Here is a 111,812-nt window from a genome sequence, read left to right on the forward strand (position 1 = left end):
ACGTCCCAGGAGCGTCGCCAGCTGCTGCGGATGTGGGGCGCCGAGATCGTCTCCAGCCCGGCGGCCGGCGGGTCGAACGAGGCCGTGCGGGTCGCCAAGCAGATCGCGACCGAGCACCCCGACTGGGTGATGCTCTATCAGTACGGCAACCCCGCGAACGCCGAGGCGCACTACCTCGGCACGGCGCCGGAGATCCTGGCCGACCTGCCCGAGGTGACGCACTTCGTGGCCGGGCTCGGCACGACCGGCACGCTCATGGGCGCCGGCCGCTTCTTCCGCGAGCACAAGCCGGAGGTGCGCATCGTCGCCGCCGAGCCGCGCTACGGCGAGCTCGTCTACGGCCTGCGCAACCTCGACGAGGGCTTCGTCCCCGAGCTGTACGACGCCTCGCTCATCGACAGCCGGTTCTCGGTCGGCCCGCGTGACGCGGTGCGCCGCGTGCGCGAGCTGCTCGACCAGGAGGGCATCTTCGCCGGCGTCTCGACCGGCGCCATCCTGCACGCCGCGCTCGGCCAGGCGGCCAAGGCGGTCAAGGCCGGCGAGAGCGCCGACATCGTCTTCGTCGTGTGCGACGGCGGCTGGAAGTACCTGTCGACCGGCGCCTACGAGGGCACGATCGACGAGGCCGAGGACGCCCTCGAGGGCCAGCTCTGGGCCTGAGCCCGCGCCACCTCCTGGGGACGGATCAGCGCGAGCGCTGCTGGGACGCGATGAGGTCGCGGTACCAGGCGAACGAGTCCTTCGGCGTCCGCGCCAGCGTCTCGAAGTCGACGTGCACGAGGCCGAACCGCATCGCATAGCCCTCGGCCCACTCGAAGTTGTCCATGAGCGACCAGTGGAAGTAGCCGCGCACGTCCACGCCGACGTCCATCGCCGCGCGCAGCGCGCGCAGGTGGTCCTCGGTGTAGGCGATGCGGCGCTGGTCGTCCACGCGGCCGTGCTCGTCCGGCTCCTCGTTGAACGCCCCGCCGTTCTCGGTGATGTAGACCGGCGGGAGCCGGTCGCCGTACCGCTCGTGGAACCCGACGAGCACCTCGGTGAGGCCCGACGGCACGATCGGCCAGCCGAAGTCGTTGTGGGTCGGGCTGTCGATGTCGTGGAACGTGAACGGCAGGTCGGGCGGAAGCATCGCGCCGTCGACCACGGCCGGGTCGGTGCCGGTGCCCGTGCCGGGCGCGCCGACCGCCTGCGGGTTGTAGTAGTTGACGCCCAGGAAGTCGATCGGCTGTCCGATCGTGGCCAGGTCGTCGTCGCGGACGCCCTCGACCAGGTCCTCGAACCCGTCCACGCCCCACTCGCCCAGGATCAGCGGGTCCAGGAACAGCCGGTTGTAGAGGCTGTCGAAGAACGCCACCGCCTCCGCCGACTCGGGGTGGTCGTCGGACGGCCACACCGGCACGTGGTTGTTGGCGATGCCGATCTCGCGGGCGCCGGCGGCCCGCAGCGCCTGGACGCCGCGGCCGTGCGCGAGCAGCTGGTGCAGCGCGACCTGCAGGGCACCGAGTCCGAGCTGCTTGCCCGGTGCGTGGCGTCCGGTGGCGTGGCCCATCATCGTCAGCACGACCGGCTCGTTGAGCGTCATCCACCGGGTCACCCGGTCGGCCAGGCGCTCGGCCACGGCCCCCGCGTACTCGGCGAAGCGGTCGGCGACGTCGCGCGACTCCCAGCCGCCCCGGCCCTCCAGCGCCTGCGGGGTGTCCCAGTGGAAGAGCGTCGCGCTCGGCTGGATGCCCTTCTCCAGCAGCGCGTCGACGAGCCGTTCGTAGAAGTCCAGGCCGCGCGGCTCGACCGTCATGCCGTCGGGCATCACGCGCGGCCACGCCACCGAGAACCGGTAGGCGTCGACGCCGAGGTCGGCCATGAGGGCGACGTCCTCGCGGTAGCGGTGGTAGTGGTCGCACGCGACGTCGCCGGTGTGGCCGGCGCGCACCGTGCCGGGACGCGAGGCGAACACGTCCCACGCGCTGGGGCCGCGGCCGTCCTCGGTCACCGCCCCCTCCACCTGGTAGGACGCCGTGGCGACGCCCCAGACGAAGTCCGGTCCGAGCTGCAGGTCGGTCATGGCGCCAGTGTGCGCGGCCGCCGGGCTCACCGCGGGCGCGCGACCCCCGCCACACCGGGCGCTCTCGCCTAGGTGAGGCCCGCACTCACGGGTACGCTCTCGGCTTGTGGCTGACGCACCCATCGGGATCTTCGACTCCGGCTTCGGCGGGCTCACCGTCGCCCGGGCCGTGCTCGACCAGCTCCCGCACGAGCCGGTGCTCTACCTGGGCGACACCGCCCGGCAGCCGTACGGCCCCAAGCCGATCTCCGCGGTGCGCGAGTACGCCCTCGAGTGCCTCGACCATCTGGTCGACCAGGGCGTGAAGGCGCTGGTCATCGCCTGCAACTCCGCCAGCGCCGCCGTGCTGCGCGACGCCCGTGAGCGCTACGACGTCCCGGTGGTCGAGGTCATCGTCCCGGCCACGCGCCGGGCCGTGCGGGCCACCCGCAACGGGCGCGTCGGCGTCATCTGCACCACGGCCACCGCGACGTCCCAGGCCTACGACGACGCCTTCGCGGCCAACCCGGACGTGCGCCTGTTCACCCAGCCGTGCCCGCGCTTCGTCGACCTCGTCGAGGCCGGCGTGACGAGCGGCCCGGAGCTGCTCGACGTCGCCCGCGAGTACCTGGCCCCGCTGCAGGCGGCCGACGTCGACACCCTGGTGCTCGGCTGCACGCACTACCCGCTGCTCACCGGGGTCCTGTCCTACGTCATGGGCGACGGCGTCACGCTCGTCTCCAGCGCCGAGGAGACGGCCAAGGACGTCTACGGGCTGCTCGTGCGCGAGGGCCTGGAGCGCGACCCGGGTCTGCCCTCCCCGCAGCACCGGTTCCTGACCACCGGACGCCCAGAGGAGTTCGCCCGCCTCGGCCGCCGCTTCCTGGGTCCCGAGCTCGAGGTCGTCGACCAGTTCGCGTGGATGCGCCCGGAGGTGGTCTCGTGAGGCTCACGATCGTCGGCTGCGCCGGCTCCTACGCCGGTCCGGACTCGCCGGCCAGCTCGTACCTGCTCGAGGCCGAGCACGCGGGCAGCACCTACCGCGTGGTCATGGACATGGGCAGCGGCGCGCTCGGCGCGCTGCAGCGCCACGTCGACCCGCGCGACGTGGACGCCGTGGTGCTGAGCCACCTGCACCCCGACCACTGCATCGACCTGTGCGGCTTCTTCGTCTTCAGCAAGTACCACCCCGACGGCGCGCTCGCGCCGATCCCGGTGTGGGGCCCGGACGACACGGCCGGCTACATGGCCCGCGCGCACGGCCCGGACGCCAGCACCGGCATGGACGACCAGTTCGACTTCCAGCCGTGGCAGGAGGGGGAGCCGGTCGTGCTGGGCCCGTTCACGATCACGCCGGTGCTCGTCGACCACCCGGTGCAGGCGTACGCCCTCAAGGTGCAGGCCGGCGACGCGACCCTGGTCTACTCCGGCGACACCGGGCCCACCGAGGCGCTGGCGGCGATGGCGCAGGGCGCCGACGTGCTGCTGTGCGAGGCCTCGTTCGTCGAGTCCCAGGAGAACCCGCCGAACCTCCACCTCACCGGCGCCGAGGCCGGCGAGTACGCCCGGCGCTGCGGCGTCGGGCGCCTGCTGGTCACCCACGTGCCGGCCTGGACCGACCGCGACGAGGTCGGCCGCGACGTCGCCAGCACCTTCGACGGCGCCTGGACGCTCGTCGAGTGCGGCCAGGTCTTCGACCTCTGACGCGTCCGGCCGGCCGTCGGTGCCGCTCGGTAGGGTCGAGCACATGACGACCCGCGAGGACGGCCGCGCCGTCGACGAGCTGCGCCCCATCACCCTGACCCGCAAGTGGCTCGACCACGCCGCGGGCTCCTGCCTGGTCGAGTTCGGCAAGACCCGCGTGCTGTGCGCCGCGAGCGTCGAGCAGGGCGTGCCGCGCTGGCGCAAGGGCAGCGGCCTGGGCTGGGTCACCGCCGAGTACGCGATGCTCCCCGCCGCCACCCACGACCGCTCCTCGCGCGAGTCGGTCAAGGGCAAGGTCGGCGGCCGCACCCACGAGATCTCCCGCCTGGTCGGCCGCGCCCTGCGCGCGTCCATCGACTACGAGGCGCTCGGCGAGAACACGATCATGATCGACTGCGACGTGCTGCAGGCCGACGGCGGCACGCGCACCGCGGCGATTACCGGCGCCTACGTCGCGCTGGCCGACGCCGTCACCTTCCTCAAGGGCGAGGGCGCCACCGTGGGCGAGCCGCTGCTCGACTCGGTCGCCGCGATCAGCGTCGGCATCATCGACGGCGTGCCCATGCTCGACCTGCCCTACGTCGAGGACGTCCGCGCCGAGACCGACATGAACGTCGTCATGACCGGTGGCGGGCAGTTCGTCGAGGTGCAGGGCACCGCGGAGGGCGCCCCGTTCGACAAGGCCGAGCTGGACGCCCTGCTCGAGCTCGCGGCCAAGGGCTGCGCCGACCTCACCCGCCTGCAGGAGCAGGCCCTGCTCGGATGAGCGCGCGCGTCGTCCTGGCGTCCAACAACGCCAAGAAGCTGGCCGAGCTGCGCCGCATCCTCGAGCCGCTCGTTCCCGGCGTCGAGGTGCTGGGCCTGGCCGACGTCGAGCCGTACCCCGAGCCGGCCGAGACCGAGCCGACGTTCGAGGGCAACGCGCTCATCAAGGCGCGCGCCTGCCGCGACGTCACCGGCCTGCCGTCGCTGGCCGACGACTCGGGCATCTGCGTCGACGCGCTGAACGGCATGCCCGGCGTGCTGTCCGCGCGCTGGAGTGGCGTCCCCAAGGACGAGGGCGGTGACGCGGCCAACAACCGGCTGCTGCTCGCCCAGCTGACCGACGTGCCCGACGAGCGCCGCGGCGCGACGTTCCGCGCGGCCGTCGCGCTGTGCCTGCCCGACGGCACCGAGATCGTCGTCCACGGCGAGATGCCCGGCCGCGTGCTGCACGCCGAGCAGGGCGAGGGCGGGTTCGGCTACGACCCGCTGTTCGCCGCCGAGGGCCACGACGTCTCCACCGCCGAGCTGACCCCGGAGCAGAAGGACGCGATCAGCCACCGCGGACGCGCGCTGGCCGCGATCGCCCCGCGGGTGGCCGAGGCCCTCCAGGCCTGAGCCGGCCCGCTGCACTGAGCCCGACCCGTTGCGCTGAGCCCGGCCCCGCTGCCTGAGCCTGTCGAAGGCTCCCTTCGACATGCTCAGGGAGCGGTGCGCGCCTCGGGAGCGGCGCGCGGCGTCAGGGGAGCGGAGCGCGGCTAGGCGCTCGCGCCCTCGAGGTGGGCGATGACCCGCTGCGCGATGCGCCGGCTGCCCTCGCGGTCGGGGTGCGTGCCGTCGTACACCGTCGAGGCGTCCAGCACCCCGCTCATGTCGACGAACTCGAACCCGTGCGCCTCGGCCTGGGCGCGGACGATCGCCGTGACCCGCGCGGCGTGCTCATGGGCCTCGGGACCCCAGGGCGGGCCCAGCACGACGACCCGCGTGCTGGCCGGCACGGACTCGCGGACGGCGTCGAGGTAGGCGGCCACGGCCTCGTCGACCATCGCGTCCGGGGCCACGGCGGGCAGGCCGTCACGGCAGTACGACCAGTCGTTGCGACCGCCCTCGATCACGAGCAGGTCGGGCCGCGAGGCGAGCGCACCGGGCCGGTCGCCGAACGTGTCGCCCGCGCAGCGCCGGCCGACCTTCAGGTAGCCGGACCCGGACTGCGCGTACCGCTCGACCGGGACGCCCAGGTGCCGGCCGACGATGCTCCACCAACCCTGGCGGTCGTCGCCGGGCCGGTCGTTGTAGAGCGCCGTGATGGAGTCGCCCACCACCGTCATGTCGGTGAAGGCGCCCGCGCCGGGCGCGGTGGTGCCCGCGGCGGCGGCAGTGGCCTGCGGCGTCTCACGCGTCGTGGTGAGGGAGACGAGACCGACCGCCAGCGCGATCGCGACGAGGGCGGTCGTGGCACGGCGGGTGGGACGGGAGGGGCGCTTCACGGGGTGGTGCTCCGAGCAGTAGAGGTGACCGCTGAAGCCTACGTCCGTCCGGCCCCCCGTGGGGAGGGTTCGTCACATGACGATCACGTGACAAACCGCTCAGATGCCACCCACCACGGCCGATGAGCCACCCCGACCGGTCATGGAAGACGGAAAGGCGGGACCCATGGAAGAGATGGACGAGATCGTCCAGGAATTCCTGGTGGAGAGCTACGAGAACCTCGATCAGCTGGATCGGGACCTGGTGGCGCTCGAGCAGGAGCCGGGCTCTCGCGAGCTGCTCGGCAGCATCTTCCGCACGATCCACACGATCAAGGGCACCAGCGGCTTCCTGGCCTTCAACAACCTCGAGTCGGTCACCCACGTCGGCGAGAACCTGCTCGCCCGCCTGCGCGACGGCAAGATGTCGATGACGCCCACGACCACCGACGTGCTGCTCGCGATGGTCGACACCGTCCGCGAGCTGCTCGCGGCGATCGAGGAGCGCGGCACCGAGGAGGGCGTCGAGGTCGCCGCCCCCGTGGCCGCCATCACCGCCGTGCTGGAGGGCCGCGAGCCGGCCGCCACCCCGGTCGCGGACCTGCTGCCCGAGGCCGCTGCCCCGGCCCCGGCCGAGCCGGGCGTCGCCGAGGTCGCCGAGACCGAGCCCGAGGCCGTCGTCGAGGCGCCGGTCGCCGAGGCTCCCGCCGCCCCCGCCGCGGCGGCCTCTGCTCCCGCGGCCCCCGCCGCGCCGGAGGAGGAGCACACGACCCGCCGCAACGCGGCCGAGTCGTCCATCCGCGTGGACGTCGACCTGCTCGACACCCTGATGCGTCAGGTCGGCGAGCTCGTGCTCAGCCGCAACCAGATCGTGCGCCAGGCCGCCGAGACCGACGACCTCGAGCTCGCCCGCGCCGCGCAGCGCCTGAACCTCATCGTCACCGAGGTGCAGGAAGGCGTCATGAAGACGCGCATGCAGCCCATCGACCACATCTGGGCCAAGATGCCGCGCGTCGTCCGTGACCTCGGCAGCTCGCTGGGCAAGAAGGTCAACCTCGAGATGATCGGTCGCGAGACCGAGCTCGACCGCAGCCTGCTCGAGTCGGTCAAGGACCCGCTGACGCACCTCGTGCGCAACGGCGTCGACCACGGCCTGGAGAGCACCGAGGACCGCGTCGCGGCCGGCAAGCCTGCCCAGGGCACGCTGACGCTGCGGGCGTACCACGAGGGCGGCCAGGTCGTCGTCGAGGTCACCGACGACGGCGCCGGCATCGACCCTGAGCGCATCGCGGCCAAGGCGGTCCAGAAGGGCCTGCGCACCGCGGAGCAGATCTCGCTCATGAGCCAGGCGGACGTCCTGCAGCTCATCTTCTCGCCCGGCTTCTCCACCGCCGCGCAGGTCACGAACGTCTCGGGGCGTGGCGTGGGCATGGACGTGGTGCGCACCAACATCGAGGCCATCGGCGGCACGATCGAGGTCGAGTCCGTCGTCGGTCGCGGCACCACGTGCCGCCTGCGCATCCCGCTGACGCTGGCCATCGTGCCCGCGCTGACGGTGGAGTGCGCCGGCGACCGCTACGCCATCCCGCAGGTCAGCCTGCTGGAGCTCGTCGCCCTGGATGCCGACCGCGCCGCCACCGCCATGGAGGAGGTCAACGGCGCGCCGGTGTACCGCCTGCGCGGCTCGCTGCTCCCGCTCGTCCGCCTCGCCGAGGTGCTCGGCGTCGAGTCCGAGCGCAGCGACGGCCACGTGCTCATCGCGGTGCTGCAGGCCGAGAACAAGCGCTTCGGCCTGGTCATCGACCGCGTCCTCAACACCGAGGAGATCGTGGTCAAGCCGCTCGACGCGCGGCTCAAGGCGATCGGCACCTACTCCGGCGCCACGATCCTGGGCGACGGCCGCGTGGCCCTCATCCTGGACGTGCAGGCGCTGGCCCGCCGGGCCATGGCCGCCGAGGCGCTCGAGCGCACCGCGGCCGACGAGGTCGCCGGCGAGGCGGCCAAGGGCGTCGGCGAGCAGCTGCGCATGCTGGTCGCGGGCATCGGCAGCGGCCGCCGCGTCGCGATCCCGCTGTCGTCGGTCACCCGGCTGGAGAACATCCCGTCGGACAAGGTCGAGCTCGTCGGCAGCCGCGAGATGGTGCAGTACCGCGGGCAGATCCTGCCCCTGGTGCGCCTGGACCGTCACCTCGGCGCCATGTCCGAGCGGCACACCGACGACCTGGTCGTCGTCGTGTACTCCGCGGGCGACCGCAGCGTCGCGATCGTCGTGGACGAGATCATCGACATCGTCGACGAGACGTCCGACGTCCACAGCGACATCGACGACCCGGGCCTGCTCGGCTCGACGCTGATCCGCGACCGCATCGTCGAGGTGCTCGACGTCCGCTCGGCGATCCTCGCCGCGGACCCGCGCTTCTACACCGATCCCGCGCCGGTCCTGGACGTGGACGGCACCATCACCACCAGCTTCCAGGAGGCGCTGTGAGCACCCGTCTGGTCACCTTCACCCTCCACGGACACCTGTACGGCGTCGACGTCGACGCGGTCCAGGAGGTGCTGCGGACGCAGCCGCGCACGCGCATCCCGCTCGCGCCCAAGACGCTGGGTGGACTCATCAACTTGCGCGGCCAGGTGCTGAGCGCGGTCGACATGCGTGAGCAGCTGGAGCTGCCCGCGCGGTCGGACGAGCAGGAGCCCATGGTCGTCGTCATCCGTGTCGCGGGCGAGCCCGTGGCCATGCTGGTGGACTCGATCGGATCCGTCGTCGACGTCGAGGACGATCAGTTCGAGCTTCCGCCGGACACGTTGTCGGGGGCGTCTCGGGAGCTTCTTCTCGGGGCGTACAAGCTGCACGACCAGCTCCTGCTCGCACTCGACGTCGAACGAGCTGTCGCTGCCTAGTCGCTCTGAAGGAGCCACCCCATGAAACGCATCACCTGGACCGTCGGCCGGCGGCTCACCGCCCTGGCCCTGGTCGGAGTCCTGACCGTCGGCATCGTCGTCTCGGTCGTCGTCAACAGCATGATGAAGCTGGACGAGTCGAGCGAGAAGCTGCAGCAGCTCAACCAGGTCGTCGACAACATGCACCTGCTCGACACCCGGGCCAGCGAGCTGAAGTCGACCGCCTACCGGGCGCTCAGCTCGCCGGACCCGACCTCGCTGCAGGCGGACATCGACGAGGACGTCAACACGATGAGCACCCTGCTCGACGAGATGGACGGTGCCAGCCTGGACGTCGACGCCGAGGAGAAGGAGGCGTTCCGCGTCGCCTTCGTCGAGTACGGCGGCACGCTGAGCGACGTCATCGCGCAGGCGGCGAGCAACCCGCGCGCCGCGCGTGGCCTGGCCGACGACGTGCAGGCGGCCAACGACGTGGTCGACCAGGTCATCGGTGCCGCCCTGGAGGCGATGTCGGCCGCGACCGCGGCCGAGGCCAAGCTCCAGGACGAGGACCGCAGCTCCACGATCACCGAGACGGTCATCATCGGCCTGGTCGGCATCGCGGCGCTCGGCGTGCTCGCCGTCGTCATCTCGCGCTCGATCGTGCGCCCCCTGGGCGGCGTGGTCTCGGTGCTCAAGGGCTTCGCGGAGGGCGACCTCTCGCAGCGGGTCGAGGAGACGGCGCAGGCCGAGCTCGGCGCCCTGCAGCGCAACCTGAACGCGTCGATGCAGGCGACCGACCAGATCGTCGGCAACGTGGCCGAGTCGGCGGACGCCGTCGCGGCCGCCGCCGAGGAGATGTCGGCCTTCGCCCAGCAGCTCGCGTCGGGCGCCGTCGAGACGTCCAGCCAGGCCGGCCTGGTGTCCGGTGCCGCCGAGGAGGTCTCGCGCAACGTGCAGACCGTCGCGGCCGGTGCCGAGCAGATGGGCGCCTCGATCCGCGAGATCTCGCACTCGGCCAACGAGGCCGCGCGCGTCGCCTCGGACGCAGTCGGGACGGTCGAGTCGACGAACCAGCAGGTCTCGAAGCTGGGCGAGTCCAGCCAGGAGATCGGCAACGTCGTCAAGGTCATCACGTCGATCGCGGAGCAGACCAACCTGCTCGCGCTGAACGCGACGATCGAGGCCGCTCGCGCCGGCGAGGCCGGCAAGGGCTTCGCGGTCGTGGCCAACGAGGTCAAGGAGCTGGCGCAGGAGACCGCGCGGGCCACCGAGGACATCGCCCGCCGCGTGGACGCCATCCAGGGTGACACCGCCGGGGCGGTCAGCGCGATGGAGGAGATCTCCACGATCATCGCGTCGATCAACGACTACCAGCTCACGATCGCGTCCGCGGTGGAGGAGCAGACCGCCACCACGAACGAGATGAGCCGCAACGTCGCCGAGGCGTCGACGAGCTCGAGCCAGATCGCCAGCAACATCACCGGCGTCGCCGACGCGGCCGACACGACCCGCGAGGCCGTCGTCCAGGCCGAGTCGTCGGTGCAGGACCTGGCCCGCATGGCGGCGGACCTGCGCACGCAGATCAGCCACTTCCAGCGCGCCTGACGCACCGCGAGGAGGGCCGGCCGGGACACCCCGGCCGGCCCTTCGTCGTCCCCGGCGCGTCCGGCCGGCGCCACGGTGGCCGGATCGTGACAGATTGCCCGGTGAAACCACTCGGACGTCCGAGCATCCCGCCGATGAGGGTCGCGATCCACTGCACGAAGCACCGAGGGGTTACGGATGACCGATCACGACACCACCACCGCGGACGAGCGTCGCGGCCTGGTCCAGCGCCTGCGCGACTTCAGCGTCCGCACCAAGACCCTGACGGCCGTCGGGCTGGCGTCCTTCGTGGCGCTCGTCGTCGGCGTCAACGGCATCAACGCGCTGAGCGACGCCACCGACGAGGCCGACGACCTCTACCGCAGCAACACCATGGGCATCGAGCACGCGGCCGAGATGCGCTCGGCGATCGACGGCATGCGCATGGCGGCGCGAGACGCGCTGATCAAGACCTCGCGCGTCGACAAGCAGGGTGCGCTCGAGCGGCTCGACGAGCGCTACGCCGAGTTCCAGACGGCGAGCCAGGAGTACGCCGACTCGGGCCTGGACTCCACGACCCGCGCGCTCGTCGCCGAGCTCGAGGACGCCGCTACCCAGTACAACCAGGTGCAGACCACCGAGATGGCCACCCTCGCCCTGCGCGGCGACGTGCGTCGCTGGGACGACCTGAACGCCACCGAGGTGAGCGGCTACACCGACGTCCTGGAGGCGAACATCCGGGCGCTCACCGAGCACGAGCTGGACGCCGCCGCGGACGCCGTCCAGGCGATCAACGACGACTTCACCTCGACCCGCAACCTCAGCATCGCGCTGTTGGCCGGCGGCATCCTGCTGGCGAGCGCGCTCGGCTGGTGGATCGCCGCGACCCTGGCCCGCAACGTGGCCCGCGTGAAGCACGTCATCGACGGCATCGCCGACGGCGACCTGACCCGCAAGGCCGAGGTCGAGAACCGCGACGAGATGGGCGACATGGCCGAGGGCCTGAACGCCGCGTCCGAGAAGATGCGCGGTCTCATGCGCACGGTCGTCGACTCCGCCGACGCCGTCGCCGCGGCGGCCGAGCAGCTGTCGGCGTCGTCGGCCCAGATCGCGGCCGGTGCCGAGGAGACGAGCGTCCAGGCCAACGTCGTGAGCAGCGCCGCTGAGGAGGTGTCGCGCAACGTGCACACCGTCGCCGCGGGCGCCGAGCAGATGGGCGCCTCGATCCGCGAGATCTCGCACTCGGCCAACGAGGCCGCGCGCGTCGCGTCCGAGGCCGTCGGGACGGTCGAGGCCACCAACCAGCAGGTCTCCAAGCTGGGCGAGTCCAGCCAGGAGATCGGCAACGTCGTCAAGGTGATCACCTCGATCGCCGAGCAGACCAACCTGCTCGCGCTGAACGCGACGATCGAGGCCGCTCGGGCCGGCGAGGCCGGCAAGGGCTTCGCCGTCGTGGCCAACGAGGTCAAGGAGCTGGCGCAGGAGACCGCGCGGGCCACCGAGGACATCGCCCGCCGGGTCGAGGCCATCCAGGCCGACACCGGCGGCGCCGTCACGGCCATCGGCGAGATCGAGGCGATCATCACCTCGATCAACGACTACCAGGTGACCATCGCCTCGGCGGTCGAGGAGCAGACCGCCACGACCAACGAGATGAGCCGCAACGTCGCCGACGCGTCGACGAGCTCCACCGAGATCGCCACCAACATCACCGGCGTCTCGCAGGCCGCGGTGTCGACGACCGAGGCGATGAACCAGTCGCGCCAGGCCGTCGACGAGCTCTCGCGCATGGCCGCCGAGCTGCGCGGCGTGGTGGCCCAGTTCAAGGCCTGATCCGTCACACGCAGTGCAGAGGTCGACCCGTCCGGTTATGGTCCGGACGGGTCGATCTTTTTTCTCGGGCGAGCGGAGGACGTGGTGACGTACTCCCTGGTCGGTGCGCCCGCCGTGGGCTTCGACCTCTCCCGGCTCTCCGGCGGCCCGCGGGTCGCGGCCGTCCTGCGCACCGCGCTGGCCGCCGACGCGTCCACGGTCGCCACCCTCGCCGGCCGGCATCCCGGTCCGGTCCGCGCCGCCTGGTGGGACGCGTGCAGCGCCCGTCCGGCCGAGCCGCTCGGCTCCGTGCTGCCCGACGTCGCCCCGAACCTCGGTGACGCGGGCGCGTCCGGCGTGCTGCTCCACCGGCTCGAGTCCGGCCTGCTGGGCGACCTCGACGCGCTCGACCGGCTGGTGCGCCACGACCTGCTCGAGTGGTCGTGGATCCACGCCGGCCCGGTCTCGGCCCAGGACCCGCTGGCCGCCGAGGCCGCCGACGTCCTCGTCGACGCGGCGGCCGCCGCGTTCGCCGGCGAGGAGGTCGACGGCGGCACCCGGCGGGCCATGACGTTGCCCTTCCTCGGCGCCCGCGTCCCGCTGCACGACGAGTCCGTGCCGGTGGGGGTCGAGGACGTCGACGTCCGGCTCGACCGCCTGGCCCACGCCGACGAGGACGTCCGCGCCGCCTGGCGCTCGGTGGTCGACGCCCGCCGGCGCAGCACCGCGCGATGGGCGCCGGCGATGCACCAGGCCACCTGGGCGCTGGCCGTGTCCGACCGGCTGCGTCCCGCCTTCGACGCCCAGATGGCCGCGGTCGCCGCCTTCGCGCGGGCCGGATTCACCGCGCACGACGCCGCGTACGGGGTGTGGAACGCGCTCAGCGGCGTGGTGCAGGCGGCGATGGTGGGCGACCTGCTGCCCGCCGAGGACGCCGACGTCCTGCTGGCGCCGTGGCGCGCCGTGCACGGCGACTGAGGTCACGCACGAGCCGGTCCAACCGGCCCGCGGATCGGCTCAGGTGCCCGGCCGCACGGCCGATGGGGGAGTGGCCCGCCGCCCGGCGGCCCAGGACAGAAGGATCACCGTGCCCCCCATCCGCGTGCTCGTCGTCGACGACTCGGTCGTCATCCGGCGACTGGTCACCGGGCTGCTGTCCGACGACCCCGACATCGAGGTCGTCGGGACCGCGATCAACGGCCGCGCCGCGCTGCAGAAGCTCGAGTCGCTGAAGCCCGACCTGGTGACGATGGACATCGAGATGCCCGAGATGAACGGCATCGACGCCGTCCGGGCCATCCGTGCCGGCGGCAGCCGGGTCCCGATCATCATGTTCAGCACCCTGACCGAGCGCGGCGCGACCGCGACGTTCGACGCCCTGTCGGCCGGTGCCTCGGACTACGTGCCCAAGCCCGCCAACGTCGGCAGCGTCGGACGCTCGATGGAGCAGGTCCGCGACGCGCTGATCCCGCGGATCAAGTCACTCGTCCCGCGCGCCGGCCTCAAGCCCGTGCGCCCCACGGCCGGCGGCCCGGCCATCACGCCCGCCGCCGTCCCCGCTCCGGCGCCGGCGGCGATCCCGCCGACCCGTGAGCGGGTCCAGCCCGCCGGCGGCTACAAGATGCTGGTCATCGGCAGCTCCACCGGAGGACCCGAGGCCCTGCACACCTTCCTGACGGCGCTGCCCCCGCTGCCCGTCCCGGTCGCGATCGTGCAGCACATGCCGCCGCTGTTCACCCGCCAGTTCGCCGCGCGCCTGGACCGCCAGTGCCGGTTCCCGGTCCGCGAGGCCGAGGTCGGCATGACGCTCGACCCGGGCACCGTGACCATCGCGCCCGGCGACTTCCACCTCGTCGTGCAGCGGCACGGGACCAGCGGCTTCGCGGCCGGACTGAACCAGGACCCGCCGGAGAACTACTGCCGGCCCGCCGTCGACGTGCTGTTCCGCTCGGCGGTCAAGGCCGTGCCCGGCCCCGTGCTGGGGCTCGTGCTCACCGGCATGGGCTCGGACGGCGCGATCGGCACCCGCCACGTGGTGGAGGCCGGCGGCAGCGTGATCGCCCAGGACCAGGCCAGCTCGGTCGTGTGGGGCATGCCCGGCGCCGTCGCCGCGGCCGGCCTGGCCGAGCAGCTGCTGCCCCTGGGGCAGATCGCCGGAGAGGTTCAGCGTCGGCTCAGCCAGAGCCGCGCCCTCGTGGACGACAGAGGAGGACGAGCATGAGCATCGGTGCCGACGCGTTCGGCTTCGTGCGTGACCACGTACGGGCCGAGAGCGCGATCGTGCTGGAGACGGGGAAGGAGTACCTCGTCGAGTCGCGCCTGCTGCCGCTCGCGCGCCAGACCGGCCACGACTCGGTCGACACGTTCGTGGCCGAGCTGCGGCGCACCCGCAACCCCGCGCTGCTGCGCCAGGTCGTCGAGGCGCTCACGACCAACGAGACGTCGTTCTTCCGCGACGCGGACCCGTTCGTGGCCCTGCGCCAGGACGTGCTGCCGACGCTGGCCAAGGAGCGTCCGGGCCGCAGCCTGCGCATCTGGGCGGCGGCCTGCTCGTCGGGCCAGGAGCCGTACAGCATCGCGATGACGATGCGGGACACCCCCGAGGTGGCCGGCTGGAAGGTCGACATCGTCGCGACGGACCTGTCCGAGGAGGTCCTGGCCAAGGCGCGCAAGGGCGAGTACTCCCAGCTCGAGGTCAACCGCGGCCTGCCGGTCACGACGCTGGTCAAGCACTTCCAGCGCTCCGGGATCAACTGGCGCATCAACCCCGACCTGGCCGCCATGGTGCAGTTCCGCCAGCTCAACCTCATGCGCCCGTTCGGGCCGGTCGGCCGCTTCGACGTGGTCTTCCTGCGCAACGTGCTCATCTACTTCGACCTGGCCACGAAGCGCGACATCCTGCGGCGCGTCCGCCAGGTGATGGCGCCCGACGGCTATCTCTTCCTCGGCGCCGCCGAGATGACCATGGGCGTCGACGACGCCTGGGAGCGCGTCCCCGCGGGGCGCTCGTCCGTGTACCGAATCAGAGAGGACCAGCGCTCATGCGTGCGTTGATTGTTGACGACTCACGGGCCATGCGCCGCATCGTGGGGCGGATCCTGACCGAGCGTGGCTTCGAGACCTCCGAGGCCGCGGACGGCCAGGAGGCCGTCGCCGTGCTCGAGTCGATGGACGACCTGCCGGCCGTGGCCTGCATCGACTGGAACATGCCGGTCATGGACGGGCTCGAGCTCGTCACCGCCATCCGGGCCCGTCCGGAGTGGCGTGACATCACGCTCATGATGGTGACGACCGAGAGCGAGCAGGACCGGATCGTCCGCGCGCTCGCGGCCGGCGCCCACGAGTACCTGATCAAGCCGTTCACCCCGGACGCCCTGGTCGAGAAGCTCGACCTGCTCGGGCTCGTCCCCACCCCCGGAGGCGTCGCATGACCATCACGACCGGACCCGACACCGACCTCGTCCAGGCTGCTCTCGAGCAGGTCTGGGAATCGATGCTCTACGCGGTCGCCGAGCCGGTGCCCAGCACCGCGGGCGCGCTCGCGAACGGCCTCGAGGCCACGATCACCGTCTCGGGTGCCTGGAACGGCGAGCTGCGGCTGTTCTGCGACGCCGGTGCGGCGCAGCAGATGGCCGCGACGATGCTCGGCGCCCCGGCGGACGAGGAGCTGCCCGACCTCGACGTCCACGACGCGGTCGGCGAGATCCTCAACGTCGTCGGCGGCAGCGTGAAGGGTGCGCTGGAGGGCGAGAGCCGGCTCGGCCTGCCCCAGGTGCGTCCCGCGACGTCGCTGCCCGACCCGGCCGACTGCGTCGCGGTGTCGTGGCGCGGCGCCCCCGTCTACGTCCAGATCGTCTCCCAGCCGGCCTGACCGGCGCTCTCGCACAACCGTAAGGAAGCTCCACCCATGAAGATCCTCGTTGCCGACGACAGCCGTGTGATGCGCCAGATCGTGGTCCGCACGCTGCGTCAGGCCGGCTTCGGCCACCACGACGTCGTGGAGGCCGAGGACGGCGCGGACGCCCTGACCAAGGTGGCCGCCGAGAACCCCGACCTGATCCTGTCGGACTGGAACATGCCGAACATGACCGGCATCGAGCTGCTCCGCGCGCTCAAGGCGCAGGGCGACACGCGTCCGTTCGGCTTCGTCACCTCGGAGGGCTCGGACGACATGCGCTCGACCGCCGAGCAGGCCGGCGCGCTGTTCCTCATCGCCAAGCCGTTCACCCCCGACTCGTTCCAGGACGCCCTCAGCGGCATCCTCGGCTGAGAGGCACCTCATGCTCCCCACCCGCAAGGCGATCAAGGACATCTTCGACGGCCTGCTCGGCCGTGAGGTGTCGATGACCGACGGCGACCGCGTCGTCCTGGACGGCGAGCGCGGCCTGCTCCCGGTCGTGGCGTCGTACGTCGACGACCACAACCGGCTCTCGTCCGTGGCCACCATCGACTTCAAGCTGGCCGCATACGCCGGTGCCGCGCTCGGCCTGGTGCCGCTCGGTGGCGCCGAGGCGTCCATCGAGGACAAGGAGCTGTTCCCGAACCTGTTCGAGAACACCTGCGAGCTGCTCAACGTCCTCGCCTCGCCGATCGGCGACGCGAGCCCCGTGCACCAGCGCCTGTTCGAGACCTTCGAGCCCGGCCGTGGCCTGCCCGCGGACGTGGCCCAGTGGGCCGCGACGCTGGGCGTGCGCGAGGACGTCAAGATCGACATCCCCGGCTACGGCTCGGGCAACCTGTCGATCATCACGACCCTCGCGTGACCTACTGCGCGCCGGCGAACCCGTGCTGGCGCCAGGCCTCGTAGACCGCGATCGAGGCACAGTTCGCCAGGTTCATCGACCGGCGTGAGGCCAGCATCGGCAGCCTCAGCCGGTCGGTGACCCTGGCGTCGTGCTGCACGGGGTCGGGCAGCCCGGTGGGCTCGGCGCCGAACATCAGCACGTCCCCGGGCTCGTAGGCGACGTCGGTGTAGCGGGTCGTGGCCTGCGTCGTGAAGGCGAAGACCCGGGCCGGCAGCAGCGTCTCGTAGGCCGCCTCCAGCGTCGCGTGCACCGTCACCGAGGCCAGGTCGTGGTAGTCGAGGCCGGCCCGGCGCAGCTTCGCGTCGTCGAGGTCGAAGCCGAGCGGCTCGACCAGGTGCAGGTGGCTGCCGGTCGCCGCGGACAGCCGGATCGCGTTGCCGGTGTTGCCCGCGATGCGGGGCTCGTGGAAGAGGACGTGGAACATGAGGCCTCGATCCTAGGGCCGGTGCCCGCGCCCCTACGCTGGCGCCATGACCGACGCCACGACGCAGCCCACCGCCCTGGTCGCCGCTCCGCACGCGCTGGCCGCCCGCGCCGCCCGTGACGTGATGGCCGACGGCGGCGACGCGGTCGAGGCGACGGTCGCCGCCGCGGCGACGCTCGCCGTGGTCTACCCGCACATGAACGGCCTGGGCGGTGACGGCTTCTGGCTGGTCAAGCCGGCCGGCGGTGCGCCGGTCGCGATCCACGCCGCCGGCACCGCCGGGTCCGGCGCCACCGTCGAGGCCTACCGCAGCCAGCACCTGACCGAGGTGCCGCGACGCGGGTCGCTGGCCGCCGCCACGACCGCCGGCACCGTCGCGGGCTGGCACGCCGCCCTGCGCTGGTCGCGCCAGCACCTCGGCTCGCGCCTGCCGGTCTCGCGGCTGCTGCAGGACGCCGAGCGGCACGCCCGGCAGGGCTTCCCGACGAGCCGCGGCCAGCACGCCGCCACGGCCGCGGAGGCCGAGGCGCTGCGTCCGGTGCCCGGCTTCGCGGACGTCTTCCTGCCCGGCGGCCGGGTGCCGGCCGAGGGGGAGACGTTCGTCCAGCCCCGCCTCGCCGACACGCTGGCCCGGCTCGTCGACGTCGGCCTGTCGGACTTCTGGGCCGGCGACGTGGCGGCGTCCCTGGCCGCCGACCTCGCCGCGGCCGGCAGTCCGGTGACCGCGGACGACCTCGCGGGCGTGCGGGCCACCCTGCACGAGCCGCTGCGCCTGGAGCACTCGCGCGGCGTCGTGTGGAACCTGGCCCCGCCGACGCAGGGCCTGGCGTCGCTCGTGCTGCTCGGGCTGCTCGACCGCGTGCTGCCCGACGAGCCCGAGCCGGCCGGGCTGCCGCTGGTGCACCTGTCGGTCGAGGCGGCGAAGGCGGCCACCGCGCTCGCCCGCCCCTTGGTCGGCGACGAGCGGCGGACCGCGGCCGAGGTCGCGCGCCACCTGCGTCCCGAGGCGCTCGACGCGCTGGCCCGCCGACTCGACGTCCGCCGCGCCTCGCGCACGGACGCGGCGGTCGACGCGGGCGACACGGTCTGGGCCGGCGCGACCGACCGGCACGGCACGACGGTCAGCTTCATCCAGAGCACGTTCAGCGCGTTCGGCAGCGGCGTCGTGCTGCCGGCCACGGGGGTCGCCTGGCACAACCGCGCGACGGCCTTCTCGCTCGACCCCGCCGCGCCCGACGCCTTCGTCCCGGGCCGGCTGCCGCGCCACACGCTCAACCCCGGCCTGGCCCAGCTCGACGACGGCCGCACGGTGGCGTTCGGCGCCATGGGCGGCGACCACCAGCCGCAGCACCAGGCGGCCGTCCTCACCCGCTACCTCGAGTGCGGCCTGGACCCGGCCGCCGCGGTCGCCGCGCCGCGCTGGACCTGGGGCCGCGACGCCGCCGGGGCGTCCGACCTGGTGCGGGTCGAGTCCGGTGTCTCGCCGGACGTCGTGGCCGAGCTCGTCCGGCGGGGGCACGACGTCGAGGTCGTGCCGGCCCTGCGGGAGTCGATGGGTCACGCCGGCCTCGTCGTCCGCGACGCGGACGGACGCGTCGACGGCGCCCACGACCCGCGGTCGGACGGCGGCGTCGAGCGGCTCTGAGCCCTCGCTGCATCCGCACCTGCGTGCTAGCGTCCGGTTCTGTGACGCAGATTCGGATCTCGGACGCCGCACGCTTCCTCGGCGTCAGTGACGACACCGTGCGCCGGTGGGTCGACCAGGGCGTGCTGGACGCGACCCGCGACGACGCCGGCCGCAAGGTGGTCGACGGTCACGCGCTGGCGGTGCTGGCCCGGGAGCGGGCCGAGCAGGTGCCGGACCCGTCCGGCGTCGCCAGCTCCGCGCGCAACCGCCTGGTCGGCCTCGTCACGAGCATCCGCAAGGACGCGGTCATGGCCCAGGTCGAGCTGCAGTGCGGCCCGTTCCGCGTCGTCTCGCTCATGAGCAGCGAGGCGGTCGACGACCTCGGGCTCGAGCCGGGCAGCGTCGCCGTGGCGGTGGTGAAGTCGACCACCGTCATCGTCGAGACGGCCGGACGCCCGGCATGAGACGTGCGCTCGCGGTCGTCCTCGCGCTGGGCCTGGTCGCGGGGTGCTCCGGCGGCGATGCCGGCCGGCGCACGGTGACCGTCCTGGCGGCCGCGTCGCTCACCGAGCCGTTCACCGCGCTGGCCGAGCGGCTGGAGGAGCAGGACCCCGGCCTCGACGTCCGGCTGTCGTTCGCCGGCTCGGCCGACCTCGTCGCGCAGGTCGAGGCGGGCGCGCCCGCCGACGTGCTGGCCACCGCCGACGAGGCCTCGATGGCCCGGGTGCCGGCCGACCTGCTCGACGGCGAGCCGGTCACGTTCGCGACCAACCGGCTCCAGGTCGTCGTGCCGCCCGGCAACCCCGGACGGGTGCGCACCGCCGCCGACCTCGCCCGCGTCGACACGGTGCTGTGCGCCCGGGCCGTGCCGTGCGGCGCGCTCGCCCACGCGCTGCTGGACGACCTCGGCGTCCGCGTGCGTCCGGTGAGCGAGGAGCAGTCGGTCAAGGACGTGCTGGGCAAGGTCGCCTCCGGCGAGGCCGACGCCGGCCTCGTCTACGTCTCCGACGCGCGGGCCGCCGGCGACCGGGTCGAGACCGTGGACGTGGAGGGCTCCGAGGCGCACCTGAACCGCTACCGCCTCGCGGCGCTGGCCGGCGGCGACGCCGAGGTCGCTCGGCGCTGGCTGGACCTCGTCTCGTCCGGCGAGGGCCGCGCGGTGCTGCGCGACGCCGGGCTCGGCGCGCCGTGACCCGCCGGGCGCCGGGGCTCCCGGCCTGGCTGCTGCTGCCCGCCGCGATCGGTGCGCTCCTGGTGGTCCTGCCGCTCGTGGCGCTCGTCGTCCGCGTGCCGTGGACGTCCCTGGGGCCGCTGCTCACCTCGCCGACCGCCGTCGACGCACTGCTGCTGAGCCTGCGCACGGCCGCGGTCAGCACGCTGCTGTGCGTCGTCCTCGGCGTGCCGATCGCGCTGTTCCTGGCCCGCACGTCCTTCCGCGGTCAGGCGCTGCTGCGGGCGCTCGTGCTCGTGCCGCTGGTGCTGCCGCCGGTCGTGGGCGGCCTGGCGCTGCTCTACACGTTCGGCCGTCGCGGCCTGCTCGGCGAGACCCTGGACGTGCTCGGGGTGCAGGTGGCGTTCTCGACCACCGCCGTCGTGCTGGCCCAGACGTTCGTGTCGCTGCCGTTCCTGGTGCTGAGCCTGGAGGGGGCGCTGCGCACCGCCGGTGGCCGCTACGAGGCGGTCGCGGCGACGCTCGGCGCGTCCCCGACGACCGTGCTGCGCCGGGTGACGCTGCCACTCGTCCTACCCGGCCTGGTCTCGGGCGCCGTGCTCGCGTTCGCCCGCAGCCTCGGCGAGTTCGGTGCCACGTTGACCTTCGCCGGCAGCCTGCAGGGCGTCACGCGCACCCTGCCGCTCGAGATCTACCTGCAGCGCGAGGCCGACCCGGACGCCGCCGTCGCGCTCGCGCTGGTGCTGGTCGTGGTCGCGGTGGTCGTGGTGGCCGGCACCCGGCTGCGGAGGGAGGAGCCGTGACCCTGCGCCTCGACGTGCGCCTGCACGCTCGCGACCTCGACGTCGCCCTTGACGTCGCCGAGGGCGAGACCGTCGCCCTGCTCGGCCCGAACGGCGCGGGCAAGTCGACGACGCTCGACCTGCTCTGCGGCCTGCTCGAGCCCGACGACGGTCGGGTCGAGCTCGACGGTCGCGTCCTGGCCGGCGACGGCGCGTGGGTGCCACCGCACGAGCGCCGGGTCGCGCTGCTCGCCCAGGAGCCGCTGCTCCTGCCGCACCTGAGCGCGCGGCAGAACGTCGCGTTCGGCCCGCGCAGCCAGGGCGTCGGACGACGTGAGGCCGCCGGCCGGGCCCAGGCACTGCTCGACGCGCTCGGGGTGGGCGACCTCGCGGACCGCCGGCCGGCCGCGCTGTCGGGCGGGCAGGCGCAACGGGTCGCCGTCGCCCGGGCCCTGGCCGCCGACCCGCGCCTGCTGCTGCTCGACGAGCCGCTCGCCGCCCTGGACGTGACCGTCGCGCCGCAGGTGCGCGGGCTGCTGCGTGAGGTGCTGGCCGGGCGCACGGCGATCGTCGTCACCCACGACCCGCTGGACGCGCTCGCGCTCGCCGACCGGGTCGTCGTCCTGGAGTCCGGACGCGTGGTCGAGTCCGGGCCGACGCGCGACGTCCTGGCCCGGCCGCGCAGCGAGTTCGCGGCCCGGGTCGCCGGGCTCGACCTGCTGGCCGGGCCGGTCCACGACGGAGCCGTGCACACCGGCGAGGTCGTGGTCGAGGGGGTCGCCGCCGTGCCGGTCGCCGAGGGGGAGCGGGCGGTGGCCGTGTTCCGGCCCGCGTCGGTCGCGGTGCACCGCGAGCGTCCCGGCGGCAGCCCGCGCAACGCGTGGCCCGCTGTCGTCACCGAGCTCGAGCCGCGTGGCGACCTCGTGCGGGTCCGTGCCGGCGAGGTCGCGGCCGACGTGACCCTCGCGGCCGTGGCCGACCTCGGGCTCGTGCCGGGCGATCGGGTCTGGCTCGTGGTGAAGGCCAGCGAGGTCGCCATCCATCCCGCGCGGGCCTGACCGCCCGAGCCCGGGCCGGCCTCGGGACGTCCCGCTACGATCTTCGCCATGAGCGACCCCGACAGTCCGAACCGTCCCTCGACCCGCACGCCGAGGGACGGTGACCTCTGATGGACCAGCAGACCTGGCTCAACGCCGCCCTGGTGCTCGTCTTCGTCCTGGTCGGCGGTGTGTTCGCCGCGACCGAGCTCGCCCTGGTGTCGCTGCGCGAGAGCCAGCTCAACCGGCTGGAGGCCGAGAGCGCCCGCGGTGCCAAGGTCGCGAAGGTGGCGCGCGACCCCAACCGCTTCCTGGCCGCCGTGCAGATCGGCGTGACGGTGGCCGGCTTCCTGTCCGCCGCCTACGGCGCCTCGACGCTCGCCCCCGACTTCGCGCCGTTCCTGGTCGACCTCGGCGTCCCCAGTGGGGCGTCCGAGCCGCTCATGCTGGTGCTGATGACGCTGTTCATCGCCTACCTGTCGCTGGTGCTCGGCGAGCTCGTGCCCAAGCGGTTCGCGCTGCAGAAGTCGCAGACCATCGCGCTGGTCGTCACCCCGGCGCTGGACCGCTTCGCGCAGGTCATGCGCCCGGTCATCTGGCTGCTGTCGGTCTCGACCAACGCCGTCGTCCGGCTGCTCGGCGGCGACCCCAACGCCAAGGTCGAGGAGATCAGCGACGAGGAGGTCCGCGACATCGTCTCGGGCCACGGCGGCTTCGGCGTCGAGCAGCGCGCCATCCTCGAGGACGTCCTGGAGGCGACCAACCGCTCGGTGAAGGAGGCCATGCGGCCCCGTGGCGAGGTCGCCTTCCTGAAGGCCACCATGACGCTCGCCGCCGCGGCGCAGACCGTCCGCGAGCAGCCGTACTCGCGGTACCCGGTGATCGGCGAGGGGGTCGACGACGTCCGCGGCTACCTCCACGTCCGTGACCTGTTCGACCACCTGCACGACTCGCCCGGCGACACGCGCGAGCGCGTCGGTGACCTGGCCCGACAGATCGTGGTGCTGCCGGGCACCAACCGCGTGCTGCCGTCGGTCAACCTCATGCGCTCGGAGGGCACGCACATCGCCGTCGTGGTCGACGAGTACGGCGGCACCGACGGCATCGTCACGCTGGAGGACCTTGTCGAGGAGCTCGTCGGCGACATCCGCGACGAGTACGACCTGCGCGCCCCGGTCGAGGTGCTCGGGGAGGGGCCGCGCACCGTCGAGGGCGGCCTGACCATCGAGGAGTTCGCCGAGCGCACGGGCGTCGACCTCGAGGACGGCTCGTACGAGACGGTCGCCGGCTACGTCATCACCCACCTGGGCCGGATGCCCGAGGTCGGCGACCACGTCGAGGTCGGTGACTACCGGCTCACCGTGGCCGCCCTCGACCGGCGCCGCGTGACCGAGATCCAGGTCGCCCTGCTCGACCCCGAGGACGAGTCCGCCCCCGCCGAGTAGCCGCACGCCGGGCGTTGTCGGTTTCCCTGGGGCCCCAGGGAAACCGACACACCCGCGGGATGCTTCCCGGGGAGGTGTCGGCTTGCCCGGGGTTTCCGCCGCGCCGGACGCCCAGCCCTCAGCGCTCGGCGGCGACGAGCTCCTTCAGCGTCGGCCCGACCTCGTGGGCCCAAGTGCGGATGGTGGTCTCGTCGTCGGCGGCCAGGACGAACGTGCTGGTGCCGTGCAGCAGGGCCAGGTCGGCGAGCTGCTCGGCCCACTGCTGCGGCGGCCCCTCCAGGAAGCCCGAGCCCTCCGCGGCGAACCGGCCGGACACGTTGAGCAGCCGCCGGACGTCCGCCGGGTCGCGTCCGGCCTCGCGCGCGGCGTCGTCGACGCGCCGGCTCATCGGCCCGAGGTCGTCGAGGCCGCCGGGCAGGTAGCCGACCGACGGCAGCCAGCCGTCGGCGACGCGCCCGGTGAGCGCCAGCATGCGCGGCTTGTACGCGCCGAGCCAGATGCCCACGTCGTGGGCGGGTGCGGGCCCGCGCTTGGCGCCCTTGACGTGGTGCAGGTCGCCGCCGGCGGTCGCGCCGCCGGGCGCCTCGGCGTCCCACAGCGCCCGGACGACGTCGACCGCCTGCTCCAGCGCGTCGACCGCGCGGCCCGGCGCCAGGCGCTCGCCGCCCATCGCCTCGATCGCGTCCCAGAACGCGCCGGTGCCCAGGCCCAGCTCGACCCGGCCGCCGCTGAGCAGGTCCAGCGAGGCGACCGCGCGGGCCAGCACGGCGGGCTGGCGCAGCGGCAGGTTCAGCACGTTGCCGGCCAGCGTCACGGTGGACGTGCGGGCGGCGACGAACGACAGCAGCGTCCAGGTGTCGAGGTAGCGCGGCTGGTACGGATGGTCCTGGAAGGTCACCAGGTCGATCCCGGCCTCCTCGGCCGCGACGGCCAGGCCGACCGGGTGGCGCGGCGAGGCGTTGGTCGGCGTGATGAACACGCCGAGGCGGATGTCCTGCCCGTAGTCGGCCATGGCCACGATGGTGGCCCGGTCCGGGGTCAGCCGCGCGTCGGACGCGGCTTGGTCGAGGGGGACTGGTGCTCGAAGAACGTGTGCGCGAAGGTCACGATGAACACGCCGATCGCCGCAGCGCCGGCCGCCATGAGCGCCAGGTAGCCCCACGGCTCGCGGTCGACGGTGCCCGCGGTGCTGCGCGCCAGGACGACGATGCCGGCGAGCGCCACGAGCGCCAGGGAGCTGGCCGCGAGGGCCCAGCGCCGGCGGTGGAGGGGGAGCGGGTCGGAATTACTTGTAGCGTCAACCATGCTTCGACCATAGCCGGGAAGCAGGGGGAATCAAGCCGCTCGAACGCGGCGCCACGGGTGCCGGTGACAGGACTTGAACCTGCACGTCCGAGGACACAGGAACCTAAATCCTGCGTGTCTACCAGTTCCACCACACCGGCGGGTGCGGCACGAGTCTAGGCGCCGCGCGACCGGCTCTCCCACACCCGGGCGGTGAGGGTCTCGATGTCGCCGGGGTGGATGCGCTGCAGGTTGCGGCCGCCCCGCTCGATCGTCCGGTGCACGGCCGCCGGCACCTCGTCGTCGGGCACGGGCGCCGCCAGCCAGTCGCACGGACGCACGTGGACGAGGTCGGCCGCGGCCGCCTCGGGGTCGGCGTCGTAGCGGTAGCCGCCGGTGATCCGGCCCAGGTGCAGCCCGGCGTCGGTCAGCGTCCAGGCGAACGACCCGTCGGGGACGTCCACGAACCGGCGCAGCCGCGCGGCGGCCCGCTCGTCGAGCCGCTCGAGCGCGGCCACGGCCTCGCCGGGGCCGGCTGGGACGGCGTCCAGCACGCCGCCCATCCCGACGACGCCGGCCGCGAGCCCACGCAGGGCGCCGCGGCCGTCGTCGAGGGCGTCCGTGCGCGAGCGCATCGGCGCTCGCAGCACGACGAGGTCGCTGGGCGAGCCCACCGTCAGGCGCCGAGCCCCAGGTCGCGGCGCAGCTTGGCCACGTGGCCGGTCGCCTTGACGTTGTACTGGGCCAGCTCGATCGCGCCCTGCTCGTCCACGACGAACGTCGAGCGGATGACGCCCTCGACGACCTTGCCGTAGAGCTTCTTCTCGCCGAACGCGCCCCACGCCGTCAGGACCTCCTTGTCCGGGTCGGACAGCAGCGTGATCGTCAGGCCGTCGCGCTCGCGGAACTTCGCCAGCTTCTCCGGCTTGTCCGGCGAGATGCCCAGGACGGTGTAGCCCTCGGCCTGCAGGCGGTCGATCGAGTCGCTGAAGTCGCACGCCTGCTTGGTGCAGCCGGGCGTCATCGCGGCGGGGTAGAAGTACACGATCACCTTCTGGCCGCGCAGCGACGAGAGCGTGACGCTCGTGCCGTCGTCGGCGGGGAGGGTGAAGTCGGGGGCCTGGTCTCCAGCCTGCAGTCGGGCGCTCATGGCCACTATCCTGGCGTACGAGCGCGGAGCACCCCGCGCGTGGCGACGAAAGAGGATGCTGTGGCGAAGTCCCGCAACGACGCGCTGGTCGACGAGATCGAGCAGACCCGCGAGCACCTGGCCCGCACGATCGACGAGCTCGTCGACCGGGCCAGCCCCAAGAACATCGCCTCGCGACAGGTCGACCGGGTCAAGGCACGCTTCGTCGCGCCCGACGGCTCGCCGCGCTTCGAGACGATCGTCCCGGTCGTCGGCGGCGTCGTCGCCGTCGTGGCCGCCGCCGTGGTGCTGCGCCGCCTGCTCAAGTGAGCACCGAGGTCCGCCCGTGACCGCCGACAAGCTGCCGATCCGGATGCTGCACGACCGGCTGCTGGTGCGCCTGGACGCCGAGGCCGGTGACCGGCGGTCCACCGGCGGCATCGTCATTCCCGCCACCGCGGCGATGGGCCGCCGGCTGTCGTGGGCGCGGGTCGAGGCCGTGGGGGCGCAGGTGCGCTCCGTCGAGGTCGACGACCGTGTCCTGTTCGACCCCGACGACCGCGCCGAGGTCGAGGTCCGCGGCGAGTCGTACATCCTGCTGCGCGAGCGCGACCTGCACGCCGTCGCCTCCGAGCGGCTGGAGGAGGGGCAGACGGGCCTGTACCTGTGAATGGACGGACGAGTCGGACGGCGGTGGGACGATGAGCGAGCGCGGAGGCTTCGCGGCGTTCTCGCGACGGCTCCCGGACGTCCGCTCGCAGCTGTCGATGCACGACCGGCTCATGCTGGTGCGCCGGCGCTGGCGCTTCCTCGTGCGGCTCGCGGTCTCCACCGCGGTCGCGTACTTCATCGCGACCGTGCTGCTCGGCCACTCGCAGGCGTTCTTCGCCCCGATCGCCGCGGTGCTGGTCATCAACGCCGGTGCCGGCCCGCGCAGCCGCACGCTCTACGAGCTGATCTTCGGCGTCGTGGTCGGGGTGCTGGTCGGCGAGCTGCTCATCCTGGCGATCGGCCGCGGCCCGTGGCAGCTGGCCCTGATCGGCGTCCTGGCCGCCGGCGTCGGGCTCTTCCTGGGGCTCAAGGGACTCGCGCTCAACCAGGCGGCCAACTCCGCCGTGCTGCTCGCCGCCGTCGTGCCGCTCTCCGGTGCCGGCAACCCTGCCGTGACGCGGGTGCTGGACGCGCTCATCGGCGGCCTCTGCGGCCTGGCGGCGATGATCCTGCTGCCCCGCAACACGGTGCGCGACATCGGCGTCGAGGTGCAGGACGTCCTCAAGCAGGTCTCCGCCGCGCTCGACGACGTCGCCGAGGCGTTGGCCACGGGTGAGCCCGACGGGGCCGAGCGCGCGCTCGAGCGCACGCGTGAGCTGCAGCCCGCGGTCGAGACGCTGCGCTCCACGGCCGAGAACGTCTCCGAGATCGCCCGCATGTCGCCGATGCGCTGGACCCAGCGCGGTCACGTCAACCTCTACGTCGGCACGATCGCGCACATCGACAACGCGGTGCGCGACGCGCGCGTGCTGGCCCGCCGCTCGTCGGCGATGCTGCGCCACCGCGAGGTCGCCCCGGCCGGCATGGCCGACGCCGTCCGCTCCCTGGCGCGGGCGGTCGGCATCTTCGCCGACGACCTGGCCGTGCAGGCCGACTTCGAGGCGGCGCAGGGGGCGCTCATCGAGGCCGCGCGCATCGCCGTCCGCTCGCTGCCGGCCTCGCTGACCCTCAACACCGCCGCGGTGTCGGCCCAGGTGCGGTCGCTCTCGGCCGACCTGCTCCTGGCCAGCGGCATGACCCGCGACGACCTCGACGAGCACCTCGACTTCGACGACTGACATCGGCGCGACACGCCGGGGAATCCGCGCGACACGCCGGGCGGACGCCCGGATGGTGGACACGCGGTTGTGATCCGCGCTACGTTGCTCGCGCCTTCCTGCCCGAAGGCACCGACACGCCCCAGGAGGTGATCACCGATGTTCCACGTCACGAACCCGCGAGCGATCACGTTCGTCCTCGTCACGTCCGACGCCGGTCGTCCCTCCGGAGCAGTGCCCCGCCTGTAGCCAGTCACCCCTGGCTCAGTCAGCCGCTTCGGACCCCGGTCCGGAGCGGTTCTTTTTTGTCCCCACACCCACCCTCACCCGAAAGGAGGCGCGCCATGAACACCACCCTCACCCCTTCCCCGACCCGCACGACCCTCATGCCCGCAGACGTCCCGACGACCACCACGAGCCCCGACTCGTCAGCCCCGTCGGCCGCGACCACCCGAGAGGGGGTGAACACCGTGGCTCTCATCGAGATCCGCCGCCAGCGGACCGCCGCTCGCAGCCGCCGGCGCGCCTGGGACGAGCTGCCCGAGGCGGACCGCCAGGTCCTGATGCGCGAGGCCCGTCTGCGCATGCAGCGGGAGCGTGAGCTGCGCGCCGCACGCGACGCGCACGAGATGACCCTGTACGGGATGCGAGGCCAGCGTTGAGCCGCCCCGCACCCACCCCCGCAGGACGGACGCCCCGAGGAGATGCTCCTCGGGGCGTCTGGTCTTTTCGGGCCATGCGCGCCTAGCCTGGAAGGACCACGAACGGTCGCACGGCCTTCGTCCGGAGGCCCGGTCCCGTTGGGCGGTCGTTCACCCGACCTGGATGGGCTGCGGCCATGAACCTTCGTACTCGTTCGCGGCGACTCGCCGTCGCCGCCGCGGCCGGCGCCCTCGTCGTCGGCTCGTCCGCGCTGGCCTACGCGGCCACCGACCTGTCCGACCACGGCGGCGCCCAGCGCAACCATGGCGACAAGACCAAGACGATCGCCCGCGCCCTCGACGGCGGCAAGGCCGAGAACGTCATCCTGCTGATCGGCGACGGCATGGGCGACTCCGAGATCACCTCGGCCCGCAACTACGAGCACGGCGCCGCCGGGAAGCTGCCCGGCATCGACGCCCTGCCGCTCACCGGCCAGTACACGACCTACTCGCTGGGCAAGGACGGCAAGCCCGACTACGTGCCGGACTCCGCAGCCACCGGCACCGCGTGGGCGACCGGCACCAAGTCCTACGACGGGGCCATCTCGGTCGACGTCGACGGCAAGCCCCAGGCGACGCTGCTCGAGCTGGCCAAGAAGAAGGGCCTGCGCACCGGCAACGTCAGCACCGCCGAGATCCAGGACGCGACCCCGGCCGTCCAGGTCGCCCAGGTCACGAGCCGGCGCTGCTACGGCCCGGTCGCGACCGCGGCCCAGTGCCCGACGAACGCGCTGGAGAACGGCGGCGAGGGCTCGATCAGCGAGCAGCTGCTCGACACGCGTCCCGACGTCACCCTCGGCGGAGGTGCCGCGACGTTCTCGGAGGTCGCCGCGGCCGGACGCTGGAAGGGCAGGACGCTCCAGCAGCAGGCCGTCGAGCGCGGCTACCAGCTGGTCGACGACGCCGACTCGCTCGCCAAGGTCCGCTCGGCCGACCAGCGCCGCCCGCTGCTCGGCCTGTTCGCGTCCGGCAACCTGGCCCAGCGCTGGATCGGCCCGAAGGCCACCGAGGACGGCGGCAGCAAGCCGGCGCAGCGGTGCACCGAGAACCCCGAGCGCACGGACGCCCAGCCGACGCTGGCCGACCTCACCGACAAGGCGATCGACCTGCTCGACGAGGACGGTCGCCGGGGCAAGGGCCATGGCGGCGGCAAGGACGAGGGCTTCTTCCTGCAGGTGGAGGGCGCGAGCATCGACAAGGCCGACCACGCGGCCAACGCCTGCGGCCAGATCGGCGAGCTCATCGACCTCGACGAGGCCGTGCAGGTCGCGCTCGACTACGCCAAGAAGGACGGCAACACCACCGTCATCGTCACGGCCGACCACGCGCACACCAGCCAGATCGTCGAGGCCGGCTCCACGACGCCCGGCTACACGGTCAACCTGCTGACCAACGAGGACCGTCCGATGACGATCAACTACGCCACGGCCGAGGCGGAGGGCTCGCAGCAGCACACCGGCTCGCAGCTGCGCATCGCCGGCTACGGCCCGCAGGCGGCGAACGTCGTCGGCCTCACCGACCAGACCGACCTGTTCTTCACGATCTCGCGGGCCCTCGGGCTCTCGAAGTCCGGGCGGCACTGACCCATCAGCACGATGACGGGGCCGGGACGAGTGATCGTCCCGGCCCCGTCGCGTGCGTGGTCTAGCGCTGCTGCAGCGCCTCGTGGAAGGCGAGGATCCGCTGCGCGTCGCGGACGTGCAGGCTCTCGACCATCTTGCCCTTGAACGTGGCGACGCCCTGGCCCTGCGCCTGGGCCTCCTCGAAGGCGGCGATGAGGCCGCGGGCGTCCTCGACGTCCTGCTCGCACGGGCCGAACGCGGCGTTGGCCGGCTCCACCTGCGAGGGGTGCACGAGCGTCTTGCCGTCGAAGCCCATCTCGCGACCCTGGCGGGCCTCGGCGGCGAATCCCTCGGCGTTCTTGACGTCGTTGAAGACGCCGTCGAGCACCACCTTGCCGGCGGCGCGGACGGCCAGCAGGGCCCAGGTGAGCGACGGGACGAGCGGTGCGCGGCCGGGCACGTGCAGCGCGTGGCTGTCGTTGACCAGGTCGTTGGTGCCCATGACGAAGACGGTGAGCCGCTCGTGCGCGGTGGCGATCTGCTCGGCGTGCAGGATCGCGATCGGGGTCTCGATCATGGCCCACAGCTGCGTGTGGGCCGGGGCGCCGTGACGCTCCAGGGCGGTGACGAGGGCGTGCACCTCCTCGGCCGAGTTCACCTTCGGCACCAGGACGGCGTCCGGCCCGGCCTGGGCGGCGGCCGCCAGGTCGTCCTCGTGCCACTGGGTGCCGATCCCGTTGACGCGGATGGCCAGCTCGCGGTGGCCGTACTCGCCGGAGCGGGCGGCGGCGCAGACGCGCTCACGCGCCTCGACCTTCGCGTCGGGCGCGACGGCGTCCTCGAGGTCGAGGATGAGGGCGTCGGCGTCGATGCCCTTGGCCTTCTCCAGCGCGCGCTCGTTGGCGCCGGGCATGTACAGGACGGAGCGGCGGGGCCGCAGCAGGGTGTCGGTCATGGCTCTCCTCAGAGGTCGTAGGCCGCGGCCAGCTCGGGGTCACGCTCGGCCAGGGCCCGGGCCAGGTCGAGCATGACCAGGCACTGCTTGCAGGAGGCGTCGTCCTCCATCTTGCCGTCGATCATCACCGCGCCGGAGCCGTCGCCCATGGCCTCGACGACGCGCTTGGCGTGCGCCACGTCGGCCGGGTCGGGGGAGAAGACGCGCTTGGCGATGTCGATCTGCACCGGGTGCAGGCTCCACGCGCCGACGCAGCCGAGCAGGAAGGCGTTGCGGAACTGGTCCTCGCAGGCGACGACGTCCTTGATGTCACCGAACGGGCCGTAGAAGGGAAGGATGTCGTTCGCGGCGCAGGCGTCGACCATGCGCGCGATCGTGTAGTGCCACAGGTCCTGCTGGTACGTCGTTCGTCCCTGCGTGAGGTCGTCGCCGGTCGGGTCCTGCCGGACGAGGTAGCCGGGATGACCGCCGCCGACGCGTGTCGTCTTCATCCGGCGGGACGCGGCGAGGTCGGCCGGGCCGAGGCTGATGCCCTGCATGCGCGGGCTGGCACCGGCGATCTCCTCGACGTTGGCGACACCCTCGGCGGTCTCCAGGATCGCGTGCACGAGGATCGGCCGCTCCAGGCCGGCGCGGGCCTCGAGCTGGGCGAGCAGCCGGTCGACGTAGTGGATGTCCTGGGCGCCCTCAACCTTCGGCACCATGATCACGTCGAGCTTGTGCCCGATCTCGGTGACGAGGGTGACCAGGTCGTCCAGCACCCACGGGGAGTCCAGGCTGTTGACCCGCGTCCACAGCTGCGTGTCGCCGAAGTCGGTCGCCTTCGCGATCTCGACCAGGCCCAGGCGCGCGGCCTCCTTCTTCTCGGTCTTCACCGCGTCCTCGAGGTTGCCGAGGATGATGTCGACCTTCTTCGCGATGTCCGGCACCTTGGCCGCCATCTTCTCGTTGCTGGGGTCGAAGAAGTGGATCATCCGCGAGGGGCGGAAGGGGACCTCGGCCACCGGGGCGGGGGCACCCACCGCCAGCGGACGCAGGAAGGCTCGGGGATTGCGCACAACAGCTCCGTTCGGTTCCGACTGCGACGTGCTCGCCAGTATGGCGAACCCCGATCAGGGTCGCCGAGTCAGATGGATCACGTCACGGAGCCAGCGGCGCGGGGTGCCGGTGGGCCCACGGGCGGGCCTGCTCCAGCTGCGCGGCGACCTGCAGCAGCAGGGCGTCCTCGCCGAGTCGGCCGACCAGCTGGACGCCGAGCGGCAGGCCCTCGGGCGTCCAGTGCAGCGGGACGTTGACCGCCGGGCGTCCGGTGAGGTTGGCCAGCTGCGTGTAGGGCACCCAGCCGAGGTTCTGGGTCACCAGGTCGTCCAGGATGCCGGTCTTGGCCAGCACCCGGCCGCCCTTCGCCGCGCTGACGACGCGTGACAGGCGCTGCAGCAGGGGAGCGGTGGTCAGCTCGCCGACCCGCAGCGGCCGCTTGGCCAGGGTCGGGGTGAGGAACAGGTCGTACGACTGCTGGAAGTCCACCAGCGAGCGCACGTAGCCGTGCACGTTGCCGAGCGCCTGCTGCGCCGCGACGACGCCGGCGGCGCGGCCGATCTCGGCGATGGCCAGGGTGTCGGCCTCGAAGTCGCGGCTGGTCGCACCGGTGCGGGCCTTGGTCAGCTCGACCTCGGCGGCGAGGTTGGCGAACCAGATGGTCAGGAAGTCGCGGGCCAGCGCCTCGTCGTCGTAGGGCGGCGTGACCTCCTCGACCTCGTGGCCCAGCTCGGCCAGGAGCGACGCGGCCTCGTGCATGGCCGCGACGGCCTCGGGATCGGGGTTCGCGGTGATGGCCGAGAGGGCCGAGAAGCCGACCCGCAGGCGTCCGGGGGCCTCGTTGACCGCCTCGGCGAACGGGCGCTGCGGCACGGGCGCCTGGTAGCCGGCGTAGGGGTGCGGACCGACGATGGCGTCGAGCAGGCCGGCGTTGTCGCGGACGGTGCGGGCGACGACGCCCTGCACGGCCATGCCGATCATCGACTCGCCGGTTTGCGGTCCGTACGGCGCCAGGCCGCGGCTGGGCTTGAGCCCGACCAGGCCGTTGCAGGCCGCGGGGATGCGGATCGAGCCGCCGCCGTCGTTGGCGCCGGCGGCCGGGACGACGCCCGCCGCGACGGCCGCGCCGGAGCCGCCGGACGACCCGCCCGGCGTGTGGCCGAGCCGCCACGGGTTGCGGGCCGGGCCCCAGTACTCGGACTCGGTGACGCCCTTGGCGCCGAACTCGGGGGTGTTGGTCTTGCCGAAGATCACCAGGCCGGCGTCGAGCCAGCGCTGCACGACGGCCGCGTGCTCGGTGGCGACGTCGCCGCGCAGGGCCCGGGAGCCGTAGGACGTCGGGTAGCCGGCGACCTCCTGCATGAGGTCCTTGACCAGGAACGGGACGCCGGCGAACGGGCCGGACAGATCCGGGTCGTCGACGATCGAGTCGGCGAGGTCGTCGGTGCGGACGACGATCGCGTTGAGCCGTCCGTTCACCTCGTCCGCGCGCTGGCGGGCCGCGGCGAGCAGCTCGCTGGGCTTGACCTGCTTGGACGCGACGAGCTCGGCGAGCCCGGTCGCGTCGTAGGTCATGTACTCGGTGACGTCCACGAGGCCTCCTGGGTCGGTGCTGGCGTCACGCTAGTGGGGCACCGGCTCACTCGTCCTCGCTCGTGAGCAGCCGCCGGTGCGCCGAGGCGACCTCGACCTCGGGGTGCCAGGCCACGAGCTTCTCCACGGCGTCCAGCACCTCCACGACGTGGGCGCGGTCGGCGGACACCACGCTGGCCCCGACCAGCGTCCGCCGGTACAGGTCCTGGTGGCCGACCTCGGCCGCGCTCACGTCGAAGCGGCGCTTGACCTCCGCGACGATCGGCCGGACGAGCGAGCGCTTCTGCTTGAGCGACCGGACGTCGCCCAGCAGGAGGTCCAGCTCGATCCAGCCGATCCACACGTCAGTCGAACAGCTCTCCGAGCCAGTGGCCCTTGCGCTTCTTGTAGCCGCCGCCGTAGTGACGCTTGTCGGAGTCGTCGTAGTAGCGGCCGCCGTACGCGGGCTGCTGGTAGGCCGGCGGCTGGCTGTACGACGGAGCCGCCGGCCGCGCGGGCGGGGCCTGCGGAGCGGGGGCGGGCGGGGCAGGCGGAGTGGCCGGGGCCTCGGCGGCCACGCGGTCGAGGATCTTGTCGAGCTCGCCTCGGTCGAGCCACACGCCTCGGCACTCGGGGCAGTAGTCGATCTCGATCCCGGATCGCTCGCTCATGGTCAGGGTCGCGCCATCGATGGGGCACTTCATCAGGGTGGTACCTCCTTGCCGGGTCAACGCTCGGACGGGGCCCATGGTTCCGTCACCACGGGAGCATTCCGCGGCGCTCCGCGGCGTCCAGCAGGGCGCGGGCCGCGGCGCGGGTGAGCAGTATGGCGGTGCCGAGCATGACGAACCAGGCGGCGACGACCGCGGCGGGGTGCGCCCAGCCCAGGCCGAGCGCCTGCTCGGTGCTCATCACCAGCACGGTGATGGCCACCCAGCCGACGGCGAAGAACCGGGCGGCGTCCAGCAGCATCCGGAGCGGGGTGGGGCGGGTCACGTCTCGACGGTACGTCCGTCGGCGACGACGTGCCCGCCCAGCCGTCCGGCTCAGGACTCCATGGCGTCGGCGACCGCGGACGCGCGCGGGTCGGCCTCGTCGCGCAGGCCGTCGACCACGCCGGCGCGGTCGGCGTCGGAGCGGTTCTGGCTGTACTTGCGCTTGGCCTCGACCCGCTCCACGGTCAGCTCGACGCCGACGATCGCCCGCAGCATGCCGGACGTGTAGCGCTCGGGCGCGTCGGTGACCGCCCACGGCTCGGGGCGCGGCTGCTCGTGCCGGTCGGTCAGCCGGGTGACGGCCTCACGCACCCAGTCGACGTCGTCGTGGACGCGGACGGTGCCCGTGAGGTGCACCGACTCGTAGTTCCAGGTCGGCACGACCTTGCCGTGCTCGGCCTTGCTGGCGTACCAGCTGGGCGACACGTAGGCCTGCGGCCCGGTGACGACGAGCAGCGCCTTCGTGGGCTCGAGCAGCGTCCGCCAGTGGTCGTTGGCGCGCGCCATGTGGGCGACGACGGTGTCGCCGTCCCAGAGCACGGGCAGCAGCGTGGCGACCGGGTAGCCGTCGGGCGCGACGGTCACCAGCTCGGCGGTGCCGAGGACGGCGACCATGGCGCGGACCTGGGACTCGTCGTCGACGGCGTTCGGGGCGGGCACGTACATGGGACGAGCGTAGAGACCCGTCGCGCGGGCCGGGAGAGCGTCCCGCGCGGTGGCCAGAGAGAGTCGGAGAACGCCGAAGGCCCCGACCGTGTGGTCGGGGCCTTCGTCTAGTGCGCCATCAGGGACTAGAACCCCGAACCCGTTGATTGATCCGGCGCACTCAGAGACAGCCGGTGTGCAGCAATCGGGTCCGGGTTCGGTGCCTCCTTCACGTCCATGGCGAAGACGTGCAAGGCCTGCGATCCGACCTGTCCGCACGGTGTCCCTGGAACGGTGCCGACATTCGGGAGGGTCACCGAGGTGAGGCGGTCGGTGGAGTCGATCCCCTGGGACCTGAGGTCGAACCGCAGGACGTACAGATAGGCCTTGGGCTGATCGGACGGCGCTCTCACGGGGACGACCTCGACCGCGTGGTGTACTCCGGTCGGGTTCTGGTCCAACCAGAGCGGCACGCGGGGCGTCTGGAAGTCTTTCGGCGCGTTCGCGTTCTCGATGGTCACCCCGACCGTGATTGCTCGAGAGGTGCTCTCGTCGATGGGCATGCACGTCGCGGTCACCAGCAGGTCGACGTAGCGGCCGGTCGTCTTCTCGGGGAGAGCGATGGTCTGACCGTTGGCAACCGTGTTGTCTGCCTTGATCGACCCGGCCAACAGCTGGGCGGTCACGCGGCGGTACCTCGACCCGTACGGCAACACGCTGAAACCCTCGGCCGGGTCGCCCGGCGTCCTGCCGGGGACGCGGTCCTTCCTGAACAAGCCGGTGAACCCGACCACGGCTCTGGTCGACATGGGCGCGCGCCAGTACGACGCCCTGACGGGCCAGTTCCTGAGCGTCGACCCGATCGTGGAGGGCACGAGCGCGCAGCAGGCTCAGGGCTATACCTACGCCAACAACAATCCTGTGACGTTCGCGGACCCCTCGGGGCTGTTGTTCGGCTCGATCGTCAAGGCTGTCTCCTCTGCGGCGAAGTCGGTCGCGAAGACGGTCTCGTCGGCTGTCAGCTCGACCTACAGGGCGGTCAAGAGCGTCGCGACCTCCGTGATGCAGCCCGTGGTCGACCTGGTGCAGTCGGCGGCCCGGGCGTACTCGTCGGGGGTGCAGGCGGCCTACCGGGGGACGGCGTCATCAGTGTCGAACTCGTGGAACTCGGTGCGGTCCGGCGCTACCCAGGTGGTGGCTCAGGCGAAGACCCTCGTCAAGAAGGTCGACGTCGTCGGGTCGGCCCTGAAGAAGGTGGCGGTCGAGTCCTACAACTTCGCCATCGGGGACATGATCCGGGCGTGTTCGGGGGGCATCTCGTTGAGCTGCGGCGCCGAGCTCGCGATGATGACGCCGTGGGGCAAGTTCGCCAAGGCGGGCAAGCTGGCGTTCAAGGTCGCGGGCAAGGCCGACGACGCCATCGGCGCCACACGGAGCATGGCCGCGAACGCAGCAGACGATGTCGCGTCGGCGTCGAATAAGATCTACTCAAGCCGCGCTCTCCAGCGGATGGCGGATGAGCCAGGGCCGTTCCACAACTTTCCTGGGTCGTTCGACGACACTATCTTCTCCCAGGGCAAGAGGACGGTCGTGCCGAATTACTTCAACAAGGCAAAGTCGAACCTCGGGAACGACTCGATCCAGTACAGGCTGCCCGGCTCCTTGAACGGCCGCGCGGGCACTTACGAGATCTTCACCAGACCTTCGGTGAGCGGCCGAACCGAGCTGACCATGCACCGATTCTTCCGCCCGGATCACTGATGATCACGCACAGCCACTTCGCCTCGGAGTTCGACGTCGCGGTCGTGGAATACGCGGCCGAGACCCCAGATCGCATGTTCTCGGCCGACGGTGCAGGGTCACGCGCGGTTCTGGTCGCCGTCGAGCCCTGGGGCGAGCCGACCTGGACCGCATCCTTCGCCGGCTCCGACCCCGGTCGACGCGCGCTGACGGGGCTCTTTGGTACGCCCAGCCCGACCGGGCTTTGCGTCGTCGAGCGCGGAACCGCGTTCTTGGGAGACGTAGTTGAGCCAGAGGGCTTCGAGGTGGTTGCAACGCCCGGCCCGGTCGTGGCTGCCGAGGAACTGGTTGTCGGAGCGAAGCTCCTGCTCGTGACTCCGTGGGCGATCACTGCCGTTGGCGCGAGCGGCGTCCAGTGGACCACTCCGCGGATCGCGGTCGACGGGCTACGCGTCGACGAGGCCAGCGACGGCTGGCTCAGGGGAGTTGCTGACCCTGGCGACGACGAACCACGCGACTTCGCCATCGACCTGTCCACCGGCCGGGTAACCGGCGGGGCGGCAATCGTCTGATTAGCTGGCTTGTCCGCTGGAGGCTCGGCGGGCGTGGTGGCGCAGCAGGGCGCCTTCGATGAAGGCGGCGACGTGCTCTTGCTCGTCGGGGGGTGAACTGGTCGACGGCTTCGAGCTTGAGCCGCAGGGTGGAGTTCTTGGGGCCGCATTCGTCGTCGTCGTAGAGGAGCGAGTCAGCGCTGACGCTGAGCGCGAGCGCAAGTGCGCGGAGGACGTCAAGGGTGGGCTGGCTGGTGCCGGCCTCGTAGCGACGGATCTGGGTGACGTGGGCGCCGGAGCGTTCGGCGAGTTGCTGCTGGGTGAGCGACTGTGACTTGCGCGCGGCGAAAAGGCGGGTGGCGAAGTTGGCCCCAGCGAACTCCGCAGCAAAATCGAGGTACCCCTCGACGGTGGCGATCTGTGGCCAGCTTCGACGTGGCGCGCTGAGCCTGCCGCCAGGGACGTCGATCAACGAGGTCGCGAAGCGTTGATCAGCGTTGTCGAAGGTCGACGCAAAGTTTGACGTTCGGCGCCGATGGCGTCGGCCGAGAACGCCGAAGGCCCCGACCGGGTGGTCGGGGCCTTCGTCTGGTGCGCCATCAGGGACTCGAACCCCGAACCCGCTGATTAAGAGTCAGCTGCTCTGCCAATTGAGCTAATGGCGCGCGAGAAAGAACACTAGCAGGGCCACCCTGAGGGGGTGAAATCGGGGGCCTGTGACCTGCGTTTCACCCTCTGCCGCCAGGGGTATCGGGCAGATCGATGACCGACGACGCGCGTCCCTGGGTGCCCGGCTCGGGCGGCATGACCGCCCTGCGCCGGGCGGCGCCGGGCTGCCGCGGCTGTGAGCTGTACCGCGACGCGACGCAGGTCGTCTTCTCCGACGGTCCGGCCCGGGCGAGGCTCGTGCTCGTCGGCGAGCAGCCCGGCGACCACGAGGACCGCGAGGGTGAGCCGTTCGTCGGTCCGGCCGGACGCCTGTCGACGCCATGCTCGAGGAGGCGGGCATCGTCCGCGAGGACGTCTACCTGACCAACGCGGTCAAGCACTTCCGTCACCACGTGGTCGGCAAGCGGCGCATCCACGACAAGCCGGCCATCGCGCACGTGAAGGCCTGTCACCCGTGGTTGGAGGCCGAGCTCGAGGTGGTCCGGCCCGAGGTGGTGGTCGCGCTGGGTGCCACGGCGGCCCGCGCCGTGACAGGGCGGTCGGTGACGATCGGTGAGGTGCGCGGGAAGCCGCTCGACGACGCGCTCGAGGTCGGCGGCTCGTCCGTGCCGGTGCTCGTGACGGTGCACCCGTCGAGCCTGCTGCGGCTGCGTGACCACGACGAGCGGGAGGCGGGACGAGCCGCGTTCGTGGACGACCTCAGAGCAGCAACGGCCCTTCTCGCAGAACCGGCCTAGCGACGCTGGCGGGTGCGCTCGCCGGCCTCGTCGGCGGCCACCGCGACCTCGGGGTGCACCGGTCGCGTGCCGGCGGCCTCCTCGTCCTCGTGCACCTTGCGCCGCAGCCGACCCATGCCGGGCAGGCGGAGCACGAGCTCGTTGAGCTCGGTGACCACGTCGAGCAGCTGGTGCATGTCCGGGGCGACCGACTGCAGGTTGGCCAGCATCGGCATGAGGTCCTTCTCGAGGGCCTCCGCCAGACGGGGCAGCTTGTCGATCATCTCGACGGCGGCGGCGACCTCGTGCTCGCCGGTGGTCCGGGCCAGGGTCTGCAGCGTGGGCTGCAGCGCCTGGATGCTGGGCTCGAGGGAGTCGACCAGTGCGGCTGCCCGCTGGGCGGTCGGCTCGGCGCTGGCGACGGTGCCGGCGCTGCGCACGATGAGCTCGTTGGCCTCGTCGAGGGTGCGCTCGGTCCGCGCCACCAGCGCGTCGGCGGACTCGCGGGTGTGCTCGACGCCCGCGATGAGGGCGTCCGCCGCCTTGCGGGTCTGCTCGATGCCGCTGATGAGCACGTCGGCCCGGTCGACCAGCTGCTCGGCAGCCTCCAGCAGCCGCAGCACCCGGGGGATGGACGTCACGGCGTCCTGCAGCAGCGCGGGCGCGACGCCGGCCGCGGCGACCAGGTCGCGCGGGTCGGGCAGCCTCATCGGGCCGCTCGCTGACGCCAGCCGGAGCGCGTCCGGTCGCTCAGCGCCGAGAAGATCGAGAAGCGCGAGCCGAAGGAGAACGCCGAGAAGAGCGAGGCGAACGACGCGAAGGACCCGATGGACAACACCGAGTGGCTGGAGCCGATGGACAGGATGCTGTGGTGCGACCCGATCGACAGGATGCTCTGGTGCGAGGCGAACGAGAGGATCGACTGGCTCGACAGGCGTGACCGCAGCGAGGAGTCGTCGGGGGCGCAGCAGTCGGGGACGTGGCTCACCGGGCCAACCTACTGCCGCGGCCCCGGCCCCGCGATCCCTCGCCGCCGGCCCGCGGGAACGTGCTCGCCGAGGCCCGTCCCAGGAGGACCGCCTCGGCGGATGCTGCTTGACTGGTGGGCATGAGCCACTCCGGTGACGACGACACGATCATCCAGGGCGCCGTCCCGGCCGAGCAGGTCGGCGACTACGACGTCGCCTCGCCGGAGTCGCGGACCCTCGTGACCGTGGTGGGCACGATCCTCGGTGCGCTCGTGCTGGTGGGCGTGTTCCTGCTCGTCTCGCTCGCGATGCGCGACACCCGGGTCGAGTCGCAGGTGATCGACCTCGACGGCTCCGCCCAGGTGGTCCTGCAGGCGACCAACGCCGACGTGCGGCTCGTGCCCGGCGACGGCGAGGACATCCGCGTGCGGGCCGAGGTGGACGAGAGCCTGCTGAGCACCGACTTCGAGCTCCGTCGCAGCGGCGACGCCATCGCGGTGGCCGCCGACTGCATCACCTGGCTGTCGCCCGGGTGTGGCGCCGAGGTGACCGTCGAGGTGCCCGACGGCGTGCCGGTCGAGGTGACCACGACGTCCGGCCGCGCCGAGGTGCGCGACCTCGAGACCGACGTCCTCGTCCGCACCGGCAGCGGCGACGTCGTCGTGGGCGGGAAGCTCGCCACGGTGTCCGTCACGACCGGCTCCGGCTCGGTGAGCTCGCGCGACCTGGACGCCGTCGAGCTCAAGGTCGTGACCGGCAGCGGCGACGTGGACGCGGTGCTCGTCGAGCAGCCCTACGCGCTCGCGGTCAAGACCGACAGCGGCGACGTCGAGGCGACGCTGCCCGACGGCGAGCGCACCTACCAGGTGAAGACCAGCAGCGACGACGGCGACGTGACGTCCGACCTCGAGGACGACCCCGACGGCGAGGGGCTGGTGAGCCTGCAGAGCGACAGCGGCGACGTGACCCTGGCGGTGCGGTGAGCGTCCTGGTCGTCAGCGCGACGAAGGCCGAGGCCGCGTACGTCCCTGACGGGCTCGACCTGCTCGTCTGCGGCGTGGGCAAGGTCGAGGCCGCCGTGCGCACCGGCGAGGCGATCGCCCGGCTGCGACCCGACCTCGTCGTGAACGTGGGCACCTGCGGGGCCCTGCGCGAGGGCGTCACCGGCCTCTTCGAGCCCTCGCTCGTGGTGAACCACGACTTCGACGCCGCCGGCATCCGTGCCCTCGGGTTCGACGTCGGCGACGAGCTCGAGGTGCCGGGAGGCGACGGCAGCGTGCTCGCCACCGGCGACCGGTTCGTCACCGACCCCGTCGTGCGCGACGGGCTCGCGCTCCGGGCCTCGCTGGTCGACATGGAGGGCTACGCGGTCGTCCGGGCCGCGCAGGCCGTCGGCGTCCCGGTGCGGCTGGCCAAGGTGGTCAGTGACGGGGCGGACGAGTCGGCGCTCGACTGGCCGTCGGTCGTCGACGGGTGCGCCCGCCGGCTGGGGGAGTGGCTCGCCGAGAGCGTCTGACCCGGACAGCACGACGCCCCGCACCCGAGACCGGGTGCGGGGCGTCGCGCGTCCGTCAGCGGCTGGTTGACGGGGCGTACCGGGCGTCGCCGTCGTAGCGGACGCTCAGCCCCTTCGTCCGGAAGCCGTACTGCAGCGGCGAGAAGTACGCCACGCCCAGGACGAGCTTGGCCTTCGCCAGCTCGCGGCCGTCGCGCAGCAGCGTCACCGTGCCGGTCGGGCGCCCGCCCGTCGCGGTCACGGTCGCCACGGTGCCCAGCACCGTGCTCAGCGCGTACGTGCGCGTCGGCGTCAGCGCCACCGGCGGCTCGCCCGGGTCGAAGCCGATCTTGATCGGGTCGTGGTCGGACGAGCGGAACGCACTGGTGTCGTACAGGTCGGTCGCGTTCGTGTTGTACCGGCTGTACTCGCGGGCGATCGACTCGTAGGCGTTGATGCTCCACACGTCCGCGCCGGTGACCCAGGCCCGCGCCGCCGGGGTGGCGAGCACGTGGTCGAGCGAGCCGATGAGTCCGCTGAACTGGTAGGTCTCCTCGTCGGTCAGCTCGTCGGCCAGGTCGGTGTAGCCGGCCTGCTCGAGGGTGACGATCGGGTCCTCGGCGGCGTAGGCGTTGAAGTCGCCGGTGAGGAACACCTTGTCGGTGCCCAGTCGCTGCTGCTCGGCCGCGGCGAACTCGACGAGCGCCTCGGACTGGCGCACGCGCGAGTAGTTCGACGCGCCCTGGCCGTCGCCGGTGTCGGCGTCGGCCCCGCTTCCCGAGCCCTTGGACTTGAAGTGGTTCACGACGACCGCGAACACGTCGTCGGCGCCGTGCCCCTTCGGCTTGAAGCCCTGCGACAGCGGCTGACGGGCGTTGGCGAACCGCGCGTCGTCCAGGATCGCCGACGTGCCCACCGGCTCGACCGCGGCCGACTGGTAGATGAACGCCGTGCGGATGACGTCCTCGTCGGCCGGGACGGTGGCCGGCGAAGGCACGAACGCCCAGGTGCCGGCCCCGGCGTCGGCGTTGAGCGCCGCCACCAGCGAGGCCAGGGCCGCGTCGCGGTCCGGGCCGTAGTGGCGCGAGTTCTCGATCTCCTCCAGCGAGACGACGTCGGCGTCGAGGTCGTTGATCGCGCGGACGATCTTGGCCTGCTGGCGCTCGAGGCTGGCGTCGTTCGCGGCGCCGCGCGGTCCGGTCGGGCCGCAGTCGTCGACGCTGATGTTCGCGCCGGCCCGGTCGCGGTAGTAGGTGCAGCGGGCGCCGGTGGCGGCCGCGTACTCCTCACCGACGGTCGGGAAGTAGTTCAGCACGTTGAACGTCGCCAGGCTCAGCCGTCCACCGACCGGCTGGGGTGCCGGCTCGCGGGTGCGCGAGAACTCGGCCACCGGACGCACGCCGGCGGCGTCGTCGGCGGTGAGCTGTCCGGTCGGCTGGAGCTTCCAGCCGAAGCGGAAGTCGAGCACGGCGGGCTCGGTGAACGTCGTCGTCGCCCCCACCCGCACCTCGTTGGTCGCGGTCAGCCACGGCACCGGGGTGCCCTGGTTGGCGGCCGAGAGGTAGTTCGTGGACGCGCCGTCGTCGAGCGTCACCAGCGCCTCGGCGTTGGCGGCCACGAGCGCGGCGTAGGCGTCGGAGCCCGGACGGGCCTCGTTGGTCGGCTGGCGCAGCGGCTCGGTGCCGGGCGCGAGGCCGATCTCGCCGTACTGGTGCGTCGCGTAGTTGTTGGTGATCGTGTAGGTGCCCTGCGGCTCGACCAGCATGCCCTCGTAGCGCTCGCGCTCGGCCTCGCCCATCGGGAAGCGGACCGGACTGGCCTTGACCGCCGGCTGCGGCTCGGCCGCCCGCGTGAACGACGTCGCGTTGATCTCGGTCAGGTCGTTGTACTCCACGACCTGGCCGGTGACCGTGATGGTGTCGCCGACCTGCACGCCCTGCGCGACGGACGAGCCGAACACGAAGACGCCGTGCGAGGCCGCGGGGGCGTCGTCGCCGCCCGTGCCACCGGTCTGCAGGTAGACGCCGTTGAAGCCACCGGTGGGGTAGGCCGCGGTGACGACGCCGGTCGTGGTGACGGTGCGGCCGGCCAGCGGGCTCGCCGCTCCGGTGCCCTGGACGTCGGCGATGCTCACCGCGGTCGGCTCGGGCTCGGGCTCCGGCTCGCCGCCGGCGCACCCGGCCGCGCTGCACGGAGTGGGGGCGGCGGCGTCGAGGTCGGCGGCGTTCGAGTCGGTGTCGGCGCCCGCGTCGCGCTGCAGCGACAGGGCGACGCCCTGGCCGGTGGCCGGCGCCGTCTCGAACGTGTTGGACGTGCCGTAGCCGACGACGTCCAGGACGTCGTCGCGTCCCTTCACGTCGCCGGCGGGCAGCGTCAGCGCGCTCGTGCCGCGGGCCAGGACGACCGTGCCGGCCGAGCCCGAGCTGTTGAACGTCGCGGTCTGGTCGGCGGCGGGCAGCTCGGCCCCGGCGGTGCCGGAGTTGGCGCTGCCGCGCAGCAGGAAGTGGCCGCCGGGTGCGACCGTGCCGGTGAGCGGCACGACCGTGGTGGCCGCGGCCGTGCCGGTGGCCGAGCGGTACTGCAGCGACAGCCCGCTGAGCGGGACGGCCTCGTCGGTCGGGTTGAACAGCTCCACGAAGCGGTGCGTGTAGGCGGCGCCCGCGGCGGTGCCGTTGACGTACGCCTCGTTGATGACGAGCTGGTCGCCGTCGGGCGCCGCCTGGGCGGGCGCCGACAGCAGGCCGCCGGCGAGCGCGGCGGACGCGGCGAGGACGCCGGCGAGTCTGGTGCGGATCATGCGGGTCACCACTTCCGGGGCAGGACGACGGAGGTCTGGGACGGGGCGTAGCGACGGTCGCCGGAGTAGGCGACCGTCAGCTGCTCGCCCGGCTGGAACCGGCCGAGCAGCAGGGCCAGCGTGTAGCCGCGCACGAGCGGCGTGCGGGCGACGACGCGGCCGTCACGGGTGACGGTGACCGTGCCGGTGGCCGTGCCGGCGTCCCCGCTCACCCGGACGGGCAGCGCGTAGCCGAGCAGGCCCAGGCTGTAGGCCGACGCCTTGATCGTCGCCTCCGGCTTCGGCGCGGCGGTGACGGTGACCGGCACCGTGACCGTGGTGCCGCTCGGGGCGGCGGTGAACGTCAGCGACAGCGTGCCCGCGGGAGCCGACGCCGGGACGGGCAGCGACACCTGGGCCGCGCCGGCGGTGACCGGGAACCGGCCCTCGGCGACGGTCGTGGAGCCCTGCTTCAGCGTGGCCGTGACCTCGGTGTTGGCCGGGCTGCCCAGCGAGGTGAGGTCGAGCTTCGGCAGCGTCGCGGTGATCGTGCTGCCCGCGGCGTAGGTGTCCCGCAGACCCTCGAGCGCGATCGCCCGGCGGGCGAAGCTCGGCGAGACCGGCGACTCGGCGCGCAGGTAGGCGATCCAGGCGTCGCGGTCGACCAGGCCGGTGTCGACGAAGCGGCCCTTCGTGAACGCGCGGAAGTTGTCGCCGCCGGTGGCCAGGAAGCTGAACGTCGCCACCTTGTAGGTGCGCTCGGGGTCGAGCGGCTCGCCGTCGATGCTGACGTGCGTGATGCGCTCGCCGGCCGGACGCGTGGCGTCGAAGGTGTAGGTGACGTTGTCGGACAGGCCGAGCTGCAGGTACGGGCGCGACGGCACCGAGCCGTCGGCGTTCGTCTGCCACTGCTGCTCGAGCACCTCGCGCAGGGCCGAGCCGGGCAGGCTGACCGAGTACAGGTTGTTGACGAAGGGCAGCACCGCGTTCGCCTCGGCGTAGGTGATCACGCCGTCCTTGTTGACGTCGGCGTCGGCGCCGGTGGACCCGGCCTTCAGCAGCTCGTTGCGCAGCCCGCCCGGGTTGACGACGCCGAGGTCGGCGCCCGCAGGCGTGGCCGCGACCGAGTCGCGCAGTGAGTCGGCCACCAGGTTGCCCAGGGTCGACTCGGACGCGCGGTCGTCGCGCTTGCCGTCGACGTGGGCCGTGGTGACGTCGGCGGTGACCTCGCCGACCGGCTCGCCGCCGATGACGGCCGCCTTCGCGAGCGCCTCGTCGACGATGCCGTCGACCTCGGCCACGCGCGGGTAGGCCGAGATGAGCGCCGCATCGTCGGTGGTGGTGCGCGCGACGTTGCGGGCGGTGTACGACAGCACCTCGTCGGTGTCACCGTCGACGGTCAGCTGGACCTGCCCGACGGCCTCGCCGTAGCTGCCGGTCTGCAGCACCGGACGCGTGCGGTCGGTGCCGGGCACCGGTGCGTCCCAGGCGTACTGCTTGTGCGTGTGGCCGGTGAAGATCGCGTCGACCTCGGGGTCGGTCTTCGTCACGATGTCGGCGAAGGCGCCGCCGCCGGCGACCTCCTGCTCGAGCGTCGAGCCGTCGGGCGTGCCCGCGCCGGCGCCCTCGTGGTAGGCCGCGACGATGACGTCCGGCGGGGTGTCGGAGGCCTCGAGCTCGGCCACGACGCGGTTGACCGCCTCGACCGGGTCGCCGAACTCCAGGTCGGCGATGCCCGCGGGCGTGACCAGGGTGGGGGTCTCCTCGGTGGTGGCGGCGACGAAGGCGACCGTCTTGCCGCCGGCCTCGAGCAGCTCGTACTCGGGCAGCACCGGGTCGGTCGTGCCCTTGCGGTAGACGTTCGCCGCGACGTGGCCGTAGTCGGCGACCTGCTCCAGGCGGCCGGTCAGGTCGGTCTCGCCACCGTCGAGCTCGTGGTTGCCCACGGCGGACGCGGCGAGGTCGAGCGCGTCCAGCACCTCGACGGTGGGGACGTCCTGCTGCGAGGACGAGGCGAACAGGCTGGCGCCCACGTTGTCGCCGGCCGACAGGAACAGCGTGTTCTGCTCGCCGCCCGCGGCGCGCAGCTGCTCGATGGTGCCGGCCACCTTGACCGTGCTGGTGTCGATGCGTCCGTGGAAGTCGTTGACGTCCAGCAGGTTGATGGTGACGTCGTCCGCGGCGCTGGCGCTGCCGGCCGTGACGGGCAGGCCCGCGGCGAGCAGCGCACCGGCGAGGCCGGCGGCCCAGCGCGTGCGGACGTGACGTGGCGATGTGCTCACGGAAGTTCCCCCGATGTGTCGTTGTGCGCCGCCCCACCCGAGGCAGCAGCTCGACCCTAAGGAGCGGGTCCGACGGGCGACAAGGCTCCGGCCGGTGAAGTTTGAGTGACACCACCGGCGTCGCGGGGAAAAGCAACGAGCCCCGTCGTCATCGACGACGGGGCTCGTTCACGGGGGTGGACGACGGGACTTGAACCCGCGGCCACCGGCACCACAAGCCGGTGCTCTACCAACTGAGCTACGCCCACCGCGCGTCCTCGGCTTCACCGAGAACGGCGAGGAACACTGTAGTGCATGCCCTCCGGGGATCAGGAACCGGTGGGGCTGATGCGCTCCGAGATGGCCTTCGCGGTCTCCGAGTCCGGGCCGGGCAGGGGCACGAACACGGCCTCGCGGTAGTAGCGCAGCTCGGCGATGCTCTCGGTGATGTCGGCCAGCGCGCGGTGGTTGCCGTGCTTGGACGGGGCGTTGAAGTAGGCGCGCGGGAACCACTGTCGCGCGAGCTCCTTGATGCTGGAGACGTCGACGACGCGGTAGTGCAGCCAGCTCTCCAGCTCGACCATGTCGCGAGCCAGGAACGTCCGGTCGGTGCCGACGGTGTTGCCGGCCAGCGGCGCCTTGCGCGGCTCGGGCACGAACTCGCGGACGTACGTGAGCACCGCCTCCTCGGCCTCGCGCAGGGTGAGGCCGGCGTCGAGCTCCTCCAGCAGTCCGGACGACGTGTGCATCTGCGTCACGAAGTCGTTCATCTGCTCCAGGGCGGCGGCGGGCGGCTTGACCACCACGTCGATGCCGTCGCCGAGGACGTTGAGCTCGTAGTCGGTGACGAGCGCCGCCACCTCGATGAGCGCGTCGTCCTCGAGGGAGAGGCCGGTCATCTCGCAGTCGATCCACACCAGTCGGTCGTTCACGCACGACACACTAGCCCCGCCGTCCTGACCGCCCCGTTAGAGTGCACGTGGCCTGCGTCGGGCCGGTGCGGGGGAACTCACCTCGCCGCCCGCGCGTTGGACAGCCCGTGACCTCAGGAGACGTTCAGTGACCAACGACCGCCAGAAGCGTGCCGCCCGCGCCGAGCAGATGCGCAAGGAGCGCGAGAAGGCGTCCCGCCGCCAGCGCAACCGGATCACCACGGTGGTCGTCGTGGCGGTCGTGGCCCTCATCGCCGCCGCCGCGCTCGGCTACCAGCAGCTGCAGAAGGACAACGACAAGCCGCTGGTCGCGCCCGCGAACACCACCGACGACTACGCGATCGAGTACACGACGCAGGTCTCGACCGGCAAGCCGGCCGCCGACCCCGTGACGGTCATGCTGTACGAGGACTTCCAGTGCCCCGGCTGCCAGGCCCTCGAGGCCGGCGCCGGCGCCGACATGAAGAAGGCCGTCGACGCGGGCCAGGTCACGCTCGAGTACCGCCCGGTGTCGTTCCTCAACAACGCCAGCACCACCGACTACTCGACGCGCGCCACCAACGCCGCGCTGTGCGTGCTCGACGAGAAGGGCGTCCAGGCCTTCTACGACATGCACCAGCTGCTGTACGCCAACCAGCCCGCCGAGGGCGGCGAGGGCCTGGACGACAGCACGCTGGCCGAGATGGCGCAGCAGGCCGGTGCGTCCGACAAGGTCTCCTCCTGCATCGAGGACGGGCGCTTCGACCCGTGGATCGAGGACGCCACCAACGCCTGGCGCGACGCCGGCTACGGCGGCACCCCCACGGTCGTCGTCGACGGCAAGGAGGTCACGGGCGAGTCCGGTGGCCAGCAGGTCATCCCGAGCTGGGCCGACATCCAGAAGGCGGTCACCGCCGCTCGCCAGGGCTGAGCCCGCAGCACGTCCCGAGGGGCGCCCGGTCGCACGAGCGACCGAGGCGCCCCTCGTCGTGCTGCGGAGTCCCCGCCGTGGCGACCCGGACGTCGTAGGGTCGCGAGCGGACCGAGACGGGGAGGCACCGGTGGCGGCGAAGGACAAGCAGGAGCGCGCGGCGCGCGCAGCCCGGCAGCGCGAGGAGCGCGAGCGCGCGGCCCGGCGGCAGCGGGTGAAGGTCACGGCCGGCGTGGTCGCCGTGGTGGTGGCGCTCGTGGCCATGACGGCCTGGGGGCTGGGCCGGGCGGAGTCGCGGGACGAGAAGCCGCTGGTCGAGCCGTCCGGCGTCACGGCCGAGCACGGCGTGCTGCGGGTCGCCGAGGACGCGGCCGACCCGGTGCCGGTCGTCGTCTACGAGGACTTCCAGTGCCCGGCGTGCAAGGCGTTCGAGGCCGAGGCGGGGGAGTGGCTCGACCAGGCCGTCGACCGCGGCGAGATCAGCGTCGAGCACCGGCCGGTGGCCAAGCTCGACGGCGCGAGCACGACCGAGTACTCGTCGCGGGCGGGCAACCTGGCGCTGTGCGTGGTCGACGCCGACGGGCCGGAGGCGTTCGCGGACGTGCACCGGCGGCTCTTCGCCGAGCAGCCGCCCGAGATGACCGCGGGCCTCGACGACGACCGGCTGGTCGAGATCGGCGAGGAGGCCGGCGTGGGCGTGGACGTCCTCGAGCCGTGCGTGGCCGACCGTCGCTTCGACCACTGGCTCGACGACGCGAACGAGGCCTTCGACGACGGCGGCCACGGCGGCACGCCCACCGTGCTGGTCGCGGGGGAGCCGGTCGTCGCCGAGGTGGACGGCCAGCAGTTCGTGCCGGGCTTGGCCCAGCTGCAGCAGGCGGTCGCGGACGCCCGCTGAGCCGGGCGGGCCTCGTCGGGGCGCTAGAGCAGGGCCAAACCGGCGGCCGCGGCGCCGACGCTCAGCACGAGCGTGCCGGCGGCGTGAGCGGCGGCAAGGGCGAGACGTCCGTCGCGGGCGAGGTCGAGGGTGTCGTGACTGGCGGTGCTGAACGTCGTCCACCCGCCGATGAGCCCGACGCCCAGCGCCGCGGACCACGGCTCGGCGAGCGTCGCCGCGGTGAGCAGCCCGAGCGCGAACGACCCGACGACGTTGACCAGGACGATCGCCCACGGGCCGGGCAGCCGCTCGCGGCCGAGCCCGTCGGCCACGAAGCGAGCTGCCGCGCCGACGCCGCCGGCGAGCGCGGTCAGGACGATCATGCGGTCGTCCTGCTGCGTCCGGCCGCCGTCCCCAGCGCCACGGCGCCGAGCCCGAGCACGACGGTGCCCACCCCGTAGGCGAGGGCGGCGACGAGCCGGTCGTCCTGGGCGAGCTCGACCGTCCCGACGGCCAGGGCGCTGTAGGTCGTGAAGCCGCCCAGCACGCCCGTGCCGAGGAGCAGCCGGGCGTGGAGCAGACGTCCGGCGTCGGGCCCGCGCCGGCGCAGCGAGGCGAGCAGCAGGCCGAGGGTGAAGGCGCCGACGAGGTTGATCGCGAAGGTGGCCATGGGCCAGGACGTGGCGCCGACCGCCCGGGTCAGCAGGTCTCGGGCCAGGACGCCCACGGTGCCGCCGGCCGCGACGAGCGCGACGAGGCGGGGATCGCGGTGCGGGGCCGGCATGCGGGCCAGACTAGGGCGCGCCCGGCAGGACTCGAACCTGCGACCCGGGGATGAGAAGGCGCTTTGCTGTCGTCCAGGGGTGGAGGGTGGCGCGCCCGGCAGGACTCGAACCTGCGACCCGGGGATGAGAAGGCGCTTGCTGTCGTCCAGGGGTGGAGGGTGGCGCGCCCGGCAGGACTCGAACCTGCGACCCAGAGATTAGAAGGCTCTTGCTCTATCCAGCTGAGCTACGGGCGCTCGGCGACCAGGTCGCCGCGGCCAGTATGCCGCAGCGCGCCGGACGGGTCGTCCGGACGGCGTGGCCGAAACCGGCCTTCCGGGCCGGCGCGACGTGGCAGCATCCTCCTGACCGCCGGCACGGACGCCGGCCTGAAAACAGGAGCACCCGATGGACCGCCTGCGCCGTGCCCTCGCCACCCGCCGCCGGCGCTGGGCCGCCGTGCTGCTGGTGCTCGTAGTCGTCGCCGGGGCAGGTGTGGGGGCGGTGCGGGCGTCGAGCTCGGAGGACGACCCGCCTGCCCTGCGGTCCGGAAGTGGTGGCGGTCTCGCGACCACGGCCGACGTGCCGTTCGCCTCGTTCCTGCTGGGCGACTTGTGCTCCCGGACCGATCGCTCCGTGGAGGTCGTCCAGGTCGAGGCCGTCAGGGCGCGCGGGGATGCTGTCATCACGGACTTCTCGATCCACCCGTTCGGCGTGGGCCCGACCGGGCTGGAGCACAAGCGGCTCCGCGACGTGCCCGACTACCGAGGCAGCCGTACGGTCACGACGCTGTGCAGCGACGAGCAGCTAGGGCAGTCCACGCTGTCGGTCGAGGTGCACCGCCCGGGTGCAGAGGACGCGGTGGTCAACGGCCTGCGCCTCTGGTACCGCGACGGTGACGGACTGCGGTCCGTGGACGACCCCGACGTCGACGTGGCCATCTGCGGGGCGACGCCCGACGCCGACACGAGCTGCCTCGGCTGATCCTCGCTCCACCGGTGACTGACCTCGGGCGCCGTTAGCGTGCGGCCATGACCGTGGACTCCCAGCTCGCCGGCCTGCTCACCCTCATCGAGGCCGGCACGCCCATGCACCAGCAGACCCCCGCCGAGGCCCGCGCCGGCTTCCGTACCCTCACCGTCGACATGCGCCAGCCCGAGAGCGTCGTGCCCGTCCGCGCGGTGGAGGAGACGACGGTCGGCGGCGCCGAGGGCGACCTCGCGGCCCGCGTCTACCGGCCCGAGGCCGACGGGCCCGTGCCGACCGTCGTCATGTTCCACGGCGGTGGCTTCGTCATCGGCGACCTCGAGACCCACGACAACATGGCGCGGACGATCTGCGCCGGCACCGGCTCGGTCGTCGTGTCGGTCGACTACCGGCTCGCCCCGGAGCATCCGTTCCCGGCCGCGCCCATGGACGCCGTCGCGGCCACCCTGGACGTCATGGAGCGACGCGCCCAGCTCGGCGGCTCCGACCTGGTGGCGGTGGCCGGCGACAGCGCGGGCGCGAACCTGTCCGCCGTCGTGGCCCAGCAGGTGCCGGAGGTCGCGGCCCAGCTGCTGCTGTACCCGGTCACCGACATGGGCGGCCAGTACCCCTCGCACGAGGAGAACGGCACCGGCTACTTCCTCGACATGCCGACGATGCAGTGGTTCGGCGCGCAGTACGTGCCCGAGGGCACCGAGCCGACGGACCCGCGGCTCTCGCCGCTGCACGGCGACCTCACCCAGGTCGCGCCGGCCGTCGTCGCCACCGCCGGCTTCGACCCGCTGCGCGACGAGGGCGACGCCTACGCGAAGGCGCTCGAGGCCGCGGGCGTCCGGGTCGTGCACCGCACCTACCCCGCGATGATCCACGGGTTCATGGACATGGGCGCGTTCTCGTCGGGAGCCAAGACGGCCGTCGACGACGCCGTCGCCGCGTTCGCCGAGCTGCTGGACTCGCTGCCGCGTCCCTGACCCGACACGCTCCGGCTGCCGGCCACACGGGCGGCGGCGGGGGAGGATGTCGCGGTGCCGATCTTCCCCCGGACGGCACGTGCCGCGGCCGTCGCCGTCCTGACGCTGCTCGGCGCGTGCTCCGCCGTCCCCGCCGCCGAGCCGACCGCGACCCCCACGGTCGCGCCGACGACGTCCGCGCCGTCCCCCTCGACGTCCGCCTCGACCACCCCCTCCGCCCCGCCGGCTGCGGGCACAGCGCTCACCGCGCTGCGGGCGCTGCCGGTCAAGGGCCGCAGCGCTCGCACCGGCTACGACCGTGAGCGGTTCGGCGCCGCCTGGCTCGACGCCGACCGCAACGGCTGCGACACCCGCAACGACGTCCTCGCCGCGCACCTGTCGGACGTGCAGGTGAAGCCCGGCACCCGGGGGTGCGTCGTGCTGTCCGGGGTCCTGGCCGACCCCTACACCGGACGCGCGATCGCCTTCGCCCGCGGCGCCGGGAACGGCGTGGACGTCGACCACGTCGTGGCGCTGTCCAACGCCTGGGTGACCGGTGCGGCGTCCTTCCCTCTGCGCAAGCGGGCCGCCCTCGCGAACGACCCGCTGAACCTGCTGCCGGTCGACGCCTCGGCGAACCGGCAGAAGGGCGACGGCGACGCCGCCACCTGGCTGCCGCCCCACCGGCCCGTGCGCTGTGCGTACGTCGCGCGACAGGTCGCGGTGAAGGCCAAGTACGGGCTGTGGGTCACGCCCGCCGAGAAGCAGGCCGTCGAGCGCGTCCTCGACGGGTGCCCGGCCCAGCCGCTGCCGGTGGACGAGAGCGCCGCACCCGTGCTCGTCCCGCTCGACCTGCGCGAGCCCACCCCGGCCACGGACGGCACCGTGCTCTTCGGCTCCTGCGCGGACGCCCGGGCGGCCGGCGCCGCGCCGGTGCGCCGGGGCGACCCCGGCTACGGGCCGCACCTGGACCGCGACGGCGACGGCCGCGCCTGCGAGTAGGGGAGCCGCCCGAGCCCGTCCGGGCCTGCCCGCGCCGCCCGCACAGGCGTCCGGGGTGGTGGACGACGACGGGCCGAGCCGTCGTCGCGCCACTACGCTGACGCCGTGACCGCCACCCTCGGAGCCCCGCCGCGCCGTCTGCCCCGGGACGCCGACGTCGTCCAGCGCGGGCGCACCACGCTGGTGGTCCTCGTGGCGGTCGCCGGCCTCGTGGGCGTCGTCGGCGGCATCTTCTTCGCGACCACGGCGGGCGACGTCGAGGGGGCCGGGCTCGCGCTGCTCTACGCGCTCATCCCGCTCCCGCTCCTGTGGTGGACGTTCTGGTGGCTCGACCGTTACGAGCCCGAGCCGCACCGCTACAAGCTCGCCGCGTTCGTCTGGGGCGGCGTGGTGTCCGTCGTCATCGCCCTCGGCCTGCAGCTGCTGGCCGAGCTGTGGTTCGACCTCACGCTCGAGCAGATGGCCACCTACGTGGCGCCGCTGACCGAGGAGCCCGCCAAGGCGCTGTTCGTGCTGCTCACCCTCGTCCGCTGGCGGCGCATCATCGACGGCGTGCTCGACGGCATCGTCGTGGCCGGCATCGTGGGCATCGGCTTCGCGTTCATGGAGAACATCGGCTACTACGCCGTCTCCTACCTCGGCGAGGCCGACGCCATCGGGCCGACGGGCGCGAGCGGCGCCGCCGCCACGTTCTTCGTGCGCGGCATCGTGAGCCCGTTCGCCCACCCGCTGTTCACCGCGTCCGTCGGCATCGGCCTCGGTCTGGCCGTGGGGCGCCGCAGCAAGGTCGCCAAGGTCGCGCTCGTCGTCGCCGGTCTCGCCGTCGCGATGCTGCTGCACGGGCTGTGGAACGGCAGCGCGTCCAGTGGCCGGCCGGAGCTGTTCGTCCTGACCTACCTGCTGCTCGGCGCGGTGCTCGTCGGCTACGCCGTGCTGGCCGTCGTCGCGCGGTTCCGCCAGGTGCGGACGCTCGAGCGCTCGCTGCACTACGTGGCGCTGCGCGGCTGGATCCACCCCGACGAGGTGCCCTACCTGTCGCGCTTCTCCTACCGCAAGGCGGCCCGGACGTACGCGGCCGCGCACTACGGCCCCGACACCGCCCGCGCGGTGCGTCGCTACCAGGAGCTGGCGACCGAGATGGCCTTCCTCCACGACGCCGTCATGACCGGCCGCCGCAAGCCGCACGGGGTCGAGCGCACCTTCGCCCTGCTGGACGCCATGCATGCCGTCCGACCGTGGGTGCGGCTGCCCCCGCCGCTGCGCGTGCCTCGGCACCTGTCCTGACCCCCGGCCGGGCGCTGGGCGGCGCGGCGGCGGAGCGCGTCGTCCACTAGGGTTGAGCAGCAAAGTCCACGTCCGGGAGTCGAAAGAGGTGAACGTGCCGAGCGATCACGCCTCGCCCGAGCTCCTGGGTGCGCTGAGCCGCCTGCACGGCGACGCCGCCGCGGCCACGTTCCCGTTCGAGGTCGAGGGCAGCGACGAGGTCCGCGCCAAGCGCACCGCGCTGCTCGAGCAGCTGTCCGACTACATCCTGCCGCGCCTGGTCCAGCTCGAGGCGCCGCTGCTGGTCGTCGTCGGCGGCTCCACCGGCGCGGGCAAGTCCACCCTGGTCAGCTCGCTCGTGGGGGAGCGCGTCACCGAGTCCGGCGTCCTGCGCCCGACAACCCGCTCGCCCGTCCTGGTGCACCACCCCGACGAGGCGAAGTGGTTCGCGCCCGACCGGGTCCTGCCCGAGCTGCCGCGCACCAGCGAGGTCAACAACGCCACGTACGCGCTGCGCCTGGTGGCCTCGGACAAGATGCCCCGCGGCCTGGCGATCCTCGACGCCCCCGACGTCGACTCGATCGACGCCGGCAACCGCGAGCTCGCCTCCCAGCTGCTCGCCGCCGCCGACCTGTGGCTGTTCGTCACGTCCGCCGCGCGCTACGCCGACCAGGTGCCGTGGGACTACCTGCGGGCCGCCGCCGAGCGCAGCGCCGCCGTCGCGGTCGTCCTCGACCGCACGCACCCCGACTCGATCAACGAGGTCCGCGGCCACCTGGCCCGCATGATGACGTCGCGCGGCCTGAGCGACTCGCCGCTGTTCACGATCGACGAGTCCCCGCTGGACGTCGACGGGCTGCTGCCGCGCGAGGCCGTCACCGGCATGCTCAGCTGGCTGCGCGACCTCGCCGACGACCCCGCGGCCCGCGCCGAGGTGGTCAGCCGCACCCTCGACGGCGCCGTGCGGCTCAACGTCTTCCGCGGCTTCGACCTCGTCGACGGCCTCGACGCCCAGGTGGCGGTCGGTCGCCGGCTCACCAGCGCCGGCGAGCGCGCCTACGACGAGGCCGCCCGCAAGGTGGCCGACGCCGTCGCCGACGGCTCCCTGCTCGTCGGCCCGCTGGGTGCGCGCTGGGACGACTACGTCGGCTCCGGCGAGGTGCTGGCCTCGGTCGAGCAGCGCGTCGGACGCATCCGCGACCGCTTCATCGAGGGCGTTACCGGCAAGCGCACCCGCGCCGCCGAGGTCACCGAGGCCGTCGTCTCGGCGCTCACGGTCGTCCTGACCGGTGCGGTCGAGTCGGCCGCCCGCACGACCGCCGCCGCCTGGGACGCCGAGCCGGCCGGACGCGTCGTGGTCGAGTCCCACCGGGGAATCGACCGCGCCTCCCGCGAGGCCGCTCCCGCCGCCGAGCGCGCGGTGCGCGACTGGCAGCAGGTCGTCCTCGACTCGGTCAAGACCGAGGGCGCGGACAAGCGTCTGAGCGCGAAGTTCCTGGCCTTCGGAGCCGACGGCGTCGCGCTGTCGGCCATGATCGTCGCCCTGGCCGGCCCGTCGGGCCGCGACCAGGTCGCCCGCCGCGTGCTCGACTCGATCCTCGGACCCGAGCAGGCCGCTCGTGTCGTCGAGCGCGCCCGTGCCGACCTCGACGCGCGCGTCCGCCGCTACGTCGACGCCGAGCGCGACCGCCAGCTGCGCGTGCTGCCGTCGGTGACCGAGCTGGAGGCCGTCCGCGCCCGCCTGTCCGAGTCCGCGCGCGGTGCCGAGCACGCCCGCCACCTCGACTTCCTCGGAGACGACGCATGACCGAGCCCGTCACGCCCGCCACCCCGGCCGAGACCGACGACGCGTCCACGCCGGCGATCGCCCCCGACGTCAAGGCCCGCCTGGACGCCCTCCAGCAGGCCGTCGACGCCGCGTCCGGCCACCTCGACCCCGAGGTGCTGCGGCCCGCCGCCGACGTCACCGGCCGTGGTGCCGAGCGGCTGAAGCTGTCCGGCGAGCACACGATCGTCGCCCTCGGCGGTGCCACCGGCTCGGGCAAGTCGTCGCTGTTCAACTCGCTGGCCGACCTCGAGATCGCCGGCACCGGCGTCCGCCGTCCGACCACCACGTGGGCGCTGGCCTGCGCATGGGGCCCGGACGGCGCCACCGAGCTGCTGGAGTGGATGGGCATCCCGGCCCGTCACCAGGTCTCGCGCCAGAGCATGCTCGACCGGTCCAGCGACGAGACGCGCCTGGACGGCCTCGTGCTGCTCGACCTGCCCGACCACGACTCCACCGAGGTCTCGCACCACCTGGAGATGGAGCGGCTGCTGCCCTACTCCGACACCCTCGTGTGGGTGCTGGACCCGCAGAAGTACGCCGACGCGGCCATCCACGACCGCTACATCCGGCCGATGGCCGCGTACGCCGACGTGACGATCGTGGTGCTGAACCAGATCGACCGGATCCCGTTCGACCAGCGCGAGAACGCGCTCGCCGACCTGCGCCGCATCCTCACCGAGGAGGGCCTGCCCGACGTCACCGTCATCGGCGTCTCGGCCGCACGCGGCGACGGTGTCGACGACCTCAAGCGCGAGCTGGCCCGCCGCATCCGGGCCAAGCAGGCCTCCCGCGAGCGGCTCGGCACCGAGCTGACCGGCATCGCCTCGACCATCGCCGACGCGGTCGGCACCGCCGAGGTCCCCGGCATCGGCGAGGCCGACGTCCGTGGCCTCGAGGACGGGCTGGCCGGTGCCGCCGGCGTCCCGGACGTCGTCGACTCGATCGGCGCCGTCTCGCGCCGCCGGGCCGTGCGCACCACGACCTGGCCCGTCGCCCGCCTGTTCAACCGCAAGGACCGTTCCGGCGAGGTCATCGCCGACGAGTCGCTGACCGTCACCTCGCTGCGCCGTGCGCAGGGCGTCGGGGTCGGCGGCGTCCAGCCGGCAGCCGCCGAGCAGGCCGTCCGCGACTTCGCCGACAAGGCCGCGGTCGGCATGAGCCGTCCGTGGGCCACTGCCGTCCGCGACACCGCCGACGCCCGCCAGCGCGAGGTCGTCGAGACCCTCGACCAGGAACTGGCCTCGGCCGACCTGGGCCTGGACCGCACGCCGGCCGGCTGGTACCTGCTCGCCGCGCTGCAGTGGCTGCTGCTGCTCGCCGGCATCGGCGGCGTCGCCTGGCTGGTCTCGATGGCGTTCGGCCAGGAGTGGAACCCGCTCGCGGTCGTCCTGGCCGCCGGTGGGCTGCTCGGCGGCATCGTGCTGGCGCTGCTCACGCGTCCGTTCGTCGTGGGCTCGGCGCGCAAGCGTGCCGCCCGCGCCGAGGCCGTGCTGCGCGACGTCGTCCGCGACGTCGCCCGCGAGCACGTGGTCGAGCCGCTCGAGGGTGTCGTCGCCGACTACCGGCGCACCCGCGAGGGCCTGATCGTCGCCCGCGGCTGACGCACGGGGCGCGCACCCGCGTGCGCTCGGTAGGCTGGGCGCACCATGGCTGACTACGTATTCACTCTCCGCAACGTGCGCAAGGCGCACGGCGACAAGGTCGTCCTCGACAACGTCACGCTCTCGTTCCTGCACGGCGCGAAGATCGGCGTCGTCGGCCCCAACGGCGCCGGCAAGTCCACGCTGCTCAAGATCATGGCCGGCCTCGAGCACGCCAACAACGGCGACGCGATCAAGGATCCCGAGGCCACCGTCGGCATGCTCCAGCAGGAGCCGCCGCTGACCGAGGGCAAGACGGTCCTGGAGAACGTCCAGGAGGCCGTCGGCGAGATCAAGGGCAAGCTCGACCGCTTCAACGAGATCTCCGACCTCATGGCCCAGCCGGACGCGGACTTCGACACCCTGCTCGCCGAGATGGGCGACCTGCAGACCGACCTGGACCACGCCAACGCCTGGGACCTCGACTCGCGCCTGGACCAGGCGATGGACGCCCTGCGCTGCCCGCCGCCGGACACGCTCGTCGACCACCTCTCCGGTGGTGAGCGCCGCCGCGTCGCCCTGTGCAAGCTGCTGCTCCAGCAGCCCGACCTGCTCCTCCTCGACGAGCCCACCAACCACCTGGACGCCGAGTCGGTCAGCTGGCTGGAGGGCCACCTCAAGACGTACCCGGGCGCCGTCCTGGCGATCACCCACGACCGGTACTTCCTGGACAACGTCGCCGAGTGGATCGCCGAGGTCGACCGCGGCTCGATCCACGGCTACGAGGGCAACTACTCCACCTACCTGGAGACCAAGAAGGAGCGGCTCAAGATCGAGGGGCAGAAGGACGCCAAGCGCGCCAAGCGCCTCGAGCAGGAGCTGGAGTGGGTCCGGTCGAACGCCAAGGCCCGCCAGACCAAGAGCAAGTCGCGTCTGGCGCGCTACGAGGAGCTCGCCGCCGAGGCCGAGAAGGCCCGCAAGATCGACACCGCCGACATCAACATCCCGCCGGGACCGCGCCTGGGCGACGTCGTGCTGCAGGCCGAGCACCTGACCAAGGGCTTCGAGGACCGCGTGCTGTGGAACGACATCTCGTTCTCGCTGCCGCGCGCGGGCATCGTCGGCGTCATCGGCCCGAACGGCGTGGGCAAGACGACGCTGTTCCGGATGATCACCGGCGAGGAGGAGCCCGACTCGGGCACGCTCAACGTCGGCTCGACGGTGTCGATCTCGTACGCCGACCAGAGCCGTGGCGGCATCGACCCGCAGAAGAACGTCTGGGAGGTCGTCTCCGGCGGCCTGGACTTCATCAAGGTCGCCAACTTCGAGATGAACAGCCGCGCGTACGTGGCCTCGTTCGGCTTCAAGGGCCCGGACCAGCAGAAGAAGGCCGGCGTGCTCTCCGGCGGTGAGCGCAACCGCCTGAACCTGGCGCTGACGCTCAAGATGGGCGGCAACATGCTGCTGCTCGACGAGCCGACCAACGACCTGGACGTCGAGACCCTGTCGTCGCTGGAGGACGCGCTCCTGGAGTTCCCCGGCTGCGCCGTGGTCACGTCGCACGACCGCTGGTTCCTCGACCGCGTCGCCACCCACATCCTCGCCTGGGAGGGCGACGAGGAGGACGGCGGCAAGTGGTTCTGGTTCGAGGGCAACTTCGCCTCGTACGAGGCCAACAAGATCGAGCGCCTCGGCCCCGAGGCGGCGCGCCCGCACCGCGTGACGCACCGTCGCCTGACGCGCGACTGACGACCGACGCACGACGGCCCCGGACCAGCTGGTCCGGGGCCGTCGTCGTGTCGCGGTGGTCTACTCGGTGGCGGCGCGCTCGGCGGCGCTGCGCAGGACGCAGAACTCGTTGCCCTCGGGGTCGGCCAGCACGACCCAGCCGGTGCCGTCGGTCTCGCGCCGGTCGGCCACGACGGTGGCGCCGATCGCGAGCAGCCGCCCGACCTCCTCGTCGCGGCTCGAGTCGGGCTGCAGGCACAGGTGGACGCGGTTCTTGACCGTCTTGGGCTCGGGCACCTGGTTGAAGTGCAGCACCGGGCCGCCCGGGACGAGCACCTGGGTCTCCTCGGCGCCGGGTCCGTCCTCGGCGTGCTGCGGGTGCCCGGTGACCTGGCACCAGAACTCGGCCAGCGCGAACGCGTCCGAGCAGTCGATCGCGACGTTCTGCACCACCGAGACCATCGCGCGTCCTAGGCCGGGGCGGCGGAGGACAGCGAGTCGGCCGGGTTGGACGGGGCGCCGTAGCAGCGGTCGCCCTCGGCCAGCCGGGTGACGACGGCCTGCATGACGTTGCCCATCGTCTCGAGGTCCTCGGCCGGGACCTGCGAGACCAGGTAGTCGTGCACGCCCGTGACGTGGGTGTGCGCGGCCTGCTCGAGCGTCCGCATGCCGTGGTCGGTGAGGAACGCGAACACGCCGCGACCGTCGTCGCCGCACTGGCCGCGACGGACGATGCCGGCCTTCTCCAGGCGGGAGACGGTGTGGGTCACGCGGCTGCGCGAGTGGGACAGGGCGTCGGCCAGCTCCGACATGCGCACCGAGTGCTCGGGGGACTCCGAGAGGCGCACGAGGATCTCGTACTCGGCCAGCGAGAGGCCGTGGGCCTGGCGCAGGTCGCGGTCGAGGCGGTCGAACAGCACCGTCGTACCGCCCAGGAGCAGTCGCCAGGAGCGCTGCTGGGCGGGGTCGAGCCAAGGCGTGGCGTCGGGGGACGTGCTGGTCATGGGCTGATCCTACTCCGAGGAAGGGGGTTGTTGATCGTTCAACAACCATGGTACGTTGTGGTCAGGCAGTTGAAAAGGCAACTACCGCACAGACTTGAACGAGGAGAATCACATGGTCACCACCGGAACCTGGCACCTGGACCCGACGCACACCGAGATCGGCTTCCAGGTCCGTCACCTCATGAGCAAGGTCCGCGGCAAGTTCGAGAGCTTCGAGGGCACCATCGTCACCGCCGACGACGTCACCGCCTCCAGCCTCAACGTGTCGGTCGACCTGACGTCGATCAACACCGGCACCGCCGACCGCGACCAGCACCTGCGCTCGGCCGACTTCTTCGAGGTCGAGAAGTACCCGGCGATGACCTTCACGAGCACCGGCATCAAGCAGGTCTCGGACGAGGAGTTCGTCGTCACCGGCGACCTGACGATCAAGGGCGTCACCAAGCCGGTCGAGCTCGAGGTCGAGTTCCTGGGCGAGGGCGGCGACCCGTGGGGCGGCACCCGCGCCGGCGTCGAGGCCAAGGGCCAGATCAGCCGCAAGGAGTTTGGCATCGACTTCAACATCCCCGTCGCCGGCGCCGACAAGGCGATGATCGGCGACACGATCAAGCTGCAGATCGTCGCCGAGGCCGTCCTCGAGGCGCCCGTCGAGGCCTGATCCACGAACCTGCGGACCTCAGCACCCGCACGCACGAGCGCCCGGTCCCACCTCGGTGGGGCCGGGCGCTCGTCGTCGTGGGACGGGGCTCAGCCCTTGTGGACCATGCGGACGGCCAGGGACGCGTGCAGGGTCGCCATCGCCTCGGGCGTCCGCGAGCCGGCCTCGGGGGAGTACCAGCGCACGAGGTCGACGCCCAGCGACAGCAGCGCCCGGGCCGTGCCGCCCAGGTCGTCCACGTCGAACGCGCCCACGGCCACGCCGTCGGCCAGGACGTCGCGGACGACCCGCTCGATCCGCCGCCGGTAGTCGCCGATCTCGGTGCGGTGCTCGGGGGTCAAGGCGTTGAACTCGTACTGGACGATCCGCCCGACCCGGCTGTTGCGCGCGTGCCAGAGGCTGAAGTCGTAGATCAGCCCGCGCAGCCGCTCGACCGGCTCGTCGGTGCGGGCGGCCGACTTCTCGACCAACTCGAGCGTCTCCCGGTGGCCGGACAGGCTCACCTGGAAGAAGAGGCTCTCCTTGGAGTCGTGGTGGACGTAGACCGCCGCCGGGCTCATGCCGGCGCGCGACGCGATGTCGCGCGTCGTCGTCGCCGCGAACCCCTTCTCGGCAAAGGCGTCGACGGCGGCGCTCATCAGCCGCTCGCGGGCGGTGGTCGTCATGGAGCCCTCCTCGGTCGGTAGACAGCATGGCGCACGTCTGGCACGCTAAGCAAGCGCTTAGCAACCTGGAGCGCCGCACCGCCGAGCCACGAGGAAGACCATGCAGCGAACCATCTTCGACGCCGACCACGAGTCCTTCCGCGACACCTGCGCCACGTTCCTGGCCAAGCAGGTCGAGCCGAACCTCGAGCAGTACATCCAGGACAAGGCGATCAGCCGTGACTTCTGGCGCGCGGCCGGCGAGCAGGGCCTGCTGGGCCTGGAGATCCCCGACGAGGTCGGCGGGTCCGAGGCCGGCGACTTCCGGTTCAACGCGGTCTTCGCCGAGGAGCTGAGCAAGGTCAGCGCCGCGCTCGCCTCGTGCGTCGGCATCCACTCCGACATCGTGGCGCCCTACATCGTCGACCTGGGCACGCCCGAGCAGAAGGAGCGCTGGCTGCCCGGCATGGCGTCCGGCGAGATCCTGGCCGCGATCGGCATGACCGAGCCCGGCGGCGGCTCCGACCTGGCCGCGCTGCGCACCACCGCCGTCCGCGACGGCGACGAGTGGGTCATCAACGGCTCCAAGACCTTCATCACCAACGGCTTCAGCGGCGACCTCATCGTCACCGCGGTGCGCACGTCGCCCGAGAAGGGCGCCAAGGGCATCACGCTGTTCGGCATCGAGGCGACCGACCCCGGCTTCAGCCGCGGCCGCAAGCTCGACAAGGTCGGCCAGCCCGAGTCCGACACCGCCGAGCTGTTCTTCGAGGACGTCCGGCTGGGCGACGACCGGGTCATCGGCGAGGTCGACCGCGGCTTCATCTACATGATGGAGCGCCTGCCGCAGGAGCGGCTGACCTGCGCGGTCTCCAACATCGCGCACGCCAAGCAGATCCTGGTCGAGACCATCCAGTACGCGAAGGACCGGCACGCGTTCAAGCAGCCGATCGGCTCCTTCCAGCACAACAAGTTCCTGCTCGCCCACCTGGTGACCAAGATCGAGGCCGCGGAGGCGTTCGTCGACGCCGCGGTGCTCGCGCACAGCAAGGGCGAGCTGACCGCCATCGACGCCGCCAAGGCCAAGTACTGGTCCTCGGAGGTCCAGAACGAGGTGCTCGACGACTGCGTCCAGCTGCACGGCGGCTACGGCTTCATGAACGAGTACCGCGCCGCCCGCGCCTGGCGCGACGCCCGCGTGAGCCGCATCTGGGCCGGCTCGAACGAGATCATGAAGGAGCTCATCGGCCGCGACCTCGGCCTCTGAGTCCACCAACCGAGAGGGGAGCCTCATGCCCGAGGCAGTCATCGTGAGCACGGCGCGGTCGCCGATCGGCCGCGCGTTCAAGGGTTCGCTCAAGGACGTGCGTCCGGACGACCTGACCGTCCAGATGGTCCGCGCGGCCCTGGACAAGGTGCCCGAGCTCGACCCGAGGGAGATCACCGACCTCATGCTCGGCTGCGGCCTTCCCGGCGGCGAGCAGGGCTTCAACATGGGCCGCAACGTCGCGGTGCTGGCCGGCTACGACCACCTCCCCGGCACGACCGTGACGCGCTACTGCTCGTCGTCGCTGCAGACGACCCGCATGGCGTTCCACGCGATCAAGGCCGGCGAGGGCGACGCCTACATCTCGGCCGGCGTCGAGACGGTCAGCCGCTTCACCAAGGGCAACAGCGACTCGATCCCGGGCCAGGACCTGCTCAACCCGCTGTTCGCCGAGGCCGTCCAGCGCACGGACGACTTCAGCCGCGGCGGCATGACCTGGCACGACCCGCGCGAGGACGACAAGATCCCCGACGTCTACATCGCGATGGGCCAGACCGCCGAGAACGTCCAGCAGGTGCTCGGCATGAGCCGCGAGGAGCAGGACCGCTTCGCCGTCCGCAGCCAGAACCTGGCCGAGCAGGCGATCGCCAACGGCTTCTGGGCCACGGACATCACGCCGGTCACCCTGCCCGACGGCACCGTGGTCAGCGCCGACGACGGCCCGCGCGCCGGCGTCACCTACGAGGCCGTGTCGCAGCTCAAGCCGGTCTTCCGTCCCGACGGCACCGTGACCGCCGGCAACGCCTGCCCGCTCAACGACGGCGCCGCGGCGCTCGTGATCATGAGCGACACCCGGGCCGCCGAGCTGGGGCTCACCCCGCTGGCGCGCATCGTCTCGACGTCGGTCACCGGCCTGTCGCCGGAGATCATGGGCCTCGGCCCCGTCGACGCCATCCGCGGTGCGCTCAAGCAGGCCGGCATGGGCCTGGACGACGTCGACCTGTTCGAGATCAACGAGGCGTTCGCCGTCCAGGCGCTCGGCTCGGCCCAGCAGCTCGGCATCGACGTCGACAAGCTCAACGTCAACGGCGGCGGCATCGCCGTCGGTCACCCGTTCGGCATGACCGGCGCGCGCATCACCAGCACGCTCATCAACTCCCTGCAGTGGCACGACAAGCAGATCGGCGTGGAGTCGATGTGCGTCGGCGGCGGCATGGGCATGGCGATGGTGCTGGAGCGGCTGTCGTGACCGGCCGCTTCTCCGGCCAGGTCGCGATCGTCACCGGCGCCAGCCGCGGCATCGGCCTGGGCATCGCCCAGCGGCTCGTCGACGAGGGCGCGCAGGTCTGCATCACCGCCCGGAAGGAGGCCGCGCTCGCCGAGGCGGCCGACGTCCTCGGTGACGGACGGGCCATCTACGTCGCCGGCAGCGCCGACGACCCGTCGCACCAGGACGAGGCGATCGCCGCGACGCTCGAGCGCTTCGGCCGCCTGGACCTGCTGGTCAACAACACCGGCATCAACCCGGTCTACGGCCGCGCGATCGAGGTCGACCTGGCCGCGGTCGAGAAGATCTTCAAGGTCAACGTCGTCAGCGCCCTGTCGTGGGCGCAGAAGGCCTACGCCGCCTCCCTGGCCGAGCACGGCGGCGCGATCGTCAACGTCGCGTCCATCGCCGGGCTCAAGCCGGCGCCGAACATCGGCATGTACGGCGCCTCGAAGTCCGCGCTCATCCACCTCACCGAGGAGCTGGCCGTCGAGCTGGGCCCGTCGGTGCGCGTGAACGCGGTGGCGCCCGCGGTCGTGAAGACCAAGTTCGCGAACGCGCTGTACGAGGGGCGCGAGGCCGAGGTCGCCGCCGAGTACCCGCTCAAGCGGCTCGGCGAGCCGGAGGACATCGCCGCGGTCGTGGCGTTCCTGCTGTCGCAGGACGCGGCCTGGGTGACCGGGCAGACGATCGTCGTCGACGGCGGCCTGACCCTGACCGGCGGCTCCGTCTAGGACGCCCGGCCGCGGCGCTGCCGTGATGTGTGAAGAAATGGACCATCTCCCGCGTGGAGGTGGTCCATTTCTTCACACATCGCGGCGGAGCGAGAGCAGGGTGAGGCAGAAAACATGAGGAAACCCTCGGGATAAAGTTGAGGAATCCCTCATGTTCTTGTCATGATGGGGAGACCGACCCCTGCGAGAGGCCCTCACCCCGTGACGATCTTCGACACGCCCCTGTCCGCCAGCACCACCAGCACGCCCCACCGCGCGTCCCTCGTCGACCGCCTCGTCGGCGGCGAGCCGTACGCCCTCGTGCTCGGTGGACAGGGAACCGACTGGCTGCGTCCGCTCGCGGACCTGCTGGGCGACTTCGCGCTGACGGCCGAGCTGGACGCGGTCCTGTCGCAGGCCCGCGAGCTGCTCGCGCCGGTCGCCGCCGACCTCACCCGCACCGGACGCACCTTCGAGCCGCTGGCCTGGGCCGACGTCCTGGCCGCGGCCCACTCGGCCGAGGACGACGAGGCGCCGGCGATCCCGTCCGCCGACGCGCTAGCCACCCCCGCGGTGTCCGTGCCCGGCATCGCCCTGACGCAGCTCGCCGGCCTGCGCGCCCTGGCCCGCCAGGGCCTGGACGTGCGTGCCCACGCCCCGGCCGGCGTCGCCGCCCACTCGCAGGGCCGTCTCGCCGCTCCCGTGCTCGACGGTGCCGACGAGGCCGAGGTCCTGGCCGTGGCGATCCTGGCGGGCGCCGCGATCGAGGTCGTCGGACGCCGCAAGGGCCTGCTCGGTCGCACGATGCTGTCGGTCTCGCAGACCACCCCCGAGCGCGTCCGCGAGGTCGTCGCCTCCCTGCCCGAGAGCCTGCGCCTGGCGGTGCGGCTGCGCAACGGACGCCGGTCGGTCGTCGTCTGCGGGCCGGAGGCGTCCCTCCGCGCGTTCGAGCAGCGCTGCGACGAGGTCGCCGCCGCCGACAAGACCGCCCGCGAGAAGAAGCGCACCGGCGGCGCGCCGTTCGCGCCGGTGCGGGAGCCGGTCGACGCGCGCGTCGCGTTCCACCACCCCGAGCTCGAGGACGCCACGGCGCTCGTCGCCCAGTGGGCCGCCGCCTGCGGCCTGGACGGCGACGCCGCCGCGGCGCGCGTCCGCACCGCTCTGGTCGACGGCATGGACTGGGTCGACGAGCTCGACGGACTGGTCGCGTCCGGCGCCCGTTGGCTGGTCGACGTCGGCCCGGCCGACCTGGCCACCCGGCTGTCGTCCCGCGAGGTCCGCGGCCTGGGCGTCGGCCTGGTCGCCCCCGCGACCCGCGCCGGCCACCGCGAGCTCGTCTCGCCCGGTGCCGCCCGCAAGGTCGCGCCCGCCTGGGACTCCTACGCCCCGACGGTGGTGTCGCTGCCCGACGGCCGCAGCTACGCCGAGACCCGCTTCAGCCGGCTCACCGGCAAGTCCCCGGTGCTGCTGGCCGGCATGACCCCCACGACGGTCGACGCCCCGATCGTCGCCGCGGCCGCGAACGCCGGCTACTGGGCCGAGCTCGCCGGCGGCGGCCAGGTGACCGAGGAGATCTTCGCCGCCCGCATGGCCGAGCTGGGCCGCCTGCTCGAGCCGGGTGCGACGTTCCAGTTCAACTCGATGTTCCTGGACCCCTACCTGTGGAAGCTGCACGTGGGCGGCAAGCGCCTCGTCCAGCGCGCCCGGGCCGCGGGCTCCGCGCTGGACGGCATCGTGATCAGCGCCGGCGTGCCCGAGCTCGACGAGGCCGACGCCATCGTCGCCGAGCTGCGCGAGTCGGGCCTGTCGCACGTCGCGTTCAAGCCCGGCACCGTCGCCCAGATCCGCCAGGTCGTCGCCATCGCCAAGCAGGTCGCGCCGACCCCGGTCATCGTCCACGTCGAGGGCGGCAAGGCCGGCGGTCACCACTCGTGGGAGGACCTGGACGAGCTGCTGCTCACCACGTACGCCGACCTGCGCGCCTGCGACAACGTCGTGGTCTGCGTCGGCGGTGGCATCGGCACGCCCGAGGCGGCGGCCGACTACCTCACCGGTACCTGGTCGCGCAGGCACGGCTTCCCGGCGATGCCGCTCGACGGCGTCCTGGTCGGCACCGCGGCCATGGCCACGCTCGAGGCGACCACCAGCCCGGACGTGAAGCGCGCCCTCGTCGAGGCGCCCGGCACCCCGGACTGGATCGGTGCGGGCCAGGCCTCCGGCGGCGTGGCCTCGGGCCGCAGCCAGCTCGGCGCCGACATCCACGAGATCGACAACACCGCCTCGCGCTGCGGCCGCCTGCTGGACGAGGTCGCCGGCGACGCGGACGCCGTGGCCGCGCGCCGCGCCGAGATCGTCGCCGCGCTCGACGGCACCGCCAAGCCGTACTTCGGCGACGTCGACGCGATGACGTACGCCGCCTGGCTGGGCCGCTACCTCGAGCTCAGCGCGGACGCCTCGGACGACTGGCTGGACGTCAGCCTGCGCGACCGCTTCCACGCGATGCTGCAGCGCGCCGAGGCCCGTCTGCACGAGGCCGACCACGGCGAGGTGCCGACGCTGTTCGCCACCGCCGCCGAGGTGCAGGACGGCCGCGCCGCCCTGGCCACGCTGACCGCGGCCCACCCGGCCGCCGCCGCCGTCGTGCTGCACCCGGCCGACGTGCCGTTCTTCGTCGAGGTCTGCCGCCGTCCGGGCAAGCCGGTGCCGTTCGTGCCGGTGCTGGACGCCGACGTGCGCCGCTGGTGGCGCTCGGACTCGCTGTGGCAGGCGCACGACCCGCGCTTCACCGCCGACCAGGTCTGCATCATCCCCGGCCCGGTCGCCGTCGCCGGCATCACCCGCGTCGACGAGCCGGTCGCCGAGCTGCTCGGCCGCTTCGAGGCCGCCGCCGTCGACTCCCTGCTCGCCGCCGGCGCCGCGCCGCAGCGCGTGCCGGGCCGGCGCCGGGTCAACTCCGGCTCCGAGGGCGCGCTGTCGCTCGTGCTCGCCGCGCAGGACGTCGTCTGGGCCGGTCGCACCGTCCGCAACCCCGTGCACCGCCTCGGCGAGGCCTGGGTCGTCGTCGACGCCACCCGCGCCGAGCACGCCGAGACGGGCGCCGTCCTGACCGCCGACGGCGACGTCGCGACCCTGGACGTCCCGCTGGGCGGTGGCCGTCGCGTCACCATCCCGATCCACGCCGACGCCACCGTCGCGCTCGGCTCGGCCCCGGTCGTCGGCACCGCCGACGCGGCCACCGCCATGCGCGGCCTGCTCACCGGCGCCGCCGGCGGCAGCCTCGCCGACGTCGCCGACGGCCGCGCCGTGCTGGGCTCGGTGCTCGAGCCCGACCTGGTCGCCGACCACGCCGGCGTCACGGCCGCGTCCACCCAGGGCACCGTGCCCGCGCACGCCGTCCCCGACGTGCTCGTGGGCCTGTCGTGGCCGGCCGTCTTCGCCGTCCTCGGCGAGGCCCGCACCGCCGACGGCACCCCGGTCGTCGAGGGCATGCTCGACCTCGTGCACCTGGACCACCAGGTCGCCGTGGCCGGCGCCCTGCCGACCACGCGCACCGACGTCACCGTCGCCGCCCGCCTGGCCGGCGTGCAGGACACCGAGTACGGCCGTGTCGTCTCCGTCGACGTCGAGGTCGCCACGGCCGACGGCGTGCTGGCCACGCTGAGCGAGCGGTTCGCCGTCCGCGGCCGCGTCGGTGCCGTCGCGCTGCCCGACCCGGCCCGTGCCGGTGGCTCCCTGGGCGAGGTGAACGACACCCCGCGCCGCTCGCGCGTCCAGACGTCGTTCGCCGCGCCCGAGGACCTGCGCGCGTTCGCCCAGGTCTCCGGCGACCACAACCCCATCCACACCAGCACCGCCGCGGCCCGTCTCGCGGGCCTGGGCGAGCCGATCGTCCACGGCATGTGGCTGTCGGCCGCCGCGCAGCAGGCGCTGGCCGCCGAGGGCCGCCGCATCGTCGGCTGGACCACCCGCTTCATGAGCCCGCTGCGCCTCGGCGCGACGGTCGAGCTGCGCGCCGACCGCACCGGCCTGGACGCCGGCGCCGAGGTCGTGGACGTGACGTGCCGCGTCGACGGCGAGGTCGTCATGGCCGCCACCGCCAAGGTCGCCGCCCCGCGCACCGCGTACGCCTTCCCGGGCCAGGGCATCCAGCACCAGGGCATGGGCATGGCCGGCTACCAGCGCTCGCGGGCCGCCCGCGAGATCTGGGACCGCGCCGACGCGCACACGCGGGAGGCGCTCGGCTTCTCGATCCTCACCGTCGTGCGCGACAACCCGACCGTGCTCGTCGCCGACGGCGTCACGCACAAGCACCCGGACGGCGTCCTGTACCTGACGCAGTTCACGCAGGTCGCCATGGCCGTGCTGGGCGCCGCCCAGATGGCCGAGCTGCGCGAGGCCGGGGCGTTCGTCGAGGGCGCGCTGCTGGCCGGCCACTCGGTCGGCGAGTACAACGCGCTCGCCGCCGTCTCCGGCGTCATCCCGCTCGAGGCCGTCGTCGAGGTCGTCTTCCAGCGCGGCTCGGTCATGCACACGCTCGTCCCGCGCGACGCGCAGGGCCGCAGCGACTACCGCCTGGCCGCGATCCGCCCGTCGCAGATCGGCCTGACCGACGCCGACGTCACCGCGTACGTCGAGGGCGTCGCCGAGCGCACCGGTCAGTTCCTGCAGATCGTCAACTACAACCTGGCCGGCTCGCAGTACGCCGTGGCCGGCACCGTCGCCGGGCTCGAGGCCCTCGAGGCCGACGTGGCCGAGCGCCGCAAGCAGTTCGGCGGCAAGGCCGCGTTCATCCTGGTGCCCGGCGTCGACGTGCCGTTCCACTCCACCGTGCTCCGTGGCGGCGTGCGGGACTTCCGCGCCCGCCTGGAGGAGCTGCTGCCCGCCGACGTCGACCCGGACGTGCTGGTCGGCCGCTACGTGCCGAACCTGGTGCCGCGGCTGTTCACGCTCGACCGCTCCTACGTCGAGGAGGTCGCGGCCCTGGTGCCGTCCGAGCCGCTCGACGAGGTGCTGGCCGACTGGGACGCGTGGGCCGCACGCCCGCACGCGCTGTGCCGCCGCCTGCTCATCGAGCTGCTGGCCTGGCAGTTCGCCAGCCCGGTGCGCTGGATCGAGACCCAGGCGCTGCTGTTCGCCGCCGAGTCCGAGGGTGGCGCCGGCGTCGAGCGCTTCGTCGAGGTCGGCGTCGGCGGCTCGCCGACGGTCGCCAACCTGGCCAGCCAGACGCTCAAGCTGCCCGGCCGCATCGGCCCGGACGTCCAGGTGCTCAACGTCGAGCGCGACGCCGCCGTCGTGTTCGCCACCGACGAGGAGCCGGCCGCCGAGGTCGAGGACGTCGTCGAGACGGCGCCCGCGACCGACGTCGCCGAGGCCGCCCCGGCGGGCGCCCCGGCCGCGGCTCCGGCGTCGTCCGGTGGGCCGCGCCCCGCGGACCTGACCTTCGACGCTGCCGACGCCACGCGCGTCCTCATCTCGTGGTGGACGAAGGTCCGCCCGGACCAGGTCGGTGCCGCCGACTCGATCGAGGCGCTCACCGACGGTGTCTCGTCGCGCCGCAACCAGCTGCTCGTCGATCTCGGCGGGGAGCTCGGCCTGGGCGCCATCGACGGCGCCGCGGACGCGGACATGACCGCGCTCGGCACCACGGTGAAGGGCCTGGCCCGCGGCTACAAGCCGTTCGGCCCGGTGCTCACCGAGACGTTCGCCGACCACCTCAAGAAGGTGCTCGGCCCGACCGGCCGCAAGCAGTCCGCGATCGCCGAGCGCGTCACGGACGTCTGGCAGCTCGGCCCCGGCTGGGTGTCGCACGTCGTCGCCGAGACGGCGCTGACCACCCGCGAGGGCGCGAGCGTCCGCGGCGGCGACTTCGGTGCCGCCACCCCGGCGACCGCGGCCGACGTGGACGCGCTGATCGACGCCGCCGTGCAGTCCGTCGCCGCCCGCCAGGGCGTCAGCGTCGACCTGCCGGCGACCGGCGGGGGAGCGGGCGCCACGATCGACGCGGCCGCGCTCGGCGAGTTCACCGAGACGATCACCGGCCCCACGGGCGTCCTGGCCTCGGCCGCGCGCCTGGTGCTGGACAAGCTCGGCCTGGCCGACGCCCCGGCCCCGGTCGTCGACGACTCCGACGACGCGCTGGTGCTCGCCCGGGTCGAGGCCGAGCTGGGCAGCGACTGGCCGCGCCTCGTCGCGCCGGCCTTCGACGCGCAGCAGGCCTTCGTGCTGGACGACCGCTGGGCGTCCGCCCGCGAGGACCTGGCCCGCCTGGCCGCCGGCGACGACGTGCCGTGCACGTTCGCCGGCACCGGCGAGGCCGTCGCCCGCCAGGCCCGCTGGTGGGCCGACCGGGTCGACCCGGCCCTGCGTCCCGCCTTCGAGCGGGCCGCCGAGCAGGCGCTCGACACCACGCCCGGCGAGTGGGCCGGCGAGCTGGCCGTCGTCACCGGCGCCAGCAAGGGCTCGATCGCCGCGTCGGTGGTCGGCCGCCTGCTGGCCGGCGGCGCGACCGTCGTCGCGACCACCTCGTCGGGCGACGGCTCGAAGCTGGCGTTCTACAAGAAGCTGTACCGCGACCATGCCCGCGGCGGCGCGGTCCTGTGGGTCGTGCCGGCCAACATGGCCTCGTTCGCCGACGTGGACGCGTTCGCGACCTGGCTGACGTCCGAGCAGACCCGCACGGTCCGCGGCGCCACCGAGGTGGTCAAGCCCGCGCTCACCCCGACGCTGCTGCTGCCGTTCGCGGCCGGACGCGTCGCGGGCGACCTCACTGAGGCCGGCTCCCGCGCCGAGGTCGAGATGCGCATCCTGCTGTGGTCGGTCGAGCGGCTCGTGGGCGCCCTGAGCGGCGGTCGCGACCACGACCTGGCCTCGCGCCTGCACGTCGTCCTGCCGGGCTCGCCCAACCGGGGCACGTTCGGCGGCGACGGCGCGTACGGCGAGGCCAAGGCCGCGCTCGACGCCGTCGTGAACAAGTGGCACGCCGAGAAGAGCTGGTCGCAGCGCGTCACGCTGGCCCACGCGGTCATCGGCTGGGTGCGCGGCACCGGGCTCATGGGCGGCAACGACCCGCTGGTCGAGGCCGTCGAGGCCGCCGGCGTCCGCACCTGGGCGCCGGAGGAGATGGCCGAGGCGCTGCTGGGCCTGTGCACCGGCGACGCCCGTCGCCAGGCCGCCGAGGAGCCGCTGAAGGGCGACTTCACCGGCGGCCTCGCCGACGCCGGCGTGAACCTGGCCGAGCTGGCCGCCGCCCTCGAGCGTCCGGCCCCGGCCGAGCGCGAGACCGAGGCGACCATCACCGCGCTGGCGCCCTCGCCGGCCCAGCTGGCCACCGAGACGACCGAGATCGACTGGGCCGACGTGCCCGCCGCCCCCGAGGACCTCGTGGTCGTCGTGGGTGCCGGCGAGCTCGGCCCGTACGGCTCGGCCCGCACCCGCTTCGAGGTGGAGGTCCACGACGAGCTGTCGGCCGCGGGCGTCCTGGAGCTGGCGTGGACGACCGGCCTGGTCCGGTACGAGGCGCCGGGCGGCTGGTACGACGTCGCGTCGGGCGAGCCGCTGGACGAGGCGGACATCTACGACCGCTACCACGACACCGTCGTCGAGGCCTGCGGCATCCGCCGCTACGTCGACGAGGGCCCCATGGTCGACAACACCGCGCCGCTGCTGACGAGCGTCTACCTCGAGCAGGACCTGACGTTCACCGTCTCCAGCGAGGCCGAGGCGCGTGCCCTGGCCGCGGCCGACCCCGCCCGCACCGTCGTGACCCCCACGGCGGACGGCGAGTGGAGCGTCACGCGTCAGGCCGGCACCCAGGTGCGCGTCCCGCGCCGGATGTCGCTGAGCCGCACCGTCGGCGGCCAGGTCCCGACCGGGTTCGACCCGGCCGCGTGGGGCCTGCCGGCCGAGATGGTGGAGTCGATCGACCGGGTCGCGGCCTGGAACCTCGTCTGCACCGTGGACGCGTTCCTGAGCAGCGGCTTCACGCCGGCCGAGCTCATGCGCTGGGTCCACCCCTCGCGCGTGGCCAACACGCAGGGCACCGGCATGGGCGGCATGCAGTCGATGCAGTCGCTCTACATCGACACCCTGCTGGGCGAGGCGAAGCAGAACGACATCCTGCAGGAGGCGCTGCCGAACGTCATCGCCGCGCACGTCGTGCAGGCGTACGTCGGCTCGTACGGCGCGATGATCCACCCGGTCGCCGCCTGCGCCACCACCGCGGTGTCGCTGGAGGAGGGCGTGGACAAGATCCGCGTCGGCAAGGCGGACGTCGTCGTCGCCGGCGGCTTCGACGACCTGAGCGTCGAGGGCATCGTCGGCTTCGCCGACATGAGCGCCACGGCCGACTCCGCGGCCATGGCGGCCAAGGGGCTGGACGCGCGCTACTTCTCGCGGGCCAACGACCGTCGTCACGGCGGGTTCGTCGAGTCCCAGGGTGGCGGCACGATCCTGCTGGCCCGTGGCGACGTCGCCGCGGCGATGGGCCTGCCGGTCCTGGCCGTGGTCGCGTACGCCGGCTCGTTCGCCGACGGCGTCCACACGTCGATCCCGGCCCCGGGCCTGGGCGCGCTGGCGGCCGGTCTCGGCCGTGAGCGCTCGCCGCTGGCCCGCGCGCTGAAGCAGGTGGGCCTGACGGCGGACGACGTCGCGGTCGTCTCCAAGCACGACACGTCCACGGGCGTGAACGAGCTCAACGAGTCCGACCTGCACGAGCGGCTGGCCGCGGCGATCGGGCGCAGCGAGGGCAACCCGCTCTACGTGATCAGCCAGAAGACGCTGACCGGTCACGCGAAGGGCGGTGCGGCGGCGTTCCAGACCATCGGCCTGTGCCAGGTGCTGGCGTCCGGCGTCGTGCCCCCGAACCGCAGCCTGGACTGCGTCATGCCCGACCTGGACGAGCACGAGCACCTGGTCTGGCTGCGCGAGCCGCTGGAGGCGGCCGCGCCGCTCAAGGCCGGCCTCGTCACCAGCCTGGGCTTCGGCCACGTGGCCGGGCTCATCGCGCTGGCGCACCCGCAGGCGTTCCTGTCGTCGCTGAGCGACGAGGATCGTGCGTCCTACCGCCGCCGGGCGCACGCCCGCGCGGTCGAGGGACGCATGCGCCTGGCCAAGGCGATGCTGGGCCAGGCGTCGCTCTACGAGCGTCCCGACGGACGCCGGCTGGGCACGGGCTCGGGCACGAAGGCGCTCGAGGCGCAGCTGCTGCTCGATCCGGACGCGCGTCTGGGCGACGACGACGTCTACGCGGGCCCGGCCTGCCGATGACGGTCGTGGGTGTCGGGGTGGACCTGGTGCACGTGCCCGGCTTCGCCGAGCAGCTGGGCCGCCCCGGCACCCGCTTCGCGCAGGCGTTCACGGCCGGCGAGCGGCGTGACGCGCAGGACGCGGTCGACGGTCCTGCGCGTCACCTGGCCGCCCGCTGGGCGGCGAAGGAGGCGCTGGTCAAGGCGTGGTCGGCGACGCTCTTCGGGGCGCCGCCGGTCGCGTCCGAGCACGTCCACCACCTGGTCGAGGTGGTCAAGGACGCCTGGGGACGGCCGCGGCTGCGGCTCCACGGCGAGGCTGCCGAGCACCTCGCGGGGCTCGACGCGCACGTCTCGCTCAGCCACGACGGCGACTACGCCACCGCGTACGTGGTGCTGTCCCAGCCGTAGCCCCCGACAGGCTCGGGAGAAGGACCCCTCCCGGTCCCTGAGCCTGTCGAAGGGGCGGGCGACCTACGCCTGGGGGCGGCGCGGCTTGGGCGCGTGCAGGTCCCAGTGGACGCCCGCGAGCCGGATCGCGAAGCACAGCACCGCCGCGCCCACCGCGGGCGCCGCGCCGTGCAGGCCGGCCTCCTCGCACACGACCACGACGAACGCGGCCAGCAGCGCCGGGATCGCGTACAGCTCGCTGCGCATCACGACGGGCACGCGGCCGATCATGACGTCGCGCAGCGTGCCGCCGCCGACGGCGGTCAGCGCACCGAGCAGCACCGCCTGGCCCGGGCCCATGCCCAGGTCGAGCGCGCGCAGGGCGCCGGTGACCGCGAACAGGCTCAGCCCCATCGCGTCCAGCACCTCGATCGAGCGCTTGAGCCGCTCCAGGGAGGCGCCCCACGCGAAGGCCACGAGGCTGCCCGCGGCGGCCACGGCGAGGTAGCGCCAGTCGTCGAACGTGAGCGGCGGCAGCGCGCCGATCAGCACGTCGCGCAGGATGCCGCCGCCCAGCGCCGTCAGCATGCCGAGCGTCACGACCCCGACGACGTCCAGGCGGGTGACGCGCAGAGCGGTCAGGGCGCCGTTGAGGGCGAAGGCGAAGACGCCGACGAGGTCCAGCGTCAGCAGCAGGGTGCTCACGGGAGTTGTCTACCGTGCCGGACGCCCCGGGACGAAAACGCCGGTCCGTGTCCGGCAGACTCGGAGGCATGGGACGAACGACGCTGGTGACGATCCTCCTCGCGGCGACGCTGCTCGGCGGCTGCTCGACCGCCTCGCGCAGCGGCTGCGCGGTCGAGATCGAGCTCGACGGCGTCCGCTACGAGGGGTACAACGCCCAGGACGTCGACGCCGGCGAGCCGGTGGGGGAGGGCGCGATCGTGGCCTGCGAGGACACCGAGAACGACCCGAAGGACGAGAAGGTCCAGGTCGTGTCGGTCGAGGGCGCGGACCCCGCCCAGGTCGTGGCGCGCAAGGGCGTGACCGACGAGCTGTACCTGGCGCCCGGCGTCGAGCCGGAGGACCTGCCCGACCCGGTTCAGCGGATGCTGGGCCGCGACTGAGCTAGGCGTCGACCTGCTCGGCGGTGAGCAGGTACGCGGCCAGCAGCCGCTTGAGCTCGATGACCGCCTCGGTGTGCTCCTGGCCGTCGCGGATCGAGAAGTTCAGCATCGAGTACGCCACGTGGATGATGACCTCGGCCATGATCTTGCGCCGCGCGCGGGGCGTGCGGGGGGTCAGGGGAGCGAGGATGCGCGCCGCCTCGGCGGCCAGCTCGCGCTCGGTCAGCGCGGCCGTCGCCCGCGTGGCCGGGGTCGACTGCACGGCGTGCCAGACGGCGCGGCGCGACGGGTCGGTCACCCACAGCTGGGCGACGTGGTCGAGCAGCCGGTTGAGGAACTTCAGCCAGTCCAGCGACGGGATCTCGGCGGCGAACTCCTCCAGCGCCTCCTTCACCGGCACGGCGTCCTGGCGGTCGAGCTCGCAGACGATGACGTACTTGTTGGCGAAGAACTGGTAGAGCGTGCCGATCGGCAGGCCGGCGCGGCTGGCGACCTCCTCGCAGGTGAACGACTCGAACCCCACCTCGAGCAGCAGCTGGCGGGAGACCTGCAGCAGCTGCTCGAACTTGACCCGGCTGCGCTCCTGCGTGGGGCGGCGCCGCGGTTCGAGGATCTCGGCCGTCATGGCCGCCACCGTACTAGGCGGGACGCCCCAGGGCCGCCAGTCCGTACGCCACGAGGGGCTCGATCAGGTCGCCGATCCCGTCGAAGCCGCTGCCGAGGGTCTGACCGTGGCTGTGCCGGAAGTGGATGCCCTCCAGGATCACGGCGAGCTTGAAGTAGGCCAGGCCGAGGTGGAAGTCGAGCGTGCCGACGTCGCGGCCGGACGCCGTGGCGTAGCGCTGGACGACCTCGTCGCTGCTGGGGAACCCCGGTGCGCGGGCGGCGTCGGTGACCATCGCGGCCCCGGCGCCACCTCCCGCGGACGCGAGCTCCTGGTAGGCCAGCAGAACGGCGAGGTCGGTGAGCGGGTCGCCGAGCGTGCTCATCTCCCAGTCGAGCACCGCGGTGACGGCGTCGGTGTCGTCGACGAGCAGGTTGTCGAGGCGGTAGTCGCCGTGGACGATCGTGCCCGGCCGGTCGGCCGGGACCGACGCGGCCAGCCGCGAGGCGAGCTCGTCGATGCCGGCGACCTCGCGGCTGCGCGAGGCGTCCAGCTGCTTGGTCCAGCGGCGCACCTGGCGCTCGAGGTAGCCCTCGGGCCGGCCGAAGTCCTGCAGGCCGACCGACGCGGGGTCGACGGCGTGCAGGGTGGCCAGCGTGTCGACCATGCGGTCGGCGATGGCGCGGGTGCGCTCGGCCCCCAGGGCCTCGAGGTCGGACGCCCGCGCGTACGGCGTGCCGTCGACGCGCTGCATGACGTAGAACGGCGCACCGATCACGTCGACGTCCTCGCACAGGCCGTACGTGCGCGGCACGGGCACGTCGGTCGGCGCGAGCGCCGCCATGACGCGGTGCTCGCGGGCCATGTCGTGCGCCGTGGCCAGCACGTGGCCGAGCGGGGGCCGGCGGACGACGAGGTCGGCCGAGCCGCCGCGCACGGCGTACGTCAGGTTCGACTTGCCGCCGGTGATGAGCCGCGCCTCGAGCGGCCCGTCGACGAGGCCGGGGACGGCCCGGTCGAGCCAGCCGGCGAGCGCGTCGAGGTCGAGGCCCTGGGGGGAGTCGGTCACGTCAGTCCTTCGGGCCGCCGGCGACGTAGATGACCTGGCCCGAGACGAAGCCGGCACCCTCGCTGGTCAGGAACGACACGGTGTGGGCGATGTCCTCGGGCTGGCCGACGCGCTGGACCGGGATCTCCTTGGCCGAGAACGCGATGAAGTCGTCGAACGGGACGCCCACGCGCTCGGCGGTCGCCGCGGTCATGTCGGTCTGGATGAAGCCGGGGGCGATCGCGTTGGCGGTGATGCCGAAGCGGCCAAGCTCGATGGCCAGGGTCTTGGTGAAGCCCTGGATGCCTGCCTTCGCGGCAGAGTAGTTGGCCTGGCCGCGGTTGCCCAGCGCGCTGGTGCTGGACAGGTTGACGATGCGGCCGAAGCCGGCCTCGGTCATGTGCTTCTGGGCGGCCTTGGTCATGAGGAAGGCGCCGCGCAGGTGCACGCCCATGACGGCGTCCCAGTCGGCGGTGCTCATCTTGAACAGCAGGTTGTCGCGGATGATGCCGGCGTTGTTGACCAGGATGGTCGGGGCGCCGAGCTCGCTGACGACGGTCTCGAAGGCCGCGGCGACCGAGGCCTCGTCGCTCACGTCCGCCCCGACGGCGATCGCGCGTCCGCCGGCGGCCGTGATGGCCTCGACCGTGCCGGCGCAGGCCGCGGCGTCGAGGTCGAGGACGGCGACGGCGTGACCGTCGGCGGCCAGGCGCTGGGCGGTGGCGGCGCCGATGCCGCGTGCGGCTCCGGTGACGATGGCGGTACGGGACTCGGTCATGTCTCTCCTGTGGTGCTGAGCCTGACGGCGGTCGGTGCGGGCCTGCGCGTTGCGCTAAGCGCTTGCTTAGGTCACGGTAGCGCACGACGAGGTGCAGGACACGCAGGCCAAACCCGAGGGGTTCCTCATGTTCGTGCTATGTTGAGGGAACCCTCATGTTTTGGAGACTCTGTTGACGCAGAACGCCGTGACCACCGTCCACGACGCCGCCCCCGCCGGGCCGCGTGACGTCCTCCTGCAGCGCCGCGCCGAGCGTGCGGTGCGCGTCGAGCCGCGCGGCCGCCGCGAGCACACGGCCCGCGAGCGGGCCGAGATGCTGCTCGACGCCGGCACGTTCGTCGAGATGACCCCGATGCGCTCCTCGGGCGGTGCCGGCTCCGGCGTCGTCGCCGGCTGGGGCCTGGTCGAGGGACGTCCGGTCGTCGTGGCCAGCCACGACGCCGCGGTCGCGTCCGGGGCCATCGGCCCGGTGCTGGCCGAGGGCGTCATGAAGGCCCAGCGCCTGGCCATCGAGCGCGGCTACCCGATCGTCTACGTGAACGACTCCGGCGGAGCGCGCATCCACGACGGCATCTTCGCCCTCCACGGCTGCGGCGGGATCTTCAAGCTCAACGTCGAGGCCCAGCAAGTCGTGCCGCAGATCTCGGTCATCGTCGGCCCGTGCGCCGGCGCCGCGGCCTACTCGCCGGCCCTCACGGACTGGACGATCATGGTGCGCGAGCAGGGACACATGTTCCTGACCGGCCCCGAGATCGTCCGGGCCGCGACCGGTGAGGACGCGACGGCCGAGGCCATCGGCGGCGCCGACATGCACGCGATCGAGAGCGGCGTGGCCCACCTGGCCGTCGACTCCGAGGCCGAGGCGCTCGACGCCGCGCGCCGCCTGCTGTCGTTCCTGCCCAGCCACAAGGGCGGCGCCCAGAACGTCCAGGACGCCCGCCCGGCCGACGAGGTCGCCGCGCAGGCGCTCCCGCACCTGGTGCCGGAGAAGTCCAGCATCGTGTTCGACATGCACGAGCTGCTCGACGGCGTCCTCGACGCGGGCGACCGGCTCGAGCTCATGCCCGACCACGGGCGCAGCATGCTCACCGTGCTCGGTCGCCTCGACGGCCGCCCGGTCGGCGTCGTGGCCAACCAGCCCGCCGCCCGCGGCGGCATCCTCGACGCGATCAGCGCGGTCAAGGCCGCCCGCTTCGTCGAGTTCTGCTCGCGCTTCGGCCTGCCGGTCGTCACCTTCGTCGACGTCCCGGGCTTCCTGCCGGGCACGGTCGAGGAGCGCCGCGGCGTCATCACGCACGGCGCCAAGATGCTCAAGGCGTACGCCGAGGCGACGTCGCCGGTGCTGACCGTCGTCGTCCGCAAGGCGTACGGCGGCGCGTACATCGCGATGGGCGCCAGCTCGCTGGGCGCGGACGCGTCCTGGGCCTGGGCCAGCTCCGAGATCGCCGTCATGGGCCCCGGTGGCGCCGTGGCGCTGCTGCACCGCCGCGCGCTGCAGGCCTCCGACGACCCGGCCGAGCTGCGCGACCGCCTGGCCGCCGAGTACCGCGAGAACGTCGCGCGTCCGTACCTGGCCGCCGAGGCCGGCATCGTCGACGACGTCATCCTGCCCGAGGAGACGCGCTCCACGATGGTCGAGACGCTGCGCATGCTGACCCACGAGGCGGGCCACCGTGGCTGAGGTGCGCGCCGAGATCGTCGGCAACGTCTGGAAGCTGCTCGTCGCCGAGGGCGACGCCGTCTCGGCCGGTGACACGCTCGCCGTGCTCGAGTCGATGAAGATGGAGATCCCGGTGCACGCGCCGGTAACCGGCGTCGTCGGCCACGTGCCGGTCGCCGAGGGCCAGATCGTGCAGGAGGGCGACGTCGTGGTCGTCATCGAGGGGTCGTCGACCGACGCCTGAGCACCTGCGGCAGGATGCCCGGGTGACCGAGCACCTCGTCCCGCTGCGCTGGTCGGACCTCGACTCCCTGCGCCACGTCAACAACGTCAAGTACGCGGTGATCGCGGAGGAGGTGCAGGCGCGCCTCGTCGCCGAGGGGCGCCTGCCCGCCGAGCGCACCGTGACGTCGGTCGAGGTGACCTACCGGGCGCCGATGCACCTGTCGACCCGGCCGGTCGTCGTCACGAGCGCCGTGGACGGCGACGTCCTGGTGCAGGACCTGGCGATGGACGACGCCGACGGCACGCGCCACGAGCACGCCCGGGTCGAGACCCGGTTCGGCGAGCGCGAGCCCGTCGAGCCGTCCGCCCCGGACGTGGCGCTGCGGACGTCGTACCGGCTGCGTGAGGTCGACGGCGGACGCGACGGGACGCTCGGCGTCGCGGCGCTGCTGGAGCTGGCGCAGGAGAACCGCATCGCGTTCATCCACCGCTCCGGCATCGACACCGTGGGCTCCGTGGTCGTCGTCTCGATGGCCCTGGAGCTGCACGACGACCTGCCGGCCACGGCCGGCGAGGTCACCACCGCCACCTGGATCGGGCACGTCGGTACGTCCTCGTACACCGTGCTCTCCGAGCTCGTGCACGACGGACGCGTGGTGCTGCGCTGCCGCGCGGCGCTGGTCGGCTTCGACCTCGAGGCCGAGCGCTCGCGCCGGCTGGACGACGAGGTCCGCACCCGCCTGCTGGCACTGACCGCCGGCTAGCTCACTCGTGCGTGTTGACCATGAAGGTCGCCGCGTGCTGCACGTACGCCCAGAACTGCGCGTCCAGCTCGGGAGGCAGGGCGGCCTTGTCCAGCCCTTCACGGAAGTGCTTCAGCCACGCGTCGCGGGCCGCGGGCGTCACCGCGTACGGCGCGTGCCGCATGCGCAGCCGCGGGTGGCCGCGCGTCTCGGAGTAGGTGCCGGGACCGCCCCAGTACTGGGTGAGGAACAGCGTGAAGCGCTCGGCGGCGGGGCCGAGGTCCTCCTCGGGGTACATCGGCTTGAGCAGCGGGTCGGCCGCGACGCCCTCGTAGAAGGTCGTCACGATCTGCTTGATCGTGTCGTGCCCGCCGATCGCCTCGTAGAAGCTGACCTCGTCGTTCGGGGTGGTCACTGCTGTCCCTCCGTGGCCATGGGGGCCGTGATGGTCGCGGGGATGCGGATGCCGGCCGCGTCGAACCGGATCTTGATGCGCTCGCGCAGCGCGCGCGAGACGTCCCACTGCTTCAGCGGCGCGGTCTTCACGAGCACGCGCAGCACCGGGCCGTCCTTGTCGAAGCGCTCGATGCCCGGCACCTCGGGCTCCTCAAGGATGTCGCCGGCGAAGGCCGGGTCCTCGTAGACCTCGTGCGCGACCTGCTTGAGGATCGCCTGCACGTGGTCGAGGTCGGACTCGTAGCCGACAGTGATGTCCAGGACGGAGCGCGCCCAGTTCTGGCTGAGGTTGCCCACGCGGAGCACCTCGCCGTTGCGGACGTACCAGACGGTGCCGCTGACGTCGCGCAGCCGCGTGACCCGCAGGCCCACGGCCTCGACGGTGCCGCTGGCCTCGCCCAGGTCGATGACGTCGCCGACGCCGTACTGGTCCTCCAGGATCATGAAGACGCCGGAGAGGAAGTCCTTGACGAGCGTCTGGGCGCCGAAGCCGACGGCGACGCCGACGATGCCCGCGCTGGCCAGCAGCGGCGCGATGTTCACGCCCAGCTTGCTGAGCACCATGAGGGTGGCGATGACGCCGATGACGCCGGTGACGATGCTCTTGAGCAGCGACCCCATGGCCTCGGCGCGCTGCGCCCGGCGGGCGTTCGCGCCCGGTCGCAGCTCGTTGAGCAGGCCGGCGGCCTTGCCGTGGCGCAGGACCCCGGGCACCGCGCCCTTGGACGCGCGGTGCACGACGCGGTCGATCGCGCGGTTCAGCAGCCAGCGCGCCACGACGGCCAGGACCACGATGAGCAGCACGCCCAGGCCAGCGGCGACGACGTCCTCGAGGGTCACCTTCTGGGACAGGTCGAAGTCGAGGTACGGCATGGCTCCACTCTACGGGCGGCTACGATGGGGCCCATGAGCACCAAGCGCCTCGCTGCCGTCCTGGCCACCGTCGTCGTCTCGCTCGTCGCCGCCGCCGGCCCCGCCGCGGCCGACGCTCCCTCCACCTGGGAGGACGCGCCGGAGCAGTCGACGCTCGACATGCTCATCCTGCTGATCGGCATCCCGCTCGCGCTGTTCGTCGTCATCGGCCTGCTCGCCGCGCTGCTGTCGCGCAAGAACTACGTGCCGCCGGCGCCGGAGACCGCGCTGGTCCCCGCCGGCGACAAGGCTCCCGTCCAGCACCACTGACGAGCCCCGTCACCTCCTCGCTGAGCGTGACGTTGTTGAGGCGACACGCCGTCGCGAGCCTCAACAGCGTCACGCTCAGTGCGTTCTAGCCCCAACGTCGACCGGGCTCCCACGTCTCCCACCACGGCGGAGGCGTGAGCGTCCAGCGAGCCTCGGCGGCGCGGTGCCGCGCGTGCGCGGCCGCGGTGCGCAGACGAGCAGCCAGGTCGGCCGAGCGGCGGTGGTCCAGGGCGCTCACGCGCACAACCGTCAGCCCCAGACGCTCCAGCTTCTCCTCGCGGTGGTTGTCCTCGGCGTGGGTCCGCTCCTCACGATGCCCCGAGCCGTCGGACTCGATCACGAGGCCCAGGGACGGCACGAGCAGGTCTGCGACGCCGGCCAGCGCTCCGACGGTGTCGAAGACCGGTGCGTTCACCAGCAGGTCGCGGATCCCCGCCTGCCGGACCGCGACGTGACGCGTTCGTGACTCCCAGGGACTGGCCGCCCGCGGCGAGGCGAGGGCGAGTGCTGAGCGGGCGCGCACGATGCCTCGGGTCTTCACGTGCTGCGAGACGACCTGCTCGATGCGGTCGCGAGTGGTCCGCGAGGCGCCGCGCACGGTCGAGATGCAGGAGTCGATCGCGACCAGCGCCTCCTGCTCGTCCGGGGCGTCCAGGGCCATGTCGTAGGCGGCTCGGGCCAACGTGGTGACCCGCACGGAGCCCACCCGCGTGATCTCGTGCTGGTGGAGGGCGCGTCGCGTGGGGCGAAGCCCCGGACGTACCCGGTGCTGGCCCGTGCCGGGAGAGCACACGACGACGGGCAAGGGGCGTAGCGACCGGTCGAGTCCGTCCACGTGCGCCACGCCGTGGGCGAAGGCCGCGGCCCATCCGGTCAGGACGTCCGACCCTGTCATCAGGGCGACGGCGTCCTGGACGCGGGTGGCAGCGCCCGTCTCGTCCAGCCAGCCGGGCCGGACGATGCCGCGGTACGGACGACTCCACGACGTCCTCAGCTCCCAGACCGTGGCACCGGACTCGAGCGCGCGGCGGTACGACGTCGGTCCGTCCATGCCTCGACCCTGCGCCGGTCGAGCGCACGGGCGCTCGACCCTGTCCGGGCGCTGTGGACGGGGACTGTCCTCCACAACGCACTGAGCGTGACGCTGTGGAGGCGACACGCCGTGTGTCGCCGCAACAACGTCACGCTCAGCGGGGAGGTGACCTCGAGGTCGGGGGGCTAGCGGGACAGGACGCCCTGGGCGTGCAGCGCCCGGGCCAGGTCGTCGCGACCCTCCAGGACGTAGCGGCGCGAGGCCGCGCCGGCCTGCGTGCCCGCCAGCCAGGCGTCGACCTTCTCCAGCGTCTCGACCGACGGGTTCGCCAGCGGGAACAGGTGGATCAGCGCGACCTGCCCGATCCAGACGCCCTGCTCCTCGATGATCGTCTCGGCCATCTGCAGGTACTGGTCGACGAACGGGTCGAGGACGTCGGCCTGGCCGGGCACCTGGAAGGCGCCGGCGATCGAGCGTCGCGTCTCGTTCGGCACCGACGGGTCCTGGGTGACCAGGCGCCACGCCTCGGCCTTGGCCTGCGCGTCCGGGCGGATGGTGCGCGCCGCGGCGGCGTGCTCCTGGCCCGAGATCGTCGGGTCGGCCTCGAGCTCGGCCGCGATCGCGGCCTCGTCGGCCGCACCGAGGCGGGCGAGCGCGATCGTCAGCGTCCAGCGCAGGTCGGCGTCGACCGCCAGGCCCGGCAGCGCGCCGTCGAGCAGCGAGCGCACCTGCTGCGGGTCGCTGGACGCCGAGGCGTACGCCCGGGCCAGCGCCAGCTGGTGGTCGCCCCCCGGCTCGGCCGCCTGCAGGAGCGCGAGCACGCCGGACTCCCAGCGCGCGGCCAGCTCCGGACGCGCGTCCGGGTGGGCGTACAGGTGGACGGCGGTGCCGCCCTGGCGCAGCAGCGAGCCGACCGCGGTCAGGTCGGTCTCGGACCCGACGCCCGACAGCACGAGCGACACGAACGCGTCGGCCGACAGCTCGCCGTCGCGCGTCATGTCCCAGGCCGAGCCCCAGCACAGCGCGCGGGCCAGCGGGTCGGCGATCGTGGCGATCGACTCGATCAGCGTGGCCGAGGAGCGCTCGTCCAGGCGGATCTTGGCGTAGGTGAGGTCGTCGTCGTTGAGCAGCAGCAGCGCCGGCTGCGGACGGCCGACGAGCTGCGGCACCTCGGTGCGCTCGCCCTCGACGTCCAGCTCGAGCCGCTCGGTGCGCTGCAGGCGGCCGTCGACCTCGTCGTACAGGCCCACGGCGATCCGGTGGCGGCGGATGGTCGGGAACGCCTCGATCGCCGACTGCTCGATCGCGAACGAGGAGTAGGCGCCGTCGGCGTCCAGCTCGAAGCTCGGGCGCAGCGTGTTGACGCCGGACGTCTGCAGCCACTCCTTGGCCCACGAGCCCAGCTCACGGCCGGACGCGGCCTCGAGCTCGACCAGCAGGTCCTCGAGCGTGGTGTTGCCGTAGGCGTGCTTGGCGAAGTACGCGCGCAGGCCGGTGAAGAAGTCGTCCTCGCCGACCCAGGCCACGAGCTGCTTGAGCGACGAGGCGCCCTTGGCGTAGGTGATGCCGTCGAAGTTGGCCTCGACCGCGTGCAGGTCGTAGTTGTCGGCCGCGATCGGGTGCGTCGAGGGCAGCTGGTCCTGGCGGTAGGCCCAGTTCTTGCGCGCCGCGGTGAACGTCGTCCAGGCGTCGGGGAAGCGGGTGTCGCCGTTGACCAGCGCGTACGTGGCCGCGAACTCGGCGAACGACTCGTTCAGCCACAGGTCGTCCCACCACTTCATGGTCACCAGGTCGCCGAACCACATGTGGGCCATCTCGTGCAGGATCGTGTTGGCCCGCGACTCGTAGGCCGAGACCGTCTGGCGGCTGCGGAAGATCATCTCGTCGCGGAAGGTCACGCAGCCCGCGTTCTCCATCGCGCCCATGTTGTACTCGGGCACGAAGAGCTGGTCGTACTTGCCGAACGGGTAGCCCATCTGGAACTTGCCCTCGAAGAAGGCGAAGCCCTGCTTGGTGATCTCGAAGATGTCGTCGGCGTCCAGGTGCTCGCGCAGCGACTGGCGGCAGAAGATGCCGAGCGGGATCTCGTCGTGCTGGCCGACGTAGACGTCGCGGACCTCGGCGTACTCGCCGGCGACGAGCGCCGTGATGTACGTCGACATGCGCTTGGTCGGGGCGAAGTGCCAGGTCGCGACGCCGGGCGCGGTGTCCTCCGGAGCCGGCGTCGGCGAGTTCGACACGACCGCCCAGTGCGCCGGCGCGGTGACGTGGAAGGTGAACTCGGCCTTCAGGTCGGGCTGCTCGAAGGTGGCGAAGACGCGGCGGGCGTCCGGCACCTCGAACTGGGTGTAGAGGTACACGCGCTCGTCGACCGGGTCGACGAAGCGGTGCAGGCCCTCGCCCGAGCGCGAGTAGGCGCAGGTGCCCTCGATGCGCAGCTCGTTCTGCTCGCGCAGGCCGCTGATCGGCAGCCGGCTGTCGGCGTAGGCGGAGACGTCGACGGGCTCGCCGTTCAGCGTCGCCGAGCTGATCTCGCCGTCGACGAGGTCGACGAAGGTGGAGGCCCCAGGGGTCGCCTGGAAGCGGATGACGGTCGTGGACCCGAAGCGCTCGGTGGAGTCGACGGAGAGGTCCAGCCACACCTCGTAGGTGGACGGCGTGACGACGGTGGCGCGCTCGACGGCTTCGGCGCGCGTGAGGTTGGTGCCTGGCATGCGGCCCATGCTGTCACGACGTGCGGCACGTCACGAGAGCGGACCGTGCGGGCCCAGGCGTTTCGGGCAGGATGGTCGCCATGGAGATCCCCTTCGCCGCCTCCGAGCGGTCGACCCTGGGCATCGAGTGGGAGCTCGCCCTCGTCGACCAGGACAGCGGCGACCTGCGCCAGGTGGCGCAGACCGTGCTGGACGCCGTCGAGCCGCCGGGCGGGGGAGAGCACCCCACGATCCGCCAGGAGCTGCTGCTCAACACCGTCGAGGTCGTCACCGGCGTGTGCCGCACGGTGAGGGAGGCCGGTGAGGACCTGCAGCGCAGCATCGAGCGCATCCGGGGGGTCACCGACCCGCTGCGCGTCGAGCTCATGTGCGCCGGCACCCACCCGTTCGCCCACTGGGGCCACCAGAAGGTCACCGACAAGGAGCGGTACGCCACGCTCATCGACCGCACCCAGTGGTGGGGCCGCCAGATGCTGATCTACGGCGTCCACGTGCACGTCGGCATCGAGGACCGCGACAAGGTGCTGCCGATCAGCCGGGCGCTGCTCACCTACTTCGGCCACCTGCAGGCGCTGAGCGCCTCGTCCCCGTTCTGGGGCGGCAAGGACACCGGCTACGCCTCGAACCGGGCGCTCATGTTCCAGCAGCTGCCGACGGCCGGGCTGCCGTTCCAGTTCGAGCAGTGGCCGCAGCTCGAGGGCTACGTCGACGACATGCTCAAGACCGGCGTCATCGACGTGTTCGACGAGATCCGCTGGGACATCCGGCCGTCGCCGAAGTTCGGGACGCTCGAGGTGCGCGTGTGCGACGGCATCCCGAGCCTGCAGGAGCTGCTGAGCGTCTCGGCGCTCATCCACTGCCTGGTCGAGCACTTCTCGCGCGAGCTGGACGCCGGCCGCGAGCTGCCGCACCTGCCGCCGTGGTTCGCGCAGGAGAACAAGTGGCGCGCCGCCCGCTACGGCATGGAGGCGATCCTCATCCTCGACCACACCGCCGAGGAGGAGCTGGTCACGACCCACCTGGAGCGCGTCCTGCCCATGCTCGAGCCGGTCGCCGCCGACCTGGGCTGCAGCGAGGAGCTCGCCGGCATCGCCCGCATGGTGACCGACGGGGCGTCCTACGAGCGCCAGCGCGCGGTCGCCGCGCGCAACCAGGGCGACCTCGGTCCGGTGGTCGCGTCGCTGGTCGAGGAAATGCGCGCGGGCCGTCCGGTGTTGCCCCAGTCATGACTGCCACCGAGAAGGTCGACTTCTGGTTCGACCCGCTGTGCCCCTGGGCCTGGATGACGTCCCGCTGGATGCTCGAGGTCGAGAAGGTCCGCGACGTCGAGACCGTCTTCCACGTCATGAGCCTGTCCGTGCTCAACGAGGACAAGGACGTCCCCGAAAAGTACCGCGAGATGATCCAGCGCGGCTGGGGCCCCGTGCGCCTGGCCATCGCCGTCGAGCAGCAGCACGGCAGCGACAAGGTGCGCGAGCTGTACACCGCGCTCGGCACCCGCAGGCACAACCAGGGCCGCGACTACGACCGCGAGCTCTACCTGGAGGCGCTCGAGGAGGTCGGCCTGCCGGCCGAGCTCGCCGACGCCGCCGACGACGCGTCGCTGGACGACGCGGTGCGCGCCTCGCACGCCGACGGCATCAGCCGTGTGGGCGAGGAGGTCGGCACCCCGGTCATCTCGATCGGCGGCACCGCGTTCTTCGGTCCCGTGCTCAGCCCCGCGCCCAAGGGCGAGGACGCCGGGCGCGTGTTCGACGGCGCCCGCCTGCTCGCCGGCTACGACGGCTTCTACGAGCTCAAGCGCACGCGCGACCGCGACCCGATCTTCGACTGATCGCGGACGGCGCTCACTAGGCTGAGCGCCATGACGCTGCACCCCCAGTCCGTCGCGTTCCTGACCGACCTCGGCGAGCCGACGGTTCCGGACGCCGACCAGGTGCCGGCGGTGCGGGCCCAGGCCCGCGCCGCCGCCCTGGCCGCGACCGATCGCATCGGGTTGGACGCCGTGCTCGACCTCGACGCGGACGGGGTGCCGGTGCGGCTGTACCGCCCGGCCCTCGGCGCCCCCGTCGCGCTGTACGTCCACGGTGGCGGCTGGGTGCTGCACGACCTGGAGACGCACGACGCGTTCTGCCGCCACCTGGCCCACCGCACGGGCTGGGCGCTGCTCGCCGTCGACTACCGGCGCGCGCCCGAGCACCCGTTCCCGGCGCCGCTGGACGACGTCGAGACGGCGGCCCGCTGGCTGCGCCAGCACGCCCGCGCCCACCGGGTCGACGCGACGTTCCTGCCCGGCATCGGCGACTCGTCCGGCGCGAACCTCGTCGCCGGGCTCAGCGTGCGCGACGCGTCCCTGCTCGACATGCAGGTGCTGCTGTACCCGGCGACCGACCGCGCAGGTGACCTCGACCCGGCGCTCGACACCCCGGCCCTGACCGCGGCGCAGATGGCCTGGTTCTGGCGCCAGTACGCCGACGGCTCGGACTCGGCCGAGGTCTCGCCGCTGCGCCACGACGACCTGGCGAGCACGCCGCCCACCGTCGTCGTCACCGCCGAGCACGACGTGCTGCGCGACCAGGGCGAGGCGTACGCGTCCGCGCTCTCGGCCGCCGGTGTGCCGGTCAGCGCCTGGCGCGCGCTGGGCGTCCCGCACTCGTTCTGGCGGATGCCCGAGCGCTTCGACCTCTCGCGGGCGACCGTCCTCGCCGTCGGGGCGCTCATGGACGCTCGCCGCACCGCGCACCTGTGAGCACGCCCAGGGCGGGTCGTCGGCGCGCCCGCGACCTGGGAGACTGACGTCCATGCGCGTCCACATCGGTGCCGACCACGCCGGCTACGACCTGAAGACCCACCTCGTCGAGTGGCTGACCGCGAACGGCCACGAGCCGGTCGACCACGGAGCCCACGAGAACGACCCCGCCGACGACTACCCGCCGTTCTGCATCGCCGCGGCGGAGGCCGTCGTCGCCGAGCCGGGCAGCCTGGCGATCGTCATCGGCGGCTCGGGCAACGGCGAGCAGATCGCCGCGAACAAGGTGAAGGGTGCTCGCGCGGCCCTGGCCTGGAGCGTCGAGACCGCGCAGCTGGCGCGTCAGCACAACAACGCCCAGGTCGTCTCGATCGGCGCGCGGATGCACTCCGTGGAGGAGGCCGAGGCGATCGTCGCGGCGTTCCTGGGCGCCGAGTGGAGCGACGAGGCGCGTCACCAGCGCCGCATCGACATGCTGCTGTCCTACGAGGAGACCGGCGAGATTGCCTGAGGGGCACACCCTCCACCGGCTCGCCGGTGACCTCCTCGACCGCTTCGGCGGACGCGTCGTCGGCTCGTCCAGCCCGCAGGGGCGGTTCGCCGCGCACCTGCTCGAAGGCCACGAGCTGACCGGCGCCGAGGCGCACGGCAAGCACCTGCTCGTGGCCTTCGCGGACGTCGCCGAGCAGGTGCACGTCCACCTCGGCCTGTACGGCACGTTCGGCTTCCTCGACGGGGCCGAGCACCCGGTCGTCGGCCAGGTGCGCTGGCGGCTGAGCACGTCCGAGGTGACCGCCGACCTGCGCGGACCCACGGCGTGCGAGCTGCTCGACCCCGCGCAGGTCGACGCGCTGACCGCCCGCATCGGGCCGGACCCGCTGCGCGCCGACGCCGACCCGGACCGCGCCTGGGCCCGCGTGTCCCGCAGCCGGACGTCCGTCGCCGTCCTGCTCATGGACCAGTCCGTCCTCGGCGGCGTCGGCAACGTCTACCGCGCCGAGGTGCTGTTCCGGCTCGGGCTCGACCCCATGACGCCCGGACGCGAGCTGGACCGGACGACGTGGGACGCGATCTGGTCCGACCTCGTCGCGCTCATGCATGCCGGGGTGCGCAGCGGACGTATCGACACCGTGCGCCCCGAGCACGAGCCCGAGGCGATGGGGCGCGAGCCGCGCCGGGACGACCACGGGGGAGAGGTCTACGTCTACCGGCGCGAGGGGCAGCCGTGCCTGGTGTGCGGGACGCCGGTGATGCGAAAAGATTTGGCGAACCGGAACCTGTTCTGGTGTCCGCGGTGCCAAAACTCCCACTAGAGTGCCGCCGTGAACGTCGTCGCGCGCCGGCCCGGGGCCGTGGGCTCCTGGCTGCACCGCCAGGTGCTCGAGTGGCGTTCCGGCACCCGCGCGAGCCAGGTCACCGCGACCCTCGTGCTGGTCGCCGTCATCGGCCTGTCGCTGGCGCTGTCGATCCACGACTACGCGCTCATGCCGATCGCGGCCTACTTCTTCTACCTGTTCGTCGCCATGATCGTGCTGCGGTTCTGGCCGCTCGTCGTGGTCAGCGCGGCCGCGACCCTGGCCGGCGTGCTGAGCGTCGAGCTCGGCGCGTCACCGACGCTCGCGCGCACGATGGCTGCCGGCATCCTCGTGGCGTCCGCGCTGCTGGTGATCTTCCAGGCCAGCCTGCAGCGCACGGGGCTGCCGAGCGTGCTGGGTCAGGCGATGCTGGCCGACCTGCGCGACCGGCTGCAGCGCCAGAGCCGCGTGCCGGTGCTGCCCACGGGCTGGCGCTGCGAGACGTCCATGGTGAGTGCTGGTGGGTCCGGCTACGCGGGTGACTTCCTGGTCGCCGAGCTGAGCGAGGACCAGCGTCACCTGGAGATGGTGCTGGTCGACGTGTGCGGCAAGGGCGTCTCGGCAGCCACCCAGTCGCTGCAGTTCGCTGGTGCGCTCGGCGGGCTCATCGGGGCGCTGCCACCGCAGGCGCTCATGGCCTCGGCGAACGACTTCCTGCTCCGCCAGGACGGCGAGGACGCCCTCGCCACCGCGGTGCACGTGCTGCTGAACCTCCGGACGGGCGCGTACGAGGTGACGAGTGCCGGACATCCGCCGGCGCTGCGCTGGTGCTCGAAGGAGTCACGCTGGGAGATCGACCCGGCCCGCGGACTCGCGCTGGGCGTCGCCCGCCGGCCCGAGTTCCACCGCAGCACCGGCGTGCTCGAGCCGGGCGAGGCGCTCGCGTTCTACACCGACGGAGTCGTCGAGACGCGCGACCGCTCGCTCACCGACGGCATCGCCTGGCTGCAGGACGCCGCCGGGCGCGCCGTCGAGCCCGGCTTCGAGGGGGCCGCCGCGCGGCTCATGCAGCGCGTGCCGCGCGGCGACGACGACCGGGCCGTGCTCGTGCTGTGGCGCGACCCGGCCTGACCCTCACCAGGTGCGGTCGACCTTGCGGTGGAACCGCTGGCCGGCCTTGCCGCCGAGCACGGCGAACACGACCATGACGGCCAGCGCGGCGACGATCGTGATGGCGCCACCGATGCTCAGGTCGTCGGTCGGGATCGGCACGTCCGGCACGTCGATGCGGTCCAGGACGTTGTACTGCGCCCCGAACACGGCGCCGACGACGGCGGCCACGATCATGATCAGCAGGCCGACGAGGAACACCCCGATGCCCTGCTTGGCGCCGTCGAAGCGGGCCATGCGCCCGGCGACGTAGCCGCCGGCGAAGTAGCTGATCGCCAGCACGACGAGCAGCACGATGGCAGCGCCGATGCCGATGGTGCCGCTCTGGCGCTCCAGGTCGGACTGGGTGACGTCGTTGGCGTTGCCGACCGCCGTGGCGATCGCGCCGACGATGCCGGACAGGATGACCGCCAGGCCGACGGCGACGAGCCAGCCGAAGAAGGCGACCACGAGGTGCATGCCGCCGAAGCGCTCGCGGCGGCGCTCGTGGACCTCGGCCTCGGTGCGGCGCGGGTCGACGTCGTGATCACGGTGGGCAGGTGCCGCGTGGGTGCCGTGCCGGCCGTGGTCGGTGGTGGTGTCGGACGTGGGCGGCAGGTCGGTGGTGCGGTCGTCGGTGGCCATGGTGGGAACCTCCTGGCTACGTGCGCGGCTGCGCGGGATTGGTCGGGACGCCCTGCGAGGGCGGGTTGATCGGCGGGGCACCGGAGGACGAGTCGGTCTGGTGCGGGTTCGGCGGACCGCCCGCCGCCTCGGGCGTCGGCGCGGCCGGGTCGGCCCCGGACGGCTCCGCGCCCTCGTTGACCGCGTCGAGCCGCCGCTGCAGCAGCTGGACGACGGTCAGGCGATCGCCGTGCTCGCGCTCGTACGCCAGGAGCGTCTCGAGCCCGGACGCGTCCAGCGCCCGGACGCGCTGCTCCAGCGTGCTCTCCGGCAGGTGGTCGTAGTCGGGGATGGGCAGGTCGGTGTGGTCGCTCATGCGTGGCTTCCTGCCGTGGGCTGGTCCCACCGCAGCAGCGCGGCGGACGGGGCGCCGGACAGCATCGGTCCGGACAGGGCGTGGACCTCGGCACCGGTGAGCGCCGCGGCGGCCAGGAGCGCCTGGTCGGCACGGACGCGCTCGGGCACCTCGGGCAGGGCGCCCAGCGCGAGTCCGGGGAACCGCGCGGTCTCGACCTCGTGCTCGGCAGCGCTCGTCGGGTCGATCAGCAGCGTCGCGACCTGGCCGCGGACGAACGCGTCCACGACGTCGGTGACGCCCGTGGCGACGGCGTCGTCGCGTCCGAGGCGCTCCTCCAGGTCGTCCAGCATCTCCACACGGGCGGTCATCACCTGCTCCTCGACGGCGCGCGCGACGGCCTTCTGCAGCGCCTCGTCGCCGCCGTCCTCGCCGCGTCCGCCGGCGTCGAGCTCGACCACGGTGACGCCCTGCACGCCCTCGAGGCCGGTGAGCACCTCCTGCCGCGAGCCGGGCTGCCCGGCGAGCAGGACGACGCGGATGCCGGCTCGGACGTGCTCGGTGATCTCCTGCGCGACCGAGCGGGCGTTGCGGGCCCACACGCTCTCGTTGTAGTGCTGCCACTTCAGGTGCGCCCAGCCGCCGCCGCGGACCTTGTGCTCGAAGTCGGTCTCGCCGCCCGCGGTGCGGACCTCGTCCGGCCGGTCGGGCGTCCCGGTGCGGTGCACGCTGACGTCGCCGCCCTCGTGGTCGACGAGCGCGAGCACGAACGGCACGGTCAGCGCCTCGTCGGCGATCCACGCGCCGAGGTCGGGGAGCGGCCCCCACGACCCGCTCGGCTGGTCGAGCCGGGCCCGGACGACCTCGTTCAGCAGGACGCCGCGCTCGGTCACGACGGCGAAGCGGCTCGTCGGCGCGGGCACCTCCGTCGGTTCCAGCAGCGCCTCGCGCAGCTGAGCCACGACGGACTCGGGGGCGCCGGCCTGCGTCGCCGCGTCGGTGGCGGTGCGGACCTGCAGCTCGATCTTCTCCGGGGCGTTCTCGGTGTCGCGGCTGACGTCGACGTAGCCGGTCGCGAACGGACCGGGATTCTCGTAGAGATGGGCGATGCGGTCGCTTCTCACGTGTCCTCCTCCGGTTCGGGGCTGGTACGTGACGCAGTACCCCGGAGGAAGCGTCGTAACCAGGACGACCCCGGGAACGACGAACGCCGGTCCCTGGGGGACCGGCGTCGTGTGGAGCGGACGACGAGACTCGAACTCGCAACATTCTGCTTGGAAGGCAGAGACTCTAACCAATTGAGCTACGTCCGCGTTGCTGCCGAGGCAGCGCGACCATGATGCCACATGGTCCTCGGGGCGCTCGTCAGGCGGTCGCGACGACGAGGTCGGCAGCCTCGCGGGTGTGCTCGCGGGCGAAGTGCTCGCGCTCCTGCTCCGCCCACACGTCCCACCACGGCTCGTACGTCGCGCCGTCGCGTTGCATCGCCCGCCGCCGGCGGACGTCCTCTGGCGCGTCCAGCCACAGCAGCGCGGACAGGTAGGGGCGAGCCAGGGCCGCGCCGGAGCCGACGCCGTCCAGGATCAGCACGCCGCCAGGCTCGACGGGCACCGGCTCGCCGGGCGCGGACGCCGCCCAGTCCCAGCGGCGGAAGGTCGCGGTGCGGTCCTCGGCCAGGCACCCGAGCACCTGCCCGACCAGCACGGGCGTGGACGCGTCCAGCCCCTGCCAGCCGCGGTAGAGGTCCTCCATGCTCAGCACACGGGCGTCGAGCCGGGGCGCGAGCGCAGCGACGACGTCGGTCTTGCCGCTGCCGCTCGGTCCGTCGACGGCGATGACCGTCGTGCTCCCGCAGCGGGCCCCGCGCAGGTCGCCGAGCAGGGTCAGCGGTGCCGCCAGCTCCTCGTACCGTGGTGGTGCTGGGGGCAAGTCTGGTCCTCTAGAGTGAGACGCCGGCTCGGCCGGCACCGGGATGTAGCGCAGCTTGGTAGCGCATCCGCTTTGGGAGCGGAGGGTCGCAGGTTCAAATCCTGTCATCCCGACCAGAGGGCCCGAGGACGGGTCCGTGAGTGGTTGCGACCCGTACCGGCCTTCGTCAGGCTCAGGCAGCGAATAGGTCAGGCAGGTTCGAGCACCCTCGGTCGGTGCTTGACGTGGCGGGCGTGTCTCAGTGGTCGCTGCTGGGGGTCGATCCGTGGTGGTGGGATGACTTCGACGACGCCGTCCTGGCTGAGGCGGGCTGACCAGTCGGTGTCGTGGAGCAGGTGGTGGTGGAAGAAGCAGAACAGGGCGCCGTTGTCGATCGAGGTCTCACCACCCTGGCTCCATGGTCGGAGGTGGTGGGCCTCGCACCATCCGGGTGGGCGGTCGCAGCCCTTCCAGGAGCAGCCGCCGTCCCGGGTGGCGAGGGCGATGCGCTGGTGCTGATCGTGGAGTCGCTTGCGCCGGCCGACGTCCATCGGCTGGCTCTTGCCGCCGAGCACGACGGGGATGATTCCGGCGTTGCAGGCGAGTCGTCGGGCCTGGGAGGCGGAGAGTCCGGTGTCGGTCGAGAGCATCGCCCGGCCCAGGTCGCGGACCAGATCCTCGTGCCTCATCGACACAGTCACCGTGGCGGCGACGCCGCCGGCCTGCGGGAAGCAGTCGCTCGGGAGGTGCTCGACCAGCTCGCACAGGGCCAGTCCCATGCGGCGGGCGTGGTCGAGGCGTCCGATCTCGGCGTCGGAGTGGTCGCCGTCCACGTCGCGGAAGATCGCGCCCTCGCGGCGGGGTGAGGCGAGCCCTTCGAGGACGGTCTTGAGCATGTCGGCCTGCACGTCGGGCAGGACCCCGCGGATCGACGAGCGGCCTCCGCCCATGCGGGTGATGGACAGGCGGGTCTCGTCCCACGCCTGCTTCTCCTGGCGTTCGAGCTGGGCGCCGATGATCTCGTCCGCACTGTCGGGGTCCACGACCTCGACGATGCGGTTCGCCAGTCGGCGCAGGTCGTCCGCTCCGAACTCGGATGCGTGCTCCAGGAGCGTGGCTTCGGCGTCGTCGTGCTGCTCGTCCACGAACCACTCAGGGAGCTGGTCGAGGGCCTTGAGGATGATGTGGGCCTGCTCGGTGGTCAACCGACCGGTGGCCCAGCGCTCGCGGGTGACGGCGCCGCGCGTCGGGTCCAGCCTGGTCAGTGAGACGAGCTTAGAAGCCTCGCTTCGGGAGACATTCGTGGTGCTGGCCAGCCAGACCGTGGGGGACGTGCAGCCGTCCTCACGGGGCAGGCCACGATCCGCAGCCGCAGCGGTGAGCCGGACGGTCAGCGCCTGGAGCGCGGCCGCCGCCTGAGCAGCGGCCTGCAGCTCGGCACGGATCTCGCGGTCGGTCAGCATCCAGGGCTCGAGCGTGCTGGACTCCTCCAGCAGTGCTGCGACCTGTGCGCTGATCATCCGAGACCCCCGTGTCGAACGTTTGTTCTAGTCTACCTCGGGAGGCCCACAGAGACAACGGAAAATCCCCAGGAAGCCAGGACTTTCTTCGCTTCGACAATGCGGCGAGCGAGGCTCGTGCGAGCCGACGCACCCACCGCGCCGAGCGACCGACGACGTCGTCATCAGCCCCTTGGGTGACGGCACACTCAAGGCTCCTTTCGACAAGCTCAAGGAGCAGGAGCGGCAGCGGAAGCCCCTACCGCCCCCGCTGCCCGCACCTCGCGCGGCGACCGGCCCCACCAGCGGCGGGCGCACCGGGTGAGCGCCGACTGCTCCGAGAGGCCGAGCGCGGCGGCGACCTGGGTCATGGGCATGTCGGTGGTCGTCAGGTACGTGCGCGCGCGGTCGCGGCGCAGCCCGTCGAGGACGCGCGCGAAGGTGGTGCCCTCGGCCTCGAGCCGACGCTGCAGGGTGCGCGGGTGGACGGCCAGCAGCGCCGCCACGGCGCCGACGTCCGTGCTCGTCGTGCCCAGCGACTCCTCCAGGACGGCGCGGACGCGCATGGTCACGTCCGAGCCGGGCGCGTCCGCGTACCGGGCCAGGTGCTCGAGCGCGAGGGTGCGGACGGTGACGTCGGCGTCGTCGAGCGGCCGGGTCATGAGGCTCGCGGGGACGCGCAGCAGCGCCTGCGCCGCCCCCACGCGCACGGGCGCGCCGAACCACTCCTCGTACCGGGCGACCGGGGCGAGCGGTCGGTGCGGAAGCTCGACGCCGCGCAGCCCGTAGCCGCCGCCGTGCAGGGCGCGGATCGATCGGTGCAGGAAGCCCAGCCCGACGTCAGCGCCCTGGCGGAAGACGTCGCCGGCCGGCGTGCCGTACCGCAGCGCGACGAGGCCGGGTGTGCCGTGCGGGTCGGGCACGGCCTCCAGGCTCAGCCCGCGGGCGTGGACGAACAGGTAGCGCGCGCTGCACGCCAGGGCGTCGCCGAGGGTGGGGGAGTTCTGGATCGCGACGGCGAGCGGCCCGAGCATCGCCAGGTCCTGGCGCTCGGCGAGCCGCAGGCCCAGGTCGGGCAGGTCGAGCTCGACGGCGGCCAGCTCGAGCACGCGCGCGAGCGCGAGGTCCTCGACCAGCAGCTCGTCGTCGTGCAGCGCCTGGACGGGCAGCCGGGCGCGGCGGGCCATCGCCTCGGCGTCCCCACCGCGCTCGGCGACGAGCCCGGCGAACCCGCGGAGCCCGGCCGACCGGATGTACGACATGTCGTCCAGGGTCAAGTAGTTGTCGCGCACGGTCAAGTGGCCGCTCGGGGCGGCGACGCATGCTGGAACCCATGAGCGAGAGCACGCAGCACGTCGACGTCGTCATCGTCGGGGCCGGCCTGTCCGGCGTCGGCGCCGCCTACCGCCTGCAGACGCAGGTGCCGGGACGCACCTACGCGATCCTCGAGTCGCGCGAGGCGATGGGCGGCACGTGGGACCTGTTCCGCTACCCGGGCGTCCGCTCCGACTCGGACATGTACACGCTCGGCTACGCGTTCAAGCCGTGGCGCGACGGCAAGTCGCTCGCCGACGGCGCCTCGATCCTGCAGTACATCCGCGACACCGCTGACGAGTTCGGCATCGCCGACCGCGTCCAGTACTCCAGCAAGGTGGTCGGCGCCGACTTCGACACCGCCGCCTCCCGTTGGACGCTCACCGTCGAGGACCCGCGCACGGGCGACCGGCGCACCATGACCTGCGGCTTCCTCTACTCGTGCGCCGGCTACTACGACTACGAGCAGCCGCACGCCCCGGTCTTCGAGGGCGTCGACGACTTCGCCGGCGAGGTGCTGCACCCGCAGTTCTGGCCCGAGGACGCCGACCTGGCCGGCAAGCGCGTCGTCGTCATCGGCTCCGGTGCCACCGCGGTCACCCTCGTGCCGTCGATGCTCAAGGGCGAGGGTGCCGCCGCCCACGTGACGATGCTGCAGCGCACGCCCACCTGGATCAGCGCCGTGCCGTCGACCGACAAGAACGCCGAGCGGCTCAAGAAGGTGCTGCCCCCGGCACTCGCGCACAAGGCGGTCCGGGCCAAGAACATCGCGTTCAGCACGGCGTTCTACCAGTTCTGCCGCCGCCGTCCCGAGACCGCCCGCAAGCTGCTCACCGGCCTGGCCACCAAGGTCGTCGGGGACGCGCAGACCGTCGCCGACCACTTCACCCCGACGTACGACCCGTGGGACCAGCGCCTGTGCGCGATCCCCAGCGGCGACCTGTTCCGCGCGATCAAGGCCGGCGACGCGTCGGTCGTCACCGACCACGTCGACCGGTTCGTGCCCGAGGGCATCCGGCTGGCGTCCGGCCAGGTGCTCGAGGCGGACGTCGTGGTCACCGCCACCGGGCTGAAGCTGCTCGCCTTCGGCGGCATCGAGCCGCACGTCGACGGCGAGCGCGTGCCGCTGGCCGACCAGTACGTCTGGAACGGCGCCATGATCACCGGCGTCCCGAACTTCGCGGTCTGCATCGGCTACACGAACGCGTCCTGGACGCTGCGCGCCGACCTCACCCACCGGTTGGTCTGCAAGGTGCTCGGCTGGATGGAGGAGCGCGGCCACACCGCCGTCGCGCCGCAGCCGGACGCCTCGCTGGCCCCGCAGCCGCTGCTCGACCTCGCCGCCGGCTACGTGCAGCGCTCGATCGACGCCTTCCCGCGCCAGGGCGACAAGCGGCCCTGGCAGGTGCGCCAGAACTACGTCCTGGACTCGGTCCACACCCTGCGCACCGACCTCGACCGCACCCTCGCGCCGGTCGCCGCCCGCGTGCCCGCCACCGACACGACCGACGCCGTCCCCGTCGGCGCCTGACCGAGAGGCCCACCATGGCTCTTCCTCCCTTCTCCTTCACCGGCGCCCGCGCCGTCGTCACCGGTGCCGCCAGCGGCATGGGCGAGCAGATGGCCCTCCAGCTCGCCGAGCGCGGCACGCACCTCGTGCTCGTCGACCGGGACGCCCCGCGGCTGGACGACGTGGCTCGTCGCCTCCGCACGCAGCACCCGGCGCTGACCGTCACCACCCACGTGGCCGACCTCGCCGAGGCTGGCGCCGTGCCGGCCCTCGCCGCGGACGTCCTGGCGGAGTCCGACCGGCTCGACCTGCTGGTCAACAACGCCGGCGTCGCCCTGGGCGGCGGGTTCCTCGACGTCACCAAGGAGGAGTTCGACTGGGTGATGGCGATCAACTTCCAGGCGCCGGTCGACCTGACCCGCGCCCTGCTGCCGGCGCTGCTGGGCTCGTCCGGCGGGCACGTCGTCAACGTCTCGAGCCTGTTCGGCCTCATCGGCCCGGCCGGCCAGTCGGCCTACTCGTCGAGCAAGTACGCGATCCGCGGCTTCAGCGAGGTGCTGCGCCACGAGCTCGAGCCGCACGGCGTCGGCGTCACCACGGTCCACCCCGGCGGCATCAAGACGCGCATCGCCGAGACCGCCCGCGTCGCCGCCAGCGCCAGCGAGGAGGAGGCGGCGCGCGGCAAGCGGGCGTTCGCCAAGCTGCTGACCTACCCGGCCGACAAGGCCGCGGCGCAGATCCTGCGCGGCGTCGAGCGGCGCAAGGCGCGCGTGCTCATCGCCTACTCGGCCGTCGTGCCGGACGTGCTGGCCCGGCTCATGCCCACCGGCTACGGCCGGGTGCTGGGCAAGGTCGTCAAGGCGCCGACGGCGACCCGGGCGTCGGAGACCGCCGAGCCGGTGGCCTGAGCCGCTAGTCGGCCTCGGTGCCCCAGCCGTCGTACTCGCCGCCGTCGACGTGGGCGGCGAGCGACTCGAAGAACGTGCGCGCCTCGGGGACGGTCGAGGCGTCGACCGGCAGGTCCGAGCGGCTGGCGACGACGCCGTGGTCGCCCGACGCGAGGGCGTCGACGTCCCAGCCGGCGTGCCGCGCCCGTGCGACGAGGAAGCGCTCGCCGTCGGCGTCGGCGCAGTAGAGGAAGTGCTCCCAGCGCCGCGGCCGCGTCAGGTCCACCTTCAGGCGGACGAGCTCGGCGAGGGTCGCGTCGTCCCCGGCGTGCCCGGTGACCGGGGCCGGCGGGCGGCGCTTGAACAGTCCCATGGCGCGCGACCCTAGCGCCGTCCGGTGCCGCGCGGGCCGGATTCGGTCCGTCCGCCCGGTCCCGTACACTGGATCGTCGCCCGTGTGAGCTGAATTCCGCGGCGCCCGAACGCTTCCGACCAACAGGAGTCCACATCGTGAAGAGCAGCACCGAATCGCTGAGCCCCACCCGGGTCAAGCTCACCATCGAGGTGCCCTTCGACGAGTTCCAGCCGAGCCTCGACGCGGCGTACCGCACGATCGGCTCGCAGGTCACCGTCCCCGGCTTCCGCAAGGGCAAGATCCCCGCCGCGATCATCGACCAGCGCGTCGGCCGTGCCGCCGTGCTCGACGAGGCGATCAACAGCGCGCTGCCGAACTGGTACAACGAGGCCGTGCAGGAGCAGGACCTCATGCCGCTCAGCCAGCCCGAGATCGACCTCACCAAGTTCAACGACGGCGAGCCGATCGAGATCACCGCCGAGCTGGACGTCCGCCCGGCCATCGAGCTGCCCGACATCTCCTCGATCGAGGTCACCGTCGAGACCGCCGAGGTCGCCGACGCCGACGTCGACGAGCAGGTCGAGGGCCTGCGCGAGCGCTTCGCGACCTTCACCGAGGTCGACCGCGCCGCCGCCGAGGGCGACGCGCTGACGATCGACCTGTCCGCGGCCAAGGACGGCGAGCCGATCGAGGCCGCGCAGGCCGAGGGCATGCCCTACACGGTCGGCAAGATCACGATGCTCGACGGTCTCGACGAGGCCGTCCAGGGCCTGAAGGCCGGCGAGAGCGCGACCTTCTCCACCCAGCTCGCCGGTGGCGACCTGGCCGGCGACGAGGTCGAGGTCACCGTCACGGTCAAGGACGTCAAGGAGCAGCACCTGCCCGAGCTCGACGAGGAGTTCGCGCAGATGGCGTCGGAGTTCGACACCGTCGAGGAGCTGCGCGCCGACCTGGTCGAGCGCCTGACCCGCGGCAAGCGCCTCGAGCAGGCCGCCGAGGCCCGCGACGCCGTCCTGGAGAAGATCGTCGAGCAGATCGAGGTGCCGCTCCCCGAGGAGCTGGTCGCCTCCGAGATCGGTGCCCGCCGTCAGCAGATGGAGGCCGAGCTGGCCGGCATCGGCATGACCCTCGAGGACTACCTCAAGGACCAGGAGAACGGTCAGACGATCGAGGAGTTCGAGGCCGAGCTCGACCGCAACGTGCGCGACGCGATCGTGGCCCAGTTCGTCCTGGACGAGATCATCCGCCGCGACGAGATCCAGGTCGACGACGCCGAGCTGACGCAGCACATCCTGCGTCGCGCTCAGCAGTCGGGCCAGGACCCGCAGTCGTTCATCCAGCACATCATGGAGCACAACCACGTGCCCGAGATGATGAACGAGGTCATGCGCGGCAAGGCCCTCGCCCAGCTGGTCGAGAACGCCAAGGTCGTCGACGGCAACGGCGACAGCCTCGACCTCGCCCGCCTGCAGGCCGACGGCTCGTACGCCGACGACGCGGAGACCACCGAGGCCTGATCCTCGCCGCCCGTCCGAAGGGAACCTCGCTCACGCGGGGTTCCCTTCGTCGTTCCCGGCGGGCAGGATGACCGCCATGCCCGCCCGCACCCCCGACGCCCTCGCGTGGCTCGTCGACCAGGGCGACCGCCGGCTGCTGCCGCGCGTGCGGGCCGCCCACCTCGGGCTGGCCGACCGCCTGCTCGCGCCCGTCCCGGCGCTGCGGCACCTGCACGAGTCGGCCGCCGGGGCCGCCTACGCCGCGGGGTCGCTCGGCCTGCGCGGGTCCGCCGCCGGCCTGCGGCTGATGGGCCGCCACGGCGTCGGGCCGCGGCTCGACGGACGCGCGTCCGGCCTGCTCGCCGCCGTCGACGCGCTCGACCCCGCCGCCCCGCTCGGGCCCACGATGGCCGTCCGCGCGGACGGCCGGGACGTCCCGCTCGCGCCGGACGCGCTCGCGGCCGCCTACCCGCGCGCCGGCGGCCACGTCGTCGTGCTCGTCCACGGCCTGCTCGAGCACGACGGCACCTGGAGCGCCGCGTCCGGACCGTCCTACCCGGGCGTCCTGGCCGCCCGCACCGCGGCGACCCCCGTCGTCGTCCGCTACGCCACCGGCCGAGCCCCGGGCGAGACCGGAGGCGAGCTGGCGCGCCTGCTGACGTCCCTGGTGGACGCCTGGCCCGTCGGCGTCACCCGGCTGACGCTGGTCGGTCACGGCCTGGGCGGACGGGTCGTGCAGTCCGCGGCCCGGCACGGACTCGCCTCGGCCGCCGACTGGCCCGCGCTGGTGCGCGAGGTCGTGCTGCTGGGCGAGCCGGAGTCCGGCGCGCCGGGGGAGAAGCTGGCCCGGCTGGCCGCGCCGCTGCGCCCCGCGCCCGTCCGCGCGCTCGGCGCCGGCCGGGCACGGCTGCTCGTCGGCACCCTCACGCCGACGACGTGGGAGGGGCGCGAGGTCACCGCCGCCTGGGGCGACGACCGCCGCTCGGTCGCCCCACTGCCCCGCACCACCGTCCACGTCGCGCGCCGGCCCGGACGCCCCCTGCTGCCCGACCCGCGCGTCGCCGACCTGCTCGTCGGGTGGCTCGGCGAGCGTCCTGCCCCCATGCTGGGCCCCACCCCGACCGAAGGAGAACCAGATGGCCGAGCGTGAGCTCATCCAGGCGAGCACCGAGGTCGACGCGTCGCCCGCGTCGGTGTGGGAGGTGGTCTCGGACCTGCGCCGCATGGGCGAGCGCAGCCCGCAGTGCAAGAAGATGTTCATCCTCCGCGGCCCGGTGAGCGAGGGCACCGTCACCGTGAACCTCAACAACCGCGGCCCGCTGTGGTGGCCCACCACGTCGAAGGTGACCCGGTTCGAGCGCGAGCGGGTGCTGGCCTTCCACGTCCCGATCAACGGCACGACGTGGACGTACGAGCTCGAGCCGACCGCCACCGGCACGCGGCTCACCGAGAGCCGCCGGGTGAAGGCGCCGGGCAAGGCGATCTCGAACTTCCTGGTGAACCGGTTCATGGGTGGCGTACCGGCCTTCGAGGCCGAGCTGCAGCGCGGCATCGAGGAGACGCTCGCCCGGATCAAGGCCGAGGCCGAGCGCGCGCCTACCACCGCGTAAGGTGGGCGGGCCGTCGCGACGCCGCGACGGCGCACGCCCCCGATCGACGGCACCTGCCTGATTGACCAAGGAGCACCACCCATGACGAAGCTGAAGCTCGCCGCGGCCGTCCTCGCCGCCGGCACCCTGCTCGGTGCCTGCAGCGGCACGGGCCAGGAGGAGTCCGGCGCGTCCACCGAGACCGGCGACCTGACCTACGCGGTCATCACGCACGCCGCTGCCGGCGACACGTTCTGGGACCGGGTCAAGTCCGGCGCCGAGCGCGCCGGCGACGACTACGGCGTCTCCGTCGACTACTCCAGCTCGAACGACCCGGCCGAGCAGTCCCAGCTCATCGACAACGCGGTGGCCAAGGACGTCGACGGCATCGTCGTGTCGATGGCCAACCCGGAGGGCCTGGAGTCGAGCATCAAGAAGGCCGTCGCCGCCGGCGTCCCGGTCGTGACGATCAACTCCGGCCAGGAGAGCTCGAAGGCGTTCGGCGCCATCACGCACATCGGCCAGTCCGAGACGATCGCGGGCACCGAGACCGGCGAGCAGCTCAAGGCGGCCGGCTGGAAGAACGCCCTGTGCGTCATCCACGAGGCCGGCAACGTCGGTCACGAGGCCCGCTGCAAGGCCGCGGCCGAGGCGCTCGGCGCCAAGATGACCAACCTGCAGGTCGACGGCACCAACGACGCCGAGGTCAAGGCGACCATCAAGGCGAAGCTGCAGTCCGACAAGACCATCGACGGCGTCCTGACCCTCAGCGGCCAGTACGGCATCGACGCCGTCGGCGCGGTCGACGAGGCCGGCTCGCAGGCCCAGGTCGCGACCTTCGACATCACCGAGGACGTCATCACGGCCATCGAGGACGGGACGATCCTGTTCGCGGTCGACCAGCAGCCCTACGTCCAGGGCTACCTCGGCGTCACGACGCTGTACCTCAAGGACATCAACGGCAACGACGTCGGCGGCGGCCAGCCGGTGAACTCGGGCCCGGCCTTCGTCACCAAGGAGAACGTCGCCCAGGTCGCGGAGTTCGCCAAGAACGGCACGCGCTGACGCATGACCGACGCCTCGCTCACGTCGAGCACCTCGCCGGTCCGCCGCCTGCTCGCCCGTCCCACGACGGGCGCGTGGGTGGCGGCCGTCGTCGTGCTCGTGTTCTTCAGCGTCCAGACCGACACCTTCATGACCGCGGCCGGTGCCGGCGTGTGGCTGGAGTCGGCCTCGCGGTTCGGCATCATGGCCGTCGCCGTGGCGCTGCTCATGATCGGCGGTGAGTTCGACCTCTCCGCCGGCGTCATGACCGGCTTCACCGCGCTGTGGGTCGGCGTCTGCACGACCCAGTACGGCCTGAACATCTGGGTCGCGGTGCTGCTCTCGCTCGTCGTGGCCCTGGCCGTCGGCGCGCTCAACGGGGTCCTGGTCGTGCGCACCGGGCTGCCCAGCTTCATCATCACGCTCGGCACGTTCTTCGTGCTGCAGGGCGTCGACCTGGCCGTCACCAAGGCGCTGACCGGCGAGGTCGCCATCCAGGGCATGACGAAGGTGCCCTACTACGACTCGGTGCAGCCGATCTTCGGTGGCTCGGTCGAGATCGGCGGCGGGACGTTCTACGTCTCGATCCTGTGGTGGCTGGCGTTCACCGCCGTGGCCAGCTGGGTGCTGCTGCGCACCCGCGCGGGCAACTGGATCTTCGCCGTCGGCGGCGACCTGCCCGCGGCGCGTGCGGTCGGCGTGCCGATCATCAAGACCAAGATCGGGCTGTTCATGCTCACCGCCGGCGCGGGCTGGCTGGTCGGCATGATCTCGTTGTTCCGCACGTCCACCGTGCAGGCGAACACGGGCGTCGGCCAGGAGTTCATCTACATCATCTGCGCCGTGGTCGGCGGCTGCCTCATGACCGGCGGCTACGGCTCCGCGGTCGGCGCCTCGCTCGGCGCGCTCATCTACGGCATGACGTTCATGGGCATCAACGCGGCCCAGTGGGACAACAACTGGCTGCGCACGTTCCTGGGCGCGATGCTGCTCGGCGCCGTGCTCATCAACCTGTGGGTGCGCAAGCAGGCGGAGGCGACCCGATGACCACTCCCTTGATCGAGGTCCGCGAGATCGGCAAGCGCTACGGCGGCGTCACGGCGCTGGAGGGCGTCTCGACGACCGTCCACGCCGGCGAGGTCACCTGCGTGCTCGGCGACAACGGTGCGGGCAAGTCGACGTTCATCAAGATCCTGTCCGGCGCGCACCAGCACACCGACGGCGAGCTGCTCGTCGACGGCGAGCCGACGTCGTTCGCCAACCCACGGGCCGCGCTGGACGCCGGCATCGCCACGGTCTACCAGGACCTCGCCGTCGTCGGCCTCATGCCGGTCTGGCGCAACTTCTTCCTCGGGTCCGAGCTCACGAAGGGCCGCGGCCCGTTCCGCCACCTCGACGTCGAGCGCATGAAGCGCGTGACGCTGGACGAGATGGCGTCCATGGGCATCCAGCTGCGTGACGTCGACCAGCCGATCGGGACGCTGTCGGGCGGCGAGCGCCAGTGCGTGGCCATCGCCCGTGCGGCGTACTTCGGCGCGCGCGTGCTGATCCTGGACGAGCCGACCGCCGCGCTGGGCGTCAAGCAGTCCGGCGTCGTGCTCCGCAACGTCGCCGCGGCGCGCGAGCGTGGCCTGGGCGTCGTGCTGATCACCCACAACCCGCACCACGCCTACCCGGTGGGCGACCGGTTCCTGCTGCTGCGCCGCGGGCGCAGCATGGGCGAGTACGCCAAGGCCGACATCACCCTCGAGGAGCTCACCTCGATGATGTCCGGCGGCGCCGAGATGGAGGCGCTGACGCACGAGCTGCAGCGTCCCGACGCCCCGGTCGTCGCGCGCCCGGCCGACGACGCCTGAGCGTCGTCTGCCGACAGCGAACAGGCGCGGGTCTCGCGTGTGTTCGGCAGGGTCGCCGTCTAGGGTCGACAACGTGAACCCTGAGACGACACCCCGCATGGCCGCCGACGCCGGCCCCTCGGACCTCGACGGCCACATCTACAACCGTCTGCTGAAGGAGCGCATCGTCTTCCTCGGCTCGGAGGTGCGCGACCAGAACGCGAACGCGATCTGTGCGCAGATGCTGCTGCTGAACGCCGAGGACCCGACGGCCGACATCTTCCTGTACATCAACAGCCCGGGCGGCTCGGTCGACGCCGGCATGGCGATCTACGACACCATGCAGTTCATCTCGAACGACGTCGCCACCGTGGGCATGGGCCTGGCCGCCTCGATGGGCCAGTTCCTGCTCGCCGCCGGCACCAAGGGCAAGCGGTACGCCCTGCCGCACGCGCGCATCATGATGCACCAGCCCTCGGGCGGCATCGGCGGCTCGGCCTCCGACATCCGCATCCAGGCCGAGCAGAGCAAGCTGCTCAAGAAGCAGCTCACCGAGCTGCAGGCTCAGCACACCGGCCAGAGCGTCGAGCAGATCGACCTCGACTCCGACCGCGACCGCTGGTTCACCCCGGCGCAGGCGAAGGAGTACGGCTTCATCGACCACGTGGTCACCCGCGCGGCCGACGTCACGACAGGAGAAGTGCAGTGAGCTACTACATCCCGCAGTGGGAGGAGCGCACCTCCTACGGCTTCCGCCGCATCGACCCGTACGCGAAGCTGTTCGAGGACCGCATCATCTTCGTCGGCACCCCGATCAGCGACGACGTCGCCAACGCCGTCATGGCCCAGCTGCTGTGCCTGCAGCAGATGGACCCCGACCGCGACATCCAGCTGTACATCAACAGCCCGGGTGGCTCGTTCACCGCGATGACGGCGATCTACGACACGATGCGCTACCTCAAGCCCGACGTGCAGACCGTCTGCCTGGGCCAGGCCGCCTCGGCCGCCGCGGTGCTGCTCGCCGCCGGCACGCCGGGCAAGCGCTACGCGCTCCCGAACAGCCGCATCCTGATCCACCAGCCCTACACCGAGGGCACGGGTGGCCAGATCTCGGACCTGGAGATCCAGGCCAACGAGATCCTGCGCATGCGTGAGCTGCTGGAGTCGATGCTGTCCGAGGCGACCGGCAAGGACGCCAGCGAGATCAGCCGCGACGTCGAGCGCGACAAGATCCTGACCGCCGAGCAGGCCGTCGAGTACGGCATCGTCGACCAGGTCTTCGACTCGCTCAAGGTGCCCGCGGTCTGAGCACCTGACCCACCACGAGGGCCCCGGACGTCACCGACGTCCGGGGCCCTCGTGCGTCAGACGACGGCGCAGGGCGCGGCCGCGGTCGGGGCGAGCGTGAGCCCGAACGGCGCCGGACGCCGGTCGTCGCGCACCGCCCAGGTGCCGCCCTCCTGCACGTAGTCGCCGTGGACGTCACCGGCCACCCACGACCGCACGCCGTGGAGCAGCCGCTGGACGTCCTCCGCCGAGCTGGCCAGGCCGACGCCGGCGCGCACCGCGCCGGCGCCCCAGCCGAGCGAGTCCAGCAGCGGGTGGGCGCAGAAGCGTCCGTCGCGCACCGAGACGCCGTGCTCGGCGGCCAGGTACGCGGCGAGGAGGCCCGGGTCGGTGCCCTCCAGCGCGAACGTCACCACGCCCACGCGGGCCGCGGAGTCGGGCCAGAGCCGCGCCACCCGGACGCCCGGGACGGCGGACAGCCCGCCGACGAGGTCCTCGACCAACGCCTGCTCGTGCTGCTGGGCGGCGGCGCCGTCAAGGGCCGAGAGCGCGTCCGCCGCCGCGGCGAGCGCGACGGCGCCGAGCAGGTTGGGCGTGCCGGCCTCGTGACGGGCCGGGGCGTCCGCCCACGTGACGTCGGTGGCGCTCACCTGGCGCACGGCGCCGCCGCCGGCCAGGTACGGGGGAGCGGCGTCCAGCCAGTCGCGCCGGCCGACCAGCGCGCCGGAGCCGAACGGGGCGTACAGCTTGTGCCCGGAGAACGCGACGTAGTCGGCCCCGGTCTCGGTCAGCGAGAAGCGCCGGTGGGCCAGCAGCTGCGCCCCGTCGACGACGACCCGGGCGCCGTGGGCGTGCGCGCTCGCGACGACGGCGTCCAGAGGCAGCGCCTCGCCGGTGACGTTCGACGCGCCGGTGACGGCGACGAGGGCGTGGCCACCGCTGGCGAGCGCAGACTCCAGGCGGGCCAGGGTCTCGGCGACGGTCGGCGCGGTGGCGAGCGTCTCGACGCCGCCGCTGGCCTCGCGCCAAGGGAGCAGGTTCGCGTGATGCTCCAGGTCCAGCACGAGCACCCGGCCGGGCACGGCTGAGGCGAGCAGGTTGAGCGCGTCGGTGGTGTGGCGCACCAGCACCGTGACGTCGTCCGGCCGGGCGCCGACGAAGGCACCGACGGTCGCCCGGGCGTCCTCGTACAGGCTCGTGCTCACCTGCGAGGCGTACCCCGCGCCACGGTGGACGCTGGCGTAGTAGGGCAGAGCCGCCGCGACGCGCTCGGCCACCGACTCCAGAGCCGGCGCGCTCGCGGCGTGGTCGAGGTTCACGTGCCGCACCCGGCGGCCGTCGAGCAGGGGGACGTCGACGTCGGCGCCGACGACGGACAGCAGGGGTCGGGACATGGCAGGGGCCTTCCGCTCGCGCTTGCCCACGCCGGTCGACGCGGGCCGGGTCGTCACCCGGAGCACCCCGCCGCGAGGGAGGGTTGCCGACCAGCAAGCCGGGGCTGTGCGTCGCAGGACGCGCTGGTGCTCATGACCTGGAAGGACCCTGCCACGCGCGACACGCCGGACGCAATCGAATGTTGAGACACCTTCCCACGATGTGAGACGAACGCTGAAGCGGTTGACGCACCGACACGCTTCACCTCGTCCGGCGGTCGCACCCGCTCCGCCGGCGCGGCACCGGCCCCACCTCGGCCGGGCCGCCGGACGAGGAGGAGCACGCACGTGGAGCAGTGGAACCTGATCGGGCTGGGACTGGCCCTCGGCCTGTTCGCCGGCCTGTACGTGCTGGGCCGGGTCGGCGTCGGGTTCACGACGCGCACCTTCCTGGCGCTGTTCGTCGGCGTGGGGCTGGGCGTCGTGCTGCGCGACCACGTCGACTACCTGCGGCCGCTGGGCCGGGTCTACATCAACCTGCTGCTCACCATCGTGGCGCCGCTCGTGGTCGTCTCGATCCTGGCCAGCATCACGGCGCTCGGCTCGACGAGGGCGCTGCGCAGCATCGGCACCCGCTCGGTCGTGTGGCTGCTCGGGCTCAACCTCGCGGCGATCCTGCTGACCCTGGGCCTCGCGCTCGAGACCGGCGTGGGCAAGGGCGCCGACCTGGCGTCCCAGGGCGTCGACACCCGGTCGCTGGACGAGATCAAGAAGCCGTTCTCGGAGGTCTTCATCGGCTTCTTCCCGACCAACGTGGTCGAGGAGGTCGGCGACAACGACATCATCCCGATCATCCTCATCAGCGTCGTGGTGGCGGTCGCCTACGCCCTGGTGGCCGAGCGCACGCCGGAGAAGGTCGCGCCGTTCAAGGCGCTCGTCGACGCCGCCCGCGAGATCGTCTACCGCGCCGTCGGCTTCGTCATCGCGCTCACGCCGTACGCGGTGCTCGTGCTCACCGCGGTCGCCGCCTCCAGCGCGACCGGACGCCGCGACCAGCTGCTCTCGCTGCTGGGACTGCTCGTCGTCTCCTACGTCGCCTGCTTCGCCAGCGCGTTCGTCGTCGACGCGGTCGTGCTGCGGGTGGCGGCGGACGTGTCGCCGGTGCGCTTCTTCCGCAAGATCGCCCCTGCGCAGCTGACCGCGTTCACGACCCAGAGCAGCGCCGGGACGCTGCCGCTCACGACCCGGCTGCTCGTGCAGCGGGTCGGGGTGCCGGCGGACGTCGCCGGCTTCACCGCCCCGCTCGGCACCACGATCGGCATGCCCGGCTGCGCCGGCGTCTGGCCCATCGTGCTGGCGGTCTTCGCGGTCAACGGCCTGGGGCTGGACTACGGCCTGCGCGACTACGCGCTGCTGGTCGTGCTCGGCCTGCTGGTCTCGGTCGGCACGGCCGGCGTGCCCGGCACCGCGACCGTCACCGCCACCACGGTGCTCACCGCGGCCGGCCTCCCGCTCGAGGTCGTCATCCTCACCCTGCCGATCAGCGCGATCGTCGACATGGCCCGCACGATGAGCAACGTCACCGCCGCCGCGGTCGCCGCGACCGTGGTCGCGCGCCGCGTGGGCCGCCTCGACGACGCCGTCTTCGCCGCCTGTGACGCCGACGACACCGACGACGAGCCGGCCGGTCGTCACGCCGCCTCGTCCAGCCTCCCGTCCGCCCCGGTCACGGTCGACCCGTCGGTGCCCGTGGGCGCCTGCGGGATCGACGACCGTCCCGCCATCCCCGTCCGCGCCCGATGAGCGCGACCGTCCCCCGCAAGGAGCTCTCGACCATGTCCATCCTTCAGGTGCCCCGCGCCGTGCGCTGGCTGCTCGCCGTGCTGATCAGCCTCGTCATGGTGATCGGCAGCCAGGCCGTCCACGTCAAGGCCGACGCGGCCGAGGTGCAGTGGGTCGACGGCGCCGACGACTCGTTCTGCCTCAACGACGACCGGGGCCGGGCCCTGGACGCGCTGCCGGCCGAGGCCTGGTGCACGCCGATCCCGGGCTGCTACCAGGACGACGACGGTGTCTGGGTGCTGCCGAGCCGCAAGACCGGCATCTGGCAGGGCGACCCGAAGAAGGTCCGCTACGCCGACGAGGTCAAGGCCGAGCCGAAGCCGACCACCCCCACGACGTCGGCGCCCAAGCCGTCCACCTCGAAGCCGACCAAGAAGCCCACGACCGAGCGCCCGACGTCGCCGAAGCCGGGCACGCCCGCGCCGAGCACCGACACCACGACGACGGACGCGCCCGCCGACCTGGGCGTCGACGAGCAGGAGGTCGCGGTCACCGGGGCGCCCACCGCTCCGGCCGCACCGGTCCTCACGGTCAAGGGCAAGGACGTCACCGTCGCCTGGCAGGCGACGCCCGACGCCGAGCTCGAGAGCGTGACCGGCTACGTGGTGCGCTTCACCGGTGCCCAGCCGGTCACCGTGGACGCCACCACCACGACGCACACCTTCACGGGTCTGGCCGACGGCTCCTACCGGGCCGCCGTCCGCGCCGTGAACGCCGCGGGGGAGTCGGTCTCGTCGCCGCCGTCGGACCCGGCCACGGTCGGCACCCCGGTGGTCGACGTCAAGGGCACCGTCGCCGTCGAGGGCGAGCTCGCGCCCGGCGCGTCGGTGACGATCACCGGCACCGGCTACGCCCCCAACGTCCCGGAGCTCGCGCTCGAGCTGCACTCGGATCCGGTGGCCCTCGGCACGGTGGCGACGGACGCCCAGGGTGGCTTCACCACCACCGTGACGATCCCCGAGACCGTGCCGGTCGGCGCCCACCAGGTCGTCGTCCTGCACGAGGGTCAGCAGGTCACCGCCTCACCGGTCGAGGTGGTCGCCGCTGCCGGCGCCACCGACGCCGCCACCGAGGAGACGGCCGCACCGGTCGCCGAGCGCGTGCCGCCGCACACCGGTCTGGCGATCCTCGCCGTCCTCGCGCTGGCCGGCATCGGCTCGCTCGTCTGGCACCTCGCGACCGGACGTCGTCGCCGTCGCGCGTCGGGCCAGACGGGCCCGGACGACACGGTCGTGCTGCCGGCGCCCGTGGCCGCGCAGGACGTCGCCCCGCGCCCGCTGACCCCGTCGGGGGTGGGCTGATCGACCACCGACCCACGGTCGGGCCGTCGGCACTGCCATGACACGACGGCCCGACCCATCACCCCATGCCTGAAGCGACCTGCCCAGTGTGGCAGTGAGAGGACACGTCCCCCATGAGCACGACCCCGAACCCGAGGCGCCGCCTGGCGCTCTCCGTCGCCGCCGCGGTCGCGGCGTCCGGCCTGGTGGCCGGCGCCCCGTCCACGGCGCACGCCGCCCCGCCGTCCGTCGGTGCGTCCATCGACTACCTGGCCGACGTCTACCCCGGCCTGGGCTCCGACCACGTCGTCGAGAACGTCACGATCGAGCGCTTCGAGTACCTGCTCAAGCAGCCCGGCCGCTACGCCTTCCTGATCGGCGACCCGGGCAACGCCTCGACCCAGGCCACGATCGGCCACGTCGACGACGTCGCC

General features: G+C 72.9%; 114 protein-coding genes, 6 tRNA genes and 1 riboswitch (2 of these 121 running past the window's edge). Of the genes, 73 read left to right on the forward strand and 47 right to left on the reverse strand.

Annotated elements, in window-relative coordinates; translation table 11 throughout:
• Positions 1-660: the 3' portion of a PLP-dependent cysteine synthase family protein gene (locus tag HGAM_RS13000; protein ID WP_019145939.1), read on the forward strand. The gene continues 291 nt to the left of window position 1, outside the view; the window shows 660 of its 951 coding nt (coding positions 292-951); its start codon lies off the left edge, out of view; the stop codon is at positions 658-660.
• Between the two features lie 25 nt (positions 661-685).
• On the opposite strand, the gene HGAM_RS13005 is transcribed toward HGAM_RS13000, so the two are convergent.
• Complete coding sequence (locus HGAM_RS13005) at positions 686-2,062, reverse strand: GH1 family beta-glucosidase (protein ID WP_019145940.1); 1,377 nt, start codon at positions 2,060-2,062, stop codon at positions 686-688.
• Between the two features lie 106 nt (positions 2,063-2,168).
• Here HGAM_RS13005 and murI point away from each other — a divergent pair, with 106 nt between their 5' ends.
• Genes murI through rdgB form a run of 4 tightly spaced genes read left to right on the forward strand, consistent with a single transcriptional unit; the run spans position 2,169 to position 5,125 of the window.
• Positions 2,169-2,987, forward strand: coding sequence for a glutamate racemase (murI, locus tag HGAM_RS13010; RefSeq protein ID WP_019145941.1), 819 nt, complete (start codon positions 2,169-2,171; stop codon positions 2,985-2,987).
• On the forward strand, positions 2,984-3,745 hold the full coding sequence (locus tag HGAM_RS13015; protein WP_019145942.1) for an MBL fold metallo-hydrolase: 762 nt from the start codon (positions 2,984-2,986) through the stop codon (positions 3,743-3,745). The genes murI and HGAM_RS13015 overlap by 4 nt, the downstream gene beginning before the upstream one ends.
• A 43-nt stretch (positions 3,746-3,788) precedes the next feature.
• Positions 3,789-4,511, forward strand: a complete 723-nt coding sequence (rph, locus tag HGAM_RS13020; protein WP_019145943.1) for a ribonuclease PH — start codon at positions 3,789-3,791, stop codon at positions 4,509-4,511.
• Positions 4,508-5,125, forward strand: coding sequence for an RdgB/HAM1 family non-canonical purine NTP pyrophosphatase (rdgB, locus tag HGAM_RS13025; RefSeq protein ID WP_019145944.1), 618 nt, complete (start codon positions 4,508-4,510; stop codon positions 5,123-5,125). The genes rph and rdgB overlap by 4 nt, the downstream gene beginning before the upstream one ends.
• Positions 5,126-5,265: 140 nt before the next feature.
• On the opposite strand, the gene HGAM_RS13030 is transcribed toward rdgB, so the two are convergent.
• Positions 5,266-5,994 carry an SGNH/GDSL hydrolase family protein gene (locus HGAM_RS13030; protein ID WP_019145945.1) on the reverse strand — a complete coding sequence of 243 codons (729 nt, stop codon included), beginning with the start codon at positions 5,992-5,994 and terminating at the stop codon, positions 5,266-5,268.
• Between the two features lie 166 nt (positions 5,995-6,160).
• Here HGAM_RS13030 and HGAM_RS13035 point away from each other — a divergent pair, with 166 nt between their 5' ends.
• From HGAM_RS13035 to HGAM_RS13085, 11 genes are all read left to right on the forward strand, one after another.
• Positions 6,161-8,461 carry a chemotaxis protein CheA gene (locus HGAM_RS13035; RefSeq protein WP_019145946.1) on the forward strand — a complete coding sequence of 767 codons (2,301 nt, stop codon included), beginning with the start codon at positions 6,161-6,163 and terminating at the stop codon, positions 8,459-8,461.
• Entirely contained in the window at positions 8,458-8,877 is a 420-nt protein-coding gene (locus HGAM_RS19310) for a chemotaxis protein CheW (protein ID WP_019145947.1), read from the forward strand. The genes HGAM_RS13035 and HGAM_RS19310 overlap by 4 nt, the downstream gene beginning before the upstream one ends.
• Before the next feature lie 21 nt (positions 8,878-8,898).
• Positions 8,899-10,464, forward strand: a complete 1,566-nt coding sequence (locus tag HGAM_RS13045; protein ID WP_019145948.1) for a methyl-accepting chemotaxis protein — start codon at positions 8,899-8,901, stop codon at positions 10,462-10,464.
• 177 nt (positions 10,465-10,641) lie between these two features.
• Positions 10,642-12,276 carry a methyl-accepting chemotaxis protein gene (locus HGAM_RS13050; protein ID WP_019145949.1) on the forward strand — a complete coding sequence of 545 codons (1,635 nt, stop codon included), beginning with the start codon at positions 10,642-10,644 and terminating at the stop codon, positions 12,274-12,276.
• A gap of 84 nt (positions 12,277-12,360) precedes the next feature.
• Positions 12,361-13,233 (forward strand): hypothetical protein, encoded by an 873-nt coding sequence (locus HGAM_RS13055; RefSeq protein WP_019145950.1) that lies wholly within the window; start codon positions 12,361-12,363, stop codon positions 13,231-13,233.
• A gap of 109 nt (positions 13,234-13,342) precedes the next feature.
• Positions 13,343-14,476, forward strand: coding sequence for a protein-glutamate methylesterase/protein-glutamine glutaminase (locus HGAM_RS13060; RefSeq protein WP_038951816.1), 1,134 nt, complete (start codon positions 13,343-13,345; stop codon positions 14,474-14,476).
• Positions 14,473-15,309: a CheR family methyltransferase gene (locus HGAM_RS13065; RefSeq protein ID WP_019145952.1), complete on the forward strand. Its 837-nt coding sequence runs from the start codon at positions 14,473-14,475 to the stop codon at positions 15,307-15,309. The genes HGAM_RS13060 and HGAM_RS13065 overlap by 4 nt, the downstream gene beginning before the upstream one ends.
• A gap of 20 nt (positions 15,310-15,329) precedes the next feature.
• Positions 15,330-15,686, forward strand: coding sequence for a response regulator (locus tag HGAM_RS13070; RefSeq protein WP_019145953.1), 357 nt, complete (start codon positions 15,330-15,332; stop codon positions 15,684-15,686).
• Positions 15,683-16,126 carry a chemotaxis protein CheX gene (locus tag HGAM_RS19315; RefSeq protein WP_019145954.1) on the forward strand — a complete coding sequence of 148 codons (444 nt, stop codon included), beginning with the start codon at positions 15,683-15,685 and terminating at the stop codon, positions 16,124-16,126. Before HGAM_RS13070 ends, HGAM_RS19315 begins: the two co-directional genes overlap by 4 nt.
• Positions 16,127-16,162: 36 nt before the next feature.
• Positions 16,163-16,525 (forward strand): response regulator, encoded by a 363-nt coding sequence (locus HGAM_RS13080; RefSeq protein WP_019145955.1) that lies wholly within the window; start codon positions 16,163-16,165, stop codon positions 16,523-16,525.
• Between the two features lie 10 nt (positions 16,526-16,535).
• A complete protein-coding gene (locus HGAM_RS13085) occupies positions 16,536-17,018 on the forward strand; it encodes a hypothetical protein (protein WP_019145956.1) in 483 nt (160 codons plus the stop codon).
• Between the two features lies 1 nt (position 17,019).
• Here the strand turns inward: HGAM_RS13085 and HGAM_RS13090 are convergent, their stop codons facing one another.
• Positions 17,020-17,484: a tRNA (cytidine(34)-2'-O)-methyltransferase gene (locus HGAM_RS13090; protein WP_019145957.1), complete on the reverse strand. Its 465-nt coding sequence runs from the start codon at positions 17,482-17,484 to the stop codon at positions 17,020-17,022.
• Between the two features lie 46 nt (positions 17,485-17,530).
• Here HGAM_RS13090 and HGAM_RS13095 point away from each other — a divergent pair, with 46 nt between their 5' ends.
• From HGAM_RS13095 to HGAM_RS13120, 6 genes are all read left to right on the forward strand, one after another.
• On the forward strand, positions 17,531-19,129 hold the full coding sequence (locus HGAM_RS13095; protein WP_019145958.1) for a gamma-glutamyltransferase family protein: 1,599 nt from the start codon (positions 17,531-17,533) through the stop codon (positions 19,127-19,129).
• Positions 19,130-19,170: 41 nt separating this feature from the next.
• Positions 19,171-19,575, forward strand: a complete 405-nt coding sequence (locus HGAM_RS13100; protein WP_019145959.1) for a TOBE domain-containing protein — start codon at positions 19,171-19,173, stop codon at positions 19,573-19,575.
• Positions 19,572-20,303, forward strand: a complete 732-nt coding sequence (modA, locus tag HGAM_RS13105; RefSeq protein WP_019145960.1) for a molybdate ABC transporter substrate-binding protein — start codon at positions 19,572-19,574, stop codon at positions 20,301-20,303. The genes HGAM_RS13100 and modA overlap by 4 nt, the downstream gene beginning before the upstream one ends.
• Positions 20,300-21,085: an ABC transporter permease gene (locus tag HGAM_RS13110; protein WP_019145961.1), complete on the forward strand. Its 786-nt coding sequence runs from the start codon at positions 20,300-20,302 to the stop codon at positions 21,083-21,085. Before modA ends, HGAM_RS13110 begins: the two co-directional genes overlap by 4 nt.
• On the forward strand, positions 21,082-22,122 hold the full coding sequence (locus HGAM_RS13115) for a sulfate/molybdate ABC transporter ATP-binding protein (RefSeq protein WP_019145962.1): 1,041 nt from the start codon (positions 21,082-21,084) through the stop codon (positions 22,120-22,122). Before HGAM_RS13110 ends, HGAM_RS13115 begins: the two co-directional genes overlap by 4 nt.
• A gap of 110 nt (positions 22,123-22,232) precedes the next feature.
• Entirely contained in the window at positions 22,233-23,546 is a 1,314-nt protein-coding gene (locus HGAM_RS13120; RefSeq protein WP_019145963.1) for a hemolysin family protein, read from the forward strand.
• 118 nt (positions 23,547-23,664) lie between these two features.
• Here HGAM_RS13120 and HGAM_RS13125 read toward each other — a convergent pair whose 3' ends face one another.
• From HGAM_RS13125 to bcp, 5 genes are all read right to left on the reverse strand, one after another.
• Positions 23,665-24,558 carry an LLM class flavin-dependent oxidoreductase gene (locus tag HGAM_RS13125; RefSeq protein ID WP_019145964.1) on the reverse strand — a complete coding sequence of 298 codons (894 nt, stop codon included), beginning with the start codon at positions 24,556-24,558 and terminating at the stop codon, positions 23,665-23,667.
• Between the two features lie 26 nt (positions 24,559-24,584).
• Positions 24,585-24,851 (reverse strand): hypothetical protein, encoded by a 267-nt coding sequence (locus tag HGAM_RS13130; protein WP_147543742.1) that lies wholly within the window; start codon positions 24,849-24,851, stop codon positions 24,585-24,587.
• A 58-nt stretch (positions 24,852-24,909) separates the two neighbouring features.
• Positions 24,910-24,991 (reverse strand) — tRNA-Leu (locus HGAM_RS13135).
• 15 nt (positions 24,992-25,006) lie between these two features.
• The gene (locus HGAM_RS13140) at positions 25,007-25,504 is read right to left on the reverse strand and encodes a hypothetical protein (protein WP_019145966.1); all 498 of its coding nucleotides are present in this window, start codon (positions 25,502-25,504) and stop codon (positions 25,007-25,009) included.
• A 2-nt stretch (positions 25,505-25,506) separates the two neighbouring features.
• Positions 25,507-25,980: a thioredoxin-dependent thiol peroxidase gene (gene bcp / locus HGAM_RS13145; protein WP_019145967.1), complete on the reverse strand. Its 474-nt coding sequence runs from the start codon at positions 25,978-25,980 to the stop codon at positions 25,507-25,509.
• Positions 25,981-26,040: 60 nt separating this feature from the next.
• On the opposite strand from bcp, the gene HGAM_RS13150 reads away from it, so the two are divergent.
• The 5 genes from HGAM_RS13150 to phoA all read left to right on the forward strand — a co-directional run bounded on the left by HGAM_RS13150 (position 26,041) and on the right by phoA (position 30,051).
• Positions 26,041-26,289 carry a DUF3618 domain-containing protein gene (locus HGAM_RS13150; protein WP_019145968.1) on the forward strand — a complete coding sequence of 83 codons (249 nt, stop codon included), beginning with the start codon at positions 26,041-26,043 and terminating at the stop codon, positions 26,287-26,289.
• A 43-nt stretch (positions 26,290-26,332) separates the two neighbouring features.
• A complete protein-coding gene (locus HGAM_RS13155; RefSeq protein WP_049798378.1) occupies positions 26,333-26,629 on the forward strand; it encodes a GroES family chaperonin in 297 nt (98 codons plus the stop codon).
• A 31-nt stretch (positions 26,630-26,660) separates the two neighbouring features.
• A complete protein-coding gene (locus HGAM_RS13160) occupies positions 26,661-27,788 on the forward strand; it encodes an FUSC family protein (RefSeq protein WP_019145970.1) in 1,128 nt (375 codons plus the stop codon).
• A 323-nt stretch (positions 27,789-28,111) separates the two neighbouring features.
• The gene (locus HGAM_RS13170; RefSeq protein WP_019145972.1) at positions 28,112-28,429 is read left to right on the forward strand and encodes a hypothetical protein; all 318 of its coding nucleotides are present in this window, start codon (positions 28,112-28,114) and stop codon (positions 28,427-28,429) included.
• Between the two features lie 176 nt (positions 28,430-28,605).
• Complete coding sequence (gene phoA / locus HGAM_RS13175) at positions 28,606-30,051, forward strand: alkaline phosphatase (RefSeq protein WP_019145973.1); 1,446 nt, start codon at positions 28,606-28,608, stop codon at positions 30,049-30,051.
• A 61-nt stretch (positions 30,052-30,112) separates the two neighbouring features.
• Here phoA and HGAM_RS13180 read toward each other — a convergent pair whose 3' ends face one another.
• The 8 genes from HGAM_RS13180 to HGAM_RS13215 form a co-directional block, all read right to left on the reverse strand.
• The gene (locus HGAM_RS13180) at positions 30,113-30,985 is read right to left on the reverse strand and encodes an HpcH/HpaI aldolase/citrate lyase family protein (RefSeq protein WP_019145974.1); all 873 of its coding nucleotides are present in this window, start codon (positions 30,983-30,985) and stop codon (positions 30,113-30,115) included.
• Positions 30,986-30,993: 8 nt separating this feature from the next.
• Positions 30,994-32,043, reverse strand: coding sequence for an HpcH/HpaI aldolase/citrate lyase family protein (locus tag HGAM_RS13185; protein WP_019145975.1), 1,050 nt, complete (start codon positions 32,041-32,043; stop codon positions 30,994-30,996).
• Positions 32,044-32,125: 82 nt separating this feature from the next.
• Positions 32,126-33,616: an amidase gene (locus HGAM_RS13190; protein WP_019145976.1), complete on the reverse strand. Its 1,491-nt coding sequence runs from the start codon at positions 33,614-33,616 to the stop codon at positions 32,126-32,128.
• Positions 33,617-33,662: 46 nt separating this feature from the next.
• Positions 33,663-33,959 carry a DUF503 domain-containing protein gene (locus tag HGAM_RS13195; protein WP_019145977.1) on the reverse strand — a complete coding sequence of 99 codons (297 nt, stop codon included), beginning with the start codon at positions 33,957-33,959 and terminating at the stop codon, positions 33,663-33,665.
• A gap of 1 nt (position 33,960) precedes the next feature.
• Positions 33,961-34,344: a TFIIB-type zinc ribbon-containing protein gene (locus HGAM_RS20915; protein ID WP_315968833.1), complete on the reverse strand. Its 384-nt coding sequence runs from the start codon at positions 34,342-34,344 to the stop codon at positions 33,961-33,963.
• A 7-nt stretch (positions 34,345-34,351) separates the two neighbouring features.
• Complete coding sequence (locus HGAM_RS13205; protein ID WP_019145979.1) at positions 34,352-34,591, reverse strand: hypothetical protein; 240 nt, start codon at positions 34,589-34,591, stop codon at positions 34,352-34,354.
• Positions 34,592-34,641: 50 nt separating this feature from the next.
• The gene (locus HGAM_RS13210) at positions 34,642-35,256 is read right to left on the reverse strand and encodes an FMN-binding negative transcriptional regulator (RefSeq protein ID WP_019145980.1); all 615 of its coding nucleotides are present in this window, start codon (positions 35,254-35,256) and stop codon (positions 34,642-34,644) included.
• Between the two features lie 125 nt (positions 35,257-35,381).
• On the reverse strand, positions 35,382-35,921 hold the full coding sequence (locus HGAM_RS13215) for a hypothetical protein (RefSeq protein WP_147543744.1): 540 nt from the start codon (positions 35,919-35,921) through the stop codon (positions 35,382-35,384).
• On the opposite strand from HGAM_RS13215, the gene HGAM_RS13220 reads away from it, so the two are divergent.
• Positions 35,890-36,996 (forward strand): RHS repeat-associated core domain-containing protein, encoded by a 1,107-nt coding sequence (locus HGAM_RS13220; RefSeq protein WP_172636449.1) that lies wholly within the window; start codon positions 35,890-35,892, stop codon positions 36,994-36,996. The two genes, HGAM_RS13215 and HGAM_RS13220, sit on opposite strands and share 32 nt — an antisense overlap.
• On the forward strand, positions 36,996-37,547 hold the full coding sequence (locus HGAM_RS13225; RefSeq protein ID WP_019145983.1) for a hypothetical protein: 552 nt from the start codon (positions 36,996-36,998) through the stop codon (positions 37,545-37,547). Before HGAM_RS13220 ends, HGAM_RS13225 begins: the two co-directional genes overlap by 1 nt.
• Here HGAM_RS13225 and HGAM_RS21085 read toward each other — a convergent pair.
• Both HGAM_RS21085 and HGAM_RS13235 read right to left on the reverse strand, forming a co-directional pair.
• On the reverse strand, positions 37,453-37,998 hold the full coding sequence (locus HGAM_RS21085; RefSeq protein ID WP_172636450.1) for a helix-turn-helix domain-containing protein: 546 nt from the start codon (positions 37,996-37,998) through the stop codon (positions 37,453-37,455). The genes HGAM_RS13225 and HGAM_RS21085 overlap by 95 nt on opposite strands.
• A 117-nt stretch (positions 37,999-38,115) precedes the next feature.
• Positions 38,116-38,191 (reverse strand) — tRNA-Lys (locus HGAM_RS13235).
• 97 nt (positions 38,192-38,288) lie between these two features.
• On the opposite strand from HGAM_RS13235, the gene HGAM_RS21055 reads away from it, so the two are divergent.
• Positions 38,289-38,558 (forward strand): uracil-DNA glycosylase family protein, encoded by a 270-nt coding sequence (locus tag HGAM_RS21055; protein ID WP_342626412.1) that lies wholly within the window; start codon positions 38,289-38,291, stop codon positions 38,556-38,558.
• Positions 38,516-38,932, forward strand: a complete 417-nt coding sequence (locus HGAM_RS13240; protein WP_019145985.1) for a uracil-DNA glycosylase family protein — start codon at positions 38,516-38,518, stop codon at positions 38,930-38,932. The genes HGAM_RS21055 and HGAM_RS13240 overlap by 43 nt, the downstream gene beginning before the upstream one ends.
• On the opposite strand, the gene HGAM_RS13245 is transcribed toward HGAM_RS13240, so the two are convergent.
• Both HGAM_RS13245 and HGAM_RS19325 read right to left on the reverse strand, forming a co-directional pair.
• On the reverse strand, positions 38,929-39,621 hold the full coding sequence (locus HGAM_RS13245) for a hypothetical protein (protein WP_019145986.1): 693 nt from the start codon (positions 39,619-39,621) through the stop codon (positions 38,929-38,931). The two genes, HGAM_RS13240 and HGAM_RS13245, sit on opposite strands and share 4 nt — an antisense overlap.
• Entirely contained in the window at positions 39,618-39,899 is a 282-nt protein-coding gene (locus HGAM_RS19325) for a hypothetical protein (RefSeq protein WP_019145987.1), read from the reverse strand. The genes HGAM_RS13245 and HGAM_RS19325 overlap by 4 nt, the downstream gene beginning before the upstream one ends.
• Positions 39,900-40,019: 120 nt before the next feature.
• Between HGAM_RS19325 and HGAM_RS13255 the strand changes: the two genes are divergently transcribed.
• The gene (locus HGAM_RS13255; RefSeq protein ID WP_019145988.1) at positions 40,020-40,862 is read left to right on the forward strand and encodes a DUF4097 family beta strand repeat-containing protein; all 843 of its coding nucleotides are present in this window, start codon (positions 40,020-40,022) and stop codon (positions 40,860-40,862) included.
• Positions 40,859-41,395: a nucleosidase gene (locus tag HGAM_RS13260; protein WP_019145989.1), complete on the forward strand. Its 537-nt coding sequence runs from the start codon at positions 40,859-40,861 to the stop codon at positions 41,393-41,395. The genes HGAM_RS13255 and HGAM_RS13260 overlap by 4 nt, the downstream gene beginning before the upstream one ends.
• Before the next feature lie 55 nt (positions 41,396-41,450).
• Here the strand turns inward: HGAM_RS13260 and HGAM_RS19330 are convergent, their stop codons facing one another.
• From HGAM_RS19330 to orn, 4 genes are all read right to left on the reverse strand, one after another.
• Positions 41,451-44,171 (reverse strand): ExeM/NucH family extracellular endonuclease, encoded by a 2,721-nt coding sequence (locus tag HGAM_RS19330; RefSeq protein ID WP_147543746.1) that lies wholly within the window; start codon positions 44,169-44,171, stop codon positions 41,451-41,453.
• 5 nt (positions 44,172-44,176) lie between these two features.
• Positions 44,177-46,432 carry a bifunctional metallophosphatase/5'-nucleotidase gene (locus HGAM_RS19335; protein ID WP_019145991.1) on the reverse strand — a complete coding sequence of 752 codons (2,256 nt, stop codon included), beginning with the start codon at positions 46,430-46,432 and terminating at the stop codon, positions 44,177-44,179.
• Positions 46,433-46,607: 175 nt separating this feature from the next.
• Positions 46,608-46,680: transfer RNA gene (locus tag HGAM_RS13275), tRNA-His, on the reverse strand.
• A gap of 60 nt (positions 46,681-46,740) precedes the next feature.
• Positions 46,741-47,343, reverse strand: a complete 603-nt coding sequence (gene orn / locus HGAM_RS13280; RefSeq protein WP_038951820.1) for an oligoribonuclease — start codon at positions 47,341-47,343, stop codon at positions 46,741-46,743.
• A 127-nt stretch (positions 47,344-47,470) separates the two neighbouring features.
• Here orn and HGAM_RS19340 point away from each other — a divergent pair, with 127 nt between their 5' ends.
• On the forward strand, positions 47,471-48,253 hold the full coding sequence (locus HGAM_RS19340) for a DsbA family protein (RefSeq protein WP_019145993.1): 783 nt from the start codon (positions 47,471-47,473) through the stop codon (positions 48,251-48,253).
• 130 nt (positions 48,254-48,383) lie between these two features.
• On the forward strand, positions 48,384-49,151 hold the full coding sequence (locus HGAM_RS19345; RefSeq protein WP_019145994.1) for a DsbA family protein: 768 nt from the start codon (positions 48,384-48,386) through the stop codon (positions 49,149-49,151).
• Between the two features lie 23 nt (positions 49,152-49,174).
• Here the strand turns inward: HGAM_RS19345 and HGAM_RS13295 are convergent, their stop codons facing one another.
• From HGAM_RS13295 to HGAM_RS13305, 3 genes are all read right to left on the reverse strand, one after another.
• On the reverse strand, positions 49,175-49,513 hold the full coding sequence (locus HGAM_RS13295; RefSeq protein ID WP_019145995.1) for a fluoride efflux transporter FluC: 339 nt from the start codon (positions 49,511-49,513) through the stop codon (positions 49,175-49,177).
• Positions 49,510-49,914 carry a fluoride efflux transporter FluC gene (locus tag HGAM_RS13300; protein ID WP_019145996.1) on the reverse strand — a complete coding sequence of 135 codons (405 nt, stop codon included), beginning with the start codon at positions 49,912-49,914 and terminating at the stop codon, positions 49,510-49,512. The genes HGAM_RS13295 and HGAM_RS13300 overlap by 4 nt, the downstream gene beginning before the upstream one ends.
• A gap of 160 nt (positions 49,915-50,074) precedes the next feature.
• Positions 50,075-50,151 (reverse strand) — tRNA-Arg (locus HGAM_RS13305).
• 151 nt (positions 50,152-50,302) lie between these two features.
• Here HGAM_RS13305 and HGAM_RS13310 point away from each other — a divergent pair.
• The 7 genes from HGAM_RS13310 to ettA all read left to right on the forward strand — a co-directional run bounded on the left by HGAM_RS13310 (position 50,303) and on the right by ettA (position 59,253).
• Positions 50,303-50,878 carry a hypothetical protein gene (locus tag HGAM_RS13310; protein ID WP_019145997.1) on the forward strand — a complete coding sequence of 192 codons (576 nt, stop codon included), beginning with the start codon at positions 50,303-50,305 and terminating at the stop codon, positions 50,876-50,878.
• A gap of 47 nt (positions 50,879-50,925) precedes the next feature.
• Entirely contained in the window at positions 50,926-51,852 is a 927-nt protein-coding gene (locus tag HGAM_RS13315) for an alpha/beta hydrolase (protein WP_019145998.1), read from the forward strand.
• Between the two features lie 54 nt (positions 51,853-51,906).
• Entirely contained in the window at positions 51,907-52,833 is a 927-nt protein-coding gene (locus tag HGAM_RS13320; protein WP_019145999.1) for a GmrSD restriction endonuclease domain-containing protein, read from the forward strand.
• Between the two features lie 105 nt (positions 52,834-52,938).
• On the forward strand, positions 52,939-54,117 hold the full coding sequence (locus HGAM_RS19350; RefSeq protein ID WP_019146000.1) for a PrsW family intramembrane metalloprotease: 1,179 nt from the start codon (positions 52,939-52,941) through the stop codon (positions 54,115-54,117).
• Positions 54,118-54,211: 94 nt separating this feature from the next.
• Positions 54,212-55,903 carry a dynamin family protein gene (locus tag HGAM_RS19355; protein ID WP_245532133.1) on the forward strand — a complete coding sequence of 564 codons (1,692 nt, stop codon included), beginning with the start codon at positions 54,212-54,214 and terminating at the stop codon, positions 55,901-55,903.
• Entirely contained in the window at positions 55,900-57,525 is a 1,626-nt protein-coding gene (locus tag HGAM_RS19360; protein ID WP_019146002.1) for a P-loop NTPase family protein, read from the forward strand. Before HGAM_RS19355 ends, HGAM_RS19360 begins: the two co-directional genes overlap by 4 nt.
• A gap of 45 nt (positions 57,526-57,570) precedes the next feature.
• On the forward strand, positions 57,571-59,253 hold the full coding sequence (gene ettA / locus HGAM_RS13340) for an energy-dependent translational throttle protein EttA (protein WP_020692213.1): 1,683 nt from the start codon (positions 57,571-57,573) through the stop codon (positions 59,251-59,253).
• Between the two features lie 60 nt (positions 59,254-59,313).
• On the opposite strand, the gene HGAM_RS13345 is transcribed toward ettA, so the two are convergent.
• Together HGAM_RS13345 and HGAM_RS19365 are read right to left on the reverse strand one after the other, a co-directional pair.
• Positions 59,314-59,694 carry a VOC family protein gene (locus HGAM_RS13345; protein WP_019146004.1) on the reverse strand — a complete coding sequence of 127 codons (381 nt, stop codon included), beginning with the start codon at positions 59,692-59,694 and terminating at the stop codon, positions 59,314-59,316.
• A gap of 8 nt (positions 59,695-59,702) precedes the next feature.
• Entirely contained in the window at positions 59,703-60,236 is a 534-nt protein-coding gene (locus HGAM_RS19365) for a MarR family winged helix-turn-helix transcriptional regulator (RefSeq protein WP_019146005.1), read from the reverse strand.
• A gap of 112 nt (positions 60,237-60,348) precedes the next feature.
• Between HGAM_RS19365 and HGAM_RS13355 the strand changes: the two genes are divergently transcribed.
• Positions 60,349-60,894, forward strand: a complete 546-nt coding sequence (locus HGAM_RS13355; protein WP_019146006.1) for a YceI family protein — start codon at positions 60,349-60,351, stop codon at positions 60,892-60,894.
• An 89-nt stretch (positions 60,895-60,983) separates the two neighbouring features.
• Here HGAM_RS13355 and HGAM_RS19370 read toward each other — a convergent pair whose 3' ends face one another.
• On the reverse strand, positions 60,984-61,559 hold the full coding sequence (locus HGAM_RS19370) for a TetR/AcrR family transcriptional regulator (protein ID WP_019146007.1): 576 nt from the start codon (positions 61,557-61,559) through the stop codon (positions 60,984-60,986).
• Between the two features lie 100 nt (positions 61,560-61,659).
• On the opposite strand from HGAM_RS19370, the gene HGAM_RS13365 reads away from it, so the two are divergent.
• From HGAM_RS13365 to acpS, 5 genes are all read left to right on the forward strand, one after another.
• Positions 61,660-62,805 (forward strand): acyl-CoA dehydrogenase family protein, encoded by a 1,146-nt coding sequence (locus tag HGAM_RS13365; RefSeq protein ID WP_019146008.1) that lies wholly within the window; start codon positions 61,660-61,662, stop codon positions 62,803-62,805.
• Positions 62,806-62,830: 25 nt separating this feature from the next.
• Entirely contained in the window at positions 62,831-64,054 is a 1,224-nt protein-coding gene (locus tag HGAM_RS13370) for an acetyl-CoA C-acetyltransferase (protein WP_019146009.1), read from the forward strand.
• Positions 64,051-64,806, forward strand: coding sequence for an SDR family oxidoreductase (locus HGAM_RS13375; RefSeq protein ID WP_019146010.1), 756 nt, complete (start codon positions 64,051-64,053; stop codon positions 64,804-64,806). The genes HGAM_RS13370 and HGAM_RS13375 overlap by 4 nt, the downstream gene beginning before the upstream one ends.
• 201 nt (positions 64,807-65,007) lie before the next feature.
• Positions 65,008-74,049 (forward strand): type I polyketide synthase, encoded by a 9,042-nt coding sequence (locus HGAM_RS19375; RefSeq protein WP_019146011.1) that lies wholly within the window; start codon positions 65,008-65,010, stop codon positions 74,047-74,049.
• Entirely contained in the window at positions 74,046-74,438 is a 393-nt protein-coding gene (acpS, locus tag HGAM_RS13385) for a holo-ACP synthase AcpS (RefSeq protein ID WP_019146012.1), read from the forward strand. The genes HGAM_RS19375 and acpS overlap by 4 nt, the downstream gene beginning before the upstream one ends.
• Positions 74,439-74,501: 63 nt before the next feature.
• Here acpS and HGAM_RS13390 read toward each other — a convergent pair whose 3' ends face one another.
• Entirely contained in the window at positions 74,502-75,122 is a 621-nt protein-coding gene (locus HGAM_RS13390) for a trimeric intracellular cation channel family protein (protein ID WP_019146013.1), read from the reverse strand.
• Between the two features lie 68 nt (positions 75,123-75,190).
• On the opposite strand from HGAM_RS13390, the gene HGAM_RS13395 reads away from it, so the two are divergent.
• Positions 75,191-75,544 (forward strand): DUF6281 family protein, encoded by a 354-nt coding sequence (locus HGAM_RS13395; protein ID WP_019146014.1) that lies wholly within the window; start codon positions 75,191-75,193, stop codon positions 75,542-75,544.
• A gap of 1 nt (position 75,545) precedes the next feature.
• Here HGAM_RS13395 and HGAM_RS13400 read toward each other — a convergent pair whose 3' ends face one another.
• Genes HGAM_RS13400 through fabG form a run of 3 tightly spaced genes read right to left on the reverse strand, consistent with a single transcriptional unit; the run spans position 75,546 to position 77,974 of the window.
• Entirely contained in the window at positions 75,546-76,169 is a 624-nt protein-coding gene (locus HGAM_RS13400; protein ID WP_019146015.1) for a TetR/AcrR family transcriptional regulator, read from the reverse strand.
• Positions 76,170-76,182: 13 nt separating this feature from the next.
• A complete protein-coding gene (locus HGAM_RS13405) occupies positions 76,183-77,217 on the reverse strand; it encodes a phosphotransferase family protein (protein WP_019146016.1) in 1,035 nt (344 codons plus the stop codon).
• Between the two features lies 1 nt (position 77,218).
• On the reverse strand, positions 77,219-77,974 hold the full coding sequence (fabG, locus tag HGAM_RS13410; RefSeq protein WP_019146017.1) for a 3-oxoacyl-ACP reductase FabG: 756 nt from the start codon (positions 77,972-77,974) through the stop codon (positions 77,219-77,221).
• 172 nt (positions 77,975-78,146) lie between these two features.
• Between fabG and HGAM_RS13415 the strand changes: the two genes are divergently transcribed.
• The 3 genes from HGAM_RS13415 to HGAM_RS13425 are packed head-to-tail and all read left to right on the forward strand — an operon-like array spanning position 78,147 to position 80,623.
• Positions 78,147-79,655: an acyl-CoA carboxylase subunit beta gene (locus tag HGAM_RS13415; RefSeq protein ID WP_020692216.1), complete on the forward strand. Its 1,509-nt coding sequence runs from the start codon at positions 78,147-78,149 to the stop codon at positions 79,653-79,655.
• Positions 79,648-79,878 carry a biotin/lipoyl-binding carrier protein gene (locus HGAM_RS13420; protein WP_019146019.1) on the forward strand — a complete coding sequence of 77 codons (231 nt, stop codon included), beginning with the start codon at positions 79,648-79,650 and terminating at the stop codon, positions 79,876-79,878. The genes HGAM_RS13415 and HGAM_RS13420 overlap by 8 nt, the downstream gene beginning before the upstream one ends.
• Before the next feature lie 22 nt (positions 79,879-79,900).
• Positions 79,901-80,623: a hotdog family protein gene (locus tag HGAM_RS13425; protein ID WP_019146020.1), complete on the forward strand. Its 723-nt coding sequence runs from the start codon at positions 79,901-79,903 to the stop codon at positions 80,621-80,623.
• Between the two features lies 1 nt (position 80,624).
• Here the strand turns inward: HGAM_RS13425 and HGAM_RS13430 are convergent, their stop codons facing one another.
• Together HGAM_RS13430 and HGAM_RS19380 are read right to left on the reverse strand one after the other, a co-directional pair.
• Entirely contained in the window at positions 80,625-81,017 is a 393-nt protein-coding gene (locus tag HGAM_RS13430) for a globin (protein WP_019146021.1), read from the reverse strand.
• Complete coding sequence (locus HGAM_RS19380; protein ID WP_019146022.1) at positions 81,014-81,931, reverse strand: mechanosensitive ion channel family protein; 918 nt, start codon at positions 81,929-81,931, stop codon at positions 81,014-81,016. The genes HGAM_RS13430 and HGAM_RS19380 overlap by 4 nt, the downstream gene beginning before the upstream one ends.
• 33 nt (positions 81,932-81,964) lie before the next feature.
• Here HGAM_RS19380 and HGAM_RS13440 point away from each other — a divergent pair, with 33 nt between their 5' ends.
• The gene (locus tag HGAM_RS13440) at positions 81,965-82,240 is read left to right on the forward strand and encodes a hypothetical protein (protein WP_019146023.1); all 276 of its coding nucleotides are present in this window, start codon (positions 81,965-81,967) and stop codon (positions 82,238-82,240) included.
• An 85-nt stretch (positions 82,241-82,325) separates the two neighbouring features.
• Here the strand turns inward: HGAM_RS13440 and HGAM_RS13445 are convergent, their stop codons facing one another.
• Both HGAM_RS13445 and pepN read right to left on the reverse strand, forming a co-directional pair.
• Complete coding sequence (locus HGAM_RS13445; protein WP_019146024.1) at positions 82,326-83,291, reverse strand: DUF559 domain-containing protein; 966 nt, start codon at positions 83,289-83,291, stop codon at positions 82,326-82,328.
• A gap of 167 nt (positions 83,292-83,458) precedes the next feature.
• Positions 83,459-85,987: an aminopeptidase N gene (gene pepN, locus HGAM_RS13450; protein WP_019146025.1), complete on the reverse strand. Its 2,529-nt coding sequence runs from the start codon at positions 85,985-85,987 to the stop codon at positions 83,459-83,461.
• A gap of 80 nt (positions 85,988-86,067) precedes the next feature.
• Here pepN and HGAM_RS13455 point away from each other — a divergent pair, with 80 nt between their 5' ends.
• From HGAM_RS13455 to HGAM_RS19385, 6 genes are read left to right on the forward strand one after another with little or no spacing between them, the layout of a single operon-like run.
• Positions 86,068-87,216, forward strand: coding sequence for a glutamate--cysteine ligase (locus HGAM_RS13455; RefSeq protein ID WP_019146026.1), 1,149 nt, complete (start codon positions 86,068-86,070; stop codon positions 87,214-87,216).
• On the forward strand, positions 87,213-87,821 hold the full coding sequence (locus HGAM_RS13460; protein ID WP_019146027.1) for a mycothiol-dependent nitroreductase Rv2466c family protein: 609 nt from the start codon (positions 87,213-87,215) through the stop codon (positions 87,819-87,821). The genes HGAM_RS13455 and HGAM_RS13460 overlap by 4 nt, the downstream gene beginning before the upstream one ends.
• Before the next feature lie 30 nt (positions 87,822-87,851).
• Positions 87,852-88,736 carry an alpha/beta hydrolase gene (locus HGAM_RS13465; RefSeq protein WP_019146028.1) on the forward strand — a complete coding sequence of 295 codons (885 nt, stop codon included), beginning with the start codon at positions 87,852-87,854 and terminating at the stop codon, positions 88,734-88,736.
• 52 nt (positions 88,737-88,788) lie between these two features.
• Complete coding sequence (locus tag HGAM_RS13470; RefSeq protein WP_019146029.1) at positions 88,789-89,247, forward strand: ribose-5-phosphate isomerase; 459 nt, start codon at positions 88,789-88,791, stop codon at positions 89,245-89,247.
• Positions 89,240-90,049, forward strand: coding sequence for an Fpg/Nei family DNA glycosylase (locus HGAM_RS13475; protein ID WP_019146030.1), 810 nt, complete (start codon positions 89,240-89,242; stop codon positions 90,047-90,049). Before HGAM_RS13470 ends, HGAM_RS13475 begins: the two co-directional genes overlap by 8 nt.
• A 9-nt stretch (positions 90,050-90,058) precedes the next feature.
• On the forward strand, positions 90,059-91,162 hold the full coding sequence (locus tag HGAM_RS19385; protein ID WP_019146031.1) for a PP2C family protein-serine/threonine phosphatase: 1,104 nt from the start codon (positions 90,059-90,061) through the stop codon (positions 91,160-91,162).
• A gap of 3 nt (positions 91,163-91,165) precedes the next feature.
• Here the strand turns inward: HGAM_RS19385 and HGAM_RS19390 are convergent, their stop codons facing one another.
• The 5 genes from HGAM_RS19390 to HGAM_RS13505 all read right to left on the reverse strand — a co-directional run bounded on the left by HGAM_RS19390 (position 91,166) and on the right by HGAM_RS13505 (position 94,088).
• Entirely contained in the window at positions 91,166-91,825 is a 660-nt protein-coding gene (locus tag HGAM_RS19390; RefSeq protein WP_019146032.1) for a TIGR04086 family membrane protein, read from the reverse strand.
• Between the two features lie 16 nt (positions 91,826-91,841).
• The gene (locus HGAM_RS13490) at positions 91,842-92,180 is read right to left on the reverse strand and encodes a DUF8129 domain-containing protein (RefSeq protein ID WP_019146033.1); all 339 of its coding nucleotides are present in this window, start codon (positions 92,178-92,180) and stop codon (positions 91,842-91,844) included.
• Positions 92,177-93,283: a baeRF2 domain-containing protein gene (locus HGAM_RS13495; RefSeq protein WP_019146034.1), complete on the reverse strand. Its 1,107-nt coding sequence runs from the start codon at positions 93,281-93,283 to the stop codon at positions 92,177-92,179. Before HGAM_RS13495 ends, HGAM_RS13490 begins: the two co-directional genes overlap by 4 nt.
• A gap of 112 nt (positions 93,284-93,395) precedes the next feature.
• A tRNA-Gly gene (locus HGAM_RS13500) sits at positions 93,396-93,472 on the reverse strand.
• A gap of 52 nt (positions 93,473-93,524) precedes the next feature.
• Complete coding sequence (locus HGAM_RS13505; protein ID WP_019146035.1) at positions 93,525-94,088, reverse strand: nucleoside/nucleotide kinase family protein; 564 nt, start codon at positions 94,086-94,088, stop codon at positions 93,525-93,527.
• 39 nt (positions 94,089-94,127) lie between these two features.
• Between HGAM_RS13505 and HGAM_RS13510 the strand changes: the two genes are divergently transcribed.
• Positions 94,128-94,204, forward strand: a tRNA-Pro gene (locus HGAM_RS13510).
• Positions 94,205-94,276: 72 nt separating this feature from the next.
• Here HGAM_RS13510 and HGAM_RS19395 read toward each other — a convergent pair.
• Both HGAM_RS19395 and HGAM_RS13520 read right to left on the reverse strand, forming a co-directional pair.
• Positions 94,277-95,587, reverse strand: a complete 1,311-nt coding sequence (locus tag HGAM_RS19395; RefSeq protein ID WP_019146036.1) for an HNH endonuclease signature motif containing protein — start codon at positions 95,585-95,587, stop codon at positions 94,277-94,279.
• A 209-nt stretch (positions 95,588-95,796) separates the two neighbouring features.
• A complete protein-coding gene (locus HGAM_RS13520) occupies positions 95,797-96,828 on the reverse strand; it encodes an AraC family transcriptional regulator (RefSeq protein WP_038951828.1) in 1,032 nt (343 codons plus the stop codon).
• A gap of 71 nt (positions 96,829-96,899) precedes the next feature.
• On the opposite strand from HGAM_RS13520, the gene HGAM_RS13525 reads away from it, so the two are divergent.
• Positions 96,900-98,411: a flavin-containing monooxygenase gene (locus HGAM_RS13525; protein WP_019146038.1), complete on the forward strand. Its 1,512-nt coding sequence runs from the start codon at positions 96,900-96,902 to the stop codon at positions 98,409-98,411.
• A 14-nt stretch (positions 98,412-98,425) separates the two neighbouring features.
• On the forward strand, positions 98,426-99,298 hold the full coding sequence (locus HGAM_RS13530) for an SDR family NAD(P)-dependent oxidoreductase (RefSeq protein ID WP_019146039.1): 873 nt from the start codon (positions 98,426-98,428) through the stop codon (positions 99,296-99,298).
• 4 nt (positions 99,299-99,302) lie between these two features.
• Here HGAM_RS13530 and HGAM_RS13535 read toward each other — a convergent pair whose 3' ends face one another.
• Positions 99,303-99,650, reverse strand: coding sequence for a ribonuclease E inhibitor RraB (locus tag HGAM_RS13535; protein WP_019146040.1), 348 nt, complete (start codon positions 99,648-99,650; stop codon positions 99,303-99,305).
• Positions 99,651-99,787: 137 nt separating this feature from the next.
• Between HGAM_RS13535 and tig the strand changes: the two genes are divergently transcribed.
• From tig to HGAM_RS13575, 8 genes are all read left to right on the forward strand, one after another.
• A complete protein-coding gene (tig, locus tag HGAM_RS19400) occupies positions 99,788-101,149 on the forward strand; it encodes a trigger factor (protein ID WP_019146041.1) in 1,362 nt (453 codons plus the stop codon).
• Positions 101,150-101,225: 76 nt separating this feature from the next.
• Complete coding sequence (locus tag HGAM_RS19405) at positions 101,226-102,278, forward strand: esterase/lipase family protein (RefSeq protein WP_019146042.1); 1,053 nt, start codon at positions 101,226-101,228, stop codon at positions 102,276-102,278.
• On the forward strand, positions 102,265-102,738 hold the full coding sequence (locus HGAM_RS13550; RefSeq protein ID WP_019146043.1) for an SRPBCC family protein: 474 nt from the start codon (positions 102,265-102,267) through the stop codon (positions 102,736-102,738). Before HGAM_RS19405 ends, HGAM_RS13550 begins: the two co-directional genes overlap by 14 nt.
• 81 nt (positions 102,739-102,819) lie before the next feature.
• Complete coding sequence (locus HGAM_RS13555) at positions 102,820-103,782, forward strand: sugar ABC transporter substrate-binding protein (RefSeq protein WP_019146044.1); 963 nt, start codon at positions 102,820-102,822, stop codon at positions 103,780-103,782.
• A gap of 3 nt (positions 103,783-103,785) precedes the next feature.
• A complete protein-coding gene (locus tag HGAM_RS13560; RefSeq protein ID WP_019146045.1) occupies positions 103,786-104,808 on the forward strand; it encodes an ABC transporter permease in 1,023 nt (340 codons plus the stop codon).
• On the forward strand, positions 104,805-105,617 hold the full coding sequence (locus HGAM_RS19410; RefSeq protein ID WP_020692219.1) for an ATP-binding cassette domain-containing protein: 813 nt from the start codon (positions 104,805-104,807) through the stop codon (positions 105,615-105,617). Before HGAM_RS13560 ends, HGAM_RS19410 begins: the two co-directional genes overlap by 4 nt.
• A 97-nt stretch (positions 105,618-105,714) precedes the next feature.
• A complete protein-coding gene (locus HGAM_RS13570) occupies positions 105,715-106,305 on the forward strand; it encodes an ATP-dependent Clp protease proteolytic subunit (RefSeq protein WP_019146047.1) in 591 nt (196 codons plus the stop codon).
• Positions 106,302-106,904: an ATP-dependent Clp protease proteolytic subunit gene (locus HGAM_RS13575; protein WP_019146048.1), complete on the forward strand. Its 603-nt coding sequence runs from the start codon at positions 106,302-106,304 to the stop codon at positions 106,902-106,904. Before HGAM_RS13570 ends, HGAM_RS13575 begins: the two co-directional genes overlap by 4 nt.
• A gap of 56 nt (positions 106,905-106,960) precedes the next feature.
• Here the strand turns inward: HGAM_RS13575 and HGAM_RS13580 are convergent, their stop codons facing one another.
• Entirely contained in the window at positions 106,961-108,277 is a 1,317-nt protein-coding gene (locus tag HGAM_RS13580; RefSeq protein ID WP_038951829.1) for an aminotransferase class V-fold PLP-dependent enzyme, read from the reverse strand.
• Between the two features lie 13 nt (positions 108,278-108,290).
• A riboswitch (SAM riboswitch) is annotated at positions 108,291-108,415 on the reverse strand.
• A 189-nt stretch (positions 108,416-108,604) separates the two neighbouring features.
• Between HGAM_RS13580 and HGAM_RS19415 the strand changes: the two genes are divergently transcribed.
• The 3 genes from HGAM_RS19415 to HGAM_RS13595 form a co-directional block, all read left to right on the forward strand.
• Positions 108,605-110,059, forward strand: a complete 1,455-nt coding sequence (locus HGAM_RS19415; protein WP_019146050.1) for a dicarboxylate/amino acid:cation symporter — start codon at positions 108,605-108,607, stop codon at positions 110,057-110,059.
• A 32-nt stretch (positions 110,060-110,091) separates the two neighbouring features.
• Positions 110,092-111,399, forward strand: coding sequence for a fibronectin type III domain-containing protein (locus tag HGAM_RS13590; protein WP_147543750.1), 1,308 nt, complete (start codon positions 110,092-110,094; stop codon positions 111,397-111,399).
• Between the two features lie 113 nt (positions 111,400-111,512).
• Positions 111,513-111,812: the start of an Ig-like domain-containing protein gene (locus HGAM_RS13595; protein WP_038951831.1), read on the forward strand. The gene runs 2,445 nt beyond the window's last position; 300 of the gene's 2,745 nt are visible here — the first part of the coding sequence; its start codon is at positions 111,513-111,515; the stop codon falls past the right edge of the window.

Source organism: Aeromicrobium massiliense JC14, assembly GCF_000312105.1.
GTDB classification, from domain to species: domain Bacteria; phylum Actinomycetota; class Actinomycetes; order Propionibacteriales; family Nocardioidaceae; genus Aeromicrobium; species Aeromicrobium massiliense.

Coding starts and splice junctions, on each gene's coding strand:
- HGAM_RS13005 (WP_019145940.1), bottom strand. CDS start 2,062: ATGACCGACCTGCAGCTCGGACCGGACTTCGTCTGGGGCGTCGCCACG.
- rph (WP_019145943.1), top strand. CDS start 3,789: ATGACGACCCGCGAGGACGGCCGCGCCGTCGACGAGCTGCGCCCCATC.
- rdgB (WP_019145944.1), top strand. CDS start 4,508: ATGAGCGCGCGCGTCGTCCTGGCGTCCAACAACGCCAAGAAGCTGGCC.
- HGAM_RS13035 (WP_019145946.1), top strand. CDS start 6,161: ATGGAAGAGATGGACGAGATCGTCCAGGAATTCCTGGTGGAGAGCTAC.
- HGAM_RS13045 (WP_019145948.1), top strand. CDS start 8,899: ATGAAACGCATCACCTGGACCGTCGGCCGGCGGCTCACCGCCCTGGCC.
- HGAM_RS13050 (WP_019145949.1), top strand. CDS start 10,642: ATGACCGATCACGACACCACCACCGCGGACGAGCGTCGCGGCCTGGTC.
- HGAM_RS13065 (WP_019145952.1), top strand. CDS start 14,473: ATGAGCATCGGTGCCGACGCGTTCGGCTTCGTGCGTGACCACGTACGG.
- HGAM_RS13070 (WP_019145953.1), top strand. CDS start 15,330: ATGCGCCGCATCGTGGGGCGGATCCTGACCGAGCGTGGCTTCGAGACC.
- HGAM_RS19315 (WP_019145954.1), top strand. CDS start 15,683: ATGACCATCACGACCGGACCCGACACCGACCTCGTCCAGGCTGCTCTC.
- HGAM_RS13080 (WP_019145955.1), top strand. CDS start 16,163: ATGAAGATCCTCGTTGCCGACGACAGCCGTGTGATGCGCCAGATCGTG.
- HGAM_RS13085 (WP_019145956.1), top strand. CDS start 16,536: ATGCTCCCCACCCGCAAGGCGATCAAGGACATCTTCGACGGCCTGCTC.
- HGAM_RS13090 (WP_019145957.1), bottom strand. CDS start 17,484: ATGTTCCACGTCCTCTTCCACGAGCCCCGCATCGCGGGCAACACCGGC.
- HGAM_RS13095 (WP_019145958.1), top strand. CDS start 17,531: ATGACCGACGCCACGACGCAGCCCACCGCCCTGGTCGCCGCTCCGCAC.
- modA (WP_019145960.1), top strand. CDS start 19,572: ATGAGACGTGCGCTCGCGGTCGTCCTCGCGCTGGGCCTGGTCGCGGGG.
- HGAM_RS13120 (WP_019145963.1), top strand. CDS start 22,233: ATGGACCAGCAGACCTGGCTCAACGCCGCCCTGGTGCTCGTCTTCGTC.
- HGAM_RS13125 (WP_019145964.1), bottom strand. CDS start 24,558: ATGGCCGACTACGGGCAGGACATCCGCCTCGGCGTGTTCATCACGCCG.
- HGAM_RS13130 (WP_147543742.1), bottom strand. CDS start 24,851: ATGGTTGACGCTACAAGTAATTCCGACCCGCTCCCCCTCCACCGCCGG.
- bcp (WP_019145967.1), bottom strand. CDS start 25,980: ATGAGCGCCCGACTGCAGGCTGGAGACCAGGCCCCCGACTTCACCCTC.
- HGAM_RS13155 (WP_049798378.1), top strand. CDS start 26,333: ATGCTGCACGACCGGCTGCTGGTGCGCCTGGACGCCGAGGCCGGTGAC.
- HGAM_RS13160 (WP_019145970.1), top strand. CDS start 26,661: ATGAGCGAGCGCGGAGGCTTCGCGGCGTTCTCGCGACGGCTCCCGGAC.
- HGAM_RS13170 (WP_019145972.1), top strand. CDS start 28,112: ATGAACACCACCCTCACCCCTTCCCCGACCCGCACGACCCTCATGCCC.
- phoA (WP_019145973.1), top strand. CDS start 28,606: ATGAACCTTCGTACTCGTTCGCGGCGACTCGCCGTCGCCGCCGCGGCC.
- HGAM_RS13180 (WP_019145974.1), bottom strand. CDS start 30,985: ATGACCGACACCCTGCTGCGGCCCCGCCGCTCCGTCCTGTACATGCCC.
- HGAM_RS20915 (WP_315968833.1), bottom strand. CDS start 34,344: ATGGGCCCCGTCCGAGCGTTGACCCGGCAAGGAGGTACCACCCTGATG.
- HGAM_RS13210 (WP_019145980.1), bottom strand. CDS start 35,256: ATGTACGTGCCCGCCCCGAACGCCGTCGACGACGAGTCCCAGGTCCGC.
- HGAM_RS13225 (WP_019145983.1), top strand. CDS start 36,996: ATGATCACGCACAGCCACTTCGCCTCGGAGTTCGACGTCGCGGTCGTG.
- HGAM_RS21055 (WP_342626412.1), top strand. CDS start 38,289: ATGACCGACGACGCGCGTCCCTGGGTGCCCGGCTCGGGCGGCATGACC.
- HGAM_RS13240 (WP_019145985.1), top strand. CDS start 38,516: ATGCTCGAGGAGGCGGGCATCGTCCGCGAGGACGTCTACCTGACCAAC.
- HGAM_RS13245 (WP_019145986.1), bottom strand. CDS start 39,621: ATGAGGCTGCCCGACCCGCGCGACCTGGTCGCCGCGGCCGGCGTCGCG.
- HGAM_RS13255 (WP_019145988.1), top strand. CDS start 40,020: ATGAGCCACTCCGGTGACGACGACACGATCATCCAGGGCGCCGTCCCG.
- HGAM_RS19330 (WP_147543746.1), bottom strand. CDS start 44,171: ATGATCCGCACCAGACTCGCCGGCGTCCTCGCCGCGTCCGCCGCGCTC.
- HGAM_RS13295 (WP_019145995.1), bottom strand. CDS start 49,513: ATGATCGTCCTGACCGCGCTCGCCGGCGGCGTCGGCGCGGCAGCTCGC.
- HGAM_RS13300 (WP_019145996.1), bottom strand. CDS start 49,914: ATGCCGGCCCCGCACCGCGATCCCCGCCTCGTCGCGCTCGTCGCGGCC.
- HGAM_RS13310 (WP_019145997.1), top strand. CDS start 50,303: ATGGACCGCCTGCGCCGTGCCCTCGCCACCCGCCGCCGGCGCTGGGCC.
- HGAM_RS13315 (WP_019145998.1), top strand. CDS start 50,926: ATGACCGTGGACTCCCAGCTCGCCGGCCTGCTCACCCTCATCGAGGCC.
- HGAM_RS19360 (WP_019146002.1), top strand. CDS start 55,900: ATGACCGAGCCCGTCACGCCCGCCACCCCGGCCGAGACCGACGACGCG.
- ettA (WP_020692213.1), top strand. CDS start 57,571: ATGGCTGACTACGTATTCACTCTCCGCAACGTGCGCAAGGCGCACGGC.
- HGAM_RS13345 (WP_019146004.1), bottom strand. CDS start 59,694: ATGGTCTCGGTGGTGCAGAACGTCGCGATCGACTGCTCGGACGCGTTC.
- HGAM_RS19365 (WP_019146005.1), bottom strand. CDS start 60,236: ATGACCAGCACGTCCCCCGACGCCACGCCTTGGCTCGACCCCGCCCAG.
- HGAM_RS13355 (WP_019146006.1), top strand. CDS start 60,349: ATGGTCACCACCGGAACCTGGCACCTGGACCCGACGCACACCGAGATC.
- HGAM_RS19370 (WP_019146007.1), bottom strand. CDS start 61,559: ATGACGACCACCGCCCGCGAGCGGCTGATGAGCGCCGCCGTCGACGCC.
- HGAM_RS13365 (WP_019146008.1), top strand. CDS start 61,660: ATGCAGCGAACCATCTTCGACGCCGACCACGAGTCCTTCCGCGACACC.
- HGAM_RS13370 (WP_019146009.1), top strand. CDS start 62,831: ATGCCCGAGGCAGTCATCGTGAGCACGGCGCGGTCGCCGATCGGCCGC.
- acpS (WP_019146012.1), top strand. CDS start 74,046: ATGACGGTCGTGGGTGTCGGGGTGGACCTGGTGCACGTGCCCGGCTTC.
- HGAM_RS13395 (WP_019146014.1), top strand. CDS start 75,191: ATGGGACGAACGACGCTGGTGACGATCCTCCTCGCGGCGACGCTGCTC.
- HGAM_RS13400 (WP_019146015.1), bottom strand. CDS start 76,169: ATGACGGCCGAGATCCTCGAACCGCGGCGCCGCCCCACGCAGGAGCGC.
- fabG (WP_019146017.1), bottom strand. CDS start 77,974: ATGACCGAGTCCCGTACCGCCATCGTCACCGGAGCCGCACGCGGCATC.
- HGAM_RS19380 (WP_019146022.1), bottom strand. CDS start 81,931: ATGCCGTACCTCGACTTCGACCTGTCCCAGAAGGTGACCCTCGAGGAC.
- HGAM_RS13440 (WP_019146023.1), top strand. CDS start 81,965: ATGAGCACCAAGCGCCTCGCTGCCGTCCTGGCCACCGTCGTCGTCTCG.
- HGAM_RS13445 (WP_019146024.1), bottom strand. CDS start 83,291: ATGGACGGACCGACGTCGTACCGCCGCGCGCTCGAGTCCGGTGCCACG.
- pepN (WP_019146025.1), bottom strand. CDS start 85,987: ATGCCAGGCACCAACCTCACGCGCGCCGAAGCCGTCGAGCGCGCCACC.
- HGAM_RS13455 (WP_019146026.1), top strand. CDS start 86,068: ATGGAGATCCCCTTCGCCGCCTCCGAGCGGTCGACCCTGGGCATCGAG.
- HGAM_RS13460 (WP_019146027.1), top strand. CDS start 87,213: ATGACTGCCACCGAGAAGGTCGACTTCTGGTTCGACCCGCTGTGCCCC.
- HGAM_RS13465 (WP_019146028.1), top strand. CDS start 87,852: ATGACGCTGCACCCCCAGTCCGTCGCGTTCCTGACCGACCTCGGCGAG.
- HGAM_RS13470 (WP_019146029.1), top strand. CDS start 88,789: ATGCGCGTCCACATCGGTGCCGACCACGCCGGCTACGACCTGAAGACC.
- HGAM_RS19390 (WP_019146032.1), bottom strand. CDS start 91,825: ATGGCCACCGACGACCGCACCACCGACCTGCCGCCCACGTCCGACACC.
- HGAM_RS13490 (WP_019146033.1), bottom strand. CDS start 92,180: ATGAGCGACCACACCGACCTGCCCATCCCCGACTACGACCACCTGCCG.
- HGAM_RS19395 (WP_019146036.1), bottom strand. CDS start 95,587: ATGATCAGCGCACAGGTCGCAGCACTGCTGGAGGAGTCCAGCACGCTC.
- HGAM_RS13520 (WP_038951828.1), bottom strand. CDS start 96,828: ATGTCGTACATCCGGTCGGCCGGGCTCCGCGGGTTCGCCGGGCTCGTC.
- HGAM_RS13525 (WP_019146038.1), top strand. CDS start 96,900: ATGAGCGAGAGCACGCAGCACGTCGACGTCGTCATCGTCGGGGCCGGC.
- HGAM_RS13530 (WP_019146039.1), top strand. CDS start 98,426: ATGGCTCTTCCTCCCTTCTCCTTCACCGGCGCCCGCGCCGTCGTCACC.
- HGAM_RS13535 (WP_019146040.1), bottom strand. CDS start 99,650: ATGGGACTGTTCAAGCGCCGCCCGCCGGCCCCGGTCACCGGGCACGCC.
- HGAM_RS19405 (WP_019146042.1), top strand. CDS start 101,226: ATGCCCGCCCGCACCCCCGACGCCCTCGCGTGGCTCGTCGACCAGGGC.
- HGAM_RS13550 (WP_019146043.1), top strand. CDS start 102,265: ATGGCCGAGCGTGAGCTCATCCAGGCGAGCACCGAGGTCGACGCGTCG.
- HGAM_RS13555 (WP_019146044.1), top strand. CDS start 102,820: ATGACGAAGCTGAAGCTCGCCGCGGCCGTCCTCGCCGCCGGCACCCTG.
- HGAM_RS13560 (WP_019146045.1), top strand. CDS start 103,786: ATGACCGACGCCTCGCTCACGTCGAGCACCTCGCCGGTCCGCCGCCTG.
- HGAM_RS19410 (WP_020692219.1), top strand. CDS start 104,805: ATGACCACTCCCTTGATCGAGGTCCGCGAGATCGGCAAGCGCTACGGC.
- HGAM_RS13570 (WP_019146047.1), top strand. CDS start 105,715: ATGGCCGCCGACGCCGGCCCCTCGGACCTCGACGGCCACATCTACAAC.
- HGAM_RS13580 (WP_038951829.1), bottom strand. CDS start 108,277: ATGTCCCGACCCCTGCTGTCCGTCGTCGGCGCCGACGTCGACGTCCCC.
- HGAM_RS13590 (WP_147543750.1), top strand. CDS start 110,092: ATGTCCATCCTTCAGGTGCCCCGCGCCGTGCGCTGGCTGCTCGCCGTG.